Below are 111,189 nucleotides of genomic sequence, written 5' to 3' on the forward strand. Positions count from 1 at the left end.
CACGTGCCAGCCGTGGCGATGTCCGAGCCGCGGTTCTCGCTCTTCTGGCCGAACGCTCGATGCACGGCTACCAGATCATCCACGAGATCGAGCAGCGCAGTGGAGGAGCGTGGAAGCCCAGCCCCGGCTCGGTGTACCCCACGCTTCAGCTCCTGGCCGATGAAGGGCTGATCCACGCCGAAGCCGAGGGCGGACGCAAGACGTATTCACTCACCGAGGAAGGCCGGGAGGCCGCGGCCGCCGCGGAACAGTGGCCCGCTCAGTGGCAGGGTGCCGAGAACCGCAGCCACGCGGTGCGAACCCTGTCCAAGGCCGGGATGGAACTGGCTCAGGCCGCCGCGCAGGTCGGTCGCTCCGGAACCCCGGAGCAGATCCACCAGGCGGAGAAGGAGATCGACCAGGTGCGTCGCAAGCTCTTCGCCATCCTCGCGCAGGATTGAACGGCGTGCTCGCCCCAGGTGACCAGTGGGGTCGCGGCGTCCAGGACACCGAGTGAGTCCAACCGCTAAGTCGCTGCGCTCCCGCTACCGCCGCATTCTGCGGTTCGCTGCACTTCACCTGGTGCAGGTGTGGTGGTTCGAGCTGTTCCTGCCGCGCCTCGGTCTCTCCCGGCTGGCCGGGGTGGGGCGATCGCGACGCATGCGGCGTCTCGCGCAGCGCTTCCATGTGCTCGCAGTCGATCTCGGCGGGCTGATGATCAAGGTCGGCCAGTTCCTCTCCTCCCGGTTGGACGTGCTGCCGCCGGAGATCACCAAGGAGCTGGAAGGGCTGCAGGATGAGGTCAGTCCCGTGGACTTCGCCGAGATTCAGGCCGCGGCCGAGCGAGAACTGGGCGCGCCGCTGGAGCAGGTCTTCTCCGCCGTGGACTCCACGCCGCTTGCAGCAGCCTCGCTGGGCCAGGCGCACCGAGCCACGCCCACCCCCGAGGACGCCGACCTGGCCGGAATCGGTGCCGCCGTCGTGAAGATCCAGCGCCCCGGGATCGATGACATCGTCGACGTCGACCTGGCCGCACTGCGACGGGTGGGTCGCTGGCTCTCGCACATCCGACTGGTGAGCAACCGGGTGGACGCGCCTGCCCTGGTGGAGGAGTTCGCCGCGACCAGCCTGCAGGAGATCGACTACCTCAATGAGGCGTCCAACGCCGAGCGCTTCGCGGGGAACTTCGCCGAGGATCCGCGCGTCTCCGTGCCTGAGGTGATGTGGGAGCGCACCACGCGGCGGGTGCTCACCCTCCAGGACGTGAGCGCGATCAAGATCAATGATGTGCCGCGGCTCAAGGCTGCGGGGATCGATCCGAACGCAGTCGCCACCGAGTTCGCGAACGTGATGTTCGATCAGATCTTCGTCCACGGGTTCTTCCACGCCGACCCGCATCCCGGGAACATCTTCGTCACGCCGACGCCGACGCCGGTCCCGTCGGCAACGTCGACTCAGACCCAGTCCCTCTCGGGTGACGAGCTGCCGGCAGAGGCGCAGCCACCCCAGTGGCACCTGACCTTCATCGACTTCGGCATGATGGGCGAGATCCCGGACACGCTGCGCGACGGACTGCGCCGAGTGTTCATCGCCGCGGCCTCACGCGATGGCAAAGGCCTGGTCGACGCGATCCAAGAGGTGGGCGTGCTGCTTCCCTCAGCCGACACCGCGGAGCTCGAGCGTGCCATGACCCAGCTCTTCGCCCGCTTCGGCGGGATGGGCTTCGCCGAGCTGAAGGAAGTCGACCCGCGGGAGTTCCGCGACTTCGCCAACGAGTTCGGCGAGCTGGTCCGCTCGCTCCCGTTCCAGCTGCCGGAGAACTTCCTGCTGATGCTGCGAACCGTCTCGCTGATATCGGGTGTCTGCAGCACCCTGGATTCCAAGTTCAACCTCTGGGACGCCATCGAGCCCTATGCCGAGCAGCTCATCCGCGACCAGGGCCGGCCAGCTGTGGAGGACGCGGCTCGCAAGGCCGTGGCCACCGTGTCGACCGCACTCCGGCTGCCGGGCCGACTCTCCGACGTCGTCGATCGGATCGAGGACGGTCGGATCGCCGTGCGCACCCCGGATCTCGAGCGGCGCACCGCGGCTTTGGAGCGCGTCGGTCGGCGACTCATCTCAGCGGTGCTTTTCACCGGGCTGCTGGTGACCGGAACGCTGGTGCGGGGTGAGGACACTGTGCTCGGCGCGGTGTTGATGGTGGCTTCCCTGGTGCCGCTGCTGCACGCGGTGCTCCCGTCACGGCGGGGTGGGCGTTAGCTGGAGCCATGCTGCGGGAGCCTGTTTCGGCTGCCACTGTCGGCTGCTTCCGAGCTCAGTGAGTGCTCGTCGTCTGCTGGTAGAGCGCGAGCCGGGGGGCTCCAGCGACGACGCGATAGACACTCGTCATGATGGCCTCGAAGGTCGACTCGCCGCTGTCTCGATCAGCACGGGCGCGGTAGATCAGGGCGGCTGAGTCGGTTCCGGTCTCGACGATCCGGGCGTCCTCAATGATGAAGGAATCCCAGGGCGGCGCAGCATCGAGGGTGCTGGCGATCGTGTCCCTGTCCATGACGGTTCCGTCGACGAGGATCATGACCGCATCTGCGGTTATGAGTTCTCCGTGAACGTGCCGCCCTCGCCTCGGCACAGTGACGCCCATCCCTCGTGCTCGATGGAGAGGAGCTGCTCGTGGGAAAGTTCCAATAGCCCTGCGGCGGCTTCTCCTCGCTCGGTGAGGAAGACGATCCTCTCGGGATGGACTGCGGGCATCGCGGAGCACCTGCTCAGCGATGTCGATGTCGGTCTCGGTGGCCAAGGCCGGCGGCACCGCCCCAATGTGGGCAGATGCAGTTCTTCGTGCGCCGCGTGGTCGGAGCGTCCATAGGATGAGTCCTTCCGGATCGCCAGGGTCACCAGGTGCGGACCCGCAACCGATTCTCGATCCGGGTCACCTCCGGGGACGCTCCGGACGCCATAGCCGCTTGCGCAACCTGGTCGGGAGACGATACGAAGCCGGTCAGAACTGCAGTGTCTTCGATGATGGTCACTGCGACGTGGGTGTCATCAAGGTGCGGGTTTCGGCGCATCGCGCTCTTGATTCGCTGCGTCGCGGTTTCCACAGAGGTGCGCGGCGACACCGTGATCCTGTCCTTCATTGATTCCAGTTCAGATGCATGTTTGACGGCCGGTTTGGCTGCTCCTCGCCGGACGTTCGGTGCCGCCGTCACGGTCCGCATCAGATGGCGTCCCGGCACGGGGCAGGTCGCGATATTCTCCATAGCCGAAGTCACTCCCTTCCTCGCAGCGATCCATGGGTTTCGTACCACCATGGACGGCTGGCTCGGGTGATCCCAGGGCCATTGGTCCCACCGAGTTTCGTGACGGGTGGGTCGAAGCCTTGAGATTCCTGTGGACTCAGCCGGCGCGAGGAGCCTCTTCTGAGGTGATCGGGACCTCCCAGTGGGCGCGGGTCCCGCCCGAGCTGAGCGGAGAGAGTGTGAACTCGCCGCCGCGAGCGTGGGCGCGGGCACTGAGGTTCTCGGTGCCGCCTCGGTGTGAGATTGCGGAGGCCACCCCGACGCCATCGTCGTCGACGGTGATGGTGACGCGGTTTCCAGTGGCGGAGATGTCCACCGAGGTGGCATTCGCTCTGGCGTGACGAGCAACATTGCTGAGGGATTCTCGGACCACGGCGACGGCGTCGTCGGCCAGGGACCCGTTCAGGTGCAGGTCAACAGGTCCGGTGAAGGTTATCCGGGGGGCAGAGGGGAGGCTGGGGGTGATCTCGGAGATCGCCTCGACGAGGCGGTGCCTCACCTGGTCGGTCGATGCTCGGGTCTCCAGCGCAAAGATCGCAGTCCGGATGTCAGTGATGGCAGAGTCGATGCGGTCTACCGGCGGTGCAAGGCTGTCGGTGAGCTGCGGATGCGTCGAAGCCAAGGACTGCAGCTCCAGGCCGGTGGCGAAGAGGTTCTGGATGACGTGATCGTGGAGGTCCCGGGCGATACGTTGGCGTTCTTCGACCAGCTGCATCCTCTGCTGGTCGGCTCTGGCCCAGGCGAGGGCGACAGCGAGGCCAGCCTGATCGGCGAACTTCGCAAGCAGCTTGAGATCGTCCCTGGTGAAGGGAGGTTCGGCCTCGGATCGGGTGGCGCACAGCGAGGCTACCCGTTCTCCGGTGACCGTCAGAGGCACCGCGATCATTGAGGCGTTGGGCAGGTCATCGGTGAACGGAATGGGCTCATCGCCTCGCACCGGGGTCAGGCCTGGTTCTCCCTCCATGGCGCGGGAAAGGACGCAGTTCATCCAGGGCACCGAGGTTCCCTGGATCCGGCAGGCGCCGCCCCCCCCGCGCGGTGTCGACGTAGAGTTCGCGGCCCACCGATTCAGAGACCGCCACGAGGACCAGCTGGGCCTCCAGGAGCGACACTATGCTCTCGGCAAGCACGCCGAATATCTCCGTGTCCTCTGCGGCCAGCAGCCTCGTCGCAGCGTCCCCGAGCGCGGCGTGGAGCTCCTGGGCTCGACGGGTTTGTTCATAGAGCCGGGCGTTGTTGATGGCTGTCGCGGCGGTCCCGGCCAGTGCACGGATGAGGACCTCGTCGTCTGCGGTGAACGCCTCCGCGGAAGGGTTCGTCAGATAGAGCGCACCGTATGTGCTCCCCTGGATGGTGATGGGGACGCCGAGAAAGGCCTGCATTGCAGGGTGTCCTAGAGGTGCGCCGACCGACCGAGGATCCTCGGCGAGATTCTGCAACCGGAGGGTTTCGCCGTTGAGCACGGCGCCGAGCAGGCCGAGTCCCTGGGGCGGGTCCCCCATCCGTCTGACGAGTTCGGCGGACATGCCGATGTGGATGAATCGCTCCAGCGTGCCCTCGTCGTCGAGAACCCCGAGGGCGGCGAAACGCGCATCGACCAGTGCGCGGGCCGCTTCGACCAGATGGTGCAGCACCTGATCCAGGTCGAGATCCTCAGTCACCAGCTGGCTTGCCTGGAGCAGGTCGAGGACCCCGTGGCGATCTACGCCGGAGTCGGCGCGCACTGCGGCGGTGACGCCATCTGAGAGGTTCGCCTGATGCGGATCGGTTTCGGGAAAATCTGCGAATTGATCCGACATGACCGCCCCGTCGCAGATGATTAAGCCTGTGACCTAAGTCATACGCGAGTGGAGTTGGAATGTAAAGCGAGAGGCGGAGTCGCCGCAGCGGTGTGCAGGACAGATTCCTGGATCCTCGAGAGCGTCACCTCATCCGCGGCGCGCAGTGATCACCAGCGCGCCAACGTCCTGACCCATCGGTTCGGAGTCGTATCCGCCGAACACGCTGTCGATGTCAAGACCGGCACCGAGGAGCGTCGCGCGGATCTCTCGTGGCCCAACGGGGTCCTGTTCAGTGGAGGATCCTCAGGTCCCGCAGAAGGTTCGGTAGGGGCCGAAGCTCGCCGGTGGCGGGGACGTATAGCGAGCGTAGCCCTCGCGCTCGCGATAAGGATCGATGACGGCCTCCAACAGCTTATGGAACGGTGACAAGTCGCCGTCGGTCGCCGCGTCGAGGGCTTCCTCGACCAGGTGGTTTCGCGGAATGTACACAGGGTTGACCCTGGCTATCTGCTCCGGATCAGGGGAAAGCTCGCGCCAGCCCTGCAGCCAGGCATTGAGAGCATCGAGATCGAGGGCCTGCTGTCGAACAGGTTGCAGGTCCCCGGAGGCAGCCTGGGTGAGTGCCCGGAAGAACGAGGTGTAGTCGAGGGACTGCTCCTGCAGCAGGGTCATGAGGTCGTTGATCACCGGTGAGCTGACCTCGTCATTCAGGTCCTGTGGCAGTCCCAGCTTGGTCTTCATGCCGAGAGACCAGGCAGCACTGTACTCATCGCGGAAGGCACCCAGGGCTTCCTGCGCCAGGGCAACGGCTTGATCGTCGTCGTCCTCGAACAGCGGCAGCAGAGTCTCGGCGAAGCGGGCCAGGTTCCATTCGGCGATCGCCGGCTGGTTCCGGTAGGCGTAGCGACCGTTCTGGTCGATAGAGCTGTAGACCGCGGCGGGGTCGAAGGCGTCCATGAACGCGCAGGGGCCGTAATCGATGGATTCCCCGGAGATCGTCATGTTGTCGGTGTTCATCACTCCGTGGACAAAACCGACCAGCATCCACTGGGCGATCAGCTCCGCCTGGGCCGAGACCACCGATGCGAAGAGTGCGAGATAGGGATTCTCAGCGTTCTTCGCCTCGGGGGCGTGTCGGGCGATCGCATGGTCGGCCAGACGGCGCACGAGTTCGGTGCCACCCGTGGCCCGTGCGTACTGAAAACTGCCCACGCGCAGGTGGCTCTTGGCCACCCGGGTAAGAACCGCCCCAGGCAACGCTGTCTCGCGCTGCACAAGGTCACCGGTGGTGAGGACCGCTAGGGAACGAGTGGTGGGAATTCCCAGGGCGTGCATCGCCTCGCTGATGACGTACTCGCGCAGCATCGGGCCCAGCGCAGCCTGGCCGTCGGCGCCCCCTCGCGCGAAGGGTGTCCGCCCCGATCCTTTGAGATGGACGTCGCGCAGCTGACCTTCACCGTCGGTGAGCTCGCCGAGCAACAGGGCCCGTCCGTCTCCCAGACGCGGGGAGTATGAACCGAACTGGTGGCCAGAGTAGCCCTGAGCTACTGGGGTGGCGCTTGAGGGTACTCGGTTGCCGACCAGCAGGCGGACGCCCTCTGGGCTGTGCAATTCTGCGGGTTCAAGTCCCAAGTGATGCGCCAACGGCTCGTTGAGCACGATCAGCTGCGGAGCGGTGGCCTTTTGGGCGGACCACGGGATCGACAACTCGGGGAGCTCCTGCGCGAAGCGGCGATCCAGTGCGATGTCGAATTCTGCTGGGCTACTCATCGGGGCGACACCTCGCGCCTTCCACATCGGAGGACTGGCTTTCTCAGGACACTGTCACTATCCCAGATCCACAAGCAGCGGCATTCGGGGCTTATCTCGGAGCCGAGCTTTGCATCGTCGGGTGTCTCACCCCGGAGGCTGAGCTTATGCCAATCCGGCGTGATGCTGACATCATCGTGTTGATGATCGCGGTCGCGTCCGCGGTGGTCCACGCGCTCGCCACCAACCTGCCACACGGCGCTGCCACGGCCGTTGAACGTTCATCCGACAAGGAGACATCCCATGAACGAAAAGACCATCGTCCTCACAGGTGCCAGTGACGGAATTGGAGCAGCCGCCGCCCGCCAGCTTGTCGCGGGCGGGCACACGGTCGCCCTTGTGGGGCGCTCGAAACAGAAGACAGAGGCCCTGGCGCACGAGCTCAACGCCGACTTCTTTCTCGCGGACTTCACAAGGTTCTCCGAGGTGAGGGCACTCGCGGAGCGCCTGGAGGACAGGTACCCCCGGATAGACGTTCTGATCAACAATGCCGGCGGCATCTTCGGGGACCAGACCCGGACGGTCGATGGGTTCGAGAAGACGCTGCAGGTGAACCACCTCGCACCGTTCTTGCTGACCAACCTTCTGATGGAGACTCTGACGGCGAGCAACGCCTCCATCATCAACACCTCAAGCGTCGCAGCGCGCATCTTCGGGAAGATCAACCTTGAAGACCTCAACAACGAGCGGAAGTATTCCTCCAACAAGGCCTACGGGGACGCGAAGCTGGCCAACATCCTCTTCACCAAGGAACTCGACCGGAGGTTCTCCGAGCAGGGAATCTCCGCGGTCTCCTTCCATCCCGGAAACGTCCAGACGAGCTTCGCTTCGGACACCACCAGCGTGATGCGATTCATCTACCAGACGCCGCTTGGCCGTCTGGCCGGTCTCATCAGCCCGGAACAGAGCGCGGTCCACCTCGTATGGCTCGTCGAAGGCGCCCCGGGCCGAGAGTGGGTCTCAGGTCAGTACTACGAGAAGCAGAAGATCGCCAAGACCAACCCTCAGGCCGCAGACGCGCAGCTGGCAGTCGGACTGTGGGACAAGAGCGCTGATCTCGTAGAGATCACCACGACCACGCTCTAACAGGCGGCCCCCAGAGTCGTCGCGAGCGATCAGGCGACGAAGAGGATCGACATCTCACAGCAGGAGAAGGGATGGGCCTATGACGTCGGATTCACCCGTGGACTGGTTGATGCGAGGTGATCCGGTCATCCGGTGGCAAGCGATGCGTGACCTCTTGGATGCACCGGAGAGTCAGTGGTCCGCAGAACGTCGCAAGGTGGAGACTGGGGGATGGGGCGGGGCGCTTCTAGCTCTCCAGGACGACGACGGTCAGTGGGATGGGGGAGCCTTCCTTCCACGTGGGTTTACCTGGAGTCAGATGCGTGATGAAGGTCAGCCCTGGACTGCGACCTGCTGGGCACTGACTCAGTTGCAGGACTTCGGGCTCGATCCGACCTCTGAGAGTGCTCGACGCGCGGTCCAGCTGGTAGGTCAGAATGCTCGCTGGGATCACGACGGGCAGGAGTACTGGACTGGTGAAGTCGAGGAGTGCATCAATGGGCGGACGCTGGGGCAGGGAGCGTATTTCGGCGTCGACGTCGAAGCTATCGCGTCCCTTCTGGTGGGACAGGCCCTTCAGGACGGTGGATGGAACTGTGAACGAGAGCGTGGCTCACGGCGCTCGTCCTTCGACACGACCATCAACGTATTGGAAGGGTTGTTCGAATTCGAGCGGTCGACTGGCGGTACGTCTGCCTCTCAGCGGGCGCGTCTGGCCGGTGAGGAGTATCTGCTGAGTCGCAACCTGATGTACAGGCTCTCCACCGGCGAGTTGATCGACGAGGAGTATCTTGAGCTCAGCTACCCCCCTCGGTGGCACTTCAACGTTTTGCGAGCGCTCGAGCACTTTCGCCGCGCGAGTATTCACGCGGGTACGTTGCCAGACCTCAGGCTTGCAGGTGCGGTGGAGCATCTCAGATCCATGCGACTGCGTGATGGCCGATGGAGTCTGGGACGCGGCTACCGTGGGCGCAGCTGGTTCCCGATGGACTCCGGGCCGGGAAGGCCGTCGACGTGGGTCACCCTGAAGGCACTTCGAGTGCTGCGGTGGTGGGACGCCGCGCGATGAGGAGAGAGTCAACACGCCCCGCTGACGAGTTTCCTCCTAGTCGACGTCGGACCACGGTCTAGGCGGAGAGCCGGGTCACCGATGTTACAGAGCTTCTCCGATGTCTTGTCGACCTCACAGTCCAGGGGACTAGTCACCTTCGGGTTCCTCGCCAGATCGCCCATGGGCATGAGGGCCATCGCGGTCTTGTTGTTCGTCGAGCACCAGACCGGGTCCTACGCCGTCGCGGGTCTCGCCATGGGCGTGATGACCGCAGCTCAGGCGCTCGTGGGCCCCTTGTTGGGGCGCGCCGTGGACACGGTCGGCCCCCAACGAGTCTTGATCCTGGCGGCGGTCGGGCACGTCGTCTTCGGCTCAGGGTTTGCCTTGGCCGTCTGGAACGACTGGTCGACCGTCTATGTGGTGCTCCTGGGTGGCCTCACCGGTGGGACGATCGCGCCCGTCGGGGCCATCGTCAGAGGCCGCTGGGTGGATCTGCTGCGGGATCGCCCGGAGCGTCTGCGGACTGCCTACTCTGTGGAATCGTTCATCGACGAGGTGATCTACATCGGGGGCCCCATCCTCGCAGTTGCTCTGGCACACGGCGGATACCCCCTCTTGGGCTTCGCGCTCACCGTCGCTGTCACAGGCACCGGGTCTCTGTTGCTCTGCGCCGCGCGGGTGCTGTCCTCCCGAAGTTCCCGACGCGCCTCGGTCCACCGCGCGGAGCCGTCGACCCCGCGGGTGTCAGTGCGAAAGGTGCCGGGATTGGCGGCGATTCTGCTGGGGTACGCCGGGCTGGGGATCTTCCTCGGCGCAGTAGATGTCGCTGTGGTGGCCTCGGCGGGGGAGTATGCCGGTTGGATCCTCGGGGCTCTTGGCGCTGGAAGCCTGTTCGCAGCACTGGTGCTCGGGGCGCTGCCCAGCCGGTGGAACCTGATCTGGGTCCGCTCGTGTTCAGGGCTCTTGATGGCCCTCAGCTGCGCCGCCGCCTTCTGGCTGGAATCACCTCTCGCGCTGGCCCTGCTTCTGGGCGCCGCGGGGTTGGCCGTGTCTCCTACCCTGGTGATCGGCGCCGACACCCTGCGCTCCATGGCGCCGCCACGCCAGATCAGCGAGATGTTCACCTGGTCGTCGAGCATCCTGGTCGCCTCAATGGGCCTTGGCAGCTTCTCCGCGGGCCTGTTCTCTGACACGGTCCCGGGGTGGGGCTTCCTGGTGGCAGTGCTGGGAGGGGTGTTTGCGGGTGTCAGTGGCCTCAAGGATCTCCGACTGACCAGAGGATAAGTGGAATCGACGGTGACACCGGTGCCGAAGATTCTCCATGTGGCCGCCGACACATTCAGCAGACTAGGGTAAGGCAATGTCCGCGCCTCAATCCGGTCCCTGGCATCGCCTGGCGGCGATGTCGGTCCACGCCTACACCGCTCTGGGTGTTGTCCTTGCGCTGCTTATGGTGCACATGTCCTATGCCGGTGAAGTCGAGATCGTGCTGTGGCTCTTCCTCGCCGCGATGGTCATCGACGGCTCTGACGGTTTTCTGGCGCGCCGCTTCCGAGTCAAGGAAGTGGTGCCAGGCTTCGACGGCGCACTGTTGGACAATATCGTCGACTACATCACCTACGCGTTCGCGCCGATGGTGCTTCTGTGGAGCGCTGGATACCTGCCGGACGGCTGGCTCGGCGGCGTCGTCGCCTCTGTGCCGCTGTTGGCGTCCTGCTTCCAGTTCTGCCGCAGCGACGCCAAGACCGATGACCACTTCTTCGTCGGATTCCCCAGCTACTGGAACATTGCCGCGTTCTACCTCATTGTGCTCGGCGCCAGCACTGCCGTGACCACCACCACGCTGCTCGTTCTGACAGTGCTCGTGTTCGTTCCGGTCAAGTACGTCTACCCTTCCCGAACCGAGACAGCGTGGTGGCTGACCATGACGCTCACCACGCTGTGGCTGGGCCTCTATGCGCTGATACTTGCGCAGTACCCCTCGCCGAGCCTGTGGCTGGTCGCCTTGTCCGGCGGCTACGTGCTCTATTACGCGGCTCTGAGCCTGCGTCTGACGCTGAATCGGCGAAGGCAGGATGGAGGCCCAGCGGGTCCAGCCAGTGCGGCGGAGGGTTACTCGGCTGCGGACGGCAATGGGGATAGTCGGCGCACCCCGCAACGTGCTGAAGAACTCTGAGGCAGTTCAGCATCCTTCGTGTCACTCAGCCCAAAGGTTCAAGACTCGAGGCGTGATTCTCCATCATCGGATCAACGCTAGCGGGGGAGTCAAGACCTTGGTCCGACGGTGCTCATCGTGTGTGAGCGGCCTACCGTCGGATCGAGGTGACCAGGTCATCGAAGATCGCGGCGGGATCTTCGGATCCTGCGCTGCGCAGCCAACGATCGGTCGCCAATCGCAGGCAGGCACAAGCCGCACCCACCATGGCCCGTGCCTGGTACTCCACGCCGGCGCGAGGCGAATCAGGCCCAGCCTCCAAGCGTTCCGCGAGGTGCGGCGCCAGAAGGTCCTCCCACTGCTGATACTTCTCCAGGTCGCGAGCGCGAATGGACGGAGTCTCCAGGATGATCCGCGCGATGGACTCCAGATCTCCAGCAGGATAGACGGGGTCCTCGACGAGCACATGGAGAGAGTGTCGCAACGCATCCCATGCATTTTCACCAGCCGGCCGATTTACCAGAGCATCTCTCACCCGGGTCCCGGAATCCACCAGAGTGCCGAGCACCACGTCCTCCTTCGAGGGGAAGTACCGGAAAAAGGATCGCGGCGAGATCCCCGCCCTCGAGGCGATCTGCGCCGTCGTGACCTCATGGAAGCCGTGCGCTGCAAACAACTCGATAGCGACCGCAGCGACCTCGTCGCGCATTGAGGCTCGCGTGCGTTCACGAAGCGATGCCTCTGAATATCTCCGACTGTCCATGTACGGCATCCTAGTCCCACTGCCTTTGTGGCACGTAATGCCGTCCTGACATAGACTGCCACCAAGGCACTTAATGCCGTCGCTTCTAGTCGAGGGAATCATGAAGCCACTTCGCCATGACCGCCAGACAGTCCTTATCACTGGTGCGAGCTCCGGTATAGGCGCCGAGTTCGCGCGGCGGCTCGCTGCGGCGGGCTCTCACCTTGTCCTGGTCGCGCGACGACTCGATCGCCTCGACACACTCGCGGCCGAGCTGAGAGCCCGGCACGACGTGCAGGTGCACACGATCGCCGCCGACCTTTCCGAAGCGGCCCCCGGCGAGGCGCTTCTCACGGAGGTCGAAGCCCGGGGCATCCACGTGACCAGCGTGATCAACAATGCGGGATTCGGCATCTGGGCCACGCTTGACGAGTCTGACCCCGCGGAGCTCCGAAAGATGATCGCCGTCAACGTCAGCGCGGTGATGGACATCAGTCGAGCCTTTATCGCGGGGCTCCGCCAGAGCGGGAACGGCTACCTCCTGAACATCACGAGCCTGGCGGCATACTCCTCCATCCCGATGCAAGGCGCCTACTCCGCTGCCAAGGCATTCGTCCTGAGCTTCACCGAGAGCCTGTGGGCCGAAGTCCGCGGCACCGGATTGCGAGTCCTTGCCTATGCCCCCGGGATCACTCGGACGGAATTCTTCGACGTCAGCGGTGGGAACGATGCAGGACCCTCCCAGTCCGCGGAAGAAGTGGTCGAGGGGGCCCTGCGCGTGCTCGGACGCCGCAACCCGCCGCCCAGCTGGGTTTCTGGCCACCTGAACCACGTGATCGCCATCCTGCCTCGATACTTCACCCGCCGACGGGCGGTCCTGCTCACGGCGGCCACCACGATGCGAGACCAACCGAGAGTCTGATTGGGTCCTCGTACGGAGCGTCTCCGAGGACCTGACCGGGGTCAAGTTTCCCGTTGCTGAGGCAGCCGTCGAATGAGATGTGTAGTCCTCCCGCCGATGGCGACGAGGCCCTTCGAGACTCGGCCTGCCCCTCAATCGTGCCGCAACCCTCAGATCCAGTCCGGCGTCACAGACGCGGCGCCCGGCTGGTTCCAGGTGAACAGGGTCAAGTGCCATAGCCCTGGTCGCGTCCGGGACGGGTTGATCAGCCCGTGAGCGCCGAGCTCGACCAGCCTTTCACGGACCTTCCATGAGGCCGGCGCCCTGCCTGCTGCCACATCGCCCTGCCAGGGCGCCGCGGCCGCGTCGACGTCGACGCCGATCGCCTTCATCGTCGTCCTGTCTCGAAGATCAGCGATGCGCGAAGCCGTGACCTGGAAGGAGAGTGTCTCCCGAACGGGGGAGGAGGAATCGGTATGGGCCAGCATCGCGGCAGCCACACCCTCCCGCGAGGCGCTGAGGTAGAGGGTAGGTGTCCCTCGAGGTGAGAATCTTCCCTCCGAGTGAGAACCATCAAGTGCCTGCTGTGTGAAGGTGGGATCCACGGCGCGGTAGAAGATTCCACGGACGTAGCTGAACGGCGTGGCACCCTCGGGCTGGACGGTCGGTCCTGTTTCGCTCACTGCCTGACCTCCTGCTTCCGTGTTGAGCTGCAGGCCACAGGGCCACGTGGTCACCTCCTCGTCGAGTACATGCAGACCTCCTCATCTTGCCTGGTTCCGAGCATTCTGCCCGGGTGTCGGTCGCAGGACCATCCCGGTGCCTGCGGTCTCGGAATTCTTGGAGGCGCGGGTCTGGCGGGTGGCCTGATGTGGCACATCTCTCTGCCTCGCGATCGAGAAATGGTTCTGGCGATCTGATCAGTAATTTCAGTTGACCCAGTCGGCGAATCTGCGGCTCCGGTGCGACGCTCGACCGCGTGTATCGGCACAATTCCTGGGGTGACCGTGACCTGAATGTGACATTCGCTAGCGGTTTGTTTTACGGTCGTTATCCCGGGACCTCGTCCCAGGAGCGCAGCACCTCTAGTCAGATCTACTCCTGCCGCTGACTCGAGCCGTTCAAAAAACTACCGACAGGCAGACGCGGGGCATCGCGGTCAATCCACCCTGAAGGCGACGAGCTTCCCGGCTCGCCGCTTCACGCTGCCGGCCCCGCACCAATAGGAAGAGGCTTCCAAGTGACCAACAACATGACCTCCGTCTCACGCCGTGACCGGCGCCGCCAGAACAAGCCCTCGCTCACGAAGGCCATGGCCTCCAACGCCGGGACCTTCGGCCGTGGTGCCGCAGCCGCCGTCGTGGCTTCCGGCCTGGTGCTCTCCTCAGCAGTTGCTGCAAACGCCGGCACCGGCGATGTAGTCCCCGAGAGCACCACCTGGGAAGCAGCGCCCTCCAGCTACAGCCCGGAGCGTGCCAGCACCACCGCCGCTCCTGCGGCCGTGACCGGCTCCCAGTGGGCCGAGCAGTTCACCGCGCAGTCGCAGACTGGCGCTTCCCCGCAGGCCCAGGGCAACATCCAGGTCGCGTCCTTCGCGCCGGCGCAGACCGAAGCGCCAGCCTCGAACGGTGGCAACGGTTCGATCGTGGGCGCCGCCTATGCCGGCGTGGGCAACCCCTACTCCTACGGTGGGACCTCGACCTCGGGCTGGGACTGCTCGGGATTCATCAACTGGGCCTATTCCCAGGCTGGTCTCGATGTTCCGCGCACCACCTACGGCATGATGGCGTCCATGAGCCAGGTCGATTCGCCCTCACCGGGTGACATCGTCATCCAGAACGGTGGCAGCCATGCCGCGATCTACGTGGGCAATGGCCAGCTCATCGGTGCGAACAACCCGGAGCAGGGCACGACGGTGTACTCCGCGGACTCTCCGTACTGGTCCACCACCATGTACCTGAGCCCCAACTGAGGCACCAGCACTGACGAAACCAAGGCCGCAGGGCGCGATCCGACCAGAAATCCCGCCCTGCGGCCTTTTCGTCACCACAGGCACCCCGACGCCGCCCCCGCCCGCCTGCATCCTGGATCTCCGTAGCTGATCCGGTCGCCCTGGCCCCCTGGCCCCCTGGCCCACTGGCCCGCGAACGGGAATGTGTGGTCGAGAGTCATGCGCGGTTTTTCGACTCGGTCACGATCAGCTCGAGCATCCGACTGACCGGAGGATGCCAGGGCCTGTTGGCTGGCCCGGTGAGGACAAGTCGGCGCTCCAGGCTCGGGTCCAGGTCGACCATGACCAGAGTGCTCGGCATCATCGACACTGCGAGCGCCGGCATGATCGCTACTCCGATGTCGTTTTCCACCATGCTGAGAAGCGTAGAGATCTCTCTTACCCGTTGAGCCGGAGCGTAGCGCGCGCCGATGCGCCTATGGATTGCTTTGATCTGCGGTTCGCAGCCGCCAGCAGATACCAATAACGGATCTTCGAGGAGCTCACCTAGGGCTATTCGGTCCTCGGTGCTGAACGGGTGGTCTTTGCGAAGCACCGCTTGGAATCTGTCTGTCAGCAGCTCCACCCCACCCGCGGGCGTCTTCTCAGGGTCTATGAGAATGGCGCAGTCCACGACCCCACTGTCCAGCCACTCTTCGAGTTCTTCGTCGTCGCCTTCGAAGATGCGCACGTCGACCTCAGGCAGAGCCTGAGCCCACTTGTTCATCAACTGAGGCAGCAGGCGGTGGGCCGCCGTCTGCGAAGCTGCGATTTTCACTGTTCCGGTAGGTACGTTCTGGTGATGCTCTTCAATGACAGATTCGATGGCACGCGCAGCCGCCAGCGCAGATCGGGCATGGTGAATCAGGTGACGACCTAACTCCGTCGGCTGAATCGGACTTGTCCGGGTCACCAGGGCGGCTCCTGCCGTCTTTTCCAGGGCCGCGATGCTGTGGGACACGGAGGACTGATCAACCCCGAGCTCCTGAGCGGCCGCACCGAAGCCACCGTGCTCCACGACCAGGGACAGCACGGTCAGCTGCTTCAACGTGACGCTCATGGTCTCTCCTCATGCCTTGATGACCTAGATGCATTGGACTCATACTGCCGCATGTCGGCACGCTGGGCGTATAGCGTCGAAAGGAATCGCATGAGCGCTGCAGCCAGGAAGCCAAAGCAGGCATCACTCTCGGTCGGGGCCCAGTACATCGCTGCAGCAGCCGTCTGGGGCTCGAGTTTCCTGTTCATCAAGATTGCCGTCCAAGGAATCTCGCCCGCGCAGGTCGTTCTTGGACGACTTGTGGGGGGCGCAGTGCTGTTGGCGCTGATCATGGTCCTGACCCGGCGTCGATGGCCGAGAGGCGCGCGGACCTGGCTTCACCTGTTCGCGATCGGGATCTTGATGTGTGTCGCCCCGTTCTTGATGTTCTCCTGGGCTGCCCAATACCTGCCTTCTGGGCTGTCGAGCATCTTCAATGCGACCACTCCGATCGCGACGATGCTCATCGCCCTGGCAGTTCTCCCCGAGGAACGTCTCACGAGGATCAAGACGATGGCGATGCTCACCGCCGCCGGGGGTGTCGTTCTAGTCCTTGGGCCTTGGCGATTCCTCGCCGACCTCGAGGATGCGAACCTTCTCGCTCAACTAGCCTGCCTGGGTGCGACAACCTGCTACGGGCTGGGGTTCACCTACACCCGCAAGTTCTTCCGTGCTCACGATTACGACTCCACCACGATTGCGGCCAGCCAGATCGGCGCAGGAGCCCTCGTCATCATCGTCCTGACCCCCTTCATCGGCCGTGATCCCGTCAACCTCTCGATCTCGATCGTTGTCAGTGTCATCTTGCTCGGAGCTGTCGGCACCGGTCTGGCCTACATCTGGTACACCAACGTCATCAACGCATGGGGAGCGACCGTCGCCTCCACGGTGACCTACCTGACGCCCATCGGAGGAGTGATTCTCGGGGTGCTCGTCCTGCACGAGCGCATTCAATGGAATGAGCTCGTCGGGGGAACCATCGTGATTCTCGCGGTCCTGATCAGCCAGGGCAGACTCAAGTTGCCCTCCATCATTCGGGCGAGGGCGTCCAACAAGACGGCCTTCCCTCGCTGAAGCGGAAAGTGATCAGGAGAGCCGTCGATGGCCGCCGATGTCTCCAGTCGGCGCGAATCGCGTACTGAGCGAGAAGACGACGACCGAACTCCCGACCAACCGATCTCCGTGCGGCCCGCTTCAGGTCTGGGAGACCACCGGCGGTGACGACCAGCGGCGGGATCTCCCGAGAGCGTCGGGAATCGTGGCGCCGAGGCTGTTGCGAATGTGGTCGCGGGACAGCTCCCTGGCCGCGGAGCTTTCGCCCTCGATGATCAGATCCAGCATCTCCTGATGTTGTTTGAAATCTGTGCTGCGCGGATTGTCCCCGGCCGGGAGGTCCAGAGCCAGACGCCGATAGCGGTCGGACTTGTCCCACAGGTCGTCTAAAAGTCTGATGAGAACCCTGTTATGGGAAGCGGTGTAGATCGCGCGATGAAATTCGCGGTGTATCGAAATTCCTTCTTCTCCCCACGCGCGGTTCACCGGGAGCAGCCGATCGGCTGCCGACGTCATCGCGAGGATGTCGTTGCTGGTTCGGAACTGGGCTGCGAGTTCCGTGGCCAGGGGCTCCAAGGAAAGGCGCACTTCTAACAATTCGTGAGCTTCAGTGGCATCCAGTGCGGCGATCTTCACGTCGCGATGAGTGTCGAGTTCGACCCACCCCTCGCTCGCCAAGCGTCGGACTGCTTCCCGCAGGGGAGTGATGCTCATGCCCATATCAGCGGCAAGTTGGTACTGCGAGAGCCGAGACCCGGGCTCAAGGCCGCCGGTGATGATGCGCCGACGAAGTTCTCGGTACGCCAACTCACCTTTGCTGAGACCGCTGACCTCCACGCTGACCAGTCTCCTCCCTTTTTCACCAAGTGCCCGACTGCATCCCGAAGAGGCAATTTCCATCCACTTTACTCGCACCATTGCACCGCCTCTTGTGTCCCACATCACTAGCCGGTACTGTCATGCCTATCTTATAAGACGCTTATAAGATCCTAGACAGATAGGACAGCACCCGTGAAGATCGTCTCGGCCCACGCCGGCACCATTCCCATCAAGTCGTCGATGAGCAACGCCTACATCAACTTCAGCACCATGGACTGCACCATCGTTGCGCTGGTCAGCGACGTGATCGTCGACGGCAAGCCCCTCGTCGGCTACGGCTTCTCCTCCAACGGTCGGTACAACGCGACCGCCATCCTCACGAACAGGATGCTGCCGCGCCTGCAGGCAGCAGATCCGCAGGACCTCTTGGACGATCAGGGAGAGCTCTCGCCAGAGAAGGCCTGGGCGATCATGATGTCCAACGAAAAGCCCGGCGGCCACGGCGAACGCTCAGTAGCTGTCGGGGTGATGGACATGGCGTTGCACGATCTCGCCGCCAAGGCCGCAGGGGTCCCGCTGTATCGCTGGATCTCCGACCACTACGGCGACGGCGCTCCTGACTCTGACGTCTTTGTCTATGCGGCGGGGGGCTACTACGCGCCCGGCAAGAGTTACACCGATCTGCAGGACGAGATGAAGGGATTCCTCGACGGCGGGTACGAGGTCGTCAAGATGAAGATCGGCGGAGCAGATCTGGCCGAAGACTGTCGGCGCATCGAAGCTGTCCTCGACGTCGTCGGGGGCCGGGGTGATCGGCTCATGGTTGACGTCAATGGCAAGTTCGATCTCGATACCGCCCTGGAGTACGGCCGGGCCATCGACCAGTACGGACTGTTCTGGTACGAGGAAGTCGGCGACCCCCTGGATTACCGGCTGAACGCGGTGCTGTCTGAGAACTACACCCACCCCATCGCGACGGGGGAGAACCTGTTCTCCCTGCAGGATGCGCGGAACCTGATCCGGCACGGAGGCATGCGACCTGACCGCGACTACATCCAGGTCGACCCGGCGCTGAGCTACGGACTCACCGAGTACCGCCGAATCTTGAACATGCTCTCCCAGCACGGCTGGTCCTCCAGGCGCTGCATCCCCCACGGAGGCCACCAGTTCTCCCTGCACATCGCAGCGGCTTTGAAGCTCGGCGGCAACGAGTCCTACCCCGGCGAGTTCCAGCCCACAGGCGGCTTCACCGACGACGCCGTCATCGCCCAGGGGCGGGTGTCACCTGGAGATCTCCCGGGCATCGGCCTGGAGGGCAAGTCCAAGTTCTACGAAGTCCTGAAGGATCTGCACAGCTGATCCGCTCAGTTTCTCTGCTCGACATCGACCGGACCGTGCCTGAGGTGTGCTCACGATCCTTCGGTGAATGATCGCAACCACAATGAAGGTGAGACATGTCTGCATACTCAGCACAACGCGTCTGGGATGAGCTCTGGGAATCCCATCGACAGATCAAACGACTCGTGATGTTCTCCGTGGGTCGTGGTTCGTACCGACCTGAACCCGCCCGGGCACAGTCGGGCGGTCGCTCTTCTGCCTCGGTCTATCGACCGGATCAGGCTCGGAACGAGGACGAAGAGACAAGGAACGGGCCGCCCGGCGGTTATACCCCTGCTCGACTGCTGGGTCTGGCGCTGGGCCCTCTGCTGTTCCTGGTCACGCTGCTGTTCTTCGAATCAGAAGGCCTCTCCTCGGAAGGTGTGGCGGTCCTCGCCGCCACATTGTGGATCGCGACATGGTGGATCACTGAGGTCGTCCCGATTCCGGTGACATCGCTGCTCCCGGTCGTGCTGCTTCCGCTGACCGGCGCCCTCGAGGGCGACGCCGTCGTGTCCTCCTACGGCAACGACATCATCTTCCTGTTCCTTGGAGGATTCTCCTTGGCGATTGCGATGGAGAAATGGAACCTCCATAAGCGCATCGCGCTGACCATCGTCGCGATGATCGGCACGAGTCCACGCAGGATCATCCTTGGGTTCATGATTGCGACGGCATTCCTGTCGATGTGGGTCTCCAACACTGCCGCGACGATGATGATGATTCCTGTTGGGCTTGCCGTGGCCTACCAAGCCGCGCGGACCTTGGAAAAGGGCGAACATCTCGATGAGATCCCCAAGTTCGAGAAGTGCATCGTCTTCTGCATCGGCTACGCCGCGACGATCGGAGGACTCGGGACGCTGATCGGCACCCCGCCGCTGGCCGTCCTCGCCGCAGTGACCGGCGAAGTCTTCGGGCAGACCATCAGCTTCGGTCAATGGATGCTCTTCGGTGTGCCGATCGTCATTCTTCTCCTCGCGTTTGCGTGGTTCTATCTGACCTTCGTGAAGTTTCGGTTCGGGTTCTCCCAGCTCCCGGGTGGAAGAGAAGTCATCAGGGATGAGAAAGCTCTGCTCGGCAGACTCTCTACCGAAGAGAAGGCAGTCCTGGCGATCTTCATCGGCACAGCCTTCATGTGGATCTCTCGAGGCTTTATCTGGGACGACCTTCTCCCGGGGATCAGCGACGGAATGATCGCAGTCACCGCAGCGGTGCTGTTGTTCATGGTGCCAACACGGAGCGGCAATGCCTCCCGGATTCTGGAGTGGGAAGACTCCAAGAAGATCCCCTGGGGAATCTTGCTTCTGTTCGGCGGCGGTCTGGCCATTGCGGCGGGCTTCGTCGAGACCGGGCTCTCAGACTGGATCGGGGACCAGCTTCTGGTGCTTGAGGGCGTCAACATCGTGCTGACCGTGCTGGTCGCCACGGCCCTGGTGCTCTTCCTGACCGAGATCACGTCCAACGCCGCCACCGCGACCATGATCCTCCCCGTGATGGCGGCCTTCGGACTGGCTCTGGGAGTCCACCCCTACGCGCTGATGGTGCCCACAGCCATGGCCGCGAACTGTGCCTTCATGCTGCCGGTGGGCACGCCGCCTAACGCGGTGATGTTCGGAACCGGCAAGATCACCATCATGGACATGGTCCGCATCGGCTTCTGGCTCAATCTTGCTGCACTGTTCCTCATCGTCGCAGCCACGTTCCTCGTTCTGCCCCATATCTGGGGAATCGACCTCTTCTCCGTTCCCGCGGACTTCCAGTAAGGGAAAGTGATCACAGCTATGGCACAGGTGCTCATCACCACCGACTATCTGGTCCCGGGGGACGCCGTCGATCGGCTGCTTCGTTGGGAAGGCCACGAGACGGTCTTCAACCCATACGTCGGACCTCGCACGGCTGAAGAGCGTGAGACGCTTCTGCATGGATTCGACGCTGCCATCCTCGCGAGCGAGCCGATCACTGCAGAGATGATTCGCACGGCTGATCGGCTCAAGATCATGGCGCGCAGCGGAGTGGGCTATGACTCCATCGACATCTCAGCGGCGGCAGCCAAAGGTGTCGCGGTGTGCAACGCGCCCGGAACGAACCACTACTCAGTCGCAGAACTGACCATCGGCATGATGATCGTGTCTGCCCGGCGTCTCGTCGAGGTCACCAACGGTGTGAGGGACGGTGGTTGGCCTCGGCAGGCGGGTGGCGAGCTCCACGGCTCAGTGCTCGGCGTGATTGGGTATGGCTTCAGCGGCAGATTGGTGGCGAAACTGGGAGCAGCTCTGGGGATGAAGGTTCTGGTGTCGACCTCACACCCAGACGTCACCGACCACGACGTGCAGTTCGTCGACCTCGACGAAGTTCTTCGCCGATCCGACTACCTGAGCCTTCACCAGAAGGCGGACAGCAACAGCCCGCCGCTGTTGGATGCGACAACCCTTCGTGCCATGAAACCCACGGCCACCGTGATCAACACCAGCCGCGGATCACTCATCGACGAGGCCGCGCTCGCCCACGCCCTCCGATCCGGCACCATCGCAGCCGCAGCCTTGGATGTCCTGAGCACGGAACCGCTGCCCCCCGAGAGTCCTCTTCGAGGACTGAACAACGTGATCATCACTTCTCACCTTGCGGGTCAGACCGTCCAAGCACGGCTGCGCGCCGGAGAAGCGGCGGCCCAAGCCGTAGTAGACCTGCTGCGTGGGCGGGAACCTGCTCACCGCGTCCCATCACCGTCATCGAAAGGAACCGAGTCATGAGTTCAGTCCCCAACACGCCGCGGATACATCGCATCGCCGTCATCGCAGGGGACGGCATCGGCAAGGAGGTCGTGCCGGAAGGGCTTAAGTGTCTGCATGCAGCCGCCGAGAAGTTTGGGCTCCGCCTGGAGTTTGAGGAGTTCGACTTCGCCTCCGCCGACTACTGGCAACGTCACGGTCGGATGCTGCCGGAGGATTGGGTGGAGGTCCTCCGAGGCTTCGACGCCATCTATTTCGGAGCAGTGGGATGGCCAGCGGTGGTCCCGGACCATGTCTCCCTGTGGGAGTCACTGCTCCAGTTCCGACGCGTCTTCGACCAGTACGTCAACCTTCGACCCATCAAGCTCTTGCCAGGGGTTCCCTCACCGCTGGCCAATCGCAAAGCAGGGGATATCGATTTTCTCGTCGTCCGGGAGAACACCGAAGGTGAGTACTCCAGCATCGGGGGGCGGATCTTCGAGGGCACCGAGCGAGAGACCGTGATGCAAGAGACCGTGATGACTCGCGTCGGGGTGGACCGCATCCTCCACTTCGCGCACCAGCAGGCGCAGAAACGCGCGGGTCGCCTGACGTCAGCGACGAAGTCCAACGGCATATCGGTGACCATGCCCTACTGGGATGAACGGGTCGCCGCGGTCAACAGCCAGTACGACGATGTTGAGGTGAATGCGTTCCACATCGATATCCTCGCCGCGCATTTCGTGCTGCACCCAGACTGGTTCAACGTCGTGGTCGCCTCGAACCTCTTCGGCGATATCCTCTCTGACCTTGGTCCTGCCTGTACCGGGACGATAGGGGTGGCGCCCTCAGCGAATCTCAACCCGACCGGTGAATGGCCGTCGCTCTTCGAACCAGTCCATGGATCCGCTCCAGATATCGCCGGCCAAGGAATCGCCAACCCCATCGGCCAGATCTGGGCGGGGGCGATGATGCTGGAATTCCTGGGCTACGAAGATGCCGCTAAGACGGTCGTTGATGCTTTCGAGTCCGTGTTGGCGCAAGGCGCGACCCTGACGCCAGATCTTGGAGGGAGCGCGAGCACCGAAGAGCTGGGTTCTGCGATCAGAGACACGATCGCTGGTAGTTGATGCCGGCGCTCGAGCGCTGGGAGGGCTGTCACTCAGCGCTCGAGCCGCGGCGGTTGCAGAAGAACCTCTGATCGGAGTCACTGCGTGAAGCGATGATCAACTCCGTATTGGGCCGGGGCGCCCAGATGATCCCGCAGCGTGGCACCGTCATAGTCCTGGTGAAAGAGACGGCGATTCTGGCGGATCGGCACGACGCCGTCGACGAACGCATCGACTCCGTCCTCGTAGATGTCCGGAGAGACCCAGAACCCGTCGACAGCCTCTGCCTCGAACCATTCCTGCATGTGGTCAGCGGCGTCGGCGGCGGGTCCGACGATGACGGGGTGGTAGTCGATGACCCCGTGTGCGAGAACGTCGCGGATCGTCCAGCCTTCGCGCGCGATCTTCAAAGCGTGCGTCGAGCGCGGGTCACCCGGTGAGGGCCGAGCATCGGACAGCTGATTCGGAGAGAGGGGCTCGTCGAGCTGTGCAGGATCCAGGTGCAGCCCGAGCATCCTTCCGAGATAGGACACGCGTGGGGGGAAGGTCCGTCCGCTGAGCTCGATGCGGCGATCAAGGCCTGTCCTGGTGTCTCTGGCCAGCGTCGTCATCAGACCGGCGAAGAACTTGATCTCATCCGGGTCTCGCCCATTGCGCTCGGCAGACTGACGGAAGGCGGCACGCTGTGCGCGGGCGTCCTCGATCGTGAAGGCCGCGCCGACGACGCCGTTGGCCCACCGACCGGCAAACTCATGGGCGTTCGGGCTGCCTCCGGCGTGGAAGACGACGGGTTGGCCCTGCGGCGAGGGCGGAATATAGAGCGGCCCGCGTGAGGCGACGAACTCACCACCCATATTGATCGGAGCGATGTGCGCCGCGTTGGCGAACCGGCCGGTCGCCTGGTCGTGGACCCAGGCGTGCTCTCCCCAGCTGCCCCATAGTGACTGCACCAGCGGGACCGTCTCGTGTGCCCTTCCGTAGCGGTCGACGCTGGACGGAAGCCGTCGTCCGTAGTTGGCCGCGACGTCCTCGCCGCTCGAAGTCACGGCGTTCCAGCCCGTGCGCCCATGACTCATCACATCGAGGGCCTTGAATTGTCTCGCGAGGTTGAACGGTTCGTTGAAGGTGGTCGAGCCAGTGGCGACGAGGCCGATTCGACGCGTTTCGCGGGTAACTGCTGCCAGCGTGACCATGACGTCGAGGTTGAAGTTGGGGGGTTCGTTGTCCATGTCGCCCACGTGGCTTGGGCCGTCGGGGAGAAACAGGAATTGGAGCTTTCCACGTTCGGCGGCTTGGGCATGCCGAACTTTTGCATCGAAGCTGGTGTAGCTCGTGGGGTCGACGGTGGGGGCACGCCATGCGCCGGGCAGGTTGCCATAGCCGTTTCCAAGGTGCATGCCGATGATCATCTGTCTGGACATCTTGTCTTCTTTCCGTGCGCACACGTGGGTTGTTGGCGGCGTCTGGCTGATCGACGACGGTGTGTCAGACGCACCGCGTGCCGCGACACCGTGATGTAAAAGGAGACAGTCTCCCCTTAATGGGGATACTATACGGAGACACTCCCCGTTTTTGAAAGTGAGATGACTGCCATGTCTGAGACATCGACCAGCAAGACTCGCGCGCCACGGGCCGATGCCCGCCGAAACAGGGATCACATACTCGACATCGCCGAGCAGCATTTCTCTGAACATGGAGTCGGCGGTTCGCTCGATGCCATCGCGAAACGGGCAGGCGTGGGTGCAGGGACGTTGTACCGGCACTTCCCGAACCGAGAGGCGCTGCTTGCTGCACTTCTCGCCGCGCGCGACGAGGAGCTCGTTGCCAGGCGCGACGAACTCCGGGCTCGATCCGCCAGCGCGGCTGACGCGCTCGACGGCTGGCTTGGAGCGCTGACCGAGTGGGCTGGCGCCTTCGATGGGTTGCCTGAGCCGCTGCGGGCTGCGATGGGGAGTCCCTCGCCATTGGCCGTGACATGTCAGGGGTTCATTACCACGACCGAAGAGTTCCTGCATGCCGCTCAGCGCGAGGGGAGTGCGCGTGGTGAGATTCGCGCGCGGGATCTCTTCCTGTCCGCTCTAGCCATGAGCTGGGCGCGAGGTGCCGCGATGGCGGACCACGCGTCCGCAGCTGCCATGGCCGGACTCATCAGGAGCGGGTGGGAGCTGACTACTCACACTGCCGACTCATCGGGCGTACCTGACTACCAATAGTCGAAGAATCCTGTCTGGAACGAATGCCCGGCAGGACCATCAACAGTAAGGAGAGCAGCATGAAGCGCATCGGAATCATTGGCAGCGGATCGATCGGAGCCGCCGTCGCTCGGTTGGCCGTAGCGGCCGACTATGAAGTCCTCATCGCGAACTTGCGGGGGCCGGAATCACTTTCAAGCCTGATCGAGGAACTCGGGCCTCGGGCTCAGGCCGGCGACGCCAGTGCGGCAGCAGGGTTTGGCGACATTCCCGTCCTGGCCGTTCCCCTGGCGGCGTACCCGAACCTGCCCGTCGATGCCTTCGAGGGTAAGACGATCCTCTCGACCGGAAACTATTACCCTCATCGGGACGGCCGCATCGAAGAGCTGGACTCCCTCGAAAGCACCACCGCTGAGTACGAACAGTCACTGCTCCCTGGCACTGTGATCGTCAAGGCGTTCAACAACATCCTCTTCCACCACATCCCGAACCTGGCGAACTCCACTCCGCGGACCGCTCTGCCGATCGCCGGGGACCACGACGATGCGAAGGCCCGTGTCTCCGCGATCGTGAACACCCTGGGCTTCGACACGGTCGACGCGGGAGCTCTCTCGGAGTCCTGGAGCTTTGAACCGGAATCCGGTGCGTACACCCCGATCTACGCCGCCGACCTGGCCGTGCTCGCCGCGGACTACCTCGCCGACCCAGGGGCGCCTGTTCCTGCCAACCGCGTGCGAGAGCTGCTTGCCGAATCGCATCGCCCTGATGTTGCGGCGCGGCAGTTCTGAGCGCGAACTTCTAGCCAGTCCGGGAGGGCGTGTCACCTCAAGTGCCCTTCCGGACTTATCGTCCAGAGGGAGGTGCGCGCACCAGCCATGATCGGGTTCATCGTTGGTGGCGAAGAAAAGGAGGCGTAGCCGATGCCCGAAGCCTCGCCGAGGTTCGAGGGCAGGGTCGCACCGGCGGCCTTGTGCGGTCTCGGCTGGTGCATCGTTGCGCAGGGCGATCCCCAACAGGGCAGGCCGGCTTCGGTGTAGCTCGGTGAGAGCCGCCGTTTCGAAAGGTGAGTGCCTACCCCAACGAGGATCAACCATGCTTCCGCGGTGCCGGTATGACAAGCCTCTGAGCAGGCTGCCACGCGCTGGCCACTGATTGAGAAGTGGCGAACCTTGACCGGAACCTCCTACTACAGCTGCTGCTGTAGGATCCCGCGGAACTTGTCACATAGGCCTGGCGCTGACGTGGGAAGTGACATTTCGCTGGGACGCGGCAAGTCTCACTAACTTGTCGTAATCCTCAGACTGAGTGGGAGGATATGCACGCCGGGCGGTTGGTACGGACTCTTCCACCGCCTTGGCGTTCTTATCGGGCTTCGGATGCGAGATTGATGACTATCTCTGACTTGAGTGTCGAGCCGCGAGTTGGGCGAGGCCCTAGAGGGGTTCGCCAAGTCTCGACCTGGTGTCAGTATCGGAACGTCTTTCCGTCACGGGTCGGCGCGTCGGGGCCATGGATTCCTTCTTTGATCCAGGCGCGTTTTGCTGCGCGCTTCAGCGCCGCAGCGCAGCGATCAGAGCATGTGTGACGCTCCAACATGAGCCAGAAGAGACCATCAGGTATTGGAGTCCCACAACGGATGCAGGGATCAGTCGGCTTGGCTCGCCCACTGGGGTGCCTCAGACCAGCACGCAGCCAAGCGTTGTAGTCCAAGTCTTGGGTATTAGCGAGCTTCGCTTGACCCAGCACATATGAAGGAAGCCACTGAGATGCATTAGGAACCCTTTGTTCCCGTGTAGCCGCTTCGAGAGCTTCACGGGCAACTTGTATGCGTTCCAGAAAGTCTTGCTCGTCGAGGATCTCGAGTGGTTGACCAGATGCTACAAGCTCTTGCGCTCTTTGTAGTTTCCCTGTGAGGTTGGTCCCGGGCCTCAACGTCCTTGGATCAAAGTCCCCGCTGACCACGATTGTCGTTGCCTTGCCCACGCTAGCTTGTGCTTTCCCACCTAGCGATTCAACCAAGCTCTGCGCTTCAGAGCGATTTAAGATTTGCAGAGTCCCCGTGAACACAACTTTCTCGCCCGCAAGAGGGTTGGATGTCGACAAGCCCGTGAAGTCGCCAAGGGGCCTCGCACCCGAACCTGCTCTCTTCGCCTCATGATGACTCCACTGGAACAGCTCGTCGAGACTGTCGACGTCCGCTCTATTGGCCAGTTCGGTCACAATTCGCGCACACTGCACCGCGTCGTCCATTGCGCGGTGATGGATGAACTCTGAGAGACCCAAGAAACTAGAGACGACTGGCAGCTTGTAGGACGAGAGTGTAAGCAGGTTTCTCGCCAGAATCTCGGAGTCATGCCAGACATGTGCCGGGGGTTCAAGATCGTATATTGTGCATGCACGCTCGATGGCAGACCTGTCGAAATTGCTGTGGGCGACGATCAAATCCTCTTGGATGAACGCGCTGAGTTCTTGGTGGATCGTGTCCCACGCTGGTGCTTCTGCCACATCTTCAGGGCGGATTTGGTGAACGTCGATGTTGCGGGAGTGAAACTCTGCGAACTCTTCGTGCGGCTTAACCAAGGACGACCACGTGTCAACCACCTGGCCGTCACGGACCTTGGCTAGGCCGATCGCGCAGATGGAAGCGCGCTGAGGATTGGCAGTCTCAACATCCACTGCGGTGAACGAGAGTCCTGACTGTTTTGCAGGCGAGTTGACGGTCATCTTGATCCTTCCGACTCTAGATCCACTGTAGGAACGCTGTACGTCAGACGCGTGGTCTCGACTCTGACGGAGTTGATGATTCTGCTGGAATTGCTGGAGCAGCCCTGCCTGTTTGTCTAGGCCCTCTAGATTCGGTTGAGGAGGTCTGTCTTCTTCAAGGTGAATTCTTCGTCGGACAGAACACCTGCGGCATGCAACTCTCCGAGTCTCTTGATCTGTTCGATCAGGTCGCTCTGTTTCTTCGCAGGCGTCGCGGCCACTGGCGGGACGGTGACAGTCGCCGCCGCTGCGGGCGCGGCCAGTCCGCCCAATACGCTCCGCCCGGCAACCTCTAGTCCGAGTGCGGTCTTGTCCGCACTGCGCGCCATTCCCCCCGTTGCCTTCAGCGAGTGCACCCGCTTGTCCGTCACCAGCGTAAGAAAGACCGTTCGCTTCTCATTCGAGGCGAGGTAGTTGAGCCCAACCGTCGCCATACCCGCGATCGCGCGACCACCAGCGCTCTTGTCCTGAACCTGGAAAGAGTGCTTGATGGACTTCAGCTTCTCGTATGGAGTCGTTTTCGAGATGAACGCGGCGACTCGGACATAACCACCGTCGTAGATTTCGATCGTCGATCCGCCGAACGATTGCTTTGTCACAAGGTTCCCTGCCAGCTCGCGCGCCTGTAGCGTCCGCGTCTCAGCTTCTTCAGTCGCCTTCTTCGCGTCAGCGGCAGCCTTGGCCCAGAACCCCTGCTTCTTTCCGGAATCTCCGGTGGCATTGTTGCTCATGTCACTATTATGCCTACGTAGTAGAGATTCGAGATTGTCGACTTGGATGTTAATTGAAGAGAGTCGTGGGACCAATCGCACAAGAGGTGTGACCAGAGGTCATCGTGCGGCGCCTGGGTACAGGAGTGTCAGCACGGGAGGTTGACACGCGTGTGACTCGAAACTGAGACGGTGACACGAAAAGCGGGATCTGACGCCGCTGCTGCTGTAAAATCCCGCGGATCTTGTCACACAGGCGAACTGCTGACATGGGAAATGACATGTCGGTGAGACGCGGTCTGTCTCACTAACTTGTCGTAATCCTCAGGGTCACGCGGAGGGACACGCCGGTCGCCCAGGGTTGAGGGCACAGCAGTGGCTCTATTTCCTCGAGAGCGCGCTACGCGCGAGATCACTCCGCCGAGGCTGCTGGGACCTTCTCGTGACGGAACCACTTCTCTGCAATGGCCACTTCTGGGTCGATCCCGAGCTGTTTCGCGTAGACCAGGCACATCCCGAGGACGTCTCCGAGCTCGTTAGCAACAACTTCCTGCTGTTCTTCTGTGCTCAGGCCACGATTTCTGCTCTGGCCGGTCGCGGTGAGATGGGCTTGGGCGAGTTCTCCGACCTCTTCTGTGAGTTTGAGGAGAGCCCAGTCGGCAGAGCGGTTGATCCCGTACACCTCGGCGTACTGGATAGACAGGTTCTCGATTCGGAGGGCGATGTCGTTGAGGTGCATCTGGACGATGCTACGCACCCAGACCGGACGCGAGTTCCGCCTGGTCCGCCGTGAAGGTGCAGCAGCGGGATCCGGTCATGGGATCGGGGTTCCTCCCAGTAGACGCCCTGACCGTTGCCCGTCGGCGACCGGGTGTCATCTGGAGCTGAAGTAGATCTCTATCGCCGGTTGCGGGGCACGGGGGTTTGTGTCGCAACTGTTGTGATCTGCGCGGGGATACGTGTAGCAGACAGGGCGCCCCTGCGGGCATTCTCTTCGGGCGGGGTAAACGGGCATCCCAGCGATGACAAGGGGGCAGGGCCTCGACTAAGCCGATCGCGCACGATGACCGACCGGCTATCGTGCGACGTCTGGGACGTCGTGATCTGCTATGTCCAGTCTCCGTGTATGGCTTTGTATCCGCCCCTCCCGGGACGAAGTCTTCCCGGTTCCGGAACTGCATTCTGCGAGGGGTGTCTTCTGCTCGTTGGTGACATCGCCCAAAGCCTTGTCGAAACTAGGTTCCGAGTGGGTAGATCCCTAGTTTGGGACGTCGTGCACCAGTAGCATCAACCACATGTCCAATTGCACAGCCCCTTCGCAAGGCCACCGCACGTCGAGTGGAGCAGCCAGCTGCCCGGTTCACGGAGGGCGCGGAGGATATGGTTACTCCAGGCCGTCGTATCCGTCCTACGGGTCGTCGGTCACTCCCGTCCGCAGAGTTGGGAGCCCGACAGGTAGCGCGGGAGGGAGTGGAGGACGTCGCACCGCCCGTCCCAGTTGGTCGCCGAGCACTTCGACCGTTTCCTACACGCCGCAAGAGGTCCGCGACCTCGAGGACGTACGCACGGCGGTCGAGGCACGAACGCAGTCCAACGACGTATTCCTTTGCCACGCCTGGGCTGACCGTCGAGATGATGCTAAGGATTTCTATGACCTGCTTCTCGACGAGGACTTGTCAGTGTGGTTTAGCGAGGTGAGCCTTACGCTCGGCACGGACATGCGGGCAGCCATCGACAAGGGTCTAGTTAGTTCGCGAGTCGGCATTGTGTTGGTGACGCCCGCCATGCTTGATCGTCTACGAACTGACCGGAGCGTCGCAGGCAGCGAACTTAGTGCTCTCCTGCGTCGCAACCTCCTGGTGCCAGTCCTGCATCGTGTCACGTTCGAGGAACTCGACCAGGTCAGTCCAACGCTCGCATCGCGTGGTGGGCTGAGTACGTCAGAAGACTCCAAGGAAGACATTGCCGTGAAGATTTCCGAGCTTGTCGGGACGCTCGACGGCGACTAAAGCGACGAACTCAGCGTGCGATCAGGCTGACCCATTCCTGACAAGGATCGGGTCATTCTTACTCAGGATGAGTGTGCGCCGAGGGATCGTCTTGCGCGCAGCGGGGTGACATCGAACGCTGCGAATAGACCGCCACTTGTCACCGCGATTCACGTCATCGGCCGAAAGGATTCCGCTGGAGGCGTGTCCCACAACCAAGGAACTGGGACGGCTCCAACAAGCGTCCCGGCGATGCCGACACGTTCCCAGCATGGACGTCGTACCCGCACCGCTCATCCGAGAGGGTGATGTGCAAAAAAGACGCTCCGAGGTAGCGTCGCAGCATGGGAACAGAGACGAAGAGGCGCTCGTCAGGATCAATCGGGGAATCGTGGGGAGCGGCCCTGGCCGTTGTTGCCCTGTCCGCGAGCCTGGCCGGCTGCTCGTCGTCCCCAGAGACAACGATCGTGGACGACTCCGGCGATGAACGGACCATCAGCTGGAGCGACTACCCCGCACACGCGAACACCGACGCCCAGTCGATACTCTCCGCTCCGAGACCTGAGCATGCGGAGAACCGCGAACAGCGCATCTTCACTGAGATCGAGACAGTCCTGAGCGAGGAGTATGGATTCGACTGGATGACCGAGGGCGAGCCAGGGTGGTTCGAGCAGGAGGGAAACGGATACGGGGGCGAGTCCTACCTGATGACGTACAACTCCGTCGGCAGGATGAGCGACGGAGTCCCAACCGGTCCGGGCGCATGGAGAGACGTGCTGACGCAGATTGATGAGGTGCTCACCGACTACGGTCTCGAGGGCCTTGAACTCCACCACGCGTCGTCTTCGCGTCCGGACGAGGAACAGTGGCGCGATGAATTGTTTGAGAAGTATGGGACGACAGATCCAGATGAGTACTGGCAGTGGGCAGCCACGTCCTCCAACAACTCTGAATGGGTGAGCGTGACGCTCACTGATGTAGCCAAGGATCCCTCGGGAGACGCGGCGGACGTGCGTGCCGACGTCAATCTGCCGGGACAATCAGTCAGCATCAGCTATGGCGTGACCACAGTGCCCGCCGATGTCGAAGACGACTACCGGCAAGCCCTCGAGTCGTTCGAAGGCTTGCCCAAGCCTGAACCGACGACCTCGGACTAGGACCGTCTCTGTCTAGAGATGCTGCACTGCGTTTGACCTCAAATGAAGCCAGATAGTTCCAAGAGATGGCCCCCGAACGACCCCCTCAGCGAGGGCGTGTTGGCGCACATGCCTTCCGACTGGCACCCCTCCCGTGAAAGCCGTGCGATCACCTCCGCGGCAGACGAGCTCCCCGGTTGGCCGTAGGTCTTGTGAATGGATGACCTAGGGACGAGGCGGTGTCATTTTTCGTTGAAAAAGGTCCGCCTGCTATCGCTGCGATTCACAATACGCGCGGGTCACGGGCAGGGGGAGTGCCCGGTGAGCGATCCCTCAGCGGGCGCTGGCCTCAGTGTCTCAGTGGAGAGCTCTGCTCGCTGAGCTGGATGGGCGGCGGCTGCTGTAGGATCCCGCGGATCTTGTCACACGCGTCGGTCGCTGACATGGGGAATGACATCTCGCTGAGACGGGGTTCGTCTCACTAACTTGTCGTAATCCTCAGATTCGGCGAAAGATCACAGACGCGACGCCCGGCTAGTTCCAGGCGAAAGGGGTCAAGTGCGATAGCCCTGGTCGCTTCCGAGATGCATCAATCAGCCCTCAAGGGTGCCGATCTCGAATTCGGCCAGTTGTCCTTCTGGTCGCTCATCGCCGCCGTGCTGAGCGTCAAAGGCTTCTGCTGCGTCGGTGCCACACAAGCCTTCGATCCGATCGGCTCCTCCTGGATGATCTTCGATCCAGTCCGTGAGGTCATAGACGGTCCCGTCCATCACTGCCCAGCAGGAGTCGGGAGAATCGTTCTCCTCGACTTGGTCCATGGTCAGGACCTCGTCAGAAGGTTCCTGCTCTCCTTCGGCTTCGCTGTCATCAGTAGTGATCGCATCTGTGTCTGAGTTCTCGTCCTCTGCCTGCGCGGCGTCGGTCTCCTGAGTGCTCTCGGTGTCTTCTACCGTTTCGGACTCGGGAGCTTCTGGATCTTGGTCTGCCCCTTGCCCGCACGCGGAGAGGAGCAGGAAGCTTCCGGCAGCGACAGGGGCCAGGAGAGTTCGTCTCCAGTGGGTGTTTCGCGTGAGGGTGTTCATGAGTGTGCTCCTTCTGGATAACGGCTACGAAATTCAGTCGAACGTCGGGCGTCGTCGCGACGCTCGCGGGAGAAGGCCCAAGCAATGAGCCACGTGGCCATCGCAGCGAGTACCAAAGCTCCAGTGAGATGAAGCATCAGTGTCATCGCGCTGCCCACGAGAGCCTGGAGGAATGTCAGACCAAATAGTGACACCGCGGCGACCATAGGGACCAGCCCGGTTTTGGTCCACCACACGCGGAGAACGAGAGCCAGTGCCAGTGCTCCAGAGGTGATGTGAAGTCCGACGGCTGCCACGCCATGGACATCGAGTCCGCGAAAGTCTTGGACGTAAAGACCTGCCGAAGCAAAGAGAACCCCCAGTGCGATGAGATTGGCCAGGGCCAGGCACCGCGTCACAAGGAGAAGGGCGGGGGAGGAGAACATGGGATCTGAAGCTCACATTCTTGGTCTGGTCTGGGCTGGGGAGGGTTGGGGGCAGCGGGTTCGGAGTTTCGCGTGGGGATCCCCGGTGAGGAGGGCCGTGAGGTGCCGCATCCTTCGGAGAGCTAAGTACCGCTTGACCGGGTCTGAGGATGCGGCGTTCCGCCGGGTGCCGGAAAGGCGCAGCAGTTGGGGGGCGACATGATGGTGGCCCCACAGAACCGAAAGGGATCTGTAGGGCCACCGCCATGCGTTCATCGGGATCTGCGCCGTTTCAGCACCATGAGTCACGCCCCGCGGGGGAGGTCGCTCATCTTGCTGGTCGGGCGTGCCGGATCAGGACTCGACGGTGCGCTGGCGCATGAAGTACGCGCCGGCACCGATGGCGCCGAGGGCGAGTGCTCCGCCGCCGGCGGCCATGGCGATGCCGTTGCTCTGTGAGCCGCCGGAGACGCCGGTGTCGGCGCCGCCTTCAGGCATTTCACCCATCTGCGAGGCGGTCAGCGTGCCACAGGCTGCGGGAAGAGTCGCAGCGTTGGGCAGGGACTCATCGAGCTCGGACTGCTTGTTTGCGGCTTCCTCAGTCAGGAGGGTGGGGTCGACGCCGTGGACCACGACGACGCCGGTGCCATCAACGATGGAGGCGAGCACATCATCGGAGATCTCCAGGTCGCGCTCGTAGGTGTAGCTGCTGCCACCGGGGAAGCGCTCCACGGCCAGGCCGGAGTCCGGTGAGGTGTCACCCTCGGTGGTCAGGGAGGTGCCGATGCCGCCGTAGAAGGGTGCGCCTTCTTCGACGTTGATGGCGCCATCGCCGTCCACATCAGCATCCGGGCCGGGGCACTGGCCCTGGGCGCCGAAGTGGATGTGCTGGGCGTGGGGGAAGGGGCCGTCCATGAAGGTCTCAGCTGCGCCCTCGACGGTCATGTACACGGTGGCCTGGTTGCCCTGGCCTTCGATGAGGACGTCACCGACGGTGCCGGAGTTGTTCAGAGGGTCCAGGCTGGTCTGGAAGGACCAGGACTCGCTGGAGGTGGAGGTAGCTGCGCCGTCGCTGGCTCCGCCGTGATCGGAGTGGGCCATTGCTGGGCCTGCGCTGAGCAGGATGGCGCCAAGGGCCAGGGTGGGGACAGCGAAGAATTTGGAAGTGCGCATGTGGTGACTCCTCGTCAAAGTGATGTGACCGTACGGCCTCTGATCATGGCGTCGAACAGTCCGCTTATGCGGAGTTCGGAACGAGATCAGGATCGGATGGAGAATTTCCAGGAAAACTTACTCGGCTCACCGATTGGCTTCAGCCGGGGATGCCCGCGTTCTCGATACCGGTAAGGGTCTGAACTGCCATCTTGTAGAAGTCGATGGCGTAGATAGTGGTTCTCGCATCCAGGGCCCCGAATGCGACGCTTTGATAGTAACCCAGATCACTCATAACGACTAAATATTTCGATGGTCTAACTTTCAGTCATTAATTGGGGAACGCGCCGTCTCGTTAAACCTGTATCAAGCCCAAATGACCAGGTGTCTTCTGTGCTGGTGGCTGCTGGGACCTGCCAGTCATCCGGGATTGAGCCTCGCCCCGCGCCTGAGCGGAGCTAGCCGGCCAGGGTCGCGTAGACCACGTAGTTGTCCTCATACTCTCCGGTCGCTTCGTTATAGCCGTCGCAGGTGATCAGCCGAAGCTCTGGATCCTCGGTGTTGCCGTACACCTCCAGCGTGGGGAAGGTGTTCTTGCCATATTGCTCGGCCTTGGTCACCACGAACGTGGCGGTCTCACCGTCTTCTTGATCCACGGTGATCTCATCGCCTTCCACGAGAGCAGGCAGGTCGGCGAAGACCCCGGGCTGGCCCAGGGAGTCATCGACGTGGCCCAGCAGCACTGCCGGACCAGCCTCTCCCGGGGCAGGGGAGCCGGTGTACCAGCTGGCCGGTGAGCCCGGATCACCGGGCGGGACCTCGAGTGTGTTGTTCTCCCGCAGTCCAAGGTGCAGAAGGTCCGAACCCGCATCGATGGCCGGGATCGCGAAGGACGCCGGCGGTGCCGCCTCGGGGGCGGCTTCGGGGCTCTCTTCTTCGGGGGCCTCGGTCTCAGTCGGTGTCGGTGTGACGTCCGCTTCGCCGGCGTCCTGGCTTTCCTGGGCGTCCTGATCTGCGTCGGTCTCCGTTGGTTCGGAGGGTTCCGCTGGTTCGGTCGTCTCCGCTGTGCCCGGCTCGGATTCAACGGCTGCCGGGGCTGCCTCTTCGCCGGCGGAGGGCTCTGCGTCTTGGCCGGGTGAGCATGCCGAGAGAGCCAGCATCAGTGCGCAGCCGATGACCAGCGCGCCACCGCGGCGGGGGCTGGCTGGCGCTGCGGGGGTGGCTTCGTGCTGTGGCCGGCTGAGAGGGGGCATGGAGGTTCCATTTCGGGTTGGACCTTCCGGGCGGCAATGACTTGATTGGGCTCGTCACCGCCCCACCGGGTGGACGTGCCCATAATCTACATTCACCCCCATCAAGTCTCCGGGGGAGTGGGCACTAAGCGTCCAAAGACGACAAGCCAACAGCGAAGCTCCCCCAGGGAGCCCGAATAGCCCTCGTCCCTATGAGCAAGTGCCGCTGGAGATGAAGAGGGCCTGGGAGTGACGAATCGTCGCCCCCAGGCCCATCTTGGAAGAGTCTGTGAACGGTCAGCGGTTTTTGGCGTTGCGGTATGCCTCAACGATGTCTCGATGCAGCCGACCCCGACCAGATACCTGGTAGCCGTTCTTCACTGCCCACTGGCGGATCTGGCGAGCTTCATTCTGCGGCGACGGTGGCGCGGTCGCGCGGCCTTTGCGGACGTACTTCTTCAACGTTTCGCGCAGTTCCTTCGCGTGGTCATCGCTGAGATCGATCTCATAGAAGCGAGAATCCAGACCGAAAGTCACGGCTTCTTTCGCTTCGCTGCCATCAAGATCGTCGACGAGAACTACTTCTACCTTCTGGGCCATCTCAAAACCTCACTGTTCCATTGAGAGCCCGGCAATGCCCACCGCACCCTCGAATCCGCTCCTACAGAACCATGCTGTGGAAGGCATAGCGGACAACACATAACCCGAAAACTGTAGTCCACAGCAAAGAACCAGCACTTCAGGTCCCCACCAGTAGAAAACCAGGTTCTGATATGCCGCCGGAGTCGGGTCTTGTCGCTGCGGGTCACAGGGAAACTCCTAGCGAAGCTGCCCTGAAGCTCCCTGGGGTGACCAATGGTCCTACTTCGTTGGTTCCTTAAGAAGCGCGTCTCAGTGCAGCGTAGAACTCGGATTCTCATCCTATGGTCTGATGTATTCAATTGGCGTCTCCGGATACGCTGACGCCGTGGAGCAGATGACGCAGATATGGGACTGGCTGACGGGAGTCACTGCCGTTGTTGGCGCCATCTTCTTGCTCATTGCGGCAGTTCTGATCGTCCACGCCGCCATGCGGAAGCGGTGACACGTAACAGGCTCATCCGCACACACAGCTACCGGGGTTCTCGCCCAAGGTGGAGAGAGGGCCGCTCCTCGCCGGGGTGGTGGACCGCACCTGGCCCCCTCCGGGACACTCAACGTCTTCAGGGGAGCCCTCATCGTGAGCTAGGTCAGCTGGCTCGCGACGGACGGGATGGAGAGTGTCCTGGGGTTCATCGTGTCAGCTCAAGAGGAAGCCCCGCCGACCTGATGCGTAGCCAACGGGGCCTGGCCCTCGTGTTCCCTGAAAGGAAACAGCCTGGTTCGAGGAGCCAAAATCCAGACTGTGCGGTAATTCTAAATCGGGAACCGTGTGCGGGGAAGCCTCGGAGGAGTAAAAACCCACCAGGGTCTAGGTTCTAAGGGTCGTAGAACGCGATGGTGCGGAACCGTCTCTGTGCCGGTGGTGTTCCTGGCGTGAATCGGAGAAGAAGGCGCCGGCGTCACCATGTTTGACCCGCTGGGCATCATCGTGGAGTGTGTTCTGCTGTGTTGGTAGCCCCGCATGCGCGTGTTGTTCAGGTTTCTCCAGGGCTGGATCGCCTGTTATATAATTGGATCCCAAATGTATTGCTGGTGGGAATCATTCTTGGAGCAGATTTGAGAGGCAAGGCTCATCATGGAGGGTATTCCTTCGCAGCGGGAGAGTCTCATCGCAGGCGCGCTGACCGGGAGCCTTCACGAGGATGAGTGGCAAGATCTCGACCGTGCCCGGGCGGCAGACCCCGCGATTGACGCGGAGCTCGAGGAGCTTCGTGAAGTGATCGCACGGCTCGATGCGGCGGACATGACTTGGCGTGAAGAGAGCCTGCCGGCAGGACTCGAGGAGCGCATCCTGGCTGAAACCATCGAAGCTGGCCACACCGGCCACCCCGGGCGCGACTCGGGGTCCCCGTCATCGTCGTCGTGACGCGTCATTTCTGAAAGCGGCCTGAAAGACGGTCCGGCAGCGAACTATCGGGTCGTCCTCCATCGTGTGGGACCACAACTTCAACCGTGCCGCAAACATCGGAGCCTTGGTGGCCCTGTGTCCCAGGGGCTTTCGGTGGTGGGGAAGTTGGCGGCCTTCTAGCGTCGTGATCCGCAACGACGTGGTCAGTGGCCCTGGAGTCTCTCTGTGGCTGCTCTTACCCCAGTCAGCGAGCGAAGTAGCAGGTGCAAAATACACGTGACGATGCGCTTCGCACGCAAGTCACGAAAATATGCTCCGCCGTTTGGCGGCGCCTCTTCGTGCAGAGCGGTGTCCCGTGTGGTGCCGGGGTGCACCGGAGCGGAAGACGGGCTCGGTGCCCTAGATGTGTGATCTCTGGCTGCGTCGCCAATCGGGCGGCATATTCGTCAGTTTTGCGATCTTTCGAGCACCGTACTGACAAGCCTGTTGACAGAATATAGACTTTAGTTACTATTGGGGAATCTAGTTGAAATTTGTAATGTCAAATTGATCCGGTCAGCCCCACCACACGGAGTTCGAGCCAGGTACCAGGAAGGTCGTTTCGATGCTCGGTCACCCGACGAGAAACCGCAGCGCCGGCGGGAAGCTGTTCGTGGTGGCGACTGAGGCTCCCGGGATACGTGACGTCCCGGAATCGACTCGCCTGAGGTCATCGGCCGGGAACCTGGTGAAAAGTTCGAAGAAGGCCCTGTCTCGCTCATTCATGTCGGGAGGCGATGGGCTCCGCCCGTCGACTTGTTCAGGGCTGCATGCTTCCCCTAAGGCCTGGAGGCTCAGAATGCGGCAAGTACCCCGTCTCGGCAAGGGGCTAGGAGCTGGCGTTGGCAGCCTCGTCGAGTATGGAAGCCACTTGGCGTCGCTGAGGGCGCGAGTTGGTGATCGGGATGGATTCTACCGATGACGTCGCCTTTGATATCCAGAAAGCCTTTGCTCAACACGCAGACGCCATCTTCCGTTTTGCGCTCAATGCTCTGAGTGACCGAGCCGAAGCTGAAGACTGTGTCCAGGAGACATTTATCCGGGCCTGGCGGAACCGAGATCGCTACAGCTGCTCGCGTGGCTCGGTGCGCACATGGCTGTTCGCGATCGCGCGGAATCTCGTGATCGACTCGCTGCGGACCCGATCTCGGCGCCCGACACCCACGGATCAGAAGAAGCTGGAGTGGGCGAGCGAACCGACGTCCGAAGACCTGCGCATCGTGGAACAGCTGACCCTCTACCAGGCCCTCGCCACCCTGACTCATGAGCATTGCCAGGTCATAGTCGCAGTGCAATTGGACGGCGTGGGGTATCAAGAGCTGTCAGAACAGACCGGGGTTCTAGTGGCGACCTTGCGGACGCGAATGTACTACGGATTGCGATCGTTGCGAGATGCACTGGCAGATGACGGTGGCACAGGGGGAGAGTCTGCCCACGGGTGAGGCTCATCGTCGGGACATCACGTGGTCCCAGTGAAGTCGGCGGTGCGCCACAGTTGCTTTGGGTAAATTGCGTAGGTTCACCAAGGGTCGTGCTGGTCGTAGGGGTTTTGGACAAAGTTGCTTGAGAACTATGAGCCGAGTGAGCCTCATTCAACAGTAGTTTTATAAGACACGCCGCTAGAGCTCTGCTACCTGCGTTCGGCGGCACGTGAATCCGGGACGCGCGATGTCCTAGTTAGCCATCTCGACGCAATTTTTCTCGAAATGACCCTTCGCGCGGTTCTCTGGGCGTTCTTGTCCCATGAGGTTTTGGGGTACGCGCGGGTCAGCGCGGCGAGGCACCGCGGCACCTGCTTCGGTCGGCCACCGTCACGCCCCACGGTAATCGCGGAGAAGCTTCAGGTGGTCCAAGAAGCCCGGGCTGGGGGTCGGACCGCGATGGCGACAGCGAAGCTTGTGGCGTGGAACAGGGCGATCCTCTAGCGACACCGAAGCTCGCACAGTTGACTCCTTCAACGCGGTGCAGGGTCAGAATGACCGCCGCGTCATGACGTTGAAGCCGGTACGGAGTCCCCGTCTCCATCGCAGCGAGCAAGCCGGTCTGCTTCTGATGTTTCCGTGAGAATGCGTTCCTCGAGACCAGAAGGTGGGGGCTCCTCCCGCCAGGTCAGCTTTGACGCTTGCATGAGAGCGGCGGTGGCGCGCAGCTCTGCGAGTTCCGCATCGATCGAGGTGTCTGCCGCCCGGGCCTGGTCGAACTCGCGCTGTTCGTCGTTACTGAGATCTCCCGTCAGCGCTGCGGCGAGGAGTTCTTCTCGCCGTGAGGGCATCTCGGTCATCGTGGGTGTCTCCTTCCAGCGCGATCCGCATTGATCTCAGCCCGTAGTACATCCGCGTCCGCAACGTCGCGACCGGAACCCCTGTCTGTTCTGATAATTCCTGGTAGCTCTCACCCTGCAGCTGCACGGCGGCGATGACCTGACGGTGCTCGAAAGTGAGCCTCGCCAGGGATTCGTAGAGGGCCAACCGCTCCACGATGCGGAGGTCTTCAGTCACTGGCTCGGTGGCCCACTCGATCTTCTCCGCGTCAGAAGGTACGGGCCGGCGGGCACGAGACCTCAAGGAGTCGATGACGAGGTTGCGCGCGATCGCGAAGAGCCATGTCCGGACCGAACCACGGGAGCTGCTGTACCGATCTCTGTTGCGCCACGCTCGGACGAACGTCTCCTGGACGCAGTCTTCTGCCTCGACTTGGTCGCTCAGCGCGTGGAGTGCAAACGAGAACAGCACGCCCCCGTGTGCGGCGTAGGCTGCTCGAAGGTCGAAGGCCGGCCCAGCGTCTACCGCCATAAGGACCACATCCTCGGGGAAGCCAAGCGGTCCAGTGTCCAAGGGGAATCTACTCGGGGGCGGGGATTCGCGGTGGTTGGAGCGAGCATAGGAACGGTTCCTCACTGCTCTCAGGGTCGTGTCCGGTGCAAGGAGACTCTCTGAGGGCGATTCGGTGATCCAACTGGAGGATATGCCTTACTTATACATTCAACTGTCCCGCCGGACCCCGGTGAAGGGGCTTTGGTCCCTCACTGTTCTAGCTCAAGTCCCAAGCTGAGCTTCAGGGGCTACGGAGCGAGAGCAGTTCTCCCTCGAGCGGGTGCATGAACGATCCCTGGTTTCACCGCCGTGATCCCACCTCTGGGTCTGACCGGGAGAAGAGGCGGTGTGAGCGAGAGGCCTCGGGCTCTACCTCATGTGCACCTCTGGTGGAGCCCCTAAGGGATCGGTCAGCATGGTTCCAACGTATGGGTCCCGGGGGTGATCTTTGAGTCGTTCGTCCTCAAGGTTGGGGACGACCATGACTGGACCGGTTGCGCGCAGGAGCACCCCACGAGAGACCGATCCCAGGAGTGCCCCGGTGAATCCGCTGCGACCTCGGGTGCCCAGGACGGTCAGCTGCGCCTCATGGGCGGCCTTACTCAGCTGAGCTACCGGATTCCCCGGTTTGATCGACGCGGCAACGGTCAACGATGGAAAGTGTCGGGTCACCCACGCCTCTTCTGCCTGCAGGGAGCTCTGCATCTGTGACTGTCTGAGGCTGGTGGCTCCTTCGTGACCGGAGTCCGGGTGCCGCTCCAGGTCCGGGGACCAGTCCAACCAGCCTTCCAGGGAGGGCGCCGTCATGAGCAGGTGCAGGGGTGCGTCACGGTCCTGGGCAGCTTGGGCCGCATGCAGGATCGCGACTTGGCTGTACTCAGACCCATCGACCCCCACGATCACTGGACGCCGGTCTCGCTGAGGCGCGAAACGCGCATCACCTTCCGTGAGGCGCACCGAGTATTCCCTGGGCACCACGATGGTGGGGCAGCGCGCGTGGGCTGGCAGGGCGGAAGCCACGGAGCCGAGGGCCCTTTCAAGGAACCCACCGCGGCCGTGGACTCCAAGGACGGTCAGCTCCGCGGTGGCGGAGAGTTCCACAAGTACCGCGGTGGCATCTCCTTGTCCGGTCCGGTACATGACTTGGCCTGGGTAGTCCTGCAGGTATCTGCGGGCATCGTTGAGCACGATCTTCGCAGCGTCGATGATGGCTTGGGCTTGGGATGTCCCCAGTAAGGCCCCTAGCGTGGTGTAGATCGGCAGGGGTGCGCTGGTCACGGTAATCACGGTGAGCACTCGCTGACTGCGTTGAGCTTCCAGGGCTGCGTAGTGCAGCGCGAGCAGTGATCCGGTCGAGCCGTCGAAGCCGACCTGCACACCAAGGTCTCGAGTGGCGAGGTCGAAGGCGAGGGGCCGTGGAGCTGAGCGGGTGTGAAAGTTCATCGGACGCCTTTGCACAAGCGGTGGGTCCTTCTCTGGCTTCGGCTGAGCCGCAGGTCATGTTCTGAAGTGGCTGGAATGTGTGGTGTCAGTCGCGCAGGGCTGAAGCTGCATAGAGGGCACGTCAACGGGTGAGACCGTCGGGGGTTGTTCCAAGATGTTCGGCACGGACGTCCAGACGGTTCTCGATCTGGGTTACGTCCGGACAGGCCCAGGTCGCGAGTCCTGCCTGCTTCTTCTCCGCCAGAGAGGAGACATGGCCGGTGAGGGTAGCGGTGTGATCCACGATGGTCACGGTCACACCCCGGGCGTCGATCTGCGGGTTTCGGGACATGGCGTTCTTCAAGCGCTCTTCCGCGTTCTCCACTGGTGTTCGAGCTGTCAGGGTGATCTGGTTCTCCAGGGATTTCACCCCGCGAAGGTCTTCTACTGCCCGCTGCGCCGCCGCGCGTTGGAAGTCCCAATCCACTTCACCGGTCAAGGTCACGTGGCGGTTGAGCACCCGAGACTTGACCGTTCGAGGGACCGTGGTGGCCCAGGTCAGGGCGCGCTCGACGACTCTGCGGATATCTGAATCCGTGACCCACCGCGATCCCACCGGGTCCACGGTCACGTTGTTGACCGCAGAGGTCACGCCCCGGACGCGTCGAGTGATCCGGTCCAGGGCGAGAAGTTCGGAATAGGTCCCCACGATGCCAGTGAGCGTCACTGTTGAGTCTTCTACGTGGACCGAGATGTTGGAGGCGTCTAGGTCAGGTGTCCATTCGAGTTCCGCGCGGACTGCAGCAGTGATCGTGTGGTCCGTTGAGGGTGTGGTCGGTGATGGGGTCTGCATAGACAAGGTCCTCCAGTCCCGGCCCGCAGTGTTGTAGGCCTGCCCCCACTGTCCTCGTCTCGTTCGACGACCTCTAGGGCCATAGGTCCCGCAGCAGCCGCCGCAGACTTGTAGCCTCAGCCGAGTGCGACTCCGATGAGCTCGACGTGGCGCAGTGTAAGGTGCGGGTCTAATCCGCGCCCGGGGCGCCGCGCATCGTCGCACCGTAGACGGCGACCTGGGTGCGGCGGTCCTTCCCAAGTTTCGCCAGAAGTGCTGAGACGTAGTTCTTCACGGTCTTTTCCTTCAGGCCCAGTCGTTGACCGATCTGACGGTTGGTGAGGCCTTCGGTGATGAGTTTCAGGACCTGGGACTCGCGCAGGCTCAGATGGACCTGTGGGGCTCTGTTCCTCAGTGCGCTGGCCTGGGCCTGACCGGTGAGGAAGCAATGCACCCGGTGGGCCAGGTCGCGGCTGACCAGGTTCTCGCCCTGAGAGATCCGCAGGATCGAGTCAACCAGATGTCTGCCCTGGATGTTCTTGAGCACATAGCCAGAAGCGCCAGCGACTACGGCGGCGATGCTGGCGGCGTCGTCGTCGAACCCAGTGAGGATCAGACAGGGGATCTCCGGGTGCGCCGAGCGAATGCGGCGGCACAGTTCGATGCCGTTGCCATCGGGCAGCTGGACATCCAGTACGGCGATGTCAGGACGTATCGCCGCGATACGGGCGAGGCTGCCCCGGGCGGTGGCGGATTCCCCGACGACGTCGAGGCCGGGTTCGGCCTCGATGAGGGCTACGATGCCGCGGCGCACGATCTCGTGATCATCGACGAGGAAGACCCTAGTCATGTGAGCCCGACAGGGTTGACCGGTACCTGCCAGCAGGCCCGGGTGCCACCAGAGCTGCGTGGGGTGAGGTGGAAGTCGCCGCCGTGAGCCCTAGCTCTGGCGTGCAGGTTCTTTGTCCCGCTGCGGCGGACGGGACTCTGGGAGAGTCCGACGCCGTCGTCGTCAACGGTGATACTGATCTGTGTTTCGTTGGCGGTGATCTCGACCGAGACGGTCTGAGCGTGGGCGTGACGTGCGGCGTTGCTCAGCGATTCGCGGAGCACCGCGACGGCATCGTCGGCCAGTTGGTCATCCAGGATGAGGTCGATTGGTCCGGTGAAGACGATGCGCGGGATCGTGGAAAGTCTGGGTGAGAGTTCTGAGACGACTTCAAGGAGCCGGTGCCTGATGTTCTGAGAGGGGGCCTGGGTCTCGAGGGCAAAGATCGCGGTGCGGATATCAGCGATCGCGTCATCGATCTGTGTCACGTGGGTCTCGATCCGGGTGGCGTGCTTCGGGTCTGTCGAGGCCAGGGCCTGGAGTCCGAGTCCGGTGCCGAAGAGGCGTTGGATGACGTTGTCGTGGAGGTCGCGGGCGATGCGGGCACGTTCTTGGACCATCTCGAGTCGTTGCCGATCAGCTCGGGCCCAGGCGAGGGCCACGGCGAGCCCTGCTTGGGTGGCGAAGTCTGAAAGCAGCGCAAGATCGTCTGTGGTGAAGCGCGCTTCTGTCGCCGCCCGGGTGGCGCACAGGGCGGCCACCCGGTCACCATCGACGATCAGAGGTACCGCGACCATCGAGGCGCTTGGAATGTCATCGGCGAAAGGAACCGGTTCGTCTCCCCCTTCCGGGGTCATGCCTGGCTCGCCTTCCATGGCGCGGGAGAGCACGCAGTCGATCCAGGGGACCGATGTGCCTTCGATCCGCGCGGCACGGGCTCCACGAGCCGTGTCCACATGGAGCTCCTTGCCGACAGCTTCGGAGACCACGACGCTGACCAACTGCGCATTGGTCAGAGAAGCAACGCTTTCAGCGAGCATGCCGAAGACCTCATCGCCCTCGGCGTCCAGGAGCTTCGCCGAGACGTTGCTCAGTGCTGCACTGAGTTCTTGCGCTCGACATGATTGCTTGTAGAGCCTTGCGTTGTTGATCGCGGTCGCCGCGGTGGCCGTCAGGGCTTTGACCAGGGCCTCATCCTGTTCGGTGAAGGCCTTCTCGGAAGGGTTGGTGAGGTACAGGGCGCCGTAGGTGCTGCCGCGGATCTTGATGGGTACACCGAGGAAGGCTTGCATGTCGGGATGATTCAGGGGTGCGCCCACCGACCGGGGGTCCTGTGCCAGGTTCTGCACCCGGATGGGCTGGTTTCCTGTGAGTACGGCGCCGAGAACGCCGAGTCCTTGGGGAGGGGCTCCCATTTGCTCGACCAGCTCAGGAGACATCCCGACGTGGATGAACCGCTCTAGCGCGCCCTGGTCATCCACGACGCCGAGGGCCGCGAATTGTGCGTCCACCAGTGTGCGAGCCGACTCTGCGAGATGGTGGAGGACTTCGTCGAGGTCTAGGTCTCCGGTCACAAGTTCACTCGCCTGGAGCAGGCTCAGCAAGCCGTGGTGATCTTCGAGGAAGTTCTCGCTCTGTCCTCCCGTGGTGCGGCGCGGCCTTGCTGGGTCAGGTGCTGAGCGGTCAGGGGAGTTTGGGATTGGAGCGCTCATGTCAATCTCTCGTGATCGATGAGAGCGAGCATGCGGTGGGGTGCATCTTCCAGGAGACTTCGATTCGCAGGAGTGCCAGGTATTGGGAGGGGTCGGGGTCCTCGTTCAACCCGGAGCGGTTCACTGTGAGGTCTCGAATCGCTTAGTCGTCGTTCTCGGGGTGAGTGATGAAGCGTCGGATCACCTTGGATGTTGAAATACTCGCTGACCACGAGGCGCTTCGCCGTGAGGCTGTCCATGCCGTCGGGGGATGTCCTCGAGCGATGGTCGAGTACTCGACCATGACCCCGAGTTCCTCAACCAGATTCTCGGCTAGTTGCCTGAGCCTATGTCGTTGCTGGGGGTCGGGTTTGCCGTGGCGGCGCGTGTGGGACGCGAGCATCTTCTCGTAGAAGCTTCGGTCCGCGGTGGGGTGATCGAGCATGGGAAACGGCCCCGTTACTGGTCCCGGGGTCGCATCCGGTGCAAGGGCGCCCTGAGACCGATTGAGTTATCCACGACTTGGGTAGTGCGGTCTCTCGGGATTCAACCATTGGCTGCGCCCTGTGGGGAAGGATTCGGGGCCGTGCGGGTTCGGTGGCTCAGTTCTTGACAGGCGTTGTGAGTGTTTGATCGCTGCTTCTGGGTCGTGGGTTGTCGTGTTGCAGTTAGGGGACCTTGACCGTGCTTTTAATCGGGCGGGTTATACGTTCACTCCGAATCCAGCGTTTGCTTAGGCTGGTTTTGAGGTGGGGGAGTGCCCGGTGAGCGACCGTCTTACGGGCGCACGTCGGGAACCCCAGCACTGATGCTGGGGTTCCCACACGAATGTGCTGAGCGCCGCCCTACTGGAGTCAGGAGAACTTCTGAGCTCCGGCGACTGCAGAGCTTCCAAGGTCACTTCCGCCCAGGTGTTCTTGAGCCGACAAAGCGTTGGTCCACGCGTCGGTGGTCGCTACCGAGGCCCAGTTTGAGTGCAGCAGCGACATTAGGGTCGTGTGAACGGTCTTCGCGTCGGCGGCGCCTGCTTCGTTGGCGAGGTTGATCGCGCCGGTGGCGTCGGAGAGGACTTCGGTGTTGAAGCCCAGTCCCTCTGCTTCCACGGCGGAGGCCAGGATGCAGTTGTTGGTCATGTAACCGACCAAGGTGACGGTGTCGATATTGTGCTCGCGCAGCCAGCCGGCCACATCAGTCTCGGCGTAGATGGAGCCAAACTTCTTGACCACTGATTTCCAGTTCTCGGTCCGACGCGCAGCCACGTCCGGGTGGAGTTCAAACTCCGGGGTCGACGGGTCGAAGACCGGTGCCCCTTCGCCAGCGGTGTGCTGGATGGCAAGAACCGGGATCTCCGCTGCATGGGCAGCGTCAATCGCCTCGGTGATGCGCGGCAGAGATTCAGCATGCGGGGGGTACTGGATCTCCAGGGGACCGGAGAAGTACTGCTGCTGAACATCGACGATGACCAAGGCGCGACGAATTGAATTCATGGGATTCTCCACACGTTTGAGGGCATGTACTAGGTCCCGATCAGGGCCTCTTCCAATACTTCAAGCGTGTCACGACACGCACAAGTGGCTTATGAGCCGCTATACGATGAGTTCTAGCCAAACGCCGTCTCATGAGGTCGAGGGAGTTCGCATGCGCATCGGGATCTACGCGTTCACCGGAGCGACGATGTTCCACCTCTCAGTGCCCCAGATGGTCTTCGCTGAAGTCGCGCGTCAGGGAATCGCGGATTGGGAGACATTCCTGTTCAGTGACCAGCCAGGATCAATCACCACTGCGGAGGGGTACGAGATCTCTCGGGTGAGCGGTCCGGAGATGGTGAGAGGTGTCGATATGCTCGTCGTTCCCACCTGGCACACCGATGCACGTCCCACCGGTGACTCCTTCCTCCGGATTCTGCGGGCAGCCCATGATGGTGGGGCCACGATTGTCGGACTGTGCCTGGGCTCCATACCTGTGGTGGACACTGGTCTCTTGCAGGGGCGGACTGCTGTCACCCATTGGCAGGCATTCGATCTGCTCGCGCAGCGCCACCCGGGTCTAGAACTCGATGAGACGGTTCTCTACATCGATCATGATGACGTGCTGACAGCCGCAGGTACGGCGTCCGGGCTGGATGCCTGTCTGCACCTGGTGCGTTCCCGCCTGGGGGTTGAAGCGGCCAACGCGGTGGCCCGCAGTCTGGTGATCGCCCCGCATCGGGAAGGCGGCCAGGCCCAGTACATTGAACGTCCACTTCCCGGGAACGCCGGAGAGGGCCAGCTGACACTGGCGATGACATGGGCCTTGGAACATTTGGATGAGCCTCTTCCGATTCGGCGCCTTGCGCAGAAGGCCCAGATGAGCCCTCGATCATTTGTGCGTGATTTTCCGTCCGTGACGGGAATGACCCCGGCGGTGTGGGTGATGTCGCAGCGTCTCAACGAGGCGCGCAGGTTGCTGGAGTCCACAGACCTGAGTATCGAACACCTCGCGGCGAGGTGTGGATTCGGAAGCGCTGTCACGTTGCGGCAGAACTTCCTTCGATCGCTTGGAGTCTCGCCGTCTCAGTATCGACGGCAGTTCGGCACATCATCTTGAGGCGACTGAGGCCATTCAAGGAAAACTCATATTGGTTCACCTGTGACTGCCCGCCGCGGGATCCCTCACCGGTCACTGGCTGCGTGGATTCAGGAGGCCAGACGTCCGTCGACACTAGCCAGCAAAGCCTTGCGTGGGATGAGTGCGGCTGAACCCAGTGGTCAAGAGGAAAAAGCGGCTAGTTCTTCGTCGAAGTTGCCGTCTGGGTCGAGCAGCTCGGCGGCGCGAAAACTGCGCGAATCGATCGAGGCCATCTCTTGGTCATGGGCTGCCATCCGAGATGGATCATGCTTCAGTGAGCGCTTGAGCATCGCCTCGAACTCGGGTGGCCTCTGGCGCACACTGCGGCGGATGACCTCATCCCGGAGTCGGCGAGCCGCTTCCTTTTGGCCAATTCCGTGGACGTAGGCGAAGGCGCGGTGCACGTGTGCTGCTTCTCCGTCCCACACTGTGCGATCGGCGTTGGGAAAGTCTGCATATTGATAGACAGCCATAGCGGCGAAGAGAAGTAGTTCCTGAGGTGTCGCGGTGGGCTGGCTCGCGCGGGGGCCGATGTTGGAGAACATGTAGTGGGCACCGTACTCGTAGCGCTCTTGAACGTGCGGATCTGTATAGGCGTGCTCTAATAGGCCGCGACCGTGGCCTCCGCCGGATTCAAGATCGGAGACCCAGGCTGCAACGAATTCACCCAAGTCAGTTCCGGCAATTACGTATAGATCGGAATAGTCCATAGATAGATGATGCCCTGTTTGAACGCCTTCCAGCGCGACTTCGAGCAGAGGTGTCCCACAACTCATGAGGAGTACACGAACTTCTCGAGACACCGTTGCGAGACTCTTCGAAAAGTCGGTGCTGCGGAGTTTCGCGGATCTTAGGCGGGGAGAGGTGTCGCATCTCGCTGCCTTGCAACCTAAGGGTTATGAGACGGTCACGGTGAAGCGCACGTTCAGCAGACAGGCCCCTCAGGTCGCCGCCCGGAATGATCGGGGGATGCGGGTTCCAAGCGAGTCGCGTCAGGAATTCACTCGAAGTGCGGACAGGCATGAGTAATCTGGTGCTGGCGGCCTCGAGGTCGGCGTCATGGATTTCGCCCAGTTCGAGGATGCCTCAGTGCTCACCGGCTGCGCTTATGAGAAGGGCTAGTGCTGTGACTCGACGGGTGTTCAAAGAAGATGCCTGGCGATCGTTGGAGCCGAGGCAGAAGGGTCTGGTCCTTGGCGTGCTGGTCGGCGCGGTGCTTGCCCTGCTGGATTGGCAGCTCGCCTGGTTGGCCGCTGGCGTCCTGCTCGGTGTAGGGGTCGGCCACATCGTCAACCTCCGAGAGTCCTCGCGGCACAAGGCCCATCGCCCCCCAGGACGGAAGACATCGGTGCGCCGTGGGAGTCCCGATGCGCAGGAGACGCCCGAGCGTCGGGAGGAACGGCTGCGCAGTGCCGCCTGGTTCCGGGCCACCCGGATGATCGAAGGCAGGACCGACCGTGTTGGCACGCTCGAGGAGCTCCGGGGCACTGTCCCGGGCTTCACTCCGGAGCGCTACGAACTTGAGCTCGACGAGGCTCTGGCACGCATCAAGGAGTCTCAGGTTGGTGTCCGGGCCAGGAGGGTCAAGCTCGTCGAGGAGGCCCGAGAGATGGATGTACTCAATGCAGTTTTCGCTCTCCGGTACTCCAACGCCCGGTTCTCGGGGCATATCGGGCAGTACGGCCTGGGATCCATCGACATCATCGGGGCTCTGGGTGACCTGTACCCGCAGGAGGTTATCGAGGAGGCGGCTGCCCGTGCCTCCGCCCTGATCTCGGAGGGTATCGACATGGGCATCGGTTCCTGGGATCACGGACCCAACGCTGCCTACCTGCGCCAGGCCCACCCCGGATTTAACGACCGGGCGGTGAGCGACGCCCTGGACTGGGGCCACATGATCCACCGCTGAGCAGCAGTGCGAGGCCCGCGGCCGAGGACCAGGCAGACACCATCGTGACAAGGACGTGCATGAAGAATTGGCAGCTTGCCTGGCAGATGATGACCTCGATGCAGAAGACGGTGTTCATCATGCTCATCGTCTGCGCAGTGTGTGTCCTGGTTCTCCCTGAGACTCCGTACTTGGTCCGCATGGCCGGTCTGGGCGCCTTCGGTGCGTGGTTGGTCATCCGCCCTCGCCGCAACCGCGCTCTCCATCTTCCCAAGGCCTCCTCCAGCGACCGGCCCCAGGCTCAGCCGAGAATGCTGACCGAAGCCGAGCGCAACACCAGGCTGCGCGTGGCCGCCTGGCACAACGGCCGCCGGATGGTTGTAGGGCAATCGGACCGTGCTGGGGCGCTGAAGCAGATGTCAGACACCATCCCAGACCTACCTCTGGAGCGTTACGAACTCGCGCTTGACGAAGCCCTTACCCGGATCCATGGGCACAGGGCGGAGGTGTGGGCTCGCCGCGCGGCGCTCGTGGCTCAAGCGCATGAGATGGACGCGCTCAATGCAGTCTTTGCCCTCCACTATTACAACCGCCGCTACTCCGGGCATATTGGAGAGTATGGACTGGGCCAGATCGACCTTGTCGACGCGTTGGGGAGTCGGTTCCTTCGTGGGCAGATCGACGAGGAGGTGCGCCGATCTGATGCGTTGATCGAAGAGGGCATCCGCAGGGGTGCCGGCTCCTGGGACAAGGAACCCAACATGGCCGCGCTGCGCAGGGACTTTCCCGGGTTCGAGGACCGGGCTCTCAACGACGCTCTCGATTGGGGACACGTCACCCATCGCTGAGATGGCCTTGTTTTGCTTGTTTCACCACGTCCCAACGGTCTCGCCGTTCCGTGCGCAGGGTCCGCGAGGATACGGAGATGCGTCTTGGAACCCAAGGGTTGCGAAACAACCGAGGTCGAACCGATTGGCGGGCGGTGTTTAGAGGCGCCCGCTGAGGTCCACGACCTCGCGGTCACCCACGGGGTCATCGAGTGCGACGTCAACGGCACCCAGCACGGCCTCCTCCGAACATCCATCCACGCCCTCACGCGTACCAGTGATCACCGCGAGGGCCACCTCGTCCTCGGTCTCCTCCACCCTGTACTGCACCCCGTTGCAAGCGAAGTTGCCCATATAGAAATGGAATCGCAGGACATCGTCCTCGATTTCCTCGTAGTCTCCCCACTCCACATAGCGTCGGGAGAAAAGCACTTCGACGGGCTCCTGGACCTCACCGCGCAAGACTTGCTCACCCAACATCTCTGCGGTCTGCCAATAATCCTCTGCCGAGTCAAAGCTGTCATGGGTCGGAGACATGGAGGGTTGGGGCGCCGGTTCTTCGCTGCCGCAGGCCGTGAGCAGGAGGGCACCTGCCCCAGCGACCGCGGCGATGGCGCTGTGTCGGATCCGTGCAACACTCATCTCTCCACCGTAGCGCGGGGATGCCGAGGGAGTGCACGGTAAGGGATCCCTCACCGTGCATCGACCTCTCGGAGTTTGAGTGCACGAAAGCCGGGGGACCGGCCATTGGACCGGGTGTGTCCCTGCAACAGAGGGGCGCCTAGCTACGATGGCGACATGTCGCCTTCAGCACAAGAGCTCATACGTCCTGCCCTGATCGTCATCGACGTCCAGAAGGGCTTCGACGATTCCGAATTCTGGGGGCCACGGGACAACCTCGCATGTGAAATCAACATCGTGAGCCTTGTGGAGCATTGGAGAATCAGGCAGTGGCCACTGGTGTTCGTTCAACACGAGTCAGACAACCAAGAGTCGCCACTTGCGTCGGGGGCCCCCGGCGGGGAGTTCAAAGACTTCATCACCGGCGCCCCGGATCTTCTAGTGCGCAAGAAGGTGAACTCGAGCTTCTACGGAACCCCGGACCTGGATGCGTGGCTGCGAGCGGAGCGAGTAAGCCAGGTGGTGATCTGTGGGATCACGACCAACCACTGTTGTGAGACAACCGCTCGTATGGCGGGGAATCTTGGCTACGAAACCTACTTCGCGATCGATGCGACACATACCTTCGACCGCAGCCATCCCGACGGTACTACCGTGTCGGCGACGACGTTATCGATGGTGACCTCGACGAACCTAGATGGCGAGTTCGCCACCGTCGTAGACACCGTTTCACTGCTCCAAAACTGATTCACTCGAGCGCAAGATTGCTGTTGTGCGGGTCGCTCGCTAGACCATTGACTATCGGTCTGCTGCTCCAGCCGCTCGGCTTCTCTTCAGTATCTCGTCGACAACCTCCGTCAATGGCGCAGTGGCGTCGATCAGAATGCTCTGCCGGGGCATATCTTCTTTCGTGCGATGCAGCCGGAGTATGAGATCTCGTTCCGTGTGCCGACCACGGCCACCCCACTCGTCGTCCGCGCGCGCATCTAACCTCCTCGTGAGGGTCTCGACGTCGACGTCGAGCACGAAAGCAGCGTCGAACAGATCCACAAACTTCTTGAGATTGCGAGAACCTCCACAGAAGAACGTCATCTCCTCCCGACGGTCCTGAATGAGGGCGCTGACCTTCCCGAGGTGCCAGATCTGATGGTGGTGGACCTCTAACCCCGAGGTGACTACTTCTTCACCGGTGTTCGGATCACCTTGATACGCCAGTTCTCGGTCACCGTGTATGGCGTGGTAGCCACGCCGAACCAGCTCCTCACACACCGAGGTCTTCCCGGATCCTGAACTGCCTTCAATGAGGAAGTTTCTTCTACCCATGGGCAAGACAATAACCAATTCCGGGGTGAGGCGGGACCGGACGGGGCCGTGCTGTTCTGCGACGGAGACACCTAATCGCGACTGCTGTGATCAACAGAACCAGATACTTTGGGTGGATGTCTGCCCTGAACCTCCCGGTGTTTTCCTGCAGCCTCGACCCGGCAAGTCGAAGCCGGGACCTCGCATTCATGAGCTCTGAACTACTTCGGAGGCATGGGTATCGATCTGAAGTCGTGGATCTGGCCGAGTACGAGCTTCCCGCCTTCGACAACGCCCAAGTGTTCGAGAGCACCTCCTTCACTGCGCTGCACGAGATCCTCAGCGGTGCCGATGGCGTCGTGCTTGCGTTCCCTATCTATAACTGGGCCCCTGCGGCGACCGTGAAGTCATTGATCGAGGCCACTGGCGCCACGGGTCAGGACGGTAGAAGATCCGCGTGGTTCGACAAGGTCGTCACGTTCGTCTGCGCTGCTGGGTTGCCCCATAGCTATATGGCCACGGCCGCGATGGGGCAATCACTCATGCTCGACTTCAAGTGCATGATCAACCCATATACGGCGTACGGGTCTGCCGCACTGATAGGTGACATCTGATCTGGCTTGCCTGCGGTCGGCCTGGAAGGATGAACTTGTGACCAAGCCCTATTCTGGGGAGAGATCGCAGAGTTTAAGGCTGAGCAACGGGCAGGAAAGCGCTAGTGGAGGTCCCCTACGACGGATGACCCGAATCGTGCCAAGCCAACCTGGAAGCTATACCTCTATCTCGGTTCTCTCGGAGACCTCAACGGAGCCTGCCAGAAGAGTCGATACCGGGCTGTAAAGATCCACATCCGTCTCGGAGGTCTTGAGAGAAACGACAAGAGAGTACCTCACAGGTTGATCCATTCGGTCCCGCCTCACATTGTTCTTCCACCACCCCCCGACCGGGTACACGGCGATCTTTCCAGTATCCGCGAGCCCACCAGCGGAAGTTTCCCAAACATCTTGATGGAGTGATCCATAGTTGCGTTGATTTACGCCGACGAGCCAGTCGACACGGCCCCCTTGAGGTCGACCGCCACCGTCTTCAGTGCGCGCTGCACGATTGACACGGTCAATAAAATCCGTCTCTGTTTCGAGTGGGTCCTGCATCTCGAAGCGAAGACCGTGGGAAGCGTAGCTGTACCTCCGACGCCACCCGCGCCTGGACGCAGCGGGTTCGACGAAATAGGAGATTGTGACACGCAGTTTGACCTCCGCTCCTCCCATCTGCTGGAGAGTTTCTCGAGGCCAAGGGAGGTCGTGCAGCCGAAGATGTGGAATCTTCAAGTCTTTGCCCTCGAACGGCGCGAATTCGTCTTGAACTATGAGCGTGACGGCCTGGTTAGAGGAGTACAGGACGTTGTCTTCGGTTGGAACGCCCCATCCGTAACGCCTTAGCATGCGCTGTTGAGACTGGAGACTCGATTTCCTCGCATTATCGATCGCTCGACGCATCGGGGGAGTCCATTCGGCGCCGTGCACTATCAGTGCTCTTACGGTTTCCGGCCAGTAGTGGGGGTAAGTTGCCATGACCAACGCAGCGAGTCGGGACACTTGAGCTGTGGCTGCACTAGTAGCGTTTGCGGAAGTAAGTGACTGATCATTGGTGTGGCCCGTGGTGCGGAGATTCAAAGTTGGACGCTCGGCATCAAACATCCCGGCTCCATCATGCAGAACATTGCCCCCTTCCATAACGACATCAGGTTTGACCGGCCATGGCCGTGGGCCGAAGAGCAACGAAGTTCGGCTATGAGGTGATAGCTCGCCTTGCTCGGCGAGAGGTTCCCAACCCGCGAATGCTACGTCCGTGGGTGTGCGAGTTAGATCCGTGTACGCACCGACCGTGAGTGCATTCCACGCTTGTCCTGGGTCCACAACTGCAGAGGTATCGGACTCATCCAGGTGCTCGAGGGAGAGCTTTTTTGTGTTTCCTGCGGCAATCACAAATAGTCGCGCTGCAGCCGGGTCTGGGGCCGACAGCACAAGCAACTCATTGCCGTTTCGGACAACTTCGACCCCTGCGGCCAGTGCATCGACAGTTGAGGACCAGAGCGTTGGTTCCCCTAGTGCCGATGCATCGGGCGAAGTGCTAATCGGCATACAGAAGACGCGAGGCCTCGCTGAGGCAATCTCCGGGAGTGAAACCGCCTGAGCAGTCACATCTCCATAAGCGACCGGATCGTGGTCTTTCTCATCCTCATTGGGCAGCAACCTGACAGATTCAAGCCTGTGTTGCAGACGGACTGGGCTGGTGGCTAGGAGAACCTCCTCCAGGTGAGCTCCGTACAGCGCCAGGCCCGCCATCTTGGTTCCGTGCCCTTGCGAGTCAAACCCACTCGTCCCTATAACGGTGTGGAGGTCTTCGGGGCGGAACGATTCCCTAAGCAATTGATGCGTGCGCGCCACGCCGGTGTCGAGATGGCAAACAGCAGGTTGAAGGTCCCCCGCCGGCTCTAATCGGCTAACCAGATCCTCAACATAGTCGATCTGCTCTTCCGTCCCGAGATCTTCAACAGAGTCAATAAACTCGGGTTGACGAATTTCGGCAAGGGGTACCGCAGTGAACGGCAACGGTGCCAAGCGCGCCCACGAGGCCTGGATCCACATAACGTCGCGATCTAGCAACCGAAGAAGTCGAGGAGACACCGTGAGATCCCAGGACTTCGCGAACTGTCGTAGAAGTGTCGGTCCATCTTCGCTCTTGCGGAGCCAGACCTCCCACCAGACGATTTTGTGTTGTGGCGGGCTTCCTTTGGACTGCCAAAGATCATCCAGGATCGTGGCACGAATCCGACCTATGTTGGCTACAAGTTCCTCGTGGCGAGGTTTTCCCGTTTTTGTCTCATGGTGCAAGTAGTCATCGAACCGTTTGAGAAATTCGGGTCGATAGTCATCGCTGACCCATACGACCGCCCGTTCTGGGGTGCTGGTCCCAGAAGCGCCCGGGAGCACCGATAAAAGAAGCCATTTGGGTCGTTTCTTCGTAGAGTCCCGGTGCTGTGTAAGGCTTTGCAAGCTATCCAGCTTCAGGGGATACGCGGCTTCATGGCCCTCAAGGGTAACGATCGTTCCCAGGGCGCGCAGTTCATCGTCGAGGACGTGGTCTTGGCGCACTGCTTCACCGGCATCTAGTGCAGCGGCTAACTCCCCGCGGCGCGCAACTCCGTGACTCGCCCGATCCTCTATCGGTCTCGTCTTCGAGCTAGATCTGCCAGCCCGGTGGAAATCCTTGTAGTGTGACCGGCCCTTTAAGAATAAATGACTACGATGTCGATCCGGACTATCCAATGCTTGCGGTCCGTCGAGATTGGAGGGCCGAGCGGAGTTCGTCCGTTCCTACGCTGGAGTTGCCTGTCAGTATGGCGGTTTTGGCTGCATCTTCAGCTGCCCGAACTAAATCGGCGTGGGAGAGGCCATCAACGAACTCGCTCAAGGCAGACCACCGTACGCCCTTGGCGATAGACCCAAGCCGACCCCGCATGACAGCAGCAGCCTGCTTCGGATCGGGAAGATCGTAATCGAGCACCATGTCAAAACGTCTAAATAAAGCCTTGTCAAGAATTGAACGATGGTTAGTGGCCGCCACAATGATGCTCTCGCTGGAGCTGTTTTCCAAGAACACTAAGAATGAGTTCAATATTCTACGGGCTTCACCCACATCATTCCCCGTACGGTCACCGCCGAGGGCGTCAAATTCGTCAAAAAGGTATATACCGCGCTGGATCTCTGCTGCTTCGAAAACCTGGCGGATTTTGCTGGCGGTTTCACCCATGAACTTGCTCATGATGCTGTCGAGGCGGATTGTCAGGAGTGGGAGGGAGAGTTCGTGAGCCAGGACCGAGGCTGTCATAGTCTTACCGGTACCTGGGGGGCCTTCCAAGAGCAGGCGATGAACCGGTTCAAATCCATGGTCGAGCAGACGCTTACTCTGGCGCTGCTCCGTCAAGACGCGCTTAATTTGTTCCCCGAGGTGTCCCGGCGCAACAAGTTCCTTAAGGCTCACCGTTGGGTGTGACGCGACGACCAGTTCCGAGAGCTCACCTCGGGGTTGTGCGATTGAAGTCACTTTGGCAGGGCTACCGGCGCGCGAGCTTTCTACCGCCGTCTTCAAGTCAGTGGCAAGATTGTGGTGGCCCCGACGAGCTGCCTGTGCAGCAACTTGAAGCGCTACTGAGTAGAAAGCCTCATCGTTGCCACTTGCATGGCTTCGTACGAGCGCTTTGAAATGTTCCCCTGATCCAGCCATGCTCCACCTCCCTCGAGGTTCATCTTGTGAGCCAAGTGTAGTCCCCGAGGGTCTGCGGCAGGGACTGGTGACAGATGGTCTTCCGCGCCGAAACTTGACGTCGCGCGATTGTGCGTGAGCCCGGCAGCCCGACCAGATCACTGAGACCATCACGTGCCAGGCGCATCAACGCGCACGCGGTGGCCGTCGAAGTTCTTGAGCCAAAGACTCCGACGATCAGCCGACCAATGGGTGAGAATGTTCTCTACGTCTCGGGTGCGCTCCGCGAGAGCCTCGGGGCCCCATTGACAGTCAAGATTGGGCCCTTTTCGCTCGGGAGCGGCCTCGCACTGCTGGCTTGGGCGATGCTCAGGTTACCTGCCAACCGTATGTAGTTCTCGCCATTCTCGCCGGGGAGCTGGATATACGGTGGCGCCATGCCTTCGGGTTCCGCGAATGGTGCATCTCCACACCTCGCCCCATCGCTTTGGCTTCGCGGCACAGGGTGCCACCCGGAGTCTCGACGGTCCTAGTCCTAGAGCTTATTCGTCTTCGATTCCGAAATGGCTCAAGAGTCTCTCTAGCGTGAATTCCTGGCGCAGTTTCCCAGCACTGTTCTGATTCGCGAACATGCCCTTCACCCAATACGCCTCCGACTTGGAAACCGTGGTCTCCCATTGAACTGGCACCACGTATTCAGCAAGATCCGCGTCCAAAGACGGCTTCTGATCACTGTGCTCGTAATCCGCCGCAAGAGGCTGCTGGCAGAGAAGGACCCGCTGCCCATCGGACTCGACTTCAGCCTCTGCGAAAGCTATAGCTTCCCCTATCGTCACGCCGACTCCGACGTACCCGTGCTTGGGGATGTGCACAAAGATTCTGGCGCCTACCGGGAGGCTGCGCAGCGTCCGTGAGTACCATTCGCCCCCGCCAGCGGAAGCGAATCCATACCGTCGGGCGTCCTCCCAGTCCCGGTGGTCCCCGTCACCAAAGGTGACGAACCAATCCCGGCCGTTCCACTCGGCGCGCTTACTCGCCCGGCGAGTCGATATCGGCGCGGAAGACGATGCTTCGGATGCCATCCAGGACCGTGCCAAGTAGCGCCGTTCCTCATCTTCCAAATAGGAGAAAAAGACAGCATTGATAGGGACGCCGAACTCGCGCAGGTAGGTGACGATGCGCTCTGAACTGTCGTCGAGGCTTGTGGCCACGATCGTCATCGTGGTCTCCTCGTTCAGCTCATCCGGTGCGGGGGCCTCGAATATCTCCGTGAACGCCTGCTCGAACTCGGGATCGGCCCGTGTCGCGGCGAAGTGTGTGTTGGCGATCTCGATGACGGAGTCTCGGTCCAGCGTGGAGATCCAGGAGCCGTAGTCGAGGATCTGGGCGACAACTTCCCGCGGCGTGCGGTCGCGTTTGAGTTCCAGGACGTGGAGGTTGCCTTCGTAGTTCATGGCGAGGAGATCAATCCATTTGCCGTGTGGGGTCCGGACTTGTCGTCCGATGACCAGCAGCTGCTGGCCCAGCAACGAGGAGTCCTATCCCAGGAAGTTCTCGAGTTCGGCCTCGGTGGGCAGGCGACCCGCGGGCAGTCGCCGCGGAGTGGCGCCATCGAGGCGCCACACACCCATTTCGATCGGCATGGAAGCCTCCCTTTTGGACGTGCGTGGGAACTATGAATTCTCTCGCTCCATTCACCGTAGCCGTCTGCGGGTTGTCGTGACAGGCTGTCGTCCGCCGCGCGAGGGGGATGCGAGGGGTGCCGCCACCCCGCGCAGATCCCGACAATCGCTGCGCCCAGGGCTTTTCCTCGGACGGTCACTGGCCCCAATTCGGGAGCTCAGTAGGGGTTGTTGGGGAGATTGAGGGTTCTGATGTGCTGCAGCAGCGCCCGAACGCCGGCAGGGTTCGGGGTGCGGGGCGCCGGGTCATCCGGTATAGCGGCCGCTTCCATCATCTCGGTGTAGGTCGGGATCTTCATAGAGGCGGTGCGACGTACGTCGGGTTCTGTGGCAAGACCGAGGATGTCGTTTCGCTCCATCTCTGAACGGCACTTGATGATGTCACGGCGCATGAAGTCGAAGGCTTGCCAAGCGAGGCTCGGTTCGGCGGGCTCTTCGGGGGACTTCTGATCTGCTGATGGCATGCCCCTAATTATCGCTGATACCCGGTTCCGGTGGAACCCTCTGACGCCGGTGCTGAGAGCTACACGCCAGGCACCTCGCAGGGGAGAATGGCCTCATGACGACCACCGAGAGCGCGGAGCTGCAGAATATCCGCGAGCTAGCGCGCCAGCTCAAGAACGCCCTGGGCCCCACACTCGTCGCGACCCTCGCGGGAAACCAGGACACACGCATCCCCCTCCAATGGGTAAGCGTCGACGGATCTACACCCACCCCAGAGGAACAGGAGCGGCTGCGTTTGGCCCACCGTGCTTGGCGCACGGTCTCCGAGGTCGAGGAGGAAGACCTAGCCCGCCTCTGGTTCCTCGGGGCGAACCCCTGGCTAGGGGACACCACACCGCTCACGGCGATCCGTCTGCTGCACACCCGGGAAGTGATGACAGTGGCGACGGCAATGATCGAGGACCGCTTCTCCGGATGATCCGGGTGGCAGGCAGCGATCGGGACCGCGCCGCGAATGGTCGAGAGTATGAGGGTGTGGACCCACACCAAGATCAGAGCCTGACCGTTGCCGAGCTCAACCCGGTCATCTATTCCGCAGGCAGGGTCTTCGACGACCTGTCCGCGACCAGTGCGGCCACCGAGGAGTTCCTCCAGGCAGGAAGCTCGGGGTTCGTAGGGTCACCGGCGGATCTCGTGCTGCTGGAAGATCTCCGGGATATTGCCCAGCGGACCCTCGACCACACCAACGCAGGGGTAGGCCTCGACACTGAGTTCGTGTGCGATCTGAACGCCTCCATCACGCGCAGTGGCCCCCTACATCCGGGACAGCTCCGGCGCGAAGACCAGCGCATCGGCGTGAGCACCCACTACGGGATCCACGCGCCGCCGGCCATCGGAGACGCTGAGCTGCAGGGCCTCATCACCCGTGCACTGGAGTCAGGGTCGGTGCGGGAGCAGGCGCTGAGCCTGTTCGGTGCGATCGCCAAGGCCCAGCCGTTCGAGGACGGCAATAAGCGCACTGCGATCTTCGCGGCCAACGCGCTGCTGCTCCAGGAGAGCAGCGGAGTGATGCTCACCGTGCCTCTAGGCGTGGTGGACGGGGTTGAGCTCAGCGAGAGGTTCAGCGATCTCCTGGCTCGTGCCTACCTCTTCGGTGAGAACGACGGTCTCAAGGGACTTCTGCGTGATCGCGGGTTCGTAGCCCATGCCTCAGCAGCGACGAGCAGACCTCGTGAGCGTGCCGATTGAGGACTAGAATTTATTGACTGGATTGTCCGGTCGCAATGGAAGGTGCGGGACATGGTGGAAATGAGCCCCAAGGACGCCGCCATGGCCTCGGCTCGGAAGACACTGGATCGTCTGAACCAAGACCCGCAGACTCGACTGCTCACCGCGGATGAGATGGCGGAGTACGCCGATAGGAACCGCAGCTGGCCCTCAGAGGCAGCGCGCGACGGGCGCCTGATCGCAGTCAGGCACGATGAGGAGACCTACTACCCCGCCTTCCAGATCGACCCGGTGCATCGAAAACCGTGGGATTGGGTCTCGACCATGGCGAGGATCATGGAGGACGAGGACATCACAGGTAGGTCCTTCACGCTGTGGGCCGCGACGCCGTCTCCGCGCTTCGGCCGTGACACCCCGGCGGTGCACACCGGTGATCCGGATTTCATGGCCAAGGCAGCAGCTGACCTTGCTGAACTATGAGCCCTTCCAGGTCACCCAGCCCCGCGGGCCGAGCGGTGCGCACAGCTGAAGCCCACTCCTCGGCGTCGATGAGCAGGTACCGCGCATCGAGGTTCCCGAGCGGGCGCTGGTCACGCGGAAGTCCCCGGAGCGTCCTGGTCTCGTCCGTGCGGCTGCCGTAAGGCGCGGTGGTTGTGGTCCCGAGGTAGTGATTGTTCCGCGTCCAAGCGGTGGCGGCACTCAGGACTCGCTCCGCCCGGAGCTGCTGCGCCTCCGGCGACGATCATTGGCCACCACTAGATACGTTCAAGGTCAGCCAGCAGCGATGCCTCGTCGAGCGACTGCCCCGAGAGCCCGGGCTCCTGGGCGAGAGCTCCGCCGTAGTCCACCCTCCGTGAGCCGCCAGCACCGGTGATCCTGGACGGCACGATCCAAGGGGCCGGGCGCGGGAAGGTCATCAGCGGCCGGACCCTCGCGGCTGGTGAGACCCGTTCGGGGTGTCCGCGGTAGTTGATCGGCGCCGGCGGCGGCCAGTACCACTCCAGGCCTTCCTCCTCGTCCACGTCGAGACCAGCGGTGGCAATAAGCCCCGCCGTGCACCTGCCGTCCACGGATAAGGGCAACTTCGGCACAGAAGTGGGCCTCACCACGAAAGGGCCAGGGGATGTGCCGGAGCCCTTCCAGGTCGTTGCTGACTCAGAATGGTGGTGGTTCGCCCAAAACCCGGTAATCAGCTACAGGGCCAGCCCTTTGGTTCTTCTCCCAGTTGCGAGTCATGAAGTCTTCCCAACGGTCATCGTGCTGAGCCCCTGGTGCGAGAACGAGGGCGGCTGCTGTTTCCCCGTACTTGAGTTGCTCATCGAGGACTCTGGATTCGACTGAGATCGTCGTGCGCAGAGTCCTGAATGGCGTTCCTGACACGTCCCTTCATGGAGGCTCCCACTGGTCGGGTTCATCGGGATGCTTTCGAACTGCCCGCGCCGTTTTCTCAATAACTGATGCGCGTGGGAGTTGGGGCGTCACATCGGGCATCCGCAGCGCCCCCCACTGGGCGGGGCTCCATTGGGCTCCCCCACTCGTGAAATGACACCAGAGCCACAGCCGCTCGGGAGGGTGAACTCCGGGGTGAACCTTGCCGCGAGACATCAGAGCTCGGAAAGCCGTGTTGGTGGCGAATTTTTCTCGCCGCGATTCATAGTCGATTGGAGGCGGTGCTTGGACCAGTTGGTCAGCCAATGTCAGAATGGTTCCTCGCAGAGCAGGCCAGCCGTTCAGTCCGGCGAGGCGCTTCCAGCTGCTCGTGATGCGCGCTGACGACGCTTTGGGTGCGCCGAGGCGTTTGGCTGCGGAAGCGACGGTGATGTTGCGGCCTACGCACGCTCCGGCGATGCTGATCGCAAACTGCGCTCGTTCGTCGTTTGAGAGGTCAAAGCCGGGCACAGCCGCGGGCCACCAAAGTTGGGGGATCGCTGAAAACGCAGCGGGCGGGGTTTCCCAAGTGGGACAGTAAGTAGGCGCCGGTGTGTGGGGGTGTCGGAGAGCAAGCGGAGCTCGTGGCCAGTCGGATCCGATCTGGAATGCAAGCTGAGAGGTCGGAGGGAGGTGGGCATGGAGACTCTGCAGCCTGATGGCGTGCAAGATCGGGTCCAAGGGGAGGGATCTAATAGTTGCTGCAGGTCCGATCGGGGCCATCCGCCCAGTGACTGGGAGAAGGCCATGGACGTCTGACATCCTGCCAGCGGCGATGAGGGACGGCGCATCGAGTACAGCCACTGCCTTTTGCAACGCCTCGGCGATCATATGAGAGCTTGGCGCGATCTGACCGCCCTTGCGTACGTCCAGCGCTTCCAATGTCAGCAGGGTGAGGGATCTGGCGGCCTCAAGAGGGCTGGCTGGCAGACCGGCGTATTCGCGCACCAGTGTTCCGTCGGTGTTCGAGTTCTCGATGATCTGGGCCGCACGTATGAGTTCAGGGGATGCTGGAGTAGGCAGTAGCTTCGCGAGGTCGGTGTTGCAGCGTCGTCGATGTCGATTTGGTCGGGGGTTAGTCTTCTCGCGGTGCTCTCTGCATACGGTGGGAGCGCGGCCGTCGCCAATCCAGGCTGCTGAACTGAAGGGCCGCTTTCCGCAAGACGGGCAGTGGTCTATGAGTACCGCATTGTGGTGGAGACATGTCACACGAAGAGGGTCGCTCCACTCAGGTCGCCATATCTGTTGTTCCTTCAGGCACAGCGGACAGAACCTGGTGCCGGCCAGGGGGGCCAGGCGACGCTGGCCGGCAAACGGCAGGAGCACTTGGCCCTGGATGCTCTGGACCCTTCGACGGTAGTCCGCCGCTGCGCGTCTTTCGTCGTCACTGACTCCTGTCATGCGGCTAAGTGCTTGTCGCGAAGAGCTGAGCATGTCGTCTACACCACTGGGTGAGTGAGGGTTGCTCCCCAGAGAGAACTCCCGGAATAACCCTCCGGGTGTAACCCCGTACCGGTGGGCCAGTCGCACCCACCAACCGATGAGCGTTTCTCCCGGTCGCAGAGTGACCTTGAAGGGCCACGCGTCAACGTCAGGACCGCCCGGACTCTCACGCGTTCGTGGGCGACCGGCGCTGGGCCGCTCAGGTCTTCCGGCGGCTGGTTTCGGCGGCATTGTCTGCTTTCGCGGCGGCTAGAACTTCGGCATCGATGTTTTCGACGCCTGAGTGGATGGCCAGGTAACTCGCGTGATCCAGCAAGAATGTCAGTGAGCCGATGTTGCCTTGTGTCCTCATGAATAGCTCTTTGGCGAGTTGTACCAACATGTGTGGCTTCTTCTTGAGCAGAAGAATGTGGTTCTCTAAGGCCTCCAGGAGGTCACACCAGGCTCTCATCCCGTCGGTCGTCAAGTTGGTGAACGGAGACACTGGAACTCGCGTGGCACGACGGGAGGTCTGAGCGTAGGCGGCGTCTTCACCCAGCAGCCCCTCGTCAAAGAATCGTTTGGATCTGAGGTTTACTCCGACGTAGAGGAACGTCGCAGGCATCTCATTGGCGAGCCCTTTGAGATGGTTGCTGACTTCTTGCCCTCGTTGGCGCCGAAAGTCGACGAAGTGGAGGTCATCGATCACGATGAGCCGGGTCTGACAGGTGCGAACACAGTCGACGGCCAGGTCAGCCAATCGCGATGTGGTTGCCTTGTAGACACCGGGGTGACCGTAGAAGCTGAGAATTTTTTGGTTGAGGCTCTTCAACGTGACTGCAGATCCCAGCGGTATGAAGGCGACTGGGATTCTCTGGCTACCGTCAGCCGTCTCCCTGCCGTACTCCTCGAGATTGTCAAGGTGAAAGTTGCGGGCGTAGTGAGTGGCGATCGTCGTTTTTCCCAAAGCGGGGGCGGCATCGATGACGGCTGAACCTCGTAGACGGTTGCTGTCGCGGTGGTTCGAGGCCATGACTTGGTCCAAGATGTCGAACGCGTGAGAGAGCTGGGCGGTTCTCATCGGAGGCGGATTGGCGTTCCAGACAGCTCGGACCGAATTGAAATCCTGTCGTTCCTCATTGCTGAGCTGTGCATAACTCTCCGCCGTGACAACAGGCGGTGCCGGTCGAGGTCCTGACTTGCAGAAATCGAACCACCCAGCTTTTGACGCCATGTTGAAGTCTCTAGCACCGTTGTCGACCAGCCAGCGTGAGAATTCGTTCCTCATGGGTCGAACACCTCCGTAGTTCCTTCGGGATTCTCAGCGACGTACTTGGAAAAGACATCATCGAGATCGTCTTCTACTGCCGACTGTTCGCGGCGTCGGTCTAGGTGCGCAAACATGTCGATTACGCTGTCCGCGTGTGGTTGATCGGCGGTGGCTTGACTTGGAGCGGTGTCAGTGTCTGGCTGGGTCGCCAGCAGGCGTGCCAGTTCACGTTTGCGCCTTTCTGCGGTGGCGCTTTTACTGTGACGCTTGAGAAGATCGTCAGTCGCCTCCCCCGCGTTAATGTGTCGGTGCTCCACCAGGCTCTCTCGCCGGGTGTACGCGGCCGCGGCAGCTGAGAACGGGGCATTAAGACCGGGGGCGTGTTCCCACTCCAACGTGTGCCAGGTCTGGCTGTCTGGGTCCTGAAAGAAAACTGATCTCACGTCGTCGCGATCGATCATGATGGGCCATAGTCCAGGATGCGCGCCCGTGTGCGCGGATTTGGTACCTCGGTAAGGGTTCAAGGCGGGACCGTCATAGCGACGTTGATCGATCTCAACGCCGTAATGCTGGATTGTGCGCCACGCAACATCCAGGAATTCCATGCGAAGGTCTTGGCGCGCTGGAAGCCTCAGTACTCCGGCGGCTGTCATGCCTCGGGTGAACATCTCCATGGGTGACAGATCGACGTCTGGAAGGACTGGGTCGCAGAGGCCTCTATGCGCTGTTTGGTGGTAAATGCCTATCCAGTCACGGATGATGGTCTGGAGTTCGGACACGTAGTAGAAGGCTGTGTCCTCTACATTTTTGCCTCGCGAAGACACATCTGGTCCCTTGTAAGCGGGGAGATGTTCGAGAAGCTGTTGTCGTAGGGTGCGGAAAAACCGTTCGATAGTAGGTTTGTCCGTTGGCTTGTGGGGGATCGCCGGTTGAATATTGATTCCAAGGCGGTGACACACAGCCTTGGTCCTGGCAGAAAGGTAGACCTTGCCGTGGTCGACCACAATCGTGTCAGGTAGCGCGCCCGTTGATTGAGCATGGAGGACTTCCGGTACGTCACGATAGGGCGGAGGATTGGCATCTGGGGGTGGGCCCCAGTGCTGCGGCGTGACGACTTGATACAGCACCGAGGATACGTCCTGTGCCGTGGTTGAGACTGGACGTAGCACCAATCCCATAACGCACCGAGAGTATAGGTCCATCGCCACAGTGAGTTCAGTGTTGAGCCACTTACCGGTGATTGGTTCCCGAGCGAAAACGTCCAATTTCGTGGTGTCCAAAACAACGTACTGCCCAGGACGATCTGCGCGGAGTCGCCCCATCGCCCCCTGCGGACGCGCAGCCACGGACCGTCTGTGTTTCGCCGCCCCGAATGTGTACCGGCCCCGATCCAGTTCCTGCAGACGTGTGTATGCCACTGATCTAGACGGCACTCTGCCGCCCGGGTTGCGTTCCAGGTAGACCGCGTTCGTTTTTTGAATGACCGCCTGTCGAGTCGGATTCGATAGGTCAGTGAATGATGCAAGGACCTCAAGGCAAGTCTGTTCCCATTCCTTCGTAAAGGACCTTCTTGCCGGTTGGATGAGGCGCGCATCGACGAGACCGGCGAGACCACGCTCGGCGTATCGGACCGCCCGCCGGCGTGCAGATCGGGGTGAGATATCGAGACTCGCTGCGGCTTTGCCATATCGAGCTTCGAGTCCCAAGGCATTTTGTGTCAGAACGATGCGCTCATAGACCTCAGCCTCTCTCTCAACTCGACGTCTTTGCTCTGCGTCTAGTCCGGCGAGGACCACCGCGTCGAGCTCTGAGTGGGGGTTGTCCTCTGGAGGGAGATCGTCCAAAGCTTGTGCTCGGCCGACTAATGACGGACCATGAACACGCTTGAACTGGTTCCTGCTGTGAAGAACGACTACGGTGCCTTCGAGTTCGGCGACGGTCCATACTGCACCGTCGTGCCACAGGCGGGAGCCTACCGAGACATTTAGGCTGTCAGATTCCATGGTGCGCTCCAGTCGCGAGTCGGAACAGGGTCTGGCCGTTGATCGGTTGCCGCAGTTCGGCGACCACGAGGCTCGTCCATACGCATGCGGCGAGTGCTACCTGCCAAGCATTGGGATCACAAGACCCAGGCTTGAGTGCGTGGATCTCATCGAGAGTCAGTTGGCCTGCACCAAGTCCCGCAGTCACGAGATCGCTCAGGTCTTGGAATTCCGGTAGTCGTTCAGGCCGCCGGCCTATGGCCAACACTTTGAGGTTTCTCAGGATTGTGGGGTCCCCGCCGCTGAAGACTTCGTAGTTCCACCCTTTGCGTCGACAGAGCTCGCGTGTCCAGCTGAGCTGGGCTTCGACTTTGGGATCGTCTAGAAGAGATCTGGGTTTGACGTCTACCAGCGTTACCGTTTGATCGGAGTGGACGAGGAGAAGGTCAGGAACGTGCTTGCGGAGTATGGCGCCATCAGAGCCGCTGATCCAGAAAGGCTGTGTTGCGAAATGTGCGACTTTGGGGTCGAAGTCGGCTAACCACAGACGGTCGAGCTCGAGGAGGCTCTCGTACACCAGCGAGCGACGATTCGTTGATGCCCAGAAGAGGCCTGGATAGCTACGTTGTCTCGCATAGCTGGGTGGGATTCGGAACGGAAGACCGTCAACGATCAGGTCGGCGCGTGCCTGTTCCCAAGTCGTCTCGACTTCGTCACCGGCGACTGTGCAATATCGGAGGGTCACATCGTGTCCGCCCACACCTCTAGTGTGCCGGTATGACAGGTTTCTGAGAGATCTGACACGCGGTGGCCAACTTATTGAGAAATGGCCAGCTTGGACGGGATCCTACAGCTGCTGCGTGGACTTCAGGAGGTGCTTGCGGAATACTTCCGCCCACCCCAAAGTTGAGTAGGATGGGCTCAAGTTTATTCGACGCCATCGTGCAATCGGCGTCACCACGCACTGGGAGGGGCAGACATGGACGTCAAACTCACGACCAAATCGCAGGAGGTCGTCTCCGCGGCCGCAATGAACGCCAATACCGCGAGCAATCCACAGGTGGAGCCAGCGCACATCCTCAAGGCGCTGATGGATCAGCGCGAATCCATGGCCGTCGCGCTGCTCAAGGCGGCCGGGGCTGATCCCGATGCCGTGAGCACCCGTGCCTCCGCCATCATCAAGTCCCTGCCCGCCACCCGCGGGGACTCCGTCGCGGCTCCGCAGTTCTCCCCCGCCGGTCTCAACGTCATCAAGGCCGCCCAGGCCCAGGCCGAGGACTTCGGCGACGACTTCGTCTCAACCGAGCACCTGCTCATCGGCGCCGCCACCGACGGCGGCCCGGTCGGCCGCGCGCTCGCCGATGCCGGCGCAACCCTGCAGGCGCTCAAGGCTGAGCTGCCCGGGCTCCGCGGGGATCGCAAAGTCACCACCCCGGACCCGGAGAACACCTTCCAGGCGCTGGAGAAGTACGGCACGGACATGACCGAGATCGCCCGCTCGGGCAAGCTCGACCCGGTCATCGGACGCGACTCCGAGATCCGGCGCGTCGTCCAGGTGCTCTCCCGCCGCACCAAGAACAACCCGGTCCTGATCGGTGAGCCCGGGGTCGGCAAGACCGCCGTCGTCGAAGGCCTGGCCCAGCGCATGGTCGCCGGTGACGTCCCCGAATCCCTGCGTGAGAAGACGCTGATCTCCCTCGACCTCGGCGCGATGATCGCCGGCGCGAAGTACCGCGGGGAGTTCGAGGAGCGCTTGAAGGCCGTGCTCGAAGAGATCAAGGCCGCCGAGGGTCGGATCGTGACTTTCATCGACGAGATCCACACCGTGGTCGGCGCCGGCGCCTCCCAGGGTTCCATGGACGCGTCCAACATGCTCAAGCCGATGCTCGCCCGCGGTGAGCTGCGCCTGATCGGGGCGACCACCCTGGATGAGTACCGCGAGAACATCGAGGCCGACGCCGCTCTGGAGCGCCGGTTCCAGCAGGTCTACGTCGGCGAGCCCTCGGTGCCGGATGCGATCGCGATCCTGCGCGGGATCAAGGAGCGCTACGAGGCGCACCACAAGGTGGGCATCGCCGATAACGCGCTGGTCGCCGCGGTGACGCTCTCCGACCGCTACATCAGCGGTCGTCAGCTCCCGGACAAGGCCATCGACCTCATCGATGAAGCCGCCTCGAGGCTGCGCATGGAGATCGACTCCGCCCCGGTGGAGATCGACGAGCTGCGCCGCGTGGTGGACCGGATGACCATGGAGGAGCTGGCGCTGCAGAACGAGTCCGACGCCGGGTCCGCCGAACGGCTCATCACCCTGCGCGAGGACCTCGCCGACCGCAAGGAGGAGCTCGCCGAGCTGACCGCCCGCTGGGAGGCCGAGAAGGGCGAGCTCAACCGCGCCGGTGAGCTGCGCGTGAAGCTCGACGAGCTGAAGTCCTCCGCCGAGCGCGCCCAGCGCGACGGTGACCTCGCCGAGGCCTCCCGACTGCTCTACGGAGAGATCCCGCAGGTGGAGAAGGACCTGGCCGCGGCGGAGGAGGAGGATGCCTCCACTCCGGCACCGGAGAAGAAGATGGTCGCCGATGAGGTCGACGCCGATGGGATCGCCGGAGTGATCTCCGCCTGGACCGGAATCCCCGCCGGGCGGCTGCTCCAGGGCGAGACTGCGAAGCTGCTCCAGATGGAGGAGCTCATCGGCTCCCGCCTGATCGGACAGACCAAGGCCGTCGGCGCGGTCTCCGACGCGGTCCGCCGCGCCCGTACCGGAGTCTCCGACCCGGACCGGCCCACCGGCTCCTTCCTCTTCCTGGGCCCCACCGGCGTGGGCAAGACCGAGCTGGCCAAGGCGCTCGCAGAGTTCCTCTTCGACGACGAGCGCTCCATGATCCGGATCGACATGTCCGAGTACTCGGAGAAGCACTCCGTGGCCCGTCTCGTCGGGGCACCCCCGGGGTATGTGGGCTTCGACCAGGGCGGACAGCTCACTGAAGCGGTCCGGCGTCGTCCCTATTCTGTGGTGCTGCTCGACGAGGTGGAGAAGGCCCACCCGGAGGTCTTCGACATCCTGCTCCAGGTCCTCGACGACGGCCGGCTCACCGATGGGCAGGGTCGCACTGTGGACTTCCGCAATACGGTGCTGATCCTGACCTCCAACATGGGCTCGCAGTTCCTCGTGGATCAGACCCTGGAGACCACGTTCAAGCACCAGCGGGTCATGGACGTGGTCCACGCCTCCTTCAAGCCCGAGTTCCTCAACCGGCTCGACGACATCGTGATGTTCGATCCGCTCAGCATGGAGCAGCTCAGCGGGATCGTGGAGCTGCAGATCGGGCTGCTCCAGGAGCGCATGGCGGCGCGCCGCCTGACCCTGGAGGTCACCGAGGCCGCCCGGGACTGGCTGGCCTTCACCGGCTACGACCCCGCCTACGGCGCCCGGCCGCTGCGTCGGCTGGTGCAGCGCGAGATCGGCGACCAGCTGGCGCGCGCCCTGCTCTCCGGCGAGGTCGAGGACGGCGACACCGTCCTCGTGGACCGGCAGGAGCTCTCTCTGGAAGGGGAGTCCGTGCACGGTCTGACCGTTACCAAGAAGCCCTCACCCCCGTCTGTTCCCAGGCAGTTGAGTTCTCCGGTCGGAACGTAACCGCCGGAGAACGCAACCACCCAGGAAGGGTGGGCGGGCTTCGTCCCGGGGTCAGCGCTGGATGTCGTAGACGGCCTTGAGGACCCCGTTGGCATAGTGGGCCGACTCGCGCAGGGTCAGCCTCGTCGCGTCGCGGTCCTCCATTGGGAAGAGCCGCTTCCTGGTCCCCAGCAGGACCGGGAAGATCAGCAGGTTGAATCGGTCGATCAGGCCGGCGTCCATCAGATTCCGCGCCAGTTCGGCACTGCCGTGAATGAAGATCGCGCCGCCGCCGTCGTCCTTGAGCGCGGCTATGTCCTTCGTGGAGCGCAGCAGGGTGATCGGCCCCCAGTTCTCGACCAGGGCGTCCTCGCTCAGGCTCGTCGAGGCCACGTACTTCGGCAGGTCCCTGTACGCCGCGTGATCCTCGGATTCGGCCCAGATCGGAGCGAAGGCCTCATAGCTGCGCCGGCCGAACATCAGGGCTGTCGTCTCTTGAAGCTCCTCGCCCTTGAGTGCGAACGCCTCCGGCAGGAACTCTGTGCCCAGCACCCACCCGCCGCTACGGTGCCCCTCGCTGCTGTCGCCGGGGGAGTCAACGACCCCGTCAAGCGTCATGAACCCGGTCCACACCAGTTCCCTGCTCATGCATCCTCCAATGCCGAAAGGGCTGAGTCTGCACCAGCGATCAGCAGAGTGTCACCACTCAAGGGCCAGAACCCACTTCGATCCTCCGGGTCAGTTGCAGATTCTGGTCGGAACGTCACGACCGGAATCTGCAACCACCCAGGAAGGGTGAGTCCCAGGAGGGTCAGCGGTTCAGGAGGAGGCCCTCGCGCGCCAGCAATGCGCGCTTCGTCTCGATCCCGCCGAAGCCGTAGCCGCCCAGCCCGCCGTCCGAGCGGATCACGCGGTGGCACGGCACCGCGAAGGCCACCAGGTTGTTCGCGCAGGCGCTGGCCGCGGCCCGGTGCGCCAGCGGGCGGCCGGCCATCTGGGCGAGCTCCGCGTAGGAGACCGTCTCCCCAGCGGGGATCTCACGCATCGCCGCCCAGACCTCCTGGCGGTACGCGGAGCCTGGCTGCACCACGGTCAGCTCGTCCAGCGCCGTGTGATTGCCGTCGGCGTAGGCGGCCACCGCCTCGGGCACCGTGCCTCGACCTGCCGGCAGCGGCTTCATCTCGCGGGCCGCGGTGGTCGGCGCCAGGACCTCCAGCTGATCCATCAGCTGCTCCAGGACCCGCCCGATCGCGGCGACCTCCGGCTCGTCTCCGGCGGCCTGGGCCAGCGAGGCGGCCCGGATGGTGTCGTCTTCGGGGGAGTAGATGACCACGATCGCGCCGAGCCCCTCCAGAGAGGCCGAGCACCAGCGCAGCTCGGGCAGGTGGGACTCCGGAAGGGGCGGTGCGTCAGTCATAATCCGAATTCTCCACCGCCTGCCCAGACAGGTCCAGCCCTGCCTGGAGCCCGGGTTGATGGTGCGGAACATACTGCGCCCCCGCGGCGTTGTACCAGGTGACTGACCTGTTGCGAAGATCCGTGAAACGTGTGATCGTGCTGACCCTGAGCATCGATCGGGCGACGACGCAGCGCCAGTCATGTTAACCTAGGGATCACGAACTACTTCATATACAGCTAATCCCACGATAGCCCCTGCCCGGCATCGCAAAGGGACACGAGAAGACAGAGGGGGTCTCGCTTATGGGGCGTGGCCGTCAGAAGGCGAAAGCTACGAAGCAGGCTCGGGAGATCAAGTACTACACTCCGGACACCGACCTGACTGCTCTCGAGAGAGAGCTCGCCAAAACCCGTGGTGAACGAGAGTCGTCCAGCCGCTCAATGCGCCCGGACACCGAAGAGCGCAGCAGCGGCTTTGACCCGTACGAGGATAAGTACGGGCGCTGACCCGTGGAAGAGCCCACCCAGTCGGCCTTCACCAAGCCCGTCGAGAACGCCCATAAGGCAGCTCTCCGCTCCATAGCCCGCGTGGTCGAGGACACCGCCGAGCCTCAGTCCGAGGAGATCGCGCGTGAAGGCATCCGCGCGATGCTCCAGCGAGGCGACGTCCTCGTGGTCACCGGCGCCGGCGTCTCCACCGACTCCGGCATCCCGGACTATCGCGGACCTCAGGGCTCCCTGCATCGGCACCGACCGATGACCTATCAGGAGTTCCAGCACGACGCCGCCTCGCGCCGTCGGTACTGGGCCCGCGGCTTCGTCGGCTGGCGCCAGATGCACCGGGCCGAGCCCAACGAGGCCCACCGGCTGCTCGCCGACTGGCAGTCATCCGGCCTGCTCAGCGGCCTGATCACGCAGAACGTCGACGGGCTCCACCGCGCCGCCGGGGCAGACCCGGTGATCCACCTGCACGGCGACATGGACTCTGTGATCTGCCTCAACTGCGGCAATCAGGAGAACCGGTCTTCCCTGGACGCTCGACTGCAGGAGGCCAACCCTGGATATGCGGAGGCGGCCTTCGCTGCCGCGGAGAACGTCAACCCCGACGGCGACGTCACCCTGGACCAGTCCTGGATCGAGAAGTTCCACATGGTCACCTGCCTGGTCTGCGGCTCGGAGAAGCTCAAGCCCGACGTGGTCTACTTCGGCGAATCGGTTCCCGCCGAGCGCAAGGCCGCGGTCGAGACGCTCGTCGCCGCATCCTCCGCCCTGCTGGTGGTGGGCAGCTCCATGGCAGTGATGAGCGGATTCAAGATCGCGCTGACCATGCACCAGTCGAACCGCCAGATCGGCGTCATCAATGGTGGACCCTCCCGCGCCGACGCCAAGGCGGACTGGCGCTGGCGCACCCGGATCACTCCGGCGCTGCAGACGCTGCACACTCTGCTGGGTGAGCAAGCTCACCAGTAACTATACCGGACGTATAGTATAGTTACTCGGGTGATGACCCTTCCTTCCGTGCACGCTGATCAGCGACACGCCCTCAGCGCGTGGCAGCGCTGGACCATGCTCGCCATCGTCTCCTCGGCGCTGTTCCTGATCGCCCTGGACAACACGATCCTCTACACCGCCCTGCCCACGCTCACCGCGGAGCTCGGCGCCTCCTCCTCCCAGCAGCTGTGGATCATCAATGCCTACCCGCTGGTGATCGCCGGACTGCTGCCCGGCTCCGGCGCACTGGGGGACCGGTTCGGGCACAAGCGGATCTTCCAGGTGGGCCTGGGCATCTTCGGCGTGGCCTCGATCCTGGCCGCCTTCTCCGGCAGCTCCGAGATGCTCATCGCCTCCCGCGCGCTGCTCGCCGTGGGCGCCGCCGCGATGATGCCCGCCACGCTGGCGCTGATCCGGCTGACCTTCGCCGTGGAGCGCGAGCGCAACATGGCCATCGCGATCTGGGCCGCCGTGGCCACCGTGGGCATGGCGCTGGGCCCGATCGTCTCGGGCGTGCTGCTGGAGTTCTTCTGGTGGGGGTCGGTGTTCCTGGTCAACGTCCCGATCGTGGCCGCCGCCCTGGCGCTGATGCTCGTGGTCGGACCGGCGAACATCGCGAACCCGGGTCGGCACTGGGACTGGCTGTCCTCCGCGCAGGTGATGATCGGACTGACCGCCGCCGTGCTGGCGATCAAGACCATCGCGGAGACCCCCGTGGACTGGGTGCGCTTCGTCATCTCCGTCCTGGTCGCCACCGTCATGCTCACCTTCTTCGCCCGGCGCCAGATCCGGCTCACCCGCACCGCCGAACCGCTGGTGGACTTCACCATCTTCCGCAACCGCGGCTTCAGCGGCGGCGTGATCGCCGCCGGTGCCAGCATCTTCGCCATCGTCGGGGTCCAGCTGGGCACCACCCAGCGCTTCCAGCTGGTCGAGGGCTTCTCCCCGCTCGACGCCGGACTGATCGTCTCCGCCCTGGCGCTCGGCTCGCTGCCCTTCGCACTCTTCGGCGGCGCGATCCTGCACCGCGCCGGGCTGCTCACCCTGATCGGTGGCGGCATGGCACTTGCCGCAGTCGGCGCGCTGGGCTCGATCTACGCCGTCATGGATGACTCGCTGGTGCTGCTGGTGATCAGCTTCGGCGTCCTCGGCGCCGGCCTGGGCGCCTCCATGTCGGTGGCCTCCACCGCGATCATGGGCAACGTCCCGCCGCGCCGCGCCGGCATGGCCGCCTCCATCGAGGAGGTCTCCTACGAGTTTGGCGGACTGGTCGGGGTGGCGATGCTGGGCAGCCTGCTCACCTTCGTCTACACCCGGGTGCTGGTGCTCCCCGCCGGCGCCGAGCAGTACGCCGGCCAGGCCCCGGCCGCGGTGCTCGAATCCGGGGACGCCCCCGCGATGGCCGCCGCCGCAGAGGCCTTCGACGTCGCGTACCTGGGCGTGCTGATCGGCGTCGCCGTGGTGATGGTGCTCGCCGCCGTCGCGTCCTCCTGGATGCTGCGCCGCTACACCCCGGGCACCGAGTCCCAGGCCTACCCCGAAAACCACTGAGCATCACTGAGAACCACTGAGCGGAGTTCCTTCACTGTGCGACCCTCCAAACGCCGCGAGATCCTCGACGCGGCCACCCGCGTGGTCCAGCGCGAAGGCGTGACCACGCTGACCTACGAATCAGTCGCGGCCGAGGCCGGGATGACCAAGGGCGGCCTGCTCTATCACTTCCCGTCCCGAGAGGAGCTGCTGCTCGGGCTGCACCGGCACGTGGCGGAGAACTGGGAGCTGGCGCTGGAGGCCCAGGCCGGCGGCACCGCTCAGCAGCTCAGTCGCGACGAACGCTTCCGGGCCTTCGTGCGGCTCTCGCAGAACCCCGAGCGCGCGGAGCTGCTGCTGATGCTCGAGGCCTCCGAAGACCCGGTGGCCAACGCCGCCTGGGATGAGATCTTCGCCCGGTGGGCCCCGCAGCCCCCTCCAGTTCCGGAACGCTCGGACGACCAAGACACCCAGGCACCCGACGACGACGCCGCGGAGGCCGCCGCGGTCCAGCGCTTCATCGCGCGGCTCGCCGCCGACGGACTGTGGTTCTACGAGGCGCTCTCCACCGAGCGGCTGGACCCTCGGCTGCGCGAACGGGTCACCGAGGAGATCATCGCGCTCGCACAGAGCGCCGTCGTGCCAGCAGAGTAGTCTCGTCCAGTGGCAATTCTCTCTCTGATGTTCTTCGTGGTGGCCGGCGCCGGCACCCCGGGGCCGAACAACACCATCGTGATGGCCTCCGGAGCCGCCTACGGCTTCAAGCGGACGCTGCCGGCCATCCTGGGAGTCAACGTCGGCTTCCCGTCGATGGTCCTGCTGGTCGGGATCGGGCTGGGCCAGGCGCTGGAGCAGTGGCCGGTGATCCTCGACATCCTGCGCCCCATCGGGATCCTCTACCTGCTCTGGCTCGCCTACAAGATCGCCACCGGCCCCACCACGCTCACTCCGAAGCCTGGTGCCAAGCCGCCGGGGTTCGTGCAGATGGCGCTGTTCCAGTTCGTGAACCCCAAGGCCTGGACCCTCTCGGTGGCCGCGCTGAGCACCTTCACCGGCTTCTGGGACTCCTTCATGCTCGAGGTCGCCGTGATCGCGCTCGTGGCCTGCAGCTTCGGAGCCCCCTTCACCATCGCGTGGACCCTGCTCGGGGTGGGCGCGGGCCGGATCATTTCCCAGCCCAAGCACATGCTGATCTTCAACCTGGTCATGGCCGGTCTGCTCGTGGCCTCGGTGGTGCCTGCAATGGTGGACACCTGGGAGTCGCTGCCGCTCTAGGCTGACTGCCGCTCGAAGCTCGCTGCCGCTCTAGGGCCGCTGTCCGCCCAGGCGCAGCTGATGATCGCTGATCTCCGCGGCCCAGCGCTGATCGTGGGTGGCCACGAGCACCGCACCCCCGGCGGAGGTGAACCCGCGGACCAGGGTGCTCAGCCGGTCCATACCCGCAGCATCGCGGCCCAGCGTCGGTTCATCGAGCAGCAGCACGGAGGGTTTCAGCAGCAGCGCCGTGGCGATCACGCAGTCCTTGCGCTGCGCGGGCACCAGGTCATAGGGATGTTCCTCGGCCTCCGCGCTGAGACCGGCGATCTCCATCACCTCCTGCACCTGGTGCTCTCGATGCGCCAGCGCGCGCGCACGATCCTCCCGGCGCAGCCGACGTCCCCCTGGGCTCAGCGGGACTGCACGGATCAGCTCCGCCCGCACCGTCGAGGCGGAGAGCTGATCCCCGGGATCCTGCCCCACCCACGCGATGTGGCTGGCCCGGCGATGTGCGGGCGCCGCGGCGAGCTCCGCCCCACCGGGCCCCGTGATCCGGGCCCCAGGTTCCGCGGGGAGAAGCCCCGCCAATGCGCTGAGCAGCGTGGACTTCCCCGACCCGTTGGCGCCGAGCAGCACGGTGACCTCGCCGGCATGCAGGTCGAGCGTGAGGTTCTCCAGCACTCGAGTGGTCCCCCGCTGCACGGAGAGCTTCCGCACGCTCAGCTGCGTCTCTCGGTCGCGGTGCGGGAGGCCGGCGGGGTGCTCGTCTTGCCGGGCCGGTGCGCGCCGGGCATCCCAGATCCCGTGCCGATCGAGCTGCGCGTCATCCAGCTGAAGCTCACCCCACGGCATCAGGTCCGGCTGCACCTCATCCACGTGGACCTGATCAGACTCTTCCGGGACGTCCTCCTCCGCTGGCAGCTCACCGGTCCCCGCAGCAGCGGCCGGCTGGCCCTGGTCGAGGAACAAGACCTGGCCACAGGCAGCGGTGAGGTCGTCGTGCTGATGTCCGGTGAGCAGCACCGCACCCCCGGCGTCGCGGAACGCGCGCAGGGACCGGGCCAGGCGCCGTCGTGCGCTGGCGTCAAGCGCCTGGGAGGGCTGATCCAGCACCAGCACGCCCGGGCGCAGGGTGAGCAGCCCGGCCAGAGCGGTGAGCTGGCGTTCCCCGCCGGAGAGCGTGGCGAGCGGGCGCTCGGCCAGACCGGCGATGCCCAGCGCCTGCAGGCTGGCCGCGGCGCGCTCCAGACAATCGGTGAGCGGCAGCCCGGAGAGTCGGCCGGGCAGTGCGGCCTCGTCCCGGACGGTCCGGGTTAAGCCGGTGATCTGGGCCTCCGGGTCATCGCCGAGCATTCCAACGCCGTGGTGGATGTGACCGGTGCCCGGATCACTGTCGTGACCGGGGCCGTCGTGGTCGGGCAGCTCACGCACCCCGCTGCTGTGTCCGTGTTCGCCCAGCAGCCCGGCGGCTGCGCGGGCCAGGGTGGAGGTTCCAGCGCCCTGCGGACCGAGCACTGCGACCGCCTCTCCGCTGTGCAACACCAGGTCAACGTCGTCCAGGGCAAGTGTTTCGGCGCCGCGGTACTGGAAGCTGAAGTCGGCCAGGCGCAGCAGGACCGGCGGCGGTGCTGTCGGGCGAGGCTCAGGCGACGGCGCGTGATCAGGCATCGTGGACTCCGAGCAGGTCGGTGGCAGTGGGCAGCGGGAGCAGCCCGGCCAGCGAGGCGCCCACGAGAAGACATGAGCCGAGGACGGCGCCCCAGCGCAGCACGGACTCACCGGCACCTGCGGGATAGAACCGGGCCGGGGTGGGGTGCGGCGTCAGGCCGAACCCGCGCTGGGTCAGGGCGTCATGGCGCTGATCCAGCTGAGTGATGGCGGTGACCAGCAGGCCGGTGAGCACCCCGGTGAGCAGTCGCAGCCGGACGCCCAGCCGGTCGGTGTCCCAGCCGCGGGCGGAGCGGGCGGCCAGGGCTGCCCGGATTCGGTGCTGGGCCAGCGGGATCAGGGTCATCGCGGCGGCGCACACATAGGCCAGGGACAGCGGCAGACGCAGGGTCAACAGGCCGTCGAAGGCCCGGGAGGGATCGGAGCCGAACGCGAACAGCGCGCACACCGCCACCATCGCGGCGACCCGGAGCCAGAGCTGGATCGCCAGCGCGAGGCCTTCCACGGTGACCGCGGCGGGCCCGAACTCGGCGAGGACCTGGGCCTGCTCCCCGGGATAGAAGAGTCCCTGGATGATCCCGACCATGACCAGCATGGGTCCGGCGAGCACCACCAGGGTCAGTGCCCAGCTGCGGAAGCGTACTCGTGGGGAGACCGCCGCCCCGACCACCGTGCTCAGAAGCACGGCGGCCGGGATCAGCGGGGAGGGGACTCCGTAGACGAGCAGCAGCGCGCAGCCGAGCAGGACCAGCTCAGTGGCTGGGTGCAGCCGCATGCGCAGGTTCCGCGGGTTTCCGGTTCCGACGCTTCACCCGGGAGTGCTCGGTGAAGGGGAATCGGCTGCGCAGCCGGTTCGGCAGCGCGGCAAGCACCAGGAAGGCCAGCGCGAAGATGATGGCCTTGTCGGCGATGTCGCTTCCCAGCCCCTGGATGGTTGCGGCGCCGAGCATGGATGCGCCGGCGCCCTGCAGGGCGGCCACGATGCTGCCGGTGCCCACGCCGAGTCCACCGCCGTAGATGAAGGCGGCCACGGGGGTGGCGATCAGACCGGTGGGGATCCCGGCCACGGCGCCGGCGATGACGGCCCACCAGATGCGGCGGAAGCCGCCGATCCGGGCGACCCAGCCGGCGGCGGCACCGATGAAGGCGGAGCCGGCGGTGAAGGCGATGACGGTCGGGTTGATCGTCACGCCCCAGATGACGTTGGTGAGGATTCCGGTGAGCGCGCCGGCGGCGGGGCCGGCGACGACACCGATGATCACGGTGCCCAGGGAGTCCAGGTACAGCGGGATCGCGGTCATGGTGCCCACGATCTGTCCGGTGGCGATGTTCAGCGCGATCATCACCGGCATCAGGGCGAGCACGCTGCGCGGGATCCGCGGGAGCGTGCCGGCGGCGATGAGCACGGCGCCGAGCAGGTATCCGACCATCACCCCGAGCGTGGTGTTGCCCAGGTCAGCGCCGAGGGTGGCGGGCTGGGAGGTCAACACCCAGAGGTAGGTGCCGAGAATGACGGCGGCCCCGGCGGTGAGCGCCAGGATGGACCACAGCGGGGGAGCGGGCCGGACGTAGTTGCCGGCGCGGTCTCTCCCAGGCGCTGGTGAGGTGCGGGTTTCAGTTCGGGTCTTCGGGGTTTCTCCGGGATCCGCCGCAGTGACGGACCCCTGCCCAGAGTGCGGGTCAGTGTGAGCCATGATGTTGTGGTCCTCTTCTCAGGGTGATGGTCAGGTGATCCAGGAACGCTTCGGCGTCCAGGCTTCGGATGATCTCCGCATTGGGTGCGCGGTCCCAGCGGCCGAGCCAGTCGGCCACGGTCTCGCCACGGGTCAGCGTGCCGATGAGTTCGACGTCGACCGCCGCCTTCTCGGTCGTGAGCGCCCAGGGAATTATCCCGTCTGCCGCTCGCACAGACGAATCCCGCTCAGGGGCTTCCGCCGGGGAGGAGCTTTCGTCGGGATCCCGGATCTGTTGGCGCGCCCAGACCACGGCGGCGGCGGTGACATAGGGGTCGTGGACATGGGCGAGATAGCCGTGGCCGTCGGCCGCGTGGAACTCGAAGTAGAACCGCAGCGCCTCCGCGAGCTGGGCCAGCCACGCCGACCACGGCTCCGCGCGGGGGCGATCAAGGATCTGCTGCAGCCGCTCCGGAGTCAGCGCCACCGCCTCCGTGGCCTCGATGGGTCCGATCACCGGCAGGTGGCTCGATTCCCCGAAGGCATCAAGCACGGACTTGGTGGCTTCGGGGTCATAGCTGACGTTCCACTCGGTGGTGGGCCGGGTGTTGCCCCGATAGTTGAAGGCCCCGCCCATGATGAAGAGCCGCTTCAGCAGCGTCGGAAGCCGAGGCTCCAGCTGCAGCGCCAGGGCGAGGTTGGTGGCCGGTCCGGTGAGCACGCCGATCAGCTCACCCGGATGGGCATGGGCGGCCCGCACCCAGGCCTGCGCAGCGGGAAGCTCATCGGCGGTGAAATCGCCAGAGGGCAGCTGGGCATAACCGGCCCCGGTGTCCCCGTGGGTCTCTGCGGCGTATTCGGACACCCCGGCCAGCGGGTGCTCTGCTCCGGCGTGGACGCTGAGGTTGGTGCGTCCGGCCAGCTGCAGCCAACCCAGGGTGTTCGCCAGCACCTGGGCGGTGGAGACGTTGCCGCCGCTGGCAGCGATGCCGGTGATCTCGACGTCGTCCTGGCAGAACAGCCAGCCCAGCGCGAGCGCATCGTCGATGCCCGGGTCACAGTCGAGGAAGAGAGGGATCACCCGTCCCATTGTGCCGGTTTCTGCTGAACAGCCCTTGACGAGGGCAGTTGATCTGTCCCTAGGGTGGAACAAGAGGTGAATGATGTGACGGATTCAGTCCGGACGAACGAAGACGCGGAGGCCGTTCAGCCATGGCCCCGATGGTCCAGGTGGTTGCTGGGCGACTTCGAGAAGCTGAGCGTGACCTTCTGCGTCTGCATCAGTGCGGTATTTCTCTTCAACGGAGCGATGGCCACCTGGCGGTTCTTCACGGAGCCGGGCGACGGCTGGCTCCACACCAGCCAGGCGCTCGGGCCATTGCTGATCGCAGGAGGCCTCTTCTACCTCTGGGTCGGACTGCGACTGCGCCGGATCAGGGCTCGGGCTGATCAGCCCACCTCGCCTGCACGGCGCTGAATAGGTCACTGCCTGAGCTTCGCGCTGACTTCGCCTGTGCCACGGCCGGCAGGTGATCTTCCGCGATGTTCGCCCGGGGACCGCCGCTACACATAGAGCCTTATTCAATTAAGGCACACCGGCCTTACGTATCTTAGGGTAGCCTTGGATCAGATCAGTCAGGCCCCGCATCGGCGGGCCTCCGATGCAAGAAGAAGGAACATCACCTATGCGCAGAACTTCCCTGGCGGTCACTCTGGGCGCGATCGTCGCGCTGACCGCGACCTCCTGCGGCGACACCACCGAGCCGGAGTCGAACGGCGAGGAGACCACCGCCGAGGCGCAGAGCCTGGTGCTCTACTCAGGTCGCAATGAAGAGCTGATCCAGCCGCTGATCGACACCTTCTCTGAGGAGACCGGCATCGAGGTCGATGTCCGGTACGGCGACACCGCCGAGCTGGCCGCCCAGCTGCTGGAAGAGGGAGAGGGCTCACCGGCCGACGTCTTCCTCGCCCAGGACGCCGGAGCACTCGGAGCCGTGGCCGAGGAGGGCCTCTTCGCTGAGCTCGACGCCGAGCTCCTCGAGCAGGTGCCTGAGGCCTACCGCGACGCCGAGGACCAGTGGGTGGGCCTCTCCGGACGTGTCCGCACCCTGATCTACAACACCGACACCGTCGATGAGGCTGACCTGCCCGAGAGTGTGGATGAGCTGACCCAGTCCGAGTACGCCGGACGTGTCGGCGTCGCCCCCACCAACGCGTCCTTCCAGTCCTTCGTCACCGCGCACCGCGAGGTCCAGGGCGAGGAAGAGACTCAGACCTTCCTCGACGACCTCGCCGCGAACGACCCGCAGATCCGTGAGGGCAACGGGGAGATCGTCACCGACGTCGCCGACGGCGTGATCGACATGGGCCTGGTGAACCACTACTACCTCTACAGCCGCGCCAACGAGCTCGGCGAGGAGCCCTCCGAGCTGAACGTGGCGAACCATCTCTTCAGCAACGGCGACGTCGGATCCCTGGTCAACGTGGCCGGCATCGGCGTGCTGAACTCCGAGAACGAGGCCACCGCCGCTCTGGCGGAGTTCATGCTCAGCAGCGAGGGTCAGACCTACTTCGCTGAAGAGACCGCCGAGTACCCGATGATCGAGGGTGTCGACGGTCCCGAGGGCATGCCGAGCCTCGAGGAGCTCGACGCCCCCGACATCGACCTGAACCAGCTCGAAGACCTGGAGACCTCCGTGGAGATCATCGTCGAATCGGGTCTGGTGGGCTGACCCATCTCCCCGCAGCTCCAAGCTCCAGCGCGCACCGCCGCACGCTCCGTCTCCGCAGGGAACGGACGCGTGGCGGTGCCGCTGTGGCTTCGAGCAGCTGCGGTCATCGCCACACTGGTGGCGCTGCTGCCGCTGTTCTACCTGCTGATCCGGCTGGCCCAGTTCCCGCTCCCGGACTTCCTGGACACGGTGTTCAGCGCGCGCAGCGCCCGACTGGCCTACACCTCGCTGACGCTCACCGGCACGGTCACCGTGCTCTGCCTGGTCCTCGGCGTGGGCCTCGCGTTCCTGGTCACCCGCACCCAGCTCCCCGGACGGCTGATCCTCGGCGTCGCCGCGGCGCTGCCCCTGGCGGTCCCCAGCTACGTCGCGGCCTTCGGCTGGCAGTCGATGAACGCCCTGGTGAACCCGGGCACCAGCTTCGAGGGCTTCCTCGCCGCCGCGATCGTGATCACCTCGGTGACCTACCCCTATATCTATCTCCCGGTGGTCGCCGCGCTGGTCTCCGTGGACCCCGCCCAGGAGGAGGCCGCCCGCGCGCTGGGCCGCGGCCCCGTCGACACCTTCTTCACGGTCACCGTCCGGCAGGCCGCCCCCGCGATCACTGCAGGCACCCTGCTCTGCGCCATCTACGTCATCGCGGACTTCGGCGCCGTCTCGATCCTGCGCGTGGACACCTTCACCCGGGCGGTGTTCACCAGCTTCTCCATGGGCTTCGACCGGCTCGGCGGGGTCGCGCTGTCCTCGGTGCTGCTGGTCTTCACGCTCTGCCTGCTGATCCTCGAAGGTCGGGTGCGCCGCACCGGCACCCGTTACTCCACGATGTCCGGCGAGGGACGCGCCCGCCCGGCCCGCTTCCGCATGGGCCGCTGGACCTTCCCGGTCCTCGCGCTGGCCTGGACCCCGGTGCTCATCGCGCTGCTGGTCCCGCTCTCGGCGCTGCTGGTCTGGAGTCTGCGCGGGGTCTCCCGGCCGGGCTCCTGGGCCGAGATCGGCTCTGCTCTGCTGAGCTCGCTGTGGGCAGCCGGCCTCGCAGCGCTGGCCACCACCGCGATCGCGATCCCGCTGGCCCTGTGGCTGGCGCGCCGCCCCTCCCGGCTCGCCCGGCTGCTGGAGCGCACCGCCTACCTGGCGCACTCGCTGCCCGGCGTGGTCATCGGACTCTCGGTGGTGATGCTTGGGATCGCGGTGCTCCCGGCGCTGTATCAGACCATGTGGATGCTGACTCTGGCCTACTGTGCGCTGATGCTGCCGCTGGCCCTGGGTCCGGTGCTGGCCTCTGCGCTCTCGGCGCCCCCGGAGCTCGAAGAGGCCGCCCAGTCCCTGGGCAGCAGCCCCGGCATGGGCTACCTTCGCGTGACGCTGCCGCTGATGCTGCCCGGAATCCTCTCCGGCGCACTGCTGGTGCTGCTGACCACGATCAAGGAGCTCCCGGCCACGCTGATGCTGCGCCCCACCGGCTTCGACACCCTGGCCACCCGGCTGTGGACCTACACCGGCGGGGAGTCCTATGCCGCCGCCGCCCCCTTCGCCGCTCTGCTCGTGCTCGTCGCGGCGATCCCGGCCTGGATGATGATTTCGCGACTGCTCAAGGAGGTCCGATGACCGTAACCACACTGCGCCCCGTGGACGCTGACACCACTCACCCCGACACCACGATGCTCCAGGTCTCAGGGATCGAGGTGCGTTTCGGCGACCAGCCGGTCCTGCACGACATCGACCTGCGCGTCCCAGCAGGGACGACGACGGCGATCGTCGGGCCCTCCGGCTCGGGCAAGACCTCGCTGCTGCGGGTCATCGCGGGATTCCTGGCGCCCGCACACGGGGAGGTCCGGCTCCACGGCGCCGACGTGACCGCAGTGCCGGCGCATCGGCGCAGCATCGGCCTGGTCGCCCAGGACGGAGCGCTGTTCCCACACCTCGACGTCGCCGGCAACATCGCCTTCGGACTCCCGCGCGGCACCCCCCGGCGCGAACGGCACCGCAGGGTCGCGGAGCTGCTCGAGCTGGTCAGCCTGACCGGTGACCACGCCGCTCGCCGGCCGGACCAGCTCTCCGGCGGGCAGCGCCAGCGCGTCGCACTGGCCCGGGCGCTGGCCCGGCAGCCCGAGATGATCCTGCTCGACGAGCCGTTCTCCGCCCTCGATGCGGGGCTGCGCGAAAGCACCCGCCAGGCGATCCGCGACATCCTCCGGGTCACCGGGACCACCACGATCCTGGTCACCCACGACCAGGACGAGGCGCTGTCCTTCGCCGATCAGGTGGCGGTGCTCAAGGACGGGAGGCTGCGCCAGATCGGTGCGCCCGAAGAGGTCTACACCCGGCCCTGCGACGTGGAGACCGCCCAGTTCCTCGGCGACGCCGTGCTGCTGCCCGGCCAGCTCGCTGACCAGCTGACCGACTCGACATGGGCCTCTGCCACGACCCTGGGCAGCGTGAACGTGGAGCTGGTCTGCCCGAACCTGGCCAGCGCCCACCGGACGGTCAGTGGTGCAGCGGGTCAGGTGATGCTGCGCCCCGAGCAGATCACGCTCAGCGACCACGGCGTCGCCGGAACCGTGCTCAGCTCGCAGTACTTCGGCCATGACACCACCGCGCTGGTCCAGCTTGACGGCGTCGAATCACCCCTGCGGCTGCGTCAGCTCAACGCGGTGCCCCTGACCCCGGGTACCCAGGTCCACCTCACCGTCCAGGGGGTGGGAGTCTTCTATCCGGCCTTCACCGATTGCCAGTCCTGCTCGGCGGGGCCCGCCGCGATGAGCATCACCTCCCGCCCTGCAGGGGGCTCGCCGCTGGGAGCTGGCACCGATTAGTTCCTGAGCGCTGGCCGTAATCGAGCCAGCGACGCCTTTCTATACAGCCGGTGGATTCCGGCGTATCAATGAGGCATGCGGAAGACCGTCCTGGGCATGGCGCGCTACCCGCTGGTCATCGCCACCGTGGCCATCGGAATCCTCGGCGGCGCCCTTGAGCTCAGCGGTCAGGGTCTGGCCGCGCATTGGGTGATCTCCGGCTTCGCCGTGCTCATCGCCCTGCTCCAGGCCCGCCGGATGGTCAAGGATCTCCGCGCCGGCACCTACGGCATCGACCTGCTGGCGATCACCGCGATCGGTTCCACCGTGGCGGTGGGGGAGTACTGGGCCGCCCTGGTGGTCTGCCTGATGCTCTCCGGCGGCGAAGCCCTGGAAGACTACGCCGCAGGCCGGGCCCGCCGCGAGCTGACCGGGCTGCTGGAGAACGCCCCGCACACCGCGCACCGACGCACCGCCGAGAGTGGACCCGTGGACGTCCCGGTGGAGCAGGTCAACGTCGGTGACCGACTGCTCGTGCGGCCCTTCGAGGTGGTGCCGGTGGACGCCGTGCTGACCTCCGCGGCGGCCACCTTCGACGAATCCTCGCTGACCGGCGAGTCCCTTCCCGTGGAGCGCACCCATGGAGAGGAGCTGCTCTCCGGGGCGGTCAACGGCGGTGAGGCCATCGAGGTCCGCGCCACCGCGAATGCCGCGGAATCCCAGTACCAGCGGATCATCGCACTGGTCCGCAAGGCCCAGGAGTCCAAAGCTCCCTTCGTCCGGCTCGCCGACCGGGTCGCGATCCCGTTCACCCTCGGCGCGCTCGGACTCGCCGCCGGAGCCTGGGCCCTCTCCGGAGACCCCTCCCGGGCGGCCGAGGTGCTCGTCGTGGCGACCCCCTGCCCGCTGATCATCGCGGCACCTGTGGCGTTCATGGCCGGGATGTCCCGAGCGGCCAGCAACGGCATCATCGTCAAGAGCAGCGGCACGCTGGAGCAGCTCGCCCGAGTCCGCACCGCGGCCTTCGACAAGACCGGAACCCTGACCCACAGCACGCCCCAGGTCACCCAGGTCCACACCGTCGGGATCGACGAGGGGACCGACAGGGTGATCGACGCGGACCGGATGCTCACCCTCGCCGCAGCTCTCGAGCAGTACTCCTCACATCCGCTGGCCGCCGCGGTGGTCAAGGCCGCCAGCGCCCCGGCCGACGGCGTGCCGAGCGCCCAGGAGGTGACCGAGGTGCCGGCCAACGGAGTCCGCGGAAGGGTGGCGGGCCGCGCCGTCGCCGTCGGCAGCGCGCGATTCATCGCCCGGGAGAGCTCCACGGCTCCGGCGACGCCGCCGGCGGGTCACAGCGGCGTCCATGTCGCGGTGGACGGTGTCTACGCGGGCTATATCGCGCTGGCCGATGAGCTGCGTCTCGAGACCCGCGCCACGATGGCCTCGCTGCACCGGGCCGGGGTCAGCACCACGATGATGCTCACCGGCGACGGCGCGCACGTCGCCCACCACATCGCGCAGCAGGCAGGCATCGACGACGTCCGCGCGGACCTGCTCCCGCAGGACAAGGTCACCGCGGTGCAGGCTGCCCGGCCGCGCCCGGTGATGATGGTCGGCGACGGCGTCAACGACGCCCCGGTGCTCGCAGTTGCCGATGTCGGGATCGCTATGGGGGCGCGCGGCTCCAGCGCCGCGAGCGAGTCCGCCGATGTCGTGATCACCGTCGATGACCTGGCCAGATCCGCGCGCGCCGTCCATATCGGGCGGCGCACCATGCGGATCGCCTGGCAGGCGATCTGGATCGGCGTCGGCATGTCCGTGCTTCTGATGCTCATCGCCGCGGCGGGGCTGCTTCCTGCCATCGTCGGGGCGTGGCTGCAGGAGGTCGTCGACCTCGCCTGCATCCTCTGGGCGCTGCTGGCGATGCGCCCGAGCCGCACCGAGCGCAGAGAATCCACGCGCATGATCCAGGAGCTGCAGAGCGCACGCGGCAAGGTGCCCAGCCCCGCGACGGGCGACCCAGCGGGAGGCCCCGTGAGCGGCCCGGTGAGCGGCCCGGCGGGCGGTCCGCTGCGCGGCTCGGGGAGCCGCTCCGGAAGCGGTCAGAAAAAATCTTAAGAATCTGCGTGAGGATCCTCGAGCCAGCGCGTCTTAGCTTATGTCTGGCCAACTCGGTCAGCGTATCTGCACTGCATAGAGCGCTCCTGAGCGCTCAGCGATCTGAAGGAGAGCGCAATGACTGAGAACAACTCCGCCGCCCAGAAGCCCGGCCAGGGCAACGCCGCGTCGGGCTCCGGACGTCAGAACCCAGCGTCTGCGGATCTCGCGGCCCGCAACGGCAACGATCACAGCGCGGAGCTGACCCGCAAGCAGGCCGCGGCCGCCGCGAACAGCCCGCTGGTCATCGAGTACGGCGCCACCACCGTGGAAGAGACCGTGGTCCAGAAGCTCTCCGGCATCGCCGCCCGCGAGGTCCCCGGCGTCTACGCGATGGGCAACATCGCCCGTCGCACCTTCGACGCGATCTCCGAGCGGATCCCCGGCTCGCGCACCCAGGTCAGCGGCGGCGTCTCCGTGGAGAAGGGTGACCGTCAGACGGCCATCGACCTCACCGTGATCGTCGAGTACGGCGCCTCCATCGTGGAGGTCGCCGAGAACATCCGCCGCAACGTGATCCGCGCCGTCGAGCACGGCACCGGGCTGGAGGTCGTGGAGGTCAACATCAGCGTCGCCGATGTGCACCTGCCCGAAGACGACGAGCAGCCCCGGGAATCCGGCCACGAGCTGACCTGAGGCCCCGATCTACGTCTGGACGTCCGCGTCCATCGAGTGAAAGAGAAAGCTCATGAAAGCATCGTATGTAGGACTGTTCACCGGCCTGATCCTGGGCATCGTCGCCATCCTGGAAGGCTTCCTGGCGTTCCTCGGCGTCGCCTTCCTCGGAGGTCTGGGCCTCTTCGTGGGCCTCGTCATCGAAGGTCAGGTGGACCTGAATCGGCTGAGCGGCGCAGAACGGTCACGGCGATGAGTGCGGCAGCTGACACCCGTGGACGACTGATCGTCAAGGACGCCGCAGTCCAGAAGACCGCCGCGCACATCGCCGGTCAGCTGAACTCGGTCTCCGCCACCGAGCGGATGACATTCGCCGGGATCGGCCTCGGGTCGACCCCGCGGGCACGGCCCAAGACCGACGTCGAGATCACCGGCGGGGTCGCCAACATCACCGTGCACCTGGCGCTGCCCTATCCCGCTCCGCTGGAGAAGCTCACCGACGACGCGCGCCGCCACATCGGCGACGAGGTGACGCGACTGACCGGCGTCAGCGTGGGCTGGGTGGACGTGCGCATCGACCAGCTGCTGGTGGGCACCGGGGAAAGGACGCTGCAATGAGCAACCCCAAGATTCGACGACGCCCGGACCGGCGCATCCCGGCGCTGGTCGTGGCCAGCGCCATCGTGCTCCTCGGAGCACTGGGCCTGTGGTGGTCGATCACCGCGATCGCCGCGGGTCAGACCCTCGCCGGACTGGACGGCCTGGAAGGCCTCACCTGGGGTGCGCCACTCCTGGTGGCAGCCGGCATCCTGGCCGCTCTGATCGGGATGATCCTGCTGGTGCTCGCCGTGAAGCCCGGCCGGGCCTCCGTGGTCGAGATGAACCTCGACGAGTTCGGTGCCACCCGCACCACGGTGATCACCACTCGCGGGCTCGGGCGGATCGCCGCCGCCGAGGCCGATCGGACCGACGGCACCGTCTCCTCCCGAGCAGACGCCAGGCCCGGCCGGGTCCAGGTCGGCGTCGGCACGGTGGCCCCCAGCGGGCGCGAGGTAGAACAGGTGCTCTCGGGTCGGATCCAGGAGCGATACGACGCTCTGGGTCTGCGCCGCAGCCCCCGGGTCGCGGTGCGCACGACGAAGAAGGAGAAGCGATGATCGCCGTATCGAAGGCCCCGAACCGGGCCATCCTGTTCCTGCTGGGCCTGGTGCTGCTGCTGGTCGGCGGCGCCGTGGTCGCAGCGGCCATGGGCCTGCTGAACCAGCTCTCAGGTCAGTGGCAGCAGGCGCCCCAGCCCGGAGACTCTCTCGGCACGGCAGACGCACTGCCCGCCTGGCTCCCAGGTGCGGTGCTGGCCGCCAGCGCCGTCCTGGTGGTTCTGGGTCTGTGGTGGATCATCACGGCAGTCCCGCGGACGGATCGGGCCGGAGAGTTCCAGCTCCACGCCGACGGACGCGACGGGGTGACCAGGCTCAACACCACGGTGCTGCAGCGCGCGATCGGTGAGTCCGCCGAGGCGGTCCCCGGCGTGGTGTCCAGCACCGTGCGGCTCGAAGGCACCGCGAAAGCTCCCGGGCTGCTGATGAAGGTCGAGATCGACGAGCGCAGCAACATCCGCGACTCGGTCGAGCGGCTCCACCGCCAGACCTGCGCCGAGGTCGAACAGTCCCTGCAGGCCCCGCTGAGCGGAGTGCGGCTCATCATCGATCCGGTGCGCCACTCCAGCAGGTCCCAGGATGCGGAAGTCGAGCTGGCCGGAAGCTGAAGACCACAAGAGTGGATCGTGAACAAGAGCTGAATGAATCGAAAGGAACCTGAATCATGAGTGTTGGAGACAAGATCAGCAACGCAGCAGAGAAGGCCGTCGGCGCCGTGAAGGAGACCGTGGGCAAGGCCACCGGTGACCGTGAGACCCAGGCTGATGGCGCCGCCCAGAAGAACAAGGCCGAAAAGAAGCAGGCCGGCGAGAAGGCCAAGGACGCCGCAAAGGATGTCCGGGACGGCTTCACCCGGTGACCCACTGATGGGCGTCCACCGGTGAGCACCGATGGACGCCGGTCACCACAGACGAGGGCCCGGGAGTGATCTCCCGGGCCCTCGTCCTGCCTGTGCGCCGGCACCCGTCCGCGCAGCTCAGCCGTTCGCCGGCTCAGCGGAACCGTCTGCCCTCATCCCGGCGATAGGCCCAGACGGTCAGCGCGGCGAACAGCAGCGTCCAGCCGAGGAGCACCGGGAGCGCCGCCGCTCCGGCAGGCTCTCCGGTGAGCACCTGGGCCAGCAGGTCGCGACCTGCGCGCGAGGGCAGTCCCTGACTCAGGGCATCGAGCCAGCCGGGGAACATCTGCGGGGGCAGGAACAGTCCGCCGGCGAAGGCCAGCGGAAACAGGGTCAGCTGGACGACGGCGAGGGCCGCCTTCGACGGCAGCGAGTACCCGATGGCCAGCCCGAGCAGCGTGAAGGGCACCGAAAGTGCCAGGATGACCAGAAACCCGAGGCAGAAGCGCCACCACGGCAGGCTGGCCTCGGTGAACAGCGCCCCGATCAGCACCACCGGCACCAGCGCCGCCGCGGTCCAGACCAGGCCGTTGCCGACCCGGCCGGCGGTGCGCGGCGCCGCCGCCGCCGGCAGCGTGCGCTGATAGGCGTCGAAGGGCAGAGCCCGATCTTCGGCGACGCCGGTGCCGTGGGTGAACAGCGCGGTGGACATCACCGCGAAGAGCGCGAGCTGCGCGACCGCGATGGTCGCCAGGGTGGGGTCTCCCGCCACTTCGCTGTTGGGCACGACGAAGAACAGCAGCGCGATCGCCGGGAAGAAGAAGTTGCCGATGACTGCGATCGGGATGCGGATCGTCTCCAGCAGCTGGACCCGCGCGTGCAGCAGCGCGAGCCGCAGGAAGGGTCGGGTGTCCTGACGGACGGCGGTGCTCATGAGGAGACTCCGGAGGGCTGAGTTGAACCAAGGTTCGCACGGGTGAGGGTGAGGAAGGCGTCCTCGAGGGAGGCGCCGCGGACCTCCAGGCCCGCGAAGGGGATCCGGGCGTGGACCAGTGCCCGGACCGTGGCGTCGGCGTCGCGGGTGACCAGGGTGCTGAGATCCCCGTGCTCCACGCTGAGCACTCCGTCCAGACGCTCCAGGGCCGCCGCGGCTGAGGGGTCAGCGCGATCCAGGCGCAGCCGCACTTGCCGGACGTCCACCTTGGCCAGCACGGACTCGAGATTCTCGTCGGCGAGCACGCGGCCCGAATCGATCACGATCACCCGCTCCGCGAGGGCTTGGATCTCTTCGAGGTAGTGGCTGGTGACCACGAGGCAGGCGCCGCTGTCGTGGTACTCGCGCACCGCGTCCCAGAGCACGTGGCGGGCGTCCACGTCGAGGCCAGTGGTGGGTTCATCGAGCAGGACCAGTCGGGGGCGGCCCACCAGGGACAGCGCCACCGCGAGCCGGCGCTTCTGCCCGCCGGAGAGCCCACCGATCTGGCGCCGTTGAAGATCTGCGATCCCGAACCGGCCGAGGACCTCGCTGCGCGGCATCGGATCCGGATAGTGCCCGGCGACGAAGTCGACGATCTCGCGGACCCGCAGCGTCGCCGGCAGCCCGGTCTCCTGCGGGGTGGTCCCGAGCTGGACCCTGGCTCGCGGCAGTCGCGGATCCTCGCCGAAGAGCTCCACGGTCCCGGCGGTGGGGCGGCGGATCCCGGAGATCAGCTGCAGCAGGGTGGACTTGCCTGCCCCGTTGGGGCCGAGCATGCCGACCAGCTCGCCGGGCTGCAGGTCCAGGGTCACATCCTCGAGTGCCGTGACCGAGCCGAACCGGCGGGTGACGCCACGCAGGGATGCGGCTGCCGTGGACTGTTTCATGATGGTCCCATCTCCAGGATCTTGCGCATATGCCGCGTGTAATCATCCAGCGCCATCCGCCCGGTCGGGCTGAGCGAGAGGTAGGTGACCGGGGAGCGGCGCTCGTGGGTCTTGGTGACGTCCACGTAGCCGGCGTTGTCCAGCTTGAGCACGTGGGTCGAGAGGTTCCCCGCGGTCATCTCCAGCTCCTTCTGCAGCCGGGGGAACGTCACGGAGTCCCCGCTGGGCAGCTGGGCCAGGGCGGCCATGATCTGCAGCCGCGCCGGCGCGTGGATCACGGGATCCAGGGAGCTCATGCGGTCTTCGCCGTTGGACGCGACCGGTACAGGTGGAGGCCCAGGGCGACGGCGAACATGCCGCCGCCGCCGGCGAGGCCCATCACCGCATAGGCAGTGGGAAGGTCGAAGAACAGCGCCACCAGCAGCACCAGGATGATCCAGGCGCCGAGGAGGAACTGGGGGATCGAACGGAAGATCGCGGCGCCGGTCATGTAGAGGATCCCTACGACCAGCACCGGCAGGGCGAAGGAGACGTGGGAGATGATCACCGGGTCGAGGTCGGCGCGTGCCACGTGGGAGCTGATCACGAACACGGCCAGGAAGCTCACCACCCAGGACCACCCATAGATCGCGCCGCTGACCGCGCTGGGACCTCTGATGCCGGTGGTCCGCTGGGTCAGGTGCACGCCGCTGAAGACGCCGGCCCCGACCAGCAGGGCCGCAAAGACGAGGAAGGCCCAGGTGGGCGGGGCGGTGAACGGGTCAGCGGACAGCCACAGGAGGACATAGCCGAGCGTCCAGCTCAGCCCCCAGGCGGCATAGAGCTGACGGTCATCGGGCTGCAGGCGCTCGCGGACCCGCGCCGCGCTCTCATCGAGGATCCGCAGGCTCTCCGAGGCGTCGAACGCCTCCGAGGGAGGAAAAGCATCGCGGGACTCCGGTGTCCGTGCCATGGTGCTCCAATGATCGGTGAGGTTTGCAATGCAAAGTACTTTGCCACACTGGTCTTGGAGACTGCAATGGTTGGTCGTGCGGATTTTTCAGACGGTCAGGAGAGCGGGGCGCGGGTCAGGCGGACACCGGGCAGCGATGACTGGCTGCGCCGAGTTCCTGCAATCGGCTCAGGCGCCGTATCTCCCGGTCAGCAACACGCCGCCGCCGTCGACGCCCTTGGCACCCTGGACGAAGTCCAGGCCGGCGTCGGCCACGCGGGGCTCCTCGGTGCTGTAGGCGCTGACCTCGCCCATCACCCAGGCGGTCTGGCCCGAGGCGGTGAGGTGAGCCACGGCGGCATCGGCCTTCTCGGCCGAGACCACGGCGATCATGCCCACGCCGAGGTTCAGCGTGCGCTCCAAGTCGGCCTGCGGGACCGAGCCGAGCCGGGCGATCAGCGAGAACACGGCGGGCCAGGACCAGGTGGAGCGGTCCACGGTGGCCATCAGGCCGGCGGGCAGCACGCGCGCCAGGTTGGCCGCGAGTCCGCCGCCGGTGACGTGGCTGAAGCCGCGCACCGGGGCGTTGGGAGATATCTCGGCCTCGGCTGGGTCGCCGTTGAGCGCGGTGACCAGGTCCAGGCAGGGCCTGGTGTAGAGCCGGGTGGGTTCCAGCAGCTCCTGGCCCAGGGTGCGGCCGAACTCCTCGACTTCGCGCTCGTAGCCCCAGCCGGCGGAGGAGACCACGCGGCGGACCAGCGAGTAGCCGTTGGAGTGGATGCCGGAGGAGGCCATGCCGATGATCACGTCGCCGGCGCGGACCCGCTCCGGGCCCAGCACGGCGGAGGCGTCCACCACGCCGGTGGCTGCGCCTGCGACGTCGTACTCGTCCTCGGCCAGCAGACCGGGGTGTTCGGCGGTCTCCCCTCCGACCAGGGCGGTGCCGGTCTCGGCGGCGGCCTTGGCGATGCCGGAGACCACCGCGGCGATGCGGGCGGGCTCGACCTTGCCGGTGGCGATGTAGTCGGTCATGAACAGCGGCTTGGCGCCCATGACCACGATGTCGTCGACGACCATCCCGACCAGGTCGAAGCCGATGGTGTCGTGGATGTCCATGGCCTGGGCGATGGCCACCTTGGTGCCGACTCCGTCGGTGGAGGTGGCCAGCAGCGGGCGAGGCAGGCGCTTGAGCTCGGACGCGTCGTAGAGCCCGGCGAAGCCGCCCACACCGCCGATGACCTGGGGCGTGTGCGTGGCCTCGATGTGGGCCTTCATCAGCTCCACGGCGCGGTCACCGGCTTCGACGTCGACTCCGGCGGAGGCATAGGTGATCGGGGCGCCGGAGCGTGCTGCGGCGCTGGTGTTCTCAGTGGTCACTTCTTGGCCTCCGCGAGGGGGATCTCGTCGAGTTCGAATTCGGCATCGGGTCCTGGATCGCAGCCGCCGCCGGGGTTCTGCGTGGAACCGGCGGTGGTGGCGGGCGTCTCCAGCAGCATCTTCCCGCGGCGGCTCTCCGGGGGAAGCTTGATCGGGTAGACCCCGGAGAAGCAGGCGGTGCACAGGGTGGAGCGCGGCTGCTGGGTGGCGGCGATCATCCCGTCCTCGGAGATGTAGGCCAGCGAGTCGGCGCCCACCGCCTGGGTGATCTCGTCCATGGTGGCGCCGTTGGCGATCAGCTCGGCCCGGGAGGCGAAGTCGATGCCGTAGAAGCAGGGCCACTTCACCGGTGGGGAGGAGATCTTCACGTGGATCTCGGCGGCGCCGGCCTCCTTGAGCATCCGCACGATGGCGCGCTGGGTGTTGCCGCGCACGATCGAGTCGTCCACGACCACCACCCGCTTGCCGCGGACCACGTGGTCCTGGACGTTGAGCTTGAGCCGGATCCCGAGCTGACGCAGCGTCTGCGAGGGCTCGATGAAGGTCCGCCCGACATAGGCGTTCTTGATGAACCCCTGCGCGAAGGGCAATCCGGAGGCCTCGGCGTAGCCCACTGCGGCCGGGGTCCCGGATTCGGGGACCGGGATGACGATGTCGGCGTCGTGGGTGTCCTCGCGGGCCAGCTGACGGCCCATCTCGACGCGGGACTCATAGACGGAGCGGCCGTTGATGTTGGCGTCCGGGCGGGCCAGGTAGACATATTCGAAGACGCAGCGCGAGGGGGTGGCGGCGGAGAAGCGGTGCGAGCGCACGCCGTCGGAGTCGATGGCGATCAGCTCGCCGGGCTCGATCTCGCGGATCACCGAGGCGCCCACGGTGGCCAGCGCCGACTGCTCGGAGGCCACGACCCAGCCGCTGGCCAGGCGTCCCAGCACCAGCGGGCGCACCCCGTGCGGGTCGCGGGCGGCGTAGAGCGTGTTCTCGTTCATGAAGACCAGGCAGAACGCGCCCTCGAGTGTGGGCAGCAGGGCCATCGCCTGCGCTTCGAGGCTGTCCCCGGGCTGTTCCTTCAGCAGCGCGGTCACCAGCGCGGTGTCGGTGGTGTTGCCCTGGTTCAGCTCGCCGAAGTCGGCGCGCCCGTGGCGTTCGATGATGCGGTCGCGAAGGTCCGCGGAATTGGTCAGGTTGCCGTTGTGGCCCAGCGCGACGGTGCCGTGCGGGGTGTCCCCGAGGGTGGGCTGGGCGTTGGACCACTGGCTGGCGCCGGTGGTGGAGTAGCGGCAGTGCCCGACGGCGATGTGCCCGGTCAGCGAGTTCAGCGTGGACTCGTCGAAGACCTGGGAAACCAGGCCGAGGTCCTTGTACACCCGAATGCTCTTGCCGTCGGAGGCGGCGATCCCGGCAGACTCCTGGCCGCGGTGCTGCAGCGCGTAGAGCCCGTAGTAGGCCAGTTTCGAGACTTCCTCCCCGGGAGCCCAGACGCCGAAGACCCCGCATTCATCCTGGGGCAGCGGGTCCTCGTCGAGAAGATTGAAGTTCAGCCGACCATCATTCCGGGTCATGCGCAGAGGTCCTCTCTGCAGAGTCGATCTTCTGCAGGTCGTAAGTGCGGGTGCGCTTCCGAGAGCGCCAGTCGATGAACAGCCAGGTCACAGCGCCCAGGGCGAGCCCGGGCATCGCGAAGGCGACGGTGAGATATCCCAGCGAGCCGCGGAGCGAATAGTCCTCGGCGGGGCCGGTGACCAGTACGACGACGACGGCGGCCACCACGGCCGCGAGCACACCTGCGATGAGGAAGGGGCTCAGCCGGGGGGTGGGACGAACGGTCACCTGCCGACGCTCCGGCTCGCCCGTCTGCTCGCGTGAAGACATATCCACCATGCTACCGGCCCAGCCTGGGTGCCGGGCACGTGGGAGCTGGTGCTCAGCGGTCACGTCGACAGGTTCGCGGACGAGTGCCTGGTGAGGGCGGATATGAGTAGAGCTGCTGCGGGCGGTGCGGGTCACCGCTGCAGCGGGAGCAGCGCTGAGAGGTCCGCGCGGGTGCCCGAGGCGGAGATCCGCCCGGCGGCTCGCGCGGTCTCCCAGTCGGTGGCTCCGGTGGCGAGCTGAAGCCAGTCCTGCGGGGCGAGCTCGACCACGTTCGGGGGAGTGCCCCGGGAGTGGGAGAGACCTTCGATGCACTGGGTCACCCCGAAGGGCGGGACCCGGACCTCCACCGAGTTGCCCGGGGCGACCTCGGCGAGCTCCTCGAGGTAGTACCGCACAGCAGTGGCCACGGTCCGGCGGTCAGAGTCTCCTGACTCCCACCCGCGGACCGCGGCCCTGCCGTCGTCGGCGGTGATGCGACGTCGTGCCATGTTCAGCTGCTCATCATCCGGCGATCTTGACCAGGCGCTTGTTGACGAACTCCGCCATGCCGTAGGGGCCCAGCTCGCGGCCGACGCCGGAGCGCTTCACGCCGCCGAAGGGAAGCTCGGCGGAGGTGCCGGCCGGCTCGTTGATGAAGATCATGCCGGTGTGGATCTGCTCGCCGACCCGCTGGCCGTGCTCGACGTCGGTGGCGAACACCGAGGCGGAGAGCCCGTACTGGGTGTCGTTGGCCAGCTTCACGGCCTCGTCCTCATCGGCGACCTTGTAGACCATGGCCACCGGTCCGAAGAGCTCCTCGCCGTAGGCGCGCATCTCCGGGGTGATCCCGGTCAGCAGGGTGGGCTGGTACCAGGCGCCCCCGCGCTGATCGAAGTCGCCGCCCAGGTGCAGGGTGGCGCCCTTCTCCACGGCGTCCTGGACCTGCTCGTGCAGATCCTCGGCGGCCTGGACCGAGGACATCGGGCCGATGAAGGCCTCCTCGGAGAGCGGGTCGAGCAGCTCGATCTCTGAGAGCGCCTGCTGGAACTGCTCGAGGAACTCGTCGTAGAACTCTGCCGGGACGATCACGCGCTTGGCAGCGTTGCAGGCCTGTCCGGCGTTGGCCATCCGGCCCTGCACCGCGCCCTTGACCGCGGCGGGCAGGATCTCGCGGTCGAGGACCAGCAGCGGGTCATTGCCGCCGAGCTCCAGCACGACCTTCTTGAGGTTCTCGCCCGCGGACGCTGCGACCTTGGTGCCGGCCCGCTCGGAGCCGGTCAGTGAGATGCCTGCGACGCGGGGGTCCGGAATCACGATGTCGGCGATCTGCCCGCTGGAGGCATACACGTTGGTGTAGGCGTGCTGCGGGAAGCCGGCGTCGCGGAAGATCTGCTCCATCGCGGCGGCGGACTCGGGGCACTGGGAGGCGTGCTTGAGCATGATCGTGTTGCCGATCATCAGGTTCGGCACCGCGAAGCGAGCCACCTGGTAGTACGGGAAGTTCCAGGGCATGATCCCCAGCAGCACGCCGTAGGGGCGGCTCTGCATGACGGCGCTGCCGTCAGGGGCATCGGTGATCGGCTCGTCGGCGAGGAACTCGGCGCCGTGATCGGCGTAGTAGCGGAAGATCGAGATCACGATGTCGAGCTCGGAGCGGGCCTGCTTCATCGGCTTGCCCATCTCGCGGGTGATGATCGTGGCCAGCTCGTCCTTGCGCTCTTCGTAGATCGCTGCTGCGCGGCGGAGCAGATCGGCGCGCTCGGAGAGCTCGGTCTGTGACCAGCTGGTGAAGGTCTCAGCTGCGTGATCGAGCGTCGCGCTCAGCTGATCGTCGGTGAGGGTGGCGAATTCCGCCTCGACCTCGCCGGTGGCTGGGTTGGTGACTTTGTAGTCGGCCATGGAAATCTATGCCTCGCTTATCAGTGGTCGAAAAGGACCTGTCCGCCCAAGCGGGCGACTCCTCGACGCTATGACCCCAGGGGGTCTCGCACAAGCTGATCAGGCCCTGAGTCGGGCAGTTCACCGATGCGCGAAACCGGGCCGATGTGTGGAATAAAAACCATGGTTGGTGCTGTCACCTGGTGAGCAGCAACGAACGCAGCGCGGATTCCGGTGCGCGGGAGGTGTCCAGCAGCTGCCCGCTGCGGTACCGGGCGAACACCCGAGGGTCGATGTAGGAGCTGCGCGCGACCGCAGGCGTGTTGCCGAGCCCCTCTGCGACGGCGGCAGTGGCCTCTCGTTCGGCCCGGTCCCGTTCTCGCTTGGTGCTGCCGACCCCGATCTCGGCCAGGGTCTGCGCCGCGATGATCGTGCCGCGCAGGGTGCGGAAGTCCTTGGCGGTGAACTCTCCACCGGTGAGCTCCCGGACGTAGCGGTTGACCAGCTGAGGGGACACGGCCATCCGTCGTCGTCCCTCCTTCCAGGCCAAGAGCGGGGCGCGCTGGCCTGCCGCGGCCAGCGCGGTGATCGAGAGGAGAAGGTCCGGGTCCTCCACCACGATGGACTGACGCTGGCCGGACTTTCCGGGGAAGCTGAACGAGATCCGGGTCTCCTCGATGCTGACATGCCGGCACTGCAGGGTGGTCAGCCCACGGCTGCCGGTGCGGGCCAGGTGCCGCTTGGAGCCCACCCGCAGCGCCGAGACGTCCAGGAGTCGGAATGGCGTGGCCAGCACCCGATCCCGGTCCACGGTCTCGGCACGCAGCGCGAGCGTGACCTTGGCGCGCGCTCGAGGCAGCGCCGAGGCCAAGGTGAGCGCTTTGGCGTACTTCCCTCGGTCTCGGCGCGAGGTCCAGTCGGGATGGTAGAGGTACTGGCGGCGCCCTGAGACATCGGTGCCCACGGCTTGGACATGACCATGGGGCAGCGAACAGATCCAGACCTCGGTCCAGGCCGGCGGGATCACCAGGGCCTCGATCCGCTCGAGGTCAGCAGGGTCAAGCGGCTCGCCGGAGCTGGTGCGGTAGCCGAGGCCCGACTCCTCCACGACGCGCTCGATCCCGGGATCCTTCGCGGGCATCACCCGTTTCAGCCGTGGCACGTCAGGCCCCTCCTCAGTCGCGCGTCGTCATAGGCTGCCCGTGGAGCGGGGCGACGAACGCGGTCCTCGTTGGACGGCATCAACCTGAATGTCAGCTACAAGGGGCATGAGCAGCCTGAACTCCCGCAGTCGGGAGGAGGCGCCTCAGAGCCGGTCGAGCAGCGCCGGTGCCAGCCGGATGCTGCCCACCTGCTCGGCGCCCGCCCCGCCGGTGATCGGCTTGACGATCTTGCGCAGCACCGGGCCCAGAGCTTCGACGTCGATCACGCCACGGGCCGCGAGCAGACTCAGCGCGACCAGGTTCGTGGCGCGGGAGGAGCCGTCGAGCACCTTGACCGCGACGGCGGTGCCGTCCGGGGTGCCCACCACGAGGACGCCCTCGGCGCCGAGCTTTGCGGTCAGGCCCAGCTCCTCGAGCACCACGGTGTTGGCCTCACCGCGGCCGTGCACCGCCCAGGGGTAGTCCAGCATCGCCTGGTTCACGGTGAAGGCGTGGACCTCGGCGTCGCGCCGCGAGGTGGAGGCGGCCAGCTTGGAGAACCCGCGCGCCAGCCCGGTGAGCGAGAGCGCCGGAGCCGGTGCCCCGCAGCCGTCGACGCCGACCACGGTCGGCTCCTCGCCGCAGTACTCGGTGATCACGTCCATGATCACCTTCTGGAGCGGGTGTGAGCGCTCCAGATAGGTGTTGAGCCGCCAGCCGTTGGTCCGCGTGGCGGCGAGGAACGCGCCGTGCTTCCCGGAGCAGTTGAAGGCCAGCGGCGTCTCGGTCTTGCCGGCCTCGAGGTGTACGCGCAGGTCATGGTTGCGGGCGGGCCAGGCCGCCGGGCACTTCAGCGCCGACTCATCCAGCCCCTCAGCGGCGAGGATGCTCGCGGCGAGCTCCTGGTGCTTGCGCGAGCCCACATGGGACCCGCAGGCCAGAGCGACTGCCTCCGGGGAGATCAGCGCGCCGGAGCGCAGCGAGGCGATGGCCTGGAATGGCTTCAGCGTGGAGCGCGGGAACATCAGCCGCTCGGGAGCGCCGATGGACTCGAGCACCGCGCCGTCGGGGCCTACCAGCACCGCGGATCCGATGTGCCGGGACTCCACGACGCCGGCGCGGGTCACCACGGCCAGCTCAGCGGATTCCGCGACCGAGGCGGCCTGCAGCTCTGGCTGGGCAGCGGAATCGGCAGCTGAACCGGCAGGGGAGCCGGAGGAGGATTCAGCGGATCCGGGGAGGGACGGCACCGAGGGTGCTTCGGCAGAGCGGCGAGCAGCAGTCATGGGCTCAGTCTACGGAACTGGATGCGCTGCGGCCGTGGCGGAGCTGGGGCCGCGGCCGCGGAGCAGGGGTGGCGGAGCTGGGCACCTGGCAAGCGGGGGCCATGTCGAACCAGCGGCCATGTCGGACCAACGGCCGCGCGCCGTTCGATAGGCTGAGCGGCGTGAAGGTACTTGTAGTCGGCCCCGGAGGCCGCGAGCACGCCATCGTCCGAGCACTGCTGCGTGATGAAGCAGTCACCACCGTCGAGGCCGCGCCGGGCAACGCCGGCATCGCGGCGCAGGTCCGGTGCCACAGCGTCGACGCCCAGGACCCGGCCGCGGTCGCCGCGCTCGCCGTCGCCGGAGGCTTCGACCTGGTGGTCATCGGTCCCGAGGCGCCGCTGGCCGCAGGAGTCGCAGACGCGGTCCGCGAGGCCGGGATCCCCGCCTTCGGACCCTCCGCCGCCGCAGCCCGGCTGGAAGCCTCGAAGGCCTTCGCCAAAGAGATCATGGCGGCCGCCCAGGTCCCCACCGCCGGAGCGGTGCACGTCAGCGATCTCGCCGGGGCGCAGGCTGCCGTCGAGGAGTTCGGCGCGCCCTACGTCATCAAGGACGATGGGCTCGCCGCCGGCAAAGGCGTGGTGGTCACCGAGGACCGCGCCGAAGCACTCGCCCACGCCCAGGCCTGCTTCGCCGCCGGCGGCACCGTGGTCATCGAGGAGTTCCTCGACGGACCCGAGGTCTCGCTCTTCGTCCTCTCCGACGGGGTCAACCTGGTGCCCCTCTCCCCGGCACAGGACTTCAAACGCATCTTCAACGACGACGCCGGCCCCAACACCGGCGGCATGGGCGCCTACACCCCGCTGGACTGGTTGACCGGCTACACCGAGACCGACGCCGCGGGAGTCGAGCGCGACTTCGTGCAGATCGTGGTGGACACCGTCGCCGCCCCGACCCTGGCCGAGATGTCCCGCCGCGGCACCCCCTTCGTCGGGGTGCTCTACTGCGGCCTGGCGGTCACCTCCCGGGGCGTGCGGGTCATCGAGTTCAACGCCCGTTTCGGCGACCCCGAGACCCAGGCCGTGCTCGAACGCCTGGCAACCCCGCTGGGTCAGCTGCTGCTGGACTGCTCCACCGGATCGCTCGGCCCGGCGCGCACCCTCGAGTGGGCGCAGGGCTACGCAGCCGACGTCGTGATGGCCGCCGAGAACTACCCGGAGTCCCCGCGCAAGGGTGACGTGATCGCTGGGACCGCGCAGGCCGAGAACCTCGACGGCGTGGCAGTGCTGCACGCCGGCACCGCCGCCGACGACCAGGGCCGGCTGGTCACCAGCGGAGGGCGGGTGCTCGCCGTCGTCGGCACCGGCGCCTCGCTGGCCGACGCCGTGCAGCGCGCCTACGCCGGAGTGCATGAGATCTCCTGGCCCGGCGAGCAGCACCGCACCGACATCGCCGCCAAGGCGCTCGCCGGAGAGATCCGGCTCGGCGCCGAGACGCCGGATGCCGAGATGCCGGCGGATGCAGAGATGCCGCTCCACGGCGCGACCGTCGAGGAGCTGCCCGGCTGGGTGCACGTGTCCTCCGGGAAGGTCCGCGAGCTCTACCGGCCCGCACCGGGGTCTCCCTGGGACGGTCAGGACGTGGTCCTGATGGTCGCCAGCGACCGGATCAGCGCCTACGACCATGTGCTGAGCAGTCCCATCCCGGACAAGGGCATCATCCTGACCCAGCTGAGCCTGTGGTGGTTCGACCAGCTCGAGGCCGCGGGGATCTCCCACCACGTGGTTTCGGTCGAGGTGCCCGAGGCCGTGGCCGGTCGCGCGATGATCTGCCGGAACCTGCAGATGGTCGAGGCCGAGTGCATCGCGCGCGGCTACCTCACCGGGTCCGGGCTGGCCGAGTACCGGCAGACCGGCACGGTGACCGGACTGGTGCTGCCGGAGGGTCTCACCGACGGTTCCCAGCTGCCTGAGCCGATCTTCACCCCATCTTCGAAGGCCGCGCAGGGCGACCATGATGAGAACATCAGCTTCGAGACGCTCACCGAGAACGTCGGTGCGGAGCTGGCGGTCCGGCTGCGCGAGGCCACGCTGCGGATCTACGTCCTCGCGGAGGAGATCTGCCGGGACGCCGGAGTGATCCTGGCCGACACCAAGCTCGAGTTCGGCTTCGACCCGGCCGGTGCGCTCACCGTGGCCGATGAGGTCCTCACTCCGGACTCCTCCCGCTTCTGGCCCGCCGAGAGCTGGGAGCCCGGCGCGGCGCAGCCCTCCTTCGACAAGCAGTTCGTCCGTGACTGGCTGACCTCGGCCGAATCCGGCTGGGACCGCAGCTCAGACCAGGCGCCGCCGGTGCTGCCGCCGGAGGTCGTCGAGGCCACGCGTCAGCGCTATCTGGACGCCTACCAGCGCCTCACCGGCACCGAGCTGCTCCTCTAGCCGCTCGGCCCTTCGGTCAAAAAATCGTAGGGCTGTCGGGAATCGTCGGGCTAGAGCTCTACGATTTCGCAACAGCTCTACGATTTTTTGACTAGCGGTCGGTGCACTGGCCGGTGGAGACGGTCTCGGAGTAGCGGTCCGGGTCGGTGAGCACGTCCCCGGCCTGGTCCGCGGTGATCGCGAAGCCGACGTTGCTGCCCTCCACGGCGCGGGCGAAGACGACGCCTGCCACGTCCCCTGAGGTGTCGATCAGCGGTCCGCCCGAGTTGCCCTGCTGGACGTCGGCGCCGAGCTGGAAGATCTCCAGCGAGGTCGGGGAGCTGCCGTAGATGTTGTTGACCTGGGAGACGTCCTGCGCCTGCACCACTGCGCTGCCTGCGGAGAACGGGCCGCCGGCGGGGTAGCCCATCACGTAGCCGGAATCCCCGACGTCGACCCCTTCGCTGATCTCCAGCGGTGCCACATCCAGGCCGTCCACGGCGATCAGGGCGAGGTCCGAGGCCGGGTCGAAGTGCACGGCACGGCCGGTGAGCACCTCGCCGTCGGGCATCTCCACCGCAGGCTCGGCGACCCCGGCGATCACGTGAGCGTTGGTCAGCACCCGGGTGGGGGAGACGGCGAACCCTGAGCCCGACTGGGACTGCCCGCACTGCTCGGCGACACCGGTGATCCGGCCCACCGAGGCGGCGGACGCGAGGCCGGCGTCGTTGAGGTCCTGGTCCTCCGGCAGCTCTGCGGGCTCGGGGACCAGCCGTGCGATCTCCGGGATGTCGGAGTCCAGCACCGCCGAGCGGACCTGAGCGAACCAGGACTCAGCCTGTTCGGGCACAGCGGAATCGATGGTGGTCAGCACGGTGGACTGCTTCATCGCCTGGTTCACCGTCGGGAAGCCCATGGCGGAGATCGAGAAGGACAGCAGCGCGATGACGAACATCGCGACCACCACGTTGGCCACGCCGCCCACCAGGGAGCTCAGGCCCCGGACCGCGCGGGAGTTGAACATCCGCTGGACCTCGGCCCCTGCGGCGGCGCCGAGTCCGTGCCCGGCGGCCACCAGGACGACGGCGGCCGCGATCACCGCGACCACCCGCCACAGCGGGTCAGGCACCCACGAGGCGACCAGAGGGATCGCAAAGAAGGCTGCCGTGGCGCCGACCAGGAATCCGAACACTCCGCCGAGGGTGGCCCAGACGCCCTTGCGCAGACCGGAGATGAGGAAGCCGAGGAGCACCACCACCAGGATCACGTCGAGTGCGATGCTTCCCATGGGTGGCGGGCTCCTTAAGGCTTATGGTGGTCCGTCGCGCGACGGCGCGCCGCTGCGGTCGGCGGGACCGCTCGGAGCTGCTGCGCCGAGTGCTAGGACGGCGAAATTGCTCCACAAAGAATGACATAGAATCCTTCGCCGCTTGCTGAACGTTTCCGCACGTCGAGGCGAACTGGTAACTTCTAATCAACGAGACTCTGTTATCTCACACATCCAGGAAGAACGGATCGCCCATGGATCTTGAAGTACTGCGCCGCGCACCGCTGTTCGCCACGCTCGACGACGACGTCTTCAGCGCCCTCATCAAAGAGCTGACCGAAGTTGATCTCTCCCGCGGGTCGTCTGTCTTCCACGAGGGCGACCAGGGTGATCAGCTGTACTTCATCATCTCCGGGAAGATCAAGCTGGGGCGCACCACCCCCGACGGTCGCGAGAACCTGCTGGCCGTGCTCGGCCCGGGCGAGATCTTCGGCGAGATGGCTCTGTTCAACCCTGCGCCACGGACCGCAACGGCCACCGCCGTCTCGGAGACCCGGCTGGCCGGCCTGCGCCACGACAGCCTGCGCAACGTCATCACCACCAACCCCGAGGTCTCGGTCCAGCTGCTCCAGGCCCTCGCCAAGCGACTGACCCGCACCAACGAGTCCCTTGCGGACCTGGTGTTCTCGGACGTCCCCGGACGTGTCGCCAAGGCGCTGCTGGACCTGGCTGACCGCTTCGGCCGCCCGGCTCCCGACGGCGTGCTCGTGGCTCACGAGCTCACCCAGGAGGAGCTGGCCCAGCTGGTCGGCGCCTCCCGCGAGACCGTGAACAAGGCGCTGGCCGAGTTCGTGCAGCGCGGCTGGCTGCGCCTCGAGGCGCGCGCCGTCGTGATCCTGGACATCCAGCGGATCCGCCAGCGCTCCCGCTGATCTGAGCCCGCTGGTCCTGACCAGCATTGAGTACAGACACAGAAGGAGCGCCCGGCGAACTGCCGGGCGCTCCTTCTGTGTGTGCGGCCGTCCACAGCATGGCTGCGCCGGTCGCCCGCGGAGCGCCCGCGGGGATGCGCTGCGGTGACCAGGGAGGCTACTCCCCGGTGACGGCCGAGGGCGGGTAGAACCGCAGGAACTTGCGCACCAGCGAGGCCTGCGCGGCGAGCAGCAGCGCGACCCGGCGCGGACTGCGGTCGGCCGCGTAGAAGAACGGGTTTCGCGCACCGCCTGAGCGGAGGATCCGCTGGATCTTCCGTCGTCGTTCCGGGTCAGAGACGTAGCGTCCGGCCAGCCAGCCCGGCAGCACGGTGTAGACCGTCTCCTGCTGGTCCTCCACGCGCGACGTTCCGCCGTCGGCCGAGAGCTCGCCACGGATGAAGTCCTTCACGTAGTACTCCACCGGGTTGTTGCCCGCACCGGTGATGTAGTAGCTGGAGCGGCCCAGCCGCGGGTTGAGCTCGAAGAACTTGGTCTTGCCGTCGCGCGGGTCGAATTTCAGGTCAAAGTTCGCGTAGCCCACCCAGTTCAGCTCGGTGAGCAGCTTCTGCGCCTGATCCACGGCCTCGGAGTTCTTCGTCGTGAGGATCACCGAGGGGTTGCCCAGTGCGGCGGGGGAGTGATCCTCCACCACAGTCTCGCCCCAGGAGGCGAAGCGGATCCGCGAGTTCTGATCGGCGTAGCAGGTGAGCACCCGCATGTTCTGGTCATCGCCCGGGACCTCCTCCTGCACCACGAAGCTCGCGCGGTACCCGGCGGCGTGGACCTTGCCGAAGAGCTCCGCGAGCTCCCCGGGGGTCTGCACCCGGTGCACCTTGTGCTTGCCCTCGAACTCGGTCCAGTACCAGGCGGTCACATCGGCCGGCTTCGCCCAGACGGGGAAGCTGAGATCCAGCGGGAGCTGGGTGTCCGGCGCGGCGCTGAAGTCCACCACTCGGGTGACCGGGTGGTCCACGCCGAGCTTCTCGGCCAGCGCCGTGAAGTTGTCCTTGACCGTGGCGGCATCGAAACGGGCCCGGTCGACATAGGGCACGACGACGTCGTCGCCCAGGTCCTCCGGGTGAGCCTCACGCAGCTCGATGATCGCCTGCACGGTGGAGTCGATCGCGCCCAGCAGCAGGATCGGGATCCCCTGATCACGAAGTCGCCGAACGGGGGCGAGGTTCAGCCCGGTGCGCACGTGCTCCATCACGGTGCCGTTCTCGATCTCCAGGTGCGTGATGATCTTCGAATGCTTGATCATCCACATCTGGTGCTTCGAGAGCACCAGCGAGGTGATGCCGTAGGCCTCGTGGAAGGCCCGGGCGGCGCCGTAGGCTCCGGCGTCGCCGCCGATGATCACCGGCGCGAAGCCGACCTCCGCCCAGCGGCGCTCCTGCTCCTGCCACCGTCGGTCCTGGGTCAGGACTGCGGAGGGCTCAGCGGACATGGGCGATGAGGTCGACTTCCACCGGAGTGTCCAGCGGCAGCACGGGCACGCCCACAGCGCTGCGCGCGTGCTGTCCGGCGTCGCCGAAGGCCGCGCCGAGAAGCTCCGAGGCGCCGTTGAGCACCTTGGGCTGACCGGTGAAGCTCGGGACTGAGGCGACGAAGCCGCCGACCTTCGCGATGCGGGTGATGCGATCGAGATCGCCCACAGCAGACTTCAGCGCGCCGATGCAGTTCAGTGCGCACTGGCGTGCAAGCTCATAGGCCTGCTCCTCGGTGACCTCCGCGCCGACCTTGCCCGTCAGCGGCAGGGCTCCATCGACGAAGGGCAGCTGTCCGGAGACATAGACCACGCCGTCGGCGATGACCGCCGGCTGATACGACGCGACCGGGGGGACCACCTCGGGGACGCTCAGACCGAGTTCGGCCAGGCGCGCTTCAACTGCAGAGATCTGCTCAGCCATATCGCCTGGCTCAGTTCCGCGGACGCTTGAGGTAGGCGACGGGGGCGTTGCCCTCCGGGCCGGGCAGCACGGTGACTAGCTCCCAGCCGTCCTCGCCCCACTGGTCAAGGATGCCCTTGGTGTTGTGGATGATCAGCGGAATCGTGGCGTATTCCCATTGGGTCTCAGATGCACTCATATCCTCAGACTAACGGACGCTCGCCGGGACCAAGAAGAGTCCGCCCGGATGCGCGCGACGTCACCTCCCGCGACCGGTTTGTCCTTGCCGGTAAGATGAAGCCTATGGCGTCGCGTAAATCTCCCCTGTTTGATACTGCCACCACGGTCGGCAAGATCATGTCCTTCCTGGGCGTGAGTGCTCTGTGCGGCCTGCTGGCAGCAGGGTTGATCTTCCCGCTCGCGGCCTCCGGCGGTGCTGCCGCGTCCGCCGGCACGGAGATCCTCGAGGACATCCCCGCCGAGCTGGCGGAGGAGCCGCTGAGCGTGCCCTCCCACATCTATGCCTCTGACGGCACCGAGCTGGCGACCTTCTACGCCGAGAACCGGCAGCCGGTGGCCCTGGAGGACATCTCCCAGGAGATGATCGACGCCATCATCGCCATCGAGGACGAGCGCTTCTACGAGCATGGCGGTGTCGATCCCCGAGGCCTCTCCCGCGCGCTGGTGCACAACGCCACCTCCGACTCCCAGCAGGGCGCCTCGACGATCACCCAGCAGTACGTGAACAACATGCTGATCAACGCGGTGGTCCTCACCGGTGAGGGCCGGCTTACCATCTCCGGCACCGGCCAGAAGACCTACGCCGACAAGCTGCGGGAGATGAAGCTCGCGGTCGCCGTCGAGCAGGAGATGACCAAGGACGAGATCCTGGAGGGCTACCTGAACATCGTTCTCCTCGGAGGCCAGACCTACGGTGTGGAGGCCGCGGCCCAGTACTACTGGGGCATCCCGGCGTCGGAGCTGAACGCGGCTCAGTCCGCGGTCCTGGCCGGCATGGTGCAGTCGCCCAACGGCTATAACCCCGAGGTCAACCCGGAGGCGTCCCAGGGCCGTCGCGACGTGGTGCTCGGCGCCATGCTCAATGAAGACGTGATCACCCAGGAAGAGTACGACGAGGCCGTCGGCTCGGGACTCGGGCTGGACATCAACCGCGAAGAGGTCGGCTGCGTCTCGGCAAGCATGGCCCCGTACTTCTGTGACTACGTGCGCCGCGAGATCCTCGCCAGCGACACCTTCGGCCCCGACGAGGCGGCCCGTGCAGAGCTGCTGGATCGCGGCGGGCTCCGCATCACGACCACCCTGGATCCAGATGCGCAGACCGTGGCGCAGGACGAGGTCGAGTCCACAGTTCCCGTGACAGACGAGTCCGGAGCGGCAGCGACGCTGACCTCAGTGGAGCCCGGCACCGGCAACATCCTCTCCATGGCGCAGAATCGTGTTTTCGACCCCGACACCTCGCAGCAGGGGCGCACCACGCTGAACTACAACGTTGGCTCCGACGCCGGAGGCGGCGGTGGTTTCCAGGCGGGCTCCTCGTTGAAGCCCTTCGTCGTCGCGGCCTGGATCGAGGAGGGTGGTGAGACCGACGACGTCGTCGACGCCTCCGTGGCCGAGTGGGCCGACACGGAGCGGTGGGAGGCCAGCTGTCTCGAGCGCGGCTACACCACCGCTGAAGATGTCTGGGACGTCTCGAACGTCGAAGAAGACTCCAACCGGCGGATGACGATCGACTACGGCATGTATTTCTCCGTCAACACCGCGACGCTGGCCACCGCAGCCGAGATGGATCTCTGCGCGATCACCGACGTCACGGACCGGCTCGGCATCCGAACGGCAAACGACAATGAGGGCCTCTCGCCCGCCAACCCCGCTTTCGTCTTGGGTTCCGGGGGACTCTCTCCGCTGACCCAGGCGGCGGCCTACGCAACGTTCGCCGACGACGGGAACTTCTGCGAGCCGCGCGCCATCCTCGAGGTCACCGACACCCGCGGCAACGAGTACGACGTCCCCGAGGCCGATTGCGAGCAGGTCATCGACGAGGACGTGGTCGCGCAGGTCAACGACACCACCATCAATATCGCGGAGGGCACGGTCGCCGCGGGAGATCCTCCCTTCCCAATGGCCGGGAAGACCGGAACCAACGATTTCGCCTCCTCGACCTGGTTCGTCGGCTACTCCTCGGGCGTCGCTACCGCCAGCTGGGTGGGCAATACCGAGAGGGTCGGCCCGGGGCAGGGCTATAACAACAACAGGGTGGCGGTCAATGGGCAGCGCTATGAGGATTTCTACGGGTCCACGCTGGCGGCCCCGATGTGGCTCGACTACATGACCGCCGTGGGCGAAGAGTATGACACCTCCGACTTCCGCGAGGCCGATGACTCTCCCTACGAGGACCGGCGCGACCTGGCACGCTACCGCGACGGTGGCACGGTGTCCGAGGGCGACGACCCCGACACCGGGGACGCCGTGGACAGCCCTGAGTCCGGCGACCGCAACGGTGGAGATTCCAACAACGACGGCAACAACACCGGTGGCAACAGCGGCAACAACAACAGCAACAACAACACGGGTGGCGGCAACGGTGGCAACACCGGTTCTGACGGAGACGACGACTGAGCGCCTCGACCTCGCTGAAGGTGGTGGGTCTGGGGGTCACTGACTTCCGGATCCGCTACGTCGGCGTGCCACTTCGCGCGGGGGCAGGGCTTCGGATCCTGCACATCTCCGACATCCACTACGTCCCGGGACAGCGGAAGAAGTTCGCCTGGCTGCAGTCGCTGGCCGAGCTCAAGCCCGACCTGGTCATCAACACCGGGGACAATCTCTCGGACCCCGACGCCGTGGGCGAGGTGCTCGAGGCCCTGGAGCCGCTGCGGCAGTTCCCCGGAGTGTTCGTCGGTGGATCCAACGACTACTTCGCGCCCACGTGGAAGAACCCGCTGCGCTACTTCCGCGGTCCCTCCAAGCTGGACGCTGAGCCTGAGGATCTGGACTGGCCGCGACTCTTCAGCGCCTTCGAGTCCAGTGGCTGGAAGAACCTGAACAACCAGACCGCGGCGATGACCGTCGCCGGACAGCCGCTGAGCTTCTCCGGGGTGGATGACCCGCATATCGGCCGCGACGACTTCCAGGGCTGGCCCGCGGACGGCAGTCGGGCGCACGCGCAAGGCTCGGCGCAGGACCGCAGTTCGGAGGTCGGTCCGCTGCGCATCGGGGTCGCCCACGCACCCGTCTCCGCCGCCCTGGACACGCTCGCCGGCAACGGCGCCGAGCTGATCCTCGCGGGCCACACCCACGGCGGACAGGTCTGCCTGCCCGGCGGCCGCGCGCTGGTCACCAACTGCGACCTGCCGCGCTCCCAGGCCAAGGGCCTGAGCTATGTGCAGGTTCCCGCGCAGCAGGTCCCCGCCGAGCAGGTGCCTGGCCGACGGCTCACGGACCCACAAGGTGAGGCTGCCCGCGAGGTCCCGCTGCACGTCTCGGCCGGCATCGGCACCTCGCGCACGGCCCCGGTCCGGCTGTTCTGTCCTCCCGAGGCCACACTGATTGAAGTTCACGACGAAACGACATAGGTTAGTTGCTTGATGCAACGAGCGGCCGGAGTCGAGACGACTGAGACACCCGAGCGCCCTCGCACGCTCTGGCAGGCCCTGGCACGACTCAGGCCCTATCTCGACGGCCTCAAGCTGCGCTGGACCCTCGGCCTGATCGCGGCGATCGGCGCCGGCGTCGTCGCGCTGTCCATCCCGCAGGTGCTCCAGGTCCTGGTGAACTCGCTGCTGGACGACGACGCGCAGGTGAGCGCCGTGTGGATGGCCGGCGCGGTGATCCTCGGACTGGGCGTGCTGGAGGCCGGACTGGTCTACCTGCGACGATTCTTCGTGATCCCGCCGGCCTCAGATGCCGAGACCTCCATGCGGACCGGGCTCTTCGACAAGCTCCAAGACCTCTCCGCCTCCTTCCACTCCGCCTGGGGTGCCGGACAGCTGCAGTCCCGCGCGATCGCTGATTTGAACCTGCTGCGTCGCTGGTTCGCCTTCGGGTCACTGATGCTGATCACCTCCGTGGTCAGCCTGCTGGTCGGATTCACCCTGATGGCCACGCTCTCGCCGCTGCTGGCGGTGGTGTTCCTCGGTGCCGCGCTGCCGATCATGGTGATCGGGCCGCGGTTCCGGCAGAAGTTCGTGCACTACTCGCGCGCCTCCCAGGACCAGGCCGGCGACGTCGCCACCAAGGTCGAGGAGTCCGTGCACGGGATCCGCGTCCTGAAGGCCTTCGGCCGCGGAGACTACGCTCTGGACGGCTTCACCGAAGAGGCCGACGAGCTGCGCGACCTCGAGGTCTCCAAGGCCCGCACCCTGGCGAAGTTCCTGATGGCCATGGTGATCCTGCCCGAGGGGATCCTCGGGCTGTGCCTGCTGATCGGGATCTGGCAGGTCGCCAACCAGGAGACCACGGGCGTGACCATCGGAGCACTCGCGGCCTTCTTCGCCACTGCCGCCGTGCTCAAGGGACCGATCGAGGGCGTGGGCATGATGCTGGGCATGACCTTCACCGCGAAGACCGCCATCGACCGGCACGCCGACGTCATGGACACCGCCACCGAGATCACCTCACCCTCCGCTCCCGTTCTCGCCCCGGAGCGCGGGGTGCTGGAGCTCGACGACGTCCACTTCCGCTACCCCGACACCAAGGCCGGGGAACGGGACTTGATCGACGGGGTCACGCTGCAGGTCAGGCCGGGTGAGACCATGGCGCTGGTCTCCGCCACCGGCGGCGGCACCTCCACGCTGCTGAACCTGATCCCCCGGCTCTACGAGGTCACCGGCGGCGCGATCCGCGTCGACGGGGTGGACGTCAAGGACTTCAGCCTGGCTGACCTGCGCTCCCGTATCGGGGTCGCCTTCGAGGATCCGATCCTGTTCTCCACCTCGGTGAAGTCCAACGTGCTGCTGGGCACCTCCCACCTGCGCGACGTCGACGATCCACAGAACCCGCACCGCGACGCCGCGCCGGCGCCGGAGGAGCTCGAAGAGGTGCTGCGTCGGACGCTGATCACCGCCGACGCCGAATTCGTCGAGACCCTGCCCGACGGCGCGGACACCCCGGTGGGGGAGGAGGGGCTGAGCCTCTCCGGCGGACAGCGTCAGCGCCTCGCGCTGGCCCGTGCCATCGCCTCCGCCCCTTCGGTGCTGCTGCTCGACGACCCGCTCTCCGCCCTGGACGTGCGCACCGAGGAGGCCGTGACCCACCGCCTGCGCGAGGTGCTGAA

At 64.8% G+C, this 111,189-nt stretch carries 106 protein-coding genes (2 of these 106 cut by a window edge); 49 read left to right on the plus strand and 57 right to left on the minus strand.

Annotated elements, in window-relative coordinates:
- Positions 1-440, plus strand: the 3' portion of a protein-coding gene (locus ACHAA4_RS09340; RefSeq protein ID WP_435773901.1) for a helix-turn-helix transcriptional regulator. The gene continues 136 nt to the left of window position 1, outside the view; the window shows 440 of its 576 coding nt (coding positions 137-576); its start codon lies off the left edge, out of view; the stop codon is at positions 438-440.
- Positions 441-465: 25 nt separating this feature from the next.
- Positions 466-2,238, plus strand: a complete 1,773-nt coding sequence (locus ACHAA4_RS09345) for an ABC1 kinase family protein (RefSeq protein WP_435773902.1) — start codon at positions 466-468, stop codon at positions 2,236-2,238.
- Positions 2,239-2,293: 55 nt separating this feature from the next.
- Here ACHAA4_RS09345 and ACHAA4_RS09350 read toward each other — a convergent pair whose 3' ends face one another.
- The 6 genes from ACHAA4_RS09350 to ACHAA4_RS09375 form a co-directional block, all read right to left on the minus strand.
- Positions 2,294-2,554, minus strand: coding sequence for a hypothetical protein (locus ACHAA4_RS09350; RefSeq protein ID WP_435773903.1), 261 nt, complete (start codon positions 2,552-2,554; stop codon positions 2,294-2,296).
- A gap of 14 nt (positions 2,555-2,568) precedes the next feature.
- A complete protein-coding gene (locus ACHAA4_RS09355; protein ID WP_435773904.1) occupies positions 2,569-2,730 on the minus strand; it encodes a hypothetical protein in 162 nt (53 codons plus the stop codon).
- Between the two features lie 140 nt (positions 2,731-2,870).
- On the minus strand, positions 2,871-3,239 hold the full coding sequence (locus ACHAA4_RS09360; RefSeq protein ID WP_435773905.1) for a BON domain-containing protein: 369 nt from the start codon (positions 3,237-3,239) through the stop codon (positions 2,871-2,873).
- Positions 3,240-3,375: 136 nt separating this feature from the next.
- Positions 3,376-4,266: a sensor histidine kinase gene (locus ACHAA4_RS09365; RefSeq protein ID WP_435773906.1), complete on the minus strand. Its 891-nt coding sequence runs from the start codon at positions 4,264-4,266 to the stop codon at positions 3,376-3,378.
- Positions 4,202-5,077: a GAF domain-containing protein gene (locus tag ACHAA4_RS09370; RefSeq protein ID WP_435773907.1), complete on the minus strand. Its 876-nt coding sequence runs from the start codon at positions 5,075-5,077 to the stop codon at positions 4,202-4,204. The genes ACHAA4_RS09365 and ACHAA4_RS09370 overlap by 65 nt, the downstream gene beginning before the upstream one ends.
- Positions 5,078-5,362: 285 nt before the next feature.
- A complete protein-coding gene (locus ACHAA4_RS09375) occupies positions 5,363-6,829 on the minus strand; it encodes a protein adenylyltransferase SelO (protein ID WP_435773908.1) in 1,467 nt (488 codons plus the stop codon).
- Between the two features lie 282 nt (positions 6,830-7,111).
- Here ACHAA4_RS09375 and ACHAA4_RS09380 point away from each other — a divergent pair, with 282 nt between their 5' ends.
- The 4 genes from ACHAA4_RS09380 to ACHAA4_RS09395 all read left to right on the plus strand — a co-directional run bounded on the left by ACHAA4_RS09380 (position 7,112) and on the right by ACHAA4_RS09395 (position 11,160).
- Positions 7,112-7,954, plus strand: a complete 843-nt coding sequence (locus ACHAA4_RS09380) for an SDR family NAD(P)-dependent oxidoreductase (protein WP_435773909.1) — start codon at positions 7,112-7,114, stop codon at positions 7,952-7,954.
- A 79-nt stretch (positions 7,955-8,033) separates the two neighbouring features.
- Positions 8,034-9,002 carry a hypothetical protein gene (locus ACHAA4_RS09385; RefSeq protein WP_435773910.1) on the plus strand — a complete coding sequence of 323 codons (969 nt, stop codon included), beginning with the start codon at positions 8,034-8,036 and terminating at the stop codon, positions 9,000-9,002.
- Positions 9,003-9,023: 21 nt separating this feature from the next.
- On the plus strand, positions 9,024-10,268 hold the full coding sequence (locus ACHAA4_RS09390) for an MFS transporter (protein ID WP_435774037.1): 1,245 nt from the start codon (positions 9,024-9,026) through the stop codon (positions 10,266-10,268).
- 76 nt (positions 10,269-10,344) lie between these two features.
- Complete coding sequence (locus ACHAA4_RS09395) at positions 10,345-11,160, plus strand: CDP-alcohol phosphatidyltransferase family protein (protein ID WP_435773911.1); 816 nt, start codon at positions 10,345-10,347, stop codon at positions 11,158-11,160.
- Between the two features lie 130 nt (positions 11,161-11,290).
- Here the strand turns inward: ACHAA4_RS09395 and ACHAA4_RS09400 are convergent, their stop codons facing one another.
- Positions 11,291-12,004: a TetR family transcriptional regulator gene (locus tag ACHAA4_RS09400; protein ID WP_435773912.1), complete on the minus strand. Its 714-nt coding sequence runs from the start codon at positions 12,002-12,004 to the stop codon at positions 11,291-11,293.
- Here ACHAA4_RS09400 and ACHAA4_RS09405 point away from each other — a divergent pair.
- Positions 12,003-12,803, plus strand: a complete 801-nt coding sequence (locus ACHAA4_RS09405) for an SDR family NAD(P)-dependent oxidoreductase (protein WP_435773913.1) — start codon at positions 12,003-12,005, stop codon at positions 12,801-12,803. The genes ACHAA4_RS09400 and ACHAA4_RS09405 overlap by 2 nt on opposite strands.
- 149 nt (positions 12,804-12,952) lie before the next feature.
- Here the strand turns inward: ACHAA4_RS09405 and ACHAA4_RS09410 are convergent, their stop codons facing one another.
- Entirely contained in the window at positions 12,953-13,465 is a 513-nt protein-coding gene (locus ACHAA4_RS09410; protein ID WP_435773914.1) for an RES domain-containing protein, read from the minus strand.
- A 557-nt stretch (positions 13,466-14,022) separates the two neighbouring features.
- On the opposite strand from ACHAA4_RS09410, the gene ACHAA4_RS09415 reads away from it, so the two are divergent.
- The gene (locus ACHAA4_RS09415; RefSeq protein WP_435773915.1) at positions 14,023-14,754 is read left to right on the plus strand and encodes a C40 family peptidase; all 732 of its coding nucleotides are present in this window, start codon (positions 14,023-14,025) and stop codon (positions 14,752-14,754) included.
- A gap of 196 nt (positions 14,755-14,950) precedes the next feature.
- Here the strand turns inward: ACHAA4_RS09415 and ACHAA4_RS09420 are convergent, their stop codons facing one another.
- Entirely contained in the window at positions 14,951-15,832 is an 882-nt protein-coding gene (locus ACHAA4_RS09420; RefSeq protein WP_435773916.1) for a LysR family transcriptional regulator, read from the minus strand.
- Between the two features lie 51 nt (positions 15,833-15,883).
- Here ACHAA4_RS09420 and ACHAA4_RS09425 point away from each other — a divergent pair, with 51 nt between their 5' ends.
- Positions 15,884-16,885 carry a DMT family transporter gene (locus tag ACHAA4_RS09425; protein ID WP_435773917.1) on the plus strand — a complete coding sequence of 334 codons (1,002 nt, stop codon included), beginning with the start codon at positions 15,884-15,886 and terminating at the stop codon, positions 16,883-16,885.
- 120 nt (positions 16,886-17,005) lie between these two features.
- Here the strand turns inward: ACHAA4_RS09425 and ACHAA4_RS09430 are convergent, their stop codons facing one another.
- Entirely contained in the window at positions 17,006-17,764 is a 759-nt protein-coding gene (locus ACHAA4_RS09430) for a GntR family transcriptional regulator (protein ID WP_435773918.1), read from the minus strand.
- A gap of 111 nt (positions 17,765-17,875) precedes the next feature.
- Between ACHAA4_RS09430 and ACHAA4_RS09435 the strand changes: the two genes are divergently transcribed.
- From ACHAA4_RS09435 to ACHAA4_RS09450, 4 genes are all read left to right on the plus strand, one after another.
- Positions 17,876-19,042 carry an enolase C-terminal domain-like protein gene (locus tag ACHAA4_RS09435; protein ID WP_435773919.1) on the plus strand — a complete coding sequence of 389 codons (1,167 nt, stop codon included), beginning with the start codon at positions 17,876-17,878 and terminating at the stop codon, positions 19,040-19,042.
- 95 nt (positions 19,043-19,137) lie between these two features.
- Complete coding sequence (locus ACHAA4_RS09440; protein ID WP_435773920.1) at positions 19,138-20,823, plus strand: SLC13 family permease; 1,686 nt, start codon at positions 19,138-19,140, stop codon at positions 20,821-20,823.
- An 18-nt stretch (positions 20,824-20,841) separates the two neighbouring features.
- The gene (locus tag ACHAA4_RS09445; RefSeq protein ID WP_435773921.1) at positions 20,842-21,810 is read left to right on the plus strand and encodes a phosphoglycerate dehydrogenase; all 969 of its coding nucleotides are present in this window, start codon (positions 20,842-20,844) and stop codon (positions 21,808-21,810) included.
- Positions 21,807-22,898 carry a tartrate dehydrogenase gene (locus ACHAA4_RS09450; RefSeq protein ID WP_435773922.1) on the plus strand — a complete coding sequence of 364 codons (1,092 nt, stop codon included), beginning with the start codon at positions 21,807-21,809 and terminating at the stop codon, positions 22,896-22,898. Before ACHAA4_RS09445 ends, ACHAA4_RS09450 begins: the two co-directional genes overlap by 4 nt.
- A gap of 77 nt (positions 22,899-22,975) precedes the next feature.
- Here ACHAA4_RS09450 and ACHAA4_RS09455 read toward each other — a convergent pair whose 3' ends face one another.
- Complete coding sequence (locus tag ACHAA4_RS09455) at positions 22,976-24,571, minus strand: NtaA/DmoA family FMN-dependent monooxygenase (RefSeq protein WP_435773923.1); 1,596 nt, start codon at positions 24,569-24,571, stop codon at positions 22,976-22,978.
- Here ACHAA4_RS09455 and ACHAA4_RS09460 point away from each other — a divergent pair.
- Complete coding sequence (locus tag ACHAA4_RS09460) at positions 24,470-25,090, plus strand: TetR/AcrR family transcriptional regulator (protein ID WP_435773924.1); 621 nt, start codon at positions 24,470-24,472, stop codon at positions 25,088-25,090. The genes ACHAA4_RS09455 and ACHAA4_RS09460 overlap by 102 nt on opposite strands.
- A 23-nt stretch (positions 25,091-25,113) precedes the next feature.
- Positions 25,114-25,857, plus strand: a complete 744-nt coding sequence (locus ACHAA4_RS09465; RefSeq protein ID WP_435773925.1) for an NADPH-dependent F420 reductase — start codon at positions 25,114-25,116, stop codon at positions 25,855-25,857.
- 676 nt (positions 25,858-26,533) lie between these two features.
- On the opposite strand, the gene ACHAA4_RS09470 is transcribed toward ACHAA4_RS09465, so the two are convergent.
- From ACHAA4_RS09470 to ACHAA4_RS09480, 3 genes are all read right to left on the minus strand, one after another.
- The gene (locus ACHAA4_RS09470; protein WP_435773926.1) at positions 26,534-27,793 is read right to left on the minus strand and encodes an exonuclease domain-containing protein; all 1,260 of its coding nucleotides are present in this window, start codon (positions 27,791-27,793) and stop codon (positions 26,534-26,536) included.
- A gap of 125 nt (positions 27,794-27,918) precedes the next feature.
- Positions 27,919-28,563, minus strand: a complete 645-nt coding sequence (locus tag ACHAA4_RS09475; protein ID WP_435773927.1) for an SHOCT domain-containing protein — start codon at positions 28,561-28,563, stop codon at positions 27,919-27,921.
- Between the two features lie 391 nt (positions 28,564-28,954).
- Positions 28,955-29,281: a MazG-like family protein gene (locus ACHAA4_RS09480; RefSeq protein ID WP_435773928.1), complete on the minus strand. Its 327-nt coding sequence runs from the start codon at positions 29,279-29,281 to the stop codon at positions 28,955-28,957.
- 556 nt (positions 29,282-29,837) lie between these two features.
- Between ACHAA4_RS09480 and ACHAA4_RS09485 the strand changes: the two genes are divergently transcribed.
- Together ACHAA4_RS09485 and ACHAA4_RS09490 are read left to right on the plus strand one after the other, a co-directional pair.
- Positions 29,838-30,551, plus strand: a complete 714-nt coding sequence (locus ACHAA4_RS09485) for a toll/interleukin-1 receptor domain-containing protein (protein ID WP_435773929.1) — start codon at positions 29,838-29,840, stop codon at positions 30,549-30,551.
- A gap of 323 nt (positions 30,552-30,874) precedes the next feature.
- Positions 30,875-31,687 (plus strand): hypothetical protein, encoded by an 813-nt coding sequence (locus tag ACHAA4_RS09490; protein ID WP_435773930.1) that lies wholly within the window; start codon positions 30,875-30,877, stop codon positions 31,685-31,687.
- A 572-nt stretch (positions 31,688-32,259) separates the two neighbouring features.
- Here the strand turns inward: ACHAA4_RS09490 and ACHAA4_RS09495 are convergent.
- The 4 genes from ACHAA4_RS09495 to ACHAA4_RS09510 all read right to left on the minus strand — a co-directional run bounded on the left by ACHAA4_RS09495 (position 32,260) and on the right by ACHAA4_RS09510 (position 36,136).
- Positions 32,260-32,748: a cytochrome b5 domain-containing protein gene (locus ACHAA4_RS09495; protein WP_435773931.1), complete on the minus strand. Its 489-nt coding sequence runs from the start codon at positions 32,746-32,748 to the stop codon at positions 32,260-32,262.
- A gap of 758 nt (positions 32,749-33,506) precedes the next feature.
- On the minus strand, positions 33,507-34,325 hold the full coding sequence (locus ACHAA4_RS09500) for a GVDTG sorting domain-containing protein (RefSeq protein ID WP_435773932.1): 819 nt from the start codon (positions 34,323-34,325) through the stop codon (positions 33,507-33,509).
- A gap of 437 nt (positions 34,326-34,762) precedes the next feature.
- Complete coding sequence (locus ACHAA4_RS09505) at positions 34,763-35,557, minus strand: sortase domain-containing protein (RefSeq protein ID WP_435773933.1); 795 nt, start codon at positions 35,555-35,557, stop codon at positions 34,763-34,765.
- Between the two features lie 276 nt (positions 35,558-35,833).
- Positions 35,834-36,136 carry a histone-like nucleoid-structuring protein Lsr2 gene (locus ACHAA4_RS09510; RefSeq protein WP_435773934.1) on the minus strand — a complete coding sequence of 101 codons (303 nt, stop codon included), beginning with the start codon at positions 36,134-36,136 and terminating at the stop codon, positions 35,834-35,836.
- Between the two features lie 1,117 nt (positions 36,137-37,253).
- On the opposite strand from ACHAA4_RS09510, the gene ACHAA4_RS09515 reads away from it, so the two are divergent.
- Together ACHAA4_RS09515 and ACHAA4_RS09520 are read left to right on the plus strand one after the other, a co-directional pair.
- The gene (locus tag ACHAA4_RS09515) at positions 37,254-37,544 is read left to right on the plus strand and encodes a hypothetical protein (protein ID WP_435773935.1); all 291 of its coding nucleotides are present in this window, start codon (positions 37,254-37,256) and stop codon (positions 37,542-37,544) included.
- Positions 37,545-38,470: 926 nt separating this feature from the next.
- On the plus strand, positions 38,471-39,007 hold the full coding sequence (locus ACHAA4_RS09520; RefSeq protein ID WP_435773936.1) for an RNA polymerase sigma factor: 537 nt from the start codon (positions 38,471-38,473) through the stop codon (positions 39,005-39,007).
- 774 nt (positions 39,008-39,781) lie between these two features.
- Here ACHAA4_RS09520 and ACHAA4_RS09525 read toward each other — a convergent pair.
- From ACHAA4_RS09525 to ACHAA4_RS09550, 6 genes are all read right to left on the minus strand, one after another.
- Positions 39,782-40,399 carry a sigma-70 family RNA polymerase sigma factor gene (locus ACHAA4_RS09525; protein WP_435773937.1) on the minus strand — a complete coding sequence of 206 codons (618 nt, stop codon included), beginning with the start codon at positions 40,397-40,399 and terminating at the stop codon, positions 39,782-39,784.
- A 348-nt stretch (positions 40,400-40,747) separates the two neighbouring features.
- Positions 40,748-41,821, minus strand: a complete 1,074-nt coding sequence (locus ACHAA4_RS09530) for a universal stress protein (protein WP_435773938.1) — start codon at positions 41,819-41,821, stop codon at positions 40,748-40,750.
- Between the two features lie 121 nt (positions 41,822-41,942).
- Complete coding sequence (locus ACHAA4_RS09535) at positions 41,943-42,653, minus strand: BON domain-containing protein (protein ID WP_435773939.1); 711 nt, start codon at positions 42,651-42,653, stop codon at positions 41,943-41,945.
- A gap of 169 nt (positions 42,654-42,822) precedes the next feature.
- Positions 42,823-43,482, minus strand: a complete 660-nt coding sequence (locus ACHAA4_RS09540) for a response regulator (protein ID WP_435773940.1) — start codon at positions 43,480-43,482, stop codon at positions 42,823-42,825.
- Entirely contained in the window at positions 43,479-45,173 is a 1,695-nt protein-coding gene (locus ACHAA4_RS09545) for a GAF domain-containing sensor histidine kinase (protein WP_435773941.1), read from the minus strand. The genes ACHAA4_RS09540 and ACHAA4_RS09545 overlap by 4 nt, the downstream gene beginning before the upstream one ends.
- A gap of 833 nt (positions 45,174-46,006) precedes the next feature.
- The gene (locus ACHAA4_RS09550; RefSeq protein WP_435773942.1) at positions 46,007-46,639 is read right to left on the minus strand and encodes an isochorismatase family protein; all 633 of its coding nucleotides are present in this window, start codon (positions 46,637-46,639) and stop codon (positions 46,007-46,009) included.
- A 151-nt stretch (positions 46,640-46,790) separates the two neighbouring features.
- On the opposite strand from ACHAA4_RS09550, the gene ACHAA4_RS09555 reads away from it, so the two are divergent.
- Positions 46,791-47,738, plus strand: a complete 948-nt coding sequence (locus ACHAA4_RS09555) for a GlxA family transcriptional regulator (RefSeq protein ID WP_435773943.1) — start codon at positions 46,791-46,793, stop codon at positions 47,736-47,738.
- A gap of 161 nt (positions 47,739-47,899) precedes the next feature.
- On the opposite strand, the gene ACHAA4_RS09560 is transcribed toward ACHAA4_RS09555, so the two are convergent.
- Positions 47,900-48,469, minus strand: a complete 570-nt coding sequence (locus tag ACHAA4_RS09560) for a hypothetical protein (RefSeq protein WP_435773944.1) — start codon at positions 48,467-48,469, stop codon at positions 47,900-47,902.
- Positions 48,470-48,897: 428 nt separating this feature from the next.
- On the opposite strand from ACHAA4_RS09560, the gene ACHAA4_RS09565 reads away from it, so the two are divergent.
- Together ACHAA4_RS09565 and ACHAA4_RS09570 are read left to right on the plus strand one after the other, a co-directional pair.
- A complete protein-coding gene (locus tag ACHAA4_RS09565; protein WP_435773945.1) occupies positions 48,898-49,668 on the plus strand; it encodes a hypothetical protein in 771 nt (256 codons plus the stop codon).
- Positions 49,669-49,727: 59 nt separating this feature from the next.
- Positions 49,728-50,495 carry a hypothetical protein gene (locus tag ACHAA4_RS09570; protein ID WP_435773946.1) on the plus strand — a complete coding sequence of 256 codons (768 nt, stop codon included), beginning with the start codon at positions 49,728-49,730 and terminating at the stop codon, positions 50,493-50,495.
- A gap of 138 nt (positions 50,496-50,633) precedes the next feature.
- On the opposite strand, the gene ACHAA4_RS09575 is transcribed toward ACHAA4_RS09570, so the two are convergent.
- On the minus strand, positions 50,634-51,116 hold the full coding sequence (locus ACHAA4_RS09575; protein WP_435773947.1) for a hypothetical protein: 483 nt from the start codon (positions 51,114-51,116) through the stop codon (positions 50,634-50,636).
- 156 nt (positions 51,117-51,272) lie between these two features.
- Here ACHAA4_RS09575 and ACHAA4_RS09580 point away from each other — a divergent pair, with 156 nt between their 5' ends.
- Positions 51,273-51,842, plus strand: a complete 570-nt coding sequence (locus ACHAA4_RS09580) for a cysteine hydrolase family protein (protein ID WP_435773948.1) — start codon at positions 51,273-51,275, stop codon at positions 51,840-51,842.
- A gap of 51 nt (positions 51,843-51,893) precedes the next feature.
- Here ACHAA4_RS09580 and ACHAA4_RS09585 read toward each other — a convergent pair whose 3' ends face one another.
- Entirely contained in the window at positions 51,894-52,418 is a 525-nt protein-coding gene (locus ACHAA4_RS09585; RefSeq protein ID WP_435773949.1) for an AAA family ATPase, read from the minus strand.
- A gap of 116 nt (positions 52,419-52,534) precedes the next feature.
- Here ACHAA4_RS09585 and ACHAA4_RS09590 point away from each other — a divergent pair, with 116 nt between their 5' ends.
- Positions 52,535-53,011 carry an NADPH-dependent FMN reductase gene (locus ACHAA4_RS09590; protein WP_435773950.1) on the plus strand — a complete coding sequence of 159 codons (477 nt, stop codon included), beginning with the start codon at positions 52,535-52,537 and terminating at the stop codon, positions 53,009-53,011.
- A gap of 156 nt (positions 53,012-53,167) precedes the next feature.
- Here ACHAA4_RS09590 and ACHAA4_RS09595 read toward each other — a convergent pair whose 3' ends face one another.
- From ACHAA4_RS09595 to ACHAA4_RS09610, 4 genes are all read right to left on the minus strand, one after another.
- Positions 53,168-55,552: a S8 family peptidase gene (locus ACHAA4_RS09595; protein WP_435773951.1), complete on the minus strand. Its 2,385-nt coding sequence runs from the start codon at positions 55,550-55,552 to the stop codon at positions 53,168-53,170.
- Positions 55,553-55,718: 166 nt separating this feature from the next.
- Complete coding sequence (locus tag ACHAA4_RS09600; RefSeq protein ID WP_435773952.1) at positions 55,719-56,684, minus strand: AAA family ATPase; 966 nt, start codon at positions 56,682-56,684, stop codon at positions 55,719-55,721.
- 521 nt (positions 56,685-57,205) lie between these two features.
- Positions 57,206-58,192, minus strand: coding sequence for a DUF8606 domain-containing protein (locus ACHAA4_RS09605; RefSeq protein ID WP_435773953.1), 987 nt, complete (start codon positions 58,190-58,192; stop codon positions 57,206-57,208).
- 311 nt (positions 58,193-58,503) lie between these two features.
- Positions 58,504-58,809, minus strand: a complete 306-nt coding sequence (locus ACHAA4_RS09610) for a hypothetical protein (protein ID WP_435773954.1) — start codon at positions 58,807-58,809, stop codon at positions 58,504-58,506.
- 95 nt (positions 58,810-58,904) lie between these two features.
- Here ACHAA4_RS09610 and ACHAA4_RS09615 point away from each other — a divergent pair, with 95 nt between their 5' ends.
- From ACHAA4_RS09615 to ACHAA4_RS09625, 3 genes are read left to right on the plus strand one after another with little or no spacing between them, the layout of a single operon-like run.
- The gene (locus ACHAA4_RS09615; protein WP_435773955.1) at positions 58,905-59,267 is read left to right on the plus strand and encodes a hypothetical protein; all 363 of its coding nucleotides are present in this window, start codon (positions 58,905-58,907) and stop codon (positions 59,265-59,267) included.
- A gap of 56 nt (positions 59,268-59,323) precedes the next feature.
- The gene (locus ACHAA4_RS09620) at positions 59,324-60,037 is read left to right on the plus strand and encodes a Fic family protein (protein WP_435773956.1); all 714 of its coding nucleotides are present in this window, start codon (positions 59,324-59,326) and stop codon (positions 60,035-60,037) included.
- Between the two features lie 51 nt (positions 60,038-60,088).
- Positions 60,089-60,496, plus strand: a complete 408-nt coding sequence (locus ACHAA4_RS09625) for a hypothetical protein (protein ID WP_435773957.1) — start codon at positions 60,089-60,091, stop codon at positions 60,494-60,496.
- A 275-nt stretch (positions 60,497-60,771) separates the two neighbouring features.
- Here ACHAA4_RS09625 and ACHAA4_RS09630 read toward each other — a convergent pair whose 3' ends face one another.
- The 5 genes from ACHAA4_RS09630 to ACHAA4_RS09650 all read right to left on the minus strand — a co-directional run bounded on the left by ACHAA4_RS09630 (position 60,772) and on the right by ACHAA4_RS09650 (position 66,878).
- Entirely contained in the window at positions 60,772-61,086 is a 315-nt protein-coding gene (locus tag ACHAA4_RS09630) for a hypothetical protein (protein ID WP_435773958.1), read from the minus strand.
- Positions 61,087-61,402: 316 nt separating this feature from the next.
- A complete protein-coding gene (locus ACHAA4_RS09635) occupies positions 61,403-63,118 on the minus strand; it encodes a TniQ family protein (protein WP_435773959.1) in 1,716 nt (571 codons plus the stop codon).
- Positions 63,087-64,154 carry a TniB family NTP-binding protein gene (locus ACHAA4_RS09640; protein ID WP_435773960.1) on the minus strand — a complete coding sequence of 356 codons (1,068 nt, stop codon included), beginning with the start codon at positions 64,152-64,154 and terminating at the stop codon, positions 63,087-63,089. The genes ACHAA4_RS09635 and ACHAA4_RS09640 overlap by 32 nt, the downstream gene beginning before the upstream one ends.
- Positions 64,151-65,458, minus strand: a complete 1,308-nt coding sequence (locus tag ACHAA4_RS09645; protein ID WP_494337970.1) for a TnsB C-terminal domain-containing protein — start codon at positions 65,456-65,458, stop codon at positions 64,151-64,153. Before ACHAA4_RS09645 ends, ACHAA4_RS09640 begins: the two co-directional genes overlap by 4 nt.
- 670 nt (positions 65,459-66,128) lie before the next feature.
- Entirely contained in the window at positions 66,129-66,878 is a 750-nt protein-coding gene (locus ACHAA4_RS09650) for a TnsA-like heteromeric transposase endonuclease subunit (RefSeq protein ID WP_435773962.1), read from the minus strand.
- A 219-nt stretch (positions 66,879-67,097) separates the two neighbouring features.
- Here ACHAA4_RS09650 and clpB point away from each other — a divergent pair, with 219 nt between their 5' ends.
- Entirely contained in the window at positions 67,098-69,752 is a 2,655-nt protein-coding gene (clpB, locus tag ACHAA4_RS09655; protein ID WP_435773963.1) for an ATP-dependent chaperone ClpB, read from the plus strand.
- 51 nt (positions 69,753-69,803) lie between these two features.
- Here the strand turns inward: clpB and ACHAA4_RS09660 are convergent, their stop codons facing one another.
- Together ACHAA4_RS09660 and ACHAA4_RS09665 are read right to left on the minus strand one after the other, a co-directional pair.
- A complete protein-coding gene (locus ACHAA4_RS09660) occupies positions 69,804-70,379 on the minus strand; it encodes a dihydrofolate reductase family protein (protein ID WP_435773964.1) in 576 nt (191 codons plus the stop codon).
- A 163-nt stretch (positions 70,380-70,542) separates the two neighbouring features.
- On the minus strand, positions 70,543-71,148 hold the full coding sequence (locus ACHAA4_RS09665; RefSeq protein ID WP_435773965.1) for a methylated-DNA--[protein]-cysteine S-methyltransferase: 606 nt from the start codon (positions 71,146-71,148) through the stop codon (positions 70,543-70,545).
- Positions 71,149-71,432: 284 nt separating this feature from the next.
- Between ACHAA4_RS09665 and ACHAA4_RS09670 the strand changes: the two genes are divergently transcribed.
- From ACHAA4_RS09670 to ACHAA4_RS09690, 5 genes are read left to right on the plus strand one after another with little or no spacing between them, the layout of a single operon-like run.
- Entirely contained in the window at positions 71,433-71,636 is a 204-nt protein-coding gene (locus ACHAA4_RS09670; protein WP_435773966.1) for a DUF3073 domain-containing protein, read from the plus strand.
- Positions 71,637-71,639: 3 nt separating this feature from the next.
- Entirely contained in the window at positions 71,640-72,599 is a 960-nt protein-coding gene (locus ACHAA4_RS09675) for a Sir2 family NAD-dependent protein deacetylase (protein ID WP_435773967.1), read from the plus strand.
- 33 nt (positions 72,600-72,632) lie between these two features.
- Positions 72,633-74,171, plus strand: coding sequence for an MFS transporter (locus ACHAA4_RS09680; protein ID WP_435773968.1), 1,539 nt, complete (start codon positions 72,633-72,635; stop codon positions 74,169-74,171).
- 36 nt (positions 74,172-74,207) lie between these two features.
- Positions 74,208-74,804 carry a TetR/AcrR family transcriptional regulator gene (locus tag ACHAA4_RS09685; protein ID WP_435773969.1) on the plus strand — a complete coding sequence of 199 codons (597 nt, stop codon included), beginning with the start codon at positions 74,208-74,210 and terminating at the stop codon, positions 74,802-74,804.
- 9 nt (positions 74,805-74,813) lie between these two features.
- Positions 74,814-75,425, plus strand: coding sequence for a LysE family translocator (locus ACHAA4_RS09690; protein ID WP_435773970.1), 612 nt, complete (start codon positions 74,814-74,816; stop codon positions 75,423-75,425).
- 30 nt (positions 75,426-75,455) lie between these two features.
- Here the strand turns inward: ACHAA4_RS09690 and ACHAA4_RS09695 are convergent, their stop codons facing one another.
- From ACHAA4_RS09695 to ACHAA4_RS09710, 4 genes are read right to left on the minus strand one after another with little or no spacing between them, the layout of a single operon-like run.
- Positions 75,456-77,075, minus strand: a complete 1,620-nt coding sequence (locus tag ACHAA4_RS09695; RefSeq protein WP_435773971.1) for an ATP-binding cassette domain-containing protein — start codon at positions 77,073-77,075, stop codon at positions 75,456-75,458.
- Positions 77,068-77,850, minus strand: coding sequence for a CbiQ family ECF transporter T component (locus ACHAA4_RS09700; RefSeq protein WP_435773972.1), 783 nt, complete (start codon positions 77,848-77,850; stop codon positions 77,068-77,070). Before ACHAA4_RS09700 ends, ACHAA4_RS09695 begins: the two co-directional genes overlap by 8 nt.
- Positions 77,828-78,769, minus strand: coding sequence for a histidine kinase (locus ACHAA4_RS09705; protein WP_435773973.1), 942 nt, complete (start codon positions 78,767-78,769; stop codon positions 77,828-77,830). Before ACHAA4_RS09705 ends, ACHAA4_RS09700 begins: the two co-directional genes overlap by 23 nt.
- Positions 78,756-79,838, minus strand: coding sequence for a nucleoside hydrolase (locus tag ACHAA4_RS09710; RefSeq protein ID WP_435773974.1), 1,083 nt, complete (start codon positions 79,836-79,838; stop codon positions 78,756-78,758). The genes ACHAA4_RS09705 and ACHAA4_RS09710 overlap by 14 nt, the downstream gene beginning before the upstream one ends.
- A 75-nt stretch (positions 79,839-79,913) precedes the next feature.
- On the opposite strand from ACHAA4_RS09710, the gene ACHAA4_RS09715 reads away from it, so the two are divergent.
- The 11 genes from ACHAA4_RS09715 (at position 79,914) to ACHAA4_RS09765 (ending at position 89,063) form a co-directional block, all read left to right on the plus strand.
- Positions 79,914-80,225 (plus strand): hypothetical protein, encoded by a 312-nt coding sequence (locus ACHAA4_RS09715; RefSeq protein WP_435773975.1) that lies wholly within the window; start codon positions 79,914-79,916, stop codon positions 80,223-80,225.
- 208 nt (positions 80,226-80,433) lie between these two features.
- A complete protein-coding gene (locus ACHAA4_RS09720) occupies positions 80,434-81,480 on the plus strand; it encodes an iron ABC transporter substrate-binding protein (RefSeq protein WP_435773976.1) in 1,047 nt (348 codons plus the stop codon).
- A gap of 69 nt (positions 81,481-81,549) precedes the next feature.
- Positions 81,550-83,085, plus strand: a complete 1,536-nt coding sequence (locus tag ACHAA4_RS09725; RefSeq protein ID WP_435773977.1) for an ABC transporter permease — start codon at positions 81,550-81,552, stop codon at positions 83,083-83,085.
- A complete protein-coding gene (locus tag ACHAA4_RS09730; RefSeq protein ID WP_435773978.1) occupies positions 83,082-84,293 on the plus strand; it encodes an ABC transporter ATP-binding protein in 1,212 nt (403 codons plus the stop codon). The genes ACHAA4_RS09725 and ACHAA4_RS09730 overlap by 4 nt, the downstream gene beginning before the upstream one ends.
- A gap of 75 nt (positions 84,294-84,368) precedes the next feature.
- Positions 84,369-86,393: a heavy metal translocating P-type ATPase gene (locus tag ACHAA4_RS09735; RefSeq protein WP_435773979.1), complete on the plus strand. Its 2,025-nt coding sequence runs from the start codon at positions 84,369-84,371 to the stop codon at positions 86,391-86,393.
- Between the two features lie 117 nt (positions 86,394-86,510).
- On the plus strand, positions 86,511-87,068 hold the full coding sequence (locus tag ACHAA4_RS09740) for an Asp23/Gls24 family envelope stress response protein (RefSeq protein ID WP_435773980.1): 558 nt from the start codon (positions 86,511-86,513) through the stop codon (positions 87,066-87,068).
- 52 nt (positions 87,069-87,120) lie between these two features.
- Positions 87,121-87,303, plus strand: coding sequence for a hypothetical protein (locus tag ACHAA4_RS09745; protein ID WP_435773981.1), 183 nt, complete (start codon positions 87,121-87,123; stop codon positions 87,301-87,303).
- Positions 87,300-87,665 (plus strand): Asp23/Gls24 family envelope stress response protein, encoded by a 366-nt coding sequence (locus tag ACHAA4_RS09750; RefSeq protein ID WP_435773982.1) that lies wholly within the window; start codon positions 87,300-87,302, stop codon positions 87,663-87,665. Before ACHAA4_RS09745 ends, ACHAA4_RS09750 begins: the two co-directional genes overlap by 4 nt.
- Entirely contained in the window at positions 87,662-88,204 is a 543-nt protein-coding gene (locus ACHAA4_RS09755; RefSeq protein WP_435773983.1) for a DUF6286 domain-containing protein, read from the plus strand. Before ACHAA4_RS09750 ends, ACHAA4_RS09755 begins: the two co-directional genes overlap by 4 nt.
- Positions 88,201-88,812 (plus strand): alkaline shock response membrane anchor protein AmaP, encoded by a 612-nt coding sequence (amaP, locus tag ACHAA4_RS09760; protein ID WP_435773984.1) that lies wholly within the window; start codon positions 88,201-88,203, stop codon positions 88,810-88,812. Before ACHAA4_RS09755 ends, amaP begins: the two co-directional genes overlap by 4 nt.
- A 56-nt stretch (positions 88,813-88,868) precedes the next feature.
- Entirely contained in the window at positions 88,869-89,063 is a 195-nt protein-coding gene (locus tag ACHAA4_RS09765) for a CsbD family protein (protein WP_435773985.1), read from the plus strand.
- A gap of 133 nt (positions 89,064-89,196) precedes the next feature.
- Here the strand turns inward: ACHAA4_RS09765 and ACHAA4_RS09770 are convergent, their stop codons facing one another.
- The 11 genes from ACHAA4_RS09770 to ACHAA4_RS09820 all read right to left on the minus strand — a co-directional run bounded on the left by ACHAA4_RS09770 (position 89,197) and on the right by ACHAA4_RS09820 (position 99,370).
- Complete coding sequence (locus ACHAA4_RS09770; protein WP_435773986.1) at positions 89,197-89,976, minus strand: ABC transporter permease; 780 nt, start codon at positions 89,974-89,976, stop codon at positions 89,197-89,199.
- Positions 89,973-90,905: an ABC transporter ATP-binding protein gene (locus tag ACHAA4_RS09775; protein ID WP_435773987.1), complete on the minus strand. Its 933-nt coding sequence runs from the start codon at positions 90,903-90,905 to the stop codon at positions 89,973-89,975. Before ACHAA4_RS09775 ends, ACHAA4_RS09770 begins: the two co-directional genes overlap by 4 nt.
- A complete protein-coding gene (locus tag ACHAA4_RS09780) occupies positions 90,902-91,201 on the minus strand; it encodes a transcriptional regulator (RefSeq protein ID WP_435773988.1) in 300 nt (99 codons plus the stop codon). The genes ACHAA4_RS09775 and ACHAA4_RS09780 overlap by 4 nt, the downstream gene beginning before the upstream one ends.
- Entirely contained in the window at positions 91,198-91,857 is a 660-nt protein-coding gene (locus ACHAA4_RS09785) for a hypothetical protein (protein ID WP_435773989.1), read from the minus strand. Before ACHAA4_RS09785 ends, ACHAA4_RS09780 begins: the two co-directional genes overlap by 4 nt.
- 168 nt (positions 91,858-92,025) lie before the next feature.
- Positions 92,026-93,213, minus strand: a complete 1,188-nt coding sequence (gene purM / locus ACHAA4_RS09790) for a phosphoribosylformylglycinamidine cyclo-ligase (RefSeq protein ID WP_435773990.1) — start codon at positions 93,211-93,213, stop codon at positions 92,026-92,028.
- Positions 93,210-94,775, minus strand: coding sequence for an amidophosphoribosyltransferase (purF, locus tag ACHAA4_RS09795; RefSeq protein WP_435773991.1), 1,566 nt, complete (start codon positions 94,773-94,775; stop codon positions 93,210-93,212). The genes purM and purF overlap by 4 nt, the downstream gene beginning before the upstream one ends.
- Positions 94,762-95,085 carry a hypothetical protein gene (locus ACHAA4_RS09800; protein WP_435773992.1) on the minus strand — a complete coding sequence of 108 codons (324 nt, stop codon included), beginning with the start codon at positions 95,083-95,085 and terminating at the stop codon, positions 94,762-94,764. The genes purF and ACHAA4_RS09800 overlap by 14 nt, the downstream gene beginning before the upstream one ends.
- A gap of 131 nt (positions 95,086-95,216) precedes the next feature.
- Positions 95,217-95,573: a sterol carrier family protein gene (locus ACHAA4_RS09805; RefSeq protein ID WP_435773993.1), complete on the minus strand. Its 357-nt coding sequence runs from the start codon at positions 95,571-95,573 to the stop codon at positions 95,217-95,219.
- Between the two features lie 13 nt (positions 95,574-95,586).
- The gene (locus ACHAA4_RS09810) at positions 95,587-96,963 is read right to left on the minus strand and encodes an NAD-dependent succinate-semialdehyde dehydrogenase (RefSeq protein WP_435773994.1); all 1,377 of its coding nucleotides are present in this window, start codon (positions 96,961-96,963) and stop codon (positions 95,587-95,589) included.
- A gap of 175 nt (positions 96,964-97,138) precedes the next feature.
- Complete coding sequence (locus tag ACHAA4_RS09815; protein ID WP_435773995.1) at positions 97,139-98,104, minus strand: DNA topoisomerase IB; 966 nt, start codon at positions 98,102-98,104, stop codon at positions 97,139-97,141.
- Positions 98,105-98,248: 144 nt separating this feature from the next.
- The gene (locus ACHAA4_RS09820; protein ID WP_435773996.1) at positions 98,249-99,370 is read right to left on the minus strand and encodes an asparaginase; all 1,122 of its coding nucleotides are present in this window, start codon (positions 99,368-99,370) and stop codon (positions 98,249-98,251) included.
- A gap of 161 nt (positions 99,371-99,531) precedes the next feature.
- On the opposite strand from ACHAA4_RS09820, the gene purD reads away from it, so the two are divergent.
- Entirely contained in the window at positions 99,532-101,787 is a 2,256-nt protein-coding gene (purD, locus tag ACHAA4_RS09825; RefSeq protein WP_435773997.1) for a phosphoribosylamine--glycine ligase, read from the plus strand.
- 91 nt (positions 101,788-101,878) lie between these two features.
- Here the strand turns inward: purD and ACHAA4_RS09830 are convergent, their stop codons facing one another.
- On the minus strand, positions 101,879-103,054 hold the full coding sequence (locus ACHAA4_RS09830) for a MarP family serine protease (protein ID WP_435773998.1): 1,176 nt from the start codon (positions 103,052-103,054) through the stop codon (positions 101,879-101,881).
- 233 nt (positions 103,055-103,287) lie between these two features.
- On the opposite strand from ACHAA4_RS09830, the gene ACHAA4_RS09835 reads away from it, so the two are divergent.
- Complete coding sequence (locus ACHAA4_RS09835; protein ID WP_435773999.1) at positions 103,288-103,965, plus strand: Crp/Fnr family transcriptional regulator; 678 nt, start codon at positions 103,288-103,290, stop codon at positions 103,963-103,965.
- A 157-nt stretch (positions 103,966-104,122) separates the two neighbouring features.
- Here the strand turns inward: ACHAA4_RS09835 and ACHAA4_RS09840 are convergent, their stop codons facing one another.
- From ACHAA4_RS09840 to sp36, 3 genes are read right to left on the minus strand one after another with little or no spacing between them, the layout of a single operon-like run.
- Entirely contained in the window at positions 104,123-105,454 is a 1,332-nt protein-coding gene (locus tag ACHAA4_RS09840; RefSeq protein ID WP_435774000.1) for a carboxylate--amine ligase, read from the minus strand.
- The gene (locus ACHAA4_RS09845) at positions 105,444-105,917 is read right to left on the minus strand and encodes a RidA family protein (RefSeq protein ID WP_435774001.1); all 474 of its coding nucleotides are present in this window, start codon (positions 105,915-105,917) and stop codon (positions 105,444-105,446) included. The genes ACHAA4_RS09840 and ACHAA4_RS09845 overlap by 11 nt, the downstream gene beginning before the upstream one ends.
- Positions 105,918-105,927: 10 nt before the next feature.
- Positions 105,928-106,095, minus strand: a complete 168-nt coding sequence (sp36, locus tag ACHAA4_RS09850; RefSeq protein ID WP_166645872.1) for a Sp36 family protein — start codon at positions 106,093-106,095, stop codon at positions 105,928-105,930.
- A gap of 104 nt (positions 106,096-106,199) precedes the next feature.
- On the opposite strand from sp36, the gene ACHAA4_RS09855 reads away from it, so the two are divergent.
- The 3 genes in view from ACHAA4_RS09855 to ACHAA4_RS09865 are tightly spaced (at most 23 nt apart) and all read left to right on the plus strand, a layout consistent with a single transcriptional unit that may run on beyond the window.
- Complete coding sequence (locus ACHAA4_RS09855) at positions 106,200-108,533, plus strand: transglycosylase domain-containing protein (RefSeq protein ID WP_435774002.1); 2,334 nt, start codon at positions 106,200-106,202, stop codon at positions 108,531-108,533.
- Between the two features lie 23 nt (positions 108,534-108,556).
- Positions 108,557-109,489 (plus strand): metallophosphoesterase, encoded by a 933-nt coding sequence (locus tag ACHAA4_RS09860; protein ID WP_435774003.1) that lies wholly within the window; start codon positions 108,557-108,559, stop codon positions 109,487-109,489.
- Positions 109,490-109,501: 12 nt separating this feature from the next.
- Positions 109,502-111,189: the 5' portion of an ABC transporter ATP-binding protein gene (locus ACHAA4_RS09865; protein WP_435774038.1), read on the plus strand. The gene runs 196 nt beyond the window's last position; 1,688 of the gene's 1,884 nt are visible here — the first part of the coding sequence; it begins with the start codon at positions 109,502-109,504; the stop codon falls past the right edge of the window.

Source organism: Nesterenkonia maliinae (assembly GCF_051262655.1).
GTDB lineage: Bacteria > Actinomycetota > Actinomycetes > Actinomycetales > Micrococcaceae > Nesterenkonia.

What these genes read in the sequence shown, in the direction of transcription:
- ACHAA4_RS09350 (WP_435773903.1), bottom strand. Translation starts at nt 2,554, where the DNA reads ATGATCCTCGTCGACGGAACCGTCATGGACAGGGACACGATCGCCAGC.
- ACHAA4_RS09355 (WP_435773904.1), bottom strand. Translation starts at nt 2,730, where the DNA reads ATGCCCGCAGTCCATCCCGAGAGGATCGTCTTCCTCACCGAGCGAGGA.
- ACHAA4_RS09360 (WP_435773905.1), bottom strand. Translation starts at nt 3,239, where the DNA reads ATGGAGAATATCGCGACCTGCCCCGTGCCGGGACGCCATCTGATGCGG.
- ACHAA4_RS09365 (WP_435773906.1), bottom strand. Translation starts at nt 4,266, where the DNA reads ATGAACTGCGTCCTTTCCCGCGCCATGGAGGGAGAACCAGGCCTGACC.
- ACHAA4_RS09370 (WP_435773907.1), bottom strand. Translation starts at nt 5,077, where the DNA reads ATGTCGGATCAATTCGCAGATTTTCCCGAAACCGATCCGCATCAGGCG.
- ACHAA4_RS09375 (WP_435773908.1), bottom strand. Translation starts at nt 6,829, where the DNA reads ATGAGTAGCCCAGCAGAATTCGACATCGCACTGGATCGCCGCTTCGCG.
- ACHAA4_RS09380 (WP_435773909.1), top strand. Translation starts at nt 7,112, where the DNA reads ATGAACGAAAAGACCATCGTCCTCACAGGTGCCAGTGACGGAATTGGA.
- ACHAA4_RS09385 (WP_435773910.1), top strand. Translation starts at nt 8,034, where the DNA reads ATGACGTCGGATTCACCCGTGGACTGGTTGATGCGAGGTGATCCGGTC.
- ACHAA4_RS09395 (WP_435773911.1), top strand. Translation starts at nt 10,345, where the DNA reads ATGTCCGCGCCTCAATCCGGTCCCTGGCATCGCCTGGCGGCGATGTCG.
- ACHAA4_RS09405 (WP_435773913.1), top strand. Translation starts at nt 12,003, where the DNA reads ATGAAGCCACTTCGCCATGACCGCCAGACAGTCCTTATCACTGGTGCG.
- ACHAA4_RS09400 (WP_435773912.1), bottom strand. Translation starts at nt 12,004, where the DNA reads ATGATTCCCTCGACTAGAAGCGACGGCATTAAGTGCCTTGGTGGCAGT.
- ACHAA4_RS09420 (WP_435773916.1), bottom strand. Translation starts at nt 15,832, where the DNA reads ATGAGCGTCACGTTGAAGCAGCTGACCGTGCTGTCCCTGGTCGTGGAG.
- ACHAA4_RS09425 (WP_435773917.1), top strand. Translation starts at nt 15,884, where the DNA reads ATGTCGGCACGCTGGGCGTATAGCGTCGAAAGGAATCGCATGAGCGCT.
- ACHAA4_RS09430 (WP_435773918.1), bottom strand. Translation starts at nt 17,764, where the DNA reads ATGGAAATTGCCTCTTCGGGATGCAGTCGGGCACTTGGTGAAAAAGGG.
- ACHAA4_RS09440 (WP_435773920.1), top strand. Translation starts at nt 19,138, where the DNA reads ATGTCTGCATACTCAGCACAACGCGTCTGGGATGAGCTCTGGGAATCC.
- ACHAA4_RS09445 (WP_435773921.1), top strand. Translation starts at nt 20,842, where the DNA reads ATGGCACAGGTGCTCATCACCACCGACTATCTGGTCCCGGGGGACGCC.
- ACHAA4_RS09450 (WP_435773922.1), top strand. Translation starts at nt 21,807, where the DNA reads ATGAGTTCAGTCCCCAACACGCCGCGGATACATCGCATCGCCGTCATC.
- ACHAA4_RS09460 (WP_435773924.1), top strand. Translation starts at nt 24,470, where the DNA reads ATGTCTGAGACATCGACCAGCAAGACTCGCGCGCCACGGGCCGATGCC.
- ACHAA4_RS09455 (WP_435773923.1), bottom strand. Translation starts at nt 24,571, where the DNA reads ATGTTCAGAGAAATGCTGCTCGGCGATGTCGAGTATGTGATCCCTGTT.
- ACHAA4_RS09465 (WP_435773925.1), top strand. Translation starts at nt 25,114, where the DNA reads ATGCCCGGCAGGACCATCAACAGTAAGGAGAGCAGCATGAAGCGCATC.
- ACHAA4_RS09470 (WP_435773926.1), bottom strand. Translation starts at nt 27,793, where the DNA reads ATGACCGTCAACTCGCCTGCAAAACAGTCAGGACTCTCGTTCACCGCA.
- ACHAA4_RS09475 (WP_435773927.1), bottom strand. Translation starts at nt 28,563, where the DNA reads ATGAGCAACAATGCCACCGGAGATTCCGGAAAGAAGCAGGGGTTCTGG.
- ACHAA4_RS09480 (WP_435773928.1), bottom strand. Translation starts at nt 29,281, where the DNA reads ATGCACCTCAACGACATCGCCCTCCGAATCGAGAACCTGTCTATCCAG.
- ACHAA4_RS09485 (WP_435773929.1), top strand. Translation starts at nt 29,838, where the DNA reads ATGTCCAATTGCACAGCCCCTTCGCAAGGCCACCGCACGTCGAGTGGA.
- ACHAA4_RS09490 (WP_435773930.1), top strand. Translation starts at nt 30,875, where the DNA reads ATGGGAACAGAGACGAAGAGGCGCTCGTCAGGATCAATCGGGGAATCG.
- ACHAA4_RS09495 (WP_435773931.1), bottom strand. Translation starts at nt 32,748, where the DNA reads ATGAACACCCTCACGCGAAACACCCACTGGAGACGAACTCTCCTGGCC.
- ACHAA4_RS09500 (WP_435773932.1), bottom strand. Translation starts at nt 34,325, where the DNA reads ATGCGCACTTCCAAATTCTTCGCTGTCCCCACCCTGGCCCTTGGCGCC.
- ACHAA4_RS09505 (WP_435773933.1), bottom strand. Translation starts at nt 35,557, where the DNA reads ATGCCCCCTCTCAGCCGGCCACAGCACGAAGCCACCCCCGCAGCGCCA.
- ACHAA4_RS09510 (WP_435773934.1), bottom strand. Translation starts at nt 36,136, where the DNA reads ATGGCCCAGAAGGTAGAAGTAGTTCTCGTCGACGATCTTGATGGCAGC.
- ACHAA4_RS09515 (WP_435773935.1), top strand. Translation starts at nt 37,254, where the DNA reads ATGGAGGGTATTCCTTCGCAGCGGGAGAGTCTCATCGCAGGCGCGCTG.
- ACHAA4_RS09520 (WP_435773936.1), top strand. Translation starts at nt 38,471, where the DNA reads ATGGATTCTACCGATGACGTCGCCTTTGATATCCAGAAAGCCTTTGCT.
- ACHAA4_RS09530 (WP_435773938.1), bottom strand. Translation starts at nt 41,821, where the DNA reads ATGAACTTTCACACCCGCTCAGCTCCACGGCCCCTCGCCTTCGACCTC.
- ACHAA4_RS09535 (WP_435773939.1), bottom strand. Translation starts at nt 42,653, where the DNA reads ATGCAGACCCCATCACCGACCACACCCTCAACGGACCACACGATCACT.
- ACHAA4_RS09540 (WP_435773940.1), bottom strand. Translation starts at nt 43,482, where the DNA reads ATGACTAGGGTCTTCCTCGTCGATGATCACGAGATCGTGCGCCGCGGC.
- ACHAA4_RS09545 (WP_435773941.1), bottom strand. Translation starts at nt 45,173, where the DNA reads ATGAGCGCTCCAATCCCAAACTCCCCTGACCGCTCAGCACCTGACCCA.
- ACHAA4_RS09550 (WP_435773942.1), bottom strand. Translation starts at nt 46,639, where the DNA reads ATGAATTCAATTCGTCGCGCCTTGGTCATCGTCGATGTTCAGCAGCAG.
- ACHAA4_RS09555 (WP_435773943.1), top strand. Translation starts at nt 46,791, where the DNA reads ATGCGCATCGGGATCTACGCGTTCACCGGAGCGACGATGTTCCACCTC.
- ACHAA4_RS09560 (WP_435773944.1), bottom strand. Translation starts at nt 48,469, where the DNA reads ATGGACTATTCCGATCTATACGTAATTGCCGGAACTGACTTGGGTGAA.
- ACHAA4_RS09570 (WP_435773946.1), top strand. Translation starts at nt 49,728, where the DNA reads ATGAAGAATTGGCAGCTTGCCTGGCAGATGATGACCTCGATGCAGAAG.
- ACHAA4_RS09575 (WP_435773947.1), bottom strand. Translation starts at nt 51,116, where the DNA reads ATGAGTGTTGCACGGATCCGACACAGCGCCATCGCCGCGGTCGCTGGG.
- ACHAA4_RS09580 (WP_435773948.1), top strand. Translation starts at nt 51,273, where the DNA reads ATGTCGCCTTCAGCACAAGAGCTCATACGTCCTGCCCTGATCGTCATC.
- ACHAA4_RS09585 (WP_435773949.1), bottom strand. Translation starts at nt 52,418, where the DNA reads ATGGGTAGAAGAAACTTCCTCATTGAAGGCAGTTCAGGATCCGGGAAG.
- ACHAA4_RS09590 (WP_435773950.1), top strand. Translation starts at nt 52,535, where the DNA reads ATGTCTGCCCTGAACCTCCCGGTGTTTTCCTGCAGCCTCGACCCGGCA.
- ACHAA4_RS09600 (WP_435773952.1), bottom strand. Translation starts at nt 56,684, where the DNA reads ATGGCTGGATCAGGGGAACATTTCAAAGCGCTCGTACGAAGCCATGCA.
- ACHAA4_RS09610 (WP_435773954.1), bottom strand. Translation starts at nt 58,809, where the DNA reads ATGCCATCAGCAGATCAGAAGTCCCCCGAAGAGCCCGCCGAACCGAGC.
- ACHAA4_RS09615 (WP_435773955.1), top strand. Translation starts at nt 58,905, where the DNA reads ATGACGACCACCGAGAGCGCGGAGCTGCAGAATATCCGCGAGCTAGCG.
- ACHAA4_RS09625 (WP_435773957.1), top strand. Translation starts at nt 60,089, where the DNA reads ATGGTGGAAATGAGCCCCAAGGACGCCGCCATGGCCTCGGCTCGGAAG.
- ACHAA4_RS09635 (WP_435773959.1), bottom strand. Translation starts at nt 63,118, where the DNA reads ATGCCGCCGAAACCAGCCGCCGGAAGACCTGAGCGGCCCAGCGCCGGT.
- ACHAA4_RS09640 (WP_435773960.1), bottom strand. Translation starts at nt 64,154, where the DNA reads ATGAGGAACGAATTCTCACGCTGGCTGGTCGACAACGGTGCTAGAGAC.
- ACHAA4_RS09645 (WP_494337970.1), bottom strand. Translation starts at nt 65,458, where the DNA reads ATGGGGCGACTCCGCGCAGATCGTCCTGGGCAGTACGTTGTTTTGGAC.
- clpB (WP_435773963.1), top strand. Translation starts at nt 67,098, where the DNA reads ATGGACGTCAAACTCACGACCAAATCGCAGGAGGTCGTCTCCGCGGCC.
- ACHAA4_RS09660 (WP_435773964.1), bottom strand. Translation starts at nt 70,379, where the DNA reads ATGAGCAGGGAACTGGTGTGGACCGGGTTCATGACGCTTGACGGGGTC.
- ACHAA4_RS09665 (WP_435773965.1), bottom strand. Translation starts at nt 71,148, where the DNA reads ATGACTGACGCACCGCCCCTTCCGGAGTCCCACCTGCCCGAGCTGCGC.
- ACHAA4_RS09670 (WP_435773966.1), top strand. Translation starts at nt 71,433, where the DNA reads ATGGGGCGTGGCCGTCAGAAGGCGAAAGCTACGAAGCAGGCTCGGGAG.
- ACHAA4_RS09680 (WP_435773968.1), top strand. Translation starts at nt 72,633, where the DNA reads ATGACCCTTCCTTCCGTGCACGCTGATCAGCGACACGCCCTCAGCGCG.
- ACHAA4_RS09695 (WP_435773971.1), bottom strand. Translation starts at nt 77,075, where the DNA reads ATGCCTGATCACGCGCCGTCGCCTGAGCCTCGCCCGACAGCACCGCCG.
- ACHAA4_RS09700 (WP_435773972.1), bottom strand. Translation starts at nt 77,850, where the DNA reads ATGCGGCTGCACCCAGCCACTGAGCTGGTCCTGCTCGGCTGCGCGCTG.
- ACHAA4_RS09705 (WP_435773973.1), bottom strand. Translation starts at nt 78,769, where the DNA reads ATGGCTCACACTGACCCGCACTCTGGGCAGGGGTCCGTCACTGCGGCG.
- ACHAA4_RS09710 (WP_435773974.1), bottom strand. Translation starts at nt 79,838, where the DNA reads ATGGGACGGGTGATCCCTCTCTTCCTCGACTGTGACCCGGGCATCGAC.
- ACHAA4_RS09720 (WP_435773976.1), top strand. Translation starts at nt 80,434, where the DNA reads ATGCGCAGAACTTCCCTGGCGGTCACTCTGGGCGCGATCGTCGCGCTG.
- ACHAA4_RS09730 (WP_435773978.1), top strand. Translation starts at nt 83,082, where the DNA reads ATGACCGTAACCACACTGCGCCCCGTGGACGCTGACACCACTCACCCC.
- ACHAA4_RS09735 (WP_435773979.1), top strand. Translation starts at nt 84,369, where the DNA reads ATGCGGAAGACCGTCCTGGGCATGGCGCGCTACCCGCTGGTCATCGCC.
- ACHAA4_RS09740 (WP_435773980.1), top strand. Translation starts at nt 86,511, where the DNA reads ATGACTGAGAACAACTCCGCCGCCCAGAAGCCCGGCCAGGGCAACGCC.
- ACHAA4_RS09745 (WP_435773981.1), top strand. Translation starts at nt 87,121, where the DNA reads ATGAAAGCATCGTATGTAGGACTGTTCACCGGCCTGATCCTGGGCATC.
- ACHAA4_RS09750 (WP_435773982.1), top strand. Translation starts at nt 87,300, where the DNA reads ATGAGTGCGGCAGCTGACACCCGTGGACGACTGATCGTCAAGGACGCC.
- ACHAA4_RS09755 (WP_435773983.1), top strand. Translation starts at nt 87,662, where the DNA reads ATGAGCAACCCCAAGATTCGACGACGCCCGGACCGGCGCATCCCGGCG.
- amaP (WP_435773984.1), top strand. Translation starts at nt 88,201, where the DNA reads ATGATCGCCGTATCGAAGGCCCCGAACCGGGCCATCCTGTTCCTGCTG.
- ACHAA4_RS09765 (WP_435773985.1), top strand. Translation starts at nt 88,869, where the DNA reads ATGAGTGTTGGAGACAAGATCAGCAACGCAGCAGAGAAGGCCGTCGGC.
- ACHAA4_RS09770 (WP_435773986.1), bottom strand. Translation starts at nt 89,976, where the DNA reads ATGAGCACCGCCGTCCGTCAGGACACCCGACCCTTCCTGCGGCTCGCG.
- ACHAA4_RS09775 (WP_435773987.1), bottom strand. Translation starts at nt 90,905, where the DNA reads ATGAAACAGTCCACGGCAGCCGCATCCCTGCGTGGCGTCACCCGCCGG.
- ACHAA4_RS09780 (WP_435773988.1), bottom strand. Translation starts at nt 91,201, where the DNA reads ATGAGCTCCCTGGATCCCGTGATCCACGCGCCGGCGCGGCTGCAGATC.
- ACHAA4_RS09785 (WP_435773989.1), bottom strand. Translation starts at nt 91,857, where the DNA reads ATGGCACGGACACCGGAGTCCCGCGATGCTTTTCCTCCCTCGGAGGCG.
- purF (WP_435773991.1), bottom strand. Translation starts at nt 94,775, where the DNA reads ATGACCCGGAATGATGGTCGGCTGAACTTCAATCTTCTCGACGAGGAC.
- ACHAA4_RS09800 (WP_435773992.1), bottom strand. Translation starts at nt 95,085, where the DNA reads ATGTCTTCACGCGAGCAGACGGGCGAGCCGGAGCGTCGGCAGGTGACC.
- ACHAA4_RS09805 (WP_435773993.1), bottom strand. Translation starts at nt 95,573, where the DNA reads ATGGCACGACGTCGCATCACCGCCGACGACGGCAGGGCCGCGGTCCGC.
- ACHAA4_RS09810 (WP_435773994.1), bottom strand. Translation starts at nt 96,963, where the DNA reads ATGGCCGACTACAAAGTCACCAACCCAGCCACCGGCGAGGTCGAGGCG.
- ACHAA4_RS09820 (WP_435773996.1), bottom strand. Translation starts at nt 99,370, where the DNA reads ATGACTGCTGCTCGCCGCTCTGCCGAAGCACCCTCGGTGCCGTCCCTC.
- ACHAA4_RS09830 (WP_435773998.1), bottom strand. Translation starts at nt 103,054, where the DNA reads ATGGGAAGCATCGCACTCGACGTGATCCTGGTGGTGGTGCTCCTCGGC.
- ACHAA4_RS09835 (WP_435773999.1), top strand. Translation starts at nt 103,288, where the DNA reads ATGGATCTTGAAGTACTGCGCCGCGCACCGCTGTTCGCCACGCTCGAC.
- ACHAA4_RS09840 (WP_435774000.1), bottom strand. Translation starts at nt 105,454, where the DNA reads ATGTCCGCTGAGCCCTCCGCAGTCCTGACCCAGGACCGACGGTGGCAG.
- ACHAA4_RS09845 (WP_435774001.1), bottom strand. Translation starts at nt 105,917, where the DNA reads ATGGCTGAGCAGATCTCTGCAGTTGAAGCGCGCCTGGCCGAACTCGGT.
- sp36 (WP_166645872.1), bottom strand. Translation starts at nt 106,095, where the DNA reads ATGAGTGCATCTGAGACCCAATGGGAATACGCCACGATTCCGCTGATC.
- ACHAA4_RS09855 (WP_435774002.1), top strand. Translation starts at nt 106,200, where the DNA reads ATGGCGTCGCGTAAATCTCCCCTGTTTGATACTGCCACCACGGTCGGC.